The sequence below is a fragment of the Pedobacter sp. BAL39 genome, from assembly GCF_000170795.1.
Classification (GTDB): domain Bacteria; phylum Bacteroidota; class Bacteroidia; order Sphingobacteriales; family Sphingobacteriaceae; genus Pedobacter.
Window position 1 is genome coordinate 57,672 of the sequence record NZ_ABCM01000013.1, and the last position, 99,664, is coordinate 157,335.

Here is a 99,664-nt window from a genome sequence, read left to right on the forward strand (position 1 = left end):
GGAGTGCAGGTAGTCGCTGAAGCCAGCTTCCGGTTTATTCTCCTTCAGATACTCCCTGGCGAGAAGTCCGATCATTTCCGGTGTACTCTGATTGCGGTACATGCTTTCCAACAGCACTTCTTTCATTTGTTCATGACGCCCGAACTTATCCAGCAACAGCGCATACACACTATTCACAGCTGCATAATTGAAATCAAGGTATTTTTCAGCGCGAACAGTATATTTAAATGCTTCCTCATCTTTAAACAGCTGATCCAGTAGCTGGATATGGGTCACCAAAACCTCATGGTAAAAACTATAATTAAACTTAGCCGCCCATTGCTCCGCAGAAATATCCGCATATTCCAGAGGTCGGTTGACACCAAACTCCTCCAGTCGTTTTACGATCTGACTGGCGTGTGGATACAATTCCGCAGGTTTCACCTGCTTACTTTCGAAGGGACGCTGAACGAATTTCTGGTACAATGGAACCAGCTCATCATAAGACCGTGTATTGATGTAATTGCGGATTGCAGCAGCATCATTTTTTTTGTGATATCCCATAGGAAAGTTGGGCGGTTGCTGGGCATAACCCGAAAACACAAAAAAACCCAGCGACAGGAAAGCAATGCAAACACTAAGTATTTTCATTTGAATGCGATTAACCGAAGGATAAATTTACCAATCGCAAATGCATTTTGCTAGTTAAATAATGTTAAACTAACCTTTGTGCGACCATCAGCTCATACGATCACTTTACTGGCATCACCATTCTTATACTGCAACTTGCTAAGAAACAATTCAGCCATGATCTCCGACCTATTGATGGCCTCGACACTCTTCTCCCCCTCAAAGTTGGCCTCTATCGTTTCCCTGAACAGGAATAACCAACGCTCGAAATGCCCTTTCTCAATCTTCAAAGGTGCATGTCTGGCAAAGGGATTGCCTTTAAATCCCGCAACTCCAAATAGCACAGCATTCCAGAAAGCATACATCTTCTCCAGGTGAGGCAACCAATCGCTAATCACGGCGCCGAATACCGGGGCGAGAAGATCATCCTGCTGGATCTTTCCGTAGAAATCGTTTACGAAAAATTTAATGTCCGCAACATTAACAATGTCATGCTTCGTTTTCATGTAACTTGTGTTCTGGGCAATGAATTTATATTTCCCAGGAAAAGGTTATTATCATTGAACTGATCATTCCTGATTAGGTCACAAAGTTAGCAGCCTTAAGGTATTTTCAGTCAAACAATAAAATCAGATCCCGCTTTTCTATGTGTGTTTTGGAAAGATCATCCTAAATACACCAAGTTTGTTATCGATTTCGAAATCAATAGAAATGCAATTATCTTTTTCACTGCCACGCGAGCCCCTTCGGCCTCCATGTCTGAAAAGCAACGTCCCGGTAGCACTATATGGATGATAGCTAAAATCAAGGATCTCCAGGTCTGATGCCGCGGTGACACCTTGCTTCTGATATGGGCGCAGCATATTTTGCAGAAGTTTTACATGCTGCTTATTCTGAAGCACAAAATCCAGAAAGTCCACAAACAGCCTGTCATCAGACAAATTTTTTGTCTGCTCCGGAACACGAATTTTTAACTCTGAATTGTTCATAATGTAATGATCTCCTATCCTTATCGCCTATCCTCATCCATCAATGATGGTATATTAAAACCGATTCAAATCCCAATTGGTTTTAGATTTCCCAAAAATCCGGCAAAATCAACATTCCTGGTGTCTGAACATAGCTCATGAGCCTCGTTTACACTGTTTATGTTAAGATGAGAAAAGTGAAACAAAGACAAAACCTGAATGTTTAAAAGACATCTGAAAGCTACTGCTCCACCTCTATATCATACATGGCCTAAAAATAAACACACCTACATCAAATGGCAAAGAAACAAACACCACCAAAAGAAGGCACGGAAGCTGTCATCGACAAAAAACTAACACCGCAGCCTGAGAACATCAAAACCGAAAAACTGGAGCCCCACACAGCTACGGCAACTGGTGCTCCAATGACCACCAATCATGGAGTAAAAATTAATGACGACCAGAACTCGCTGAAAGCGGGCGAACGGGGCGCAACGCTGCTGGAAGACTTCATTCTGCGCGAAAAGATTACTCATTTCGACCATGAGCGTATTCCTGAGCGTATTGTTCATGCTAGAGGATCCGGCGCGCACGGTATTTTCAAATTATATGAATCCCAATCGGCATTCACTAAAGCTGCATTCCTGAACGATACCACAGTAGAAACACCGGTATTTGTCCGGTTTTCTACTGTAGCTGGCTCAAGAGGATCTACAGACCTTGCAAGGGATGTAAGAGGTTTTGCGGTAAAATTTTATACGGAAGAAGGTAATTTTGACCTTGTCGGCAACAATATGCCTGTATTTTTTATCCAGGATGCCATCAAGTTCCCCGACCTGATCCACGCGGTAAAGCCTGAACCGGACAATGAGATCCCGCAGGCAGCATCTGCTCATGATACCTTCTGGGACTTCATTTCCCTCATGCCGGAATCAGCACATATGATCATGTGGGCAATGAGCGACCGTGCCCTGCCGAGAAGCTACCGGATGATGGAAGGCTTCGGTGTGCATACATTCCGCCTGATCAATGAGACGAATGAATCTTTTTTTGTCAAATTTCACTGGAAGCCCTTACTCGGTGTACATTCCGTGGCATGGGATGAGGCACAGAATATCTCCGGTAAAGATCCGGATTTTCACCGCCGTGATTTATGGGATGCCATTGAAGCCGGAGCATTTCCGGAGTGGGAGCTGGGACTACAGATTATCCCCGAAGCCGATGAGTTTAAATTCGATTTCGACCTGCTGGATCCTACCAAACTCATTCCCGAGGAACTCGTTCCGGTGCAACGAATTGGGAAGATGACACTCAACCGTAACCCGGATAACTTCTTTGCAGAAACAGAACAGGTTGCTTTCCATGTTGGTCACATCGTGCCGGGGATAGACTTCAGCAATGATCCATTAATGCAGGGCCGTCTGTTCTCTTATACGGATACACAACTGATCAGACTCGGCGGGCCTAACTTTCACGAAATCCCCATCAACAGACCCATCATTCCTGTACATAACAACCAGAGGGACGGACATATGCGCCAGACCATCAACAGGGGGAAAACAAGCTATAGTCCCAATACCCTGGGCGATAACGATCCGGCGCAGGTGAAAGTTGCAGATGGTGGCTTCAGCTCCTATCAGGAGCGGATAGATGCTAAAAAGGTAAGGGCAAGGAGCAAAAGCTTCTTCGATCACTTTAGTCAAGCACGTCTGTTTCTCAATAGTCAGTCTGCCCCGGAAAAAAATCACCTCATTGATGCATTAACGTTCGAGCTGGGGAAGGTAAAGACCGTCGCCATCCGCGAACGGATGTTGGGTATACTGAGCCAGATTGAGGAGCAACTGGCGAAACAGGTAGCCTACGGACTGGGACTTTCTGTTCCGAAAAAACCGGAACAGCCAATGAATAAAAGCATCCCTGCGGATGGTGATCCTGCAGACTACCAACCGCTTATAGTGGAAAGCAAACTGAAAAAATCTGAGGCCCTGAGCATGGCCAATACGGTGAAGGATAGTATTAAAAGCAGAAAAATTGCTGTCCTGGCGGCTGATGGTGTCAATTCATCCTCAGTGACGCACCTGAAGTCTGCATTGGAAGGAGCTGGCGCCGTGGTGGAAATTATTGCACCGCGACTGGGTTTCATCAGCGGTACAGATGGTGACAAAATCAATGTTGACCAAAGTTTCCTTACGGCAGCATCGGTGCTGTTTGATGCAGTATATGTACCAGGAGGCACAGATAGTGTAGCGGCAGTCGCAGCAGAAGCCAATGCCATTCATTTCCTGAATGAAGCATTTAAACATTGTAAGGCCATTGCTGCGGATGAATCCGCATTGCCGGTTCTCAAGGTTACCTATTTTCATGATAAACTACCGAAAGATAAAAACGCCGCCGGTCAAACGAAGGACGGCATCATCGTAGGAACAGATCCCGCTAAATTGGGAAAAGAGTTCATTGAGGCCATAGCACAACACCGTTTTTGGGAACGGGAGCCGGCACGTTTGGTCCCGGCTTAATACCTGAAACAACAACAACAACAGCCCTATAAAAAAACGGTCTGCAGCAGTGCAGACCGTTTTTTTATAGGGCTCATTAAAAGATTTGCATGCTCCTTAACCGGCCTTCCGGCCTTCATGACTTTCCAGCAAGGCGATAGCAGTGGTATTTCCCTGCTGTGCAGCAAGATCAAAGACCGACAATCCCCGGACATCCAGTACTGAGACATCAGCCCCTGCTGCAAGCAGCTGCACGATCACATCATTTCTGCCAAACATCGCCGCGAACATCAGGGCTGTCCCTCCATTGCCATGCTGAGCGTCCAGATTGGCACCATGGTCAATCAACAACTGTACAATTTCAATATTGCCTTTAAAAGCCGCCCCCATAAGCGCCGTGTTTCCGCCCAAATCCGATGCATCAATCGCTGATCCATTTTCCAGTAGTAATTTCGCTGCTTCATATCGACCGTTATAACAGGCGATAATCAATGGTGTATATCCTTTTTCATCCTTACTATTGAGGTCAGCATGTTGAGCGATCAGCTCCTTCAACACCTCCACTTCGCCAAGGCGTGCCGCGTGGATGGTTACTTGTGATAAATCAGTCATAACCGCAGGATTATTTCTCTAAACGCTGATGATAAGTCTCTATTTCTTTCAGGGCCTCAAGAATCCCCGTTCTCTGTCTTTGCAGCAGCTCAATATGATCGGCATGGTCCGCATAGTCTTCCAGACAGGCATCAAACTTTTCTATCGCTGCCTTTTCACCGGTTTCGATTGCTCCAAGTACAGCCGCATATTCCTTACTGCTCAGCCCCTGCTTGATGTCAATCCAGGCGCGGTGCAGGGTCCCCAGAATTCCTCCTTCTTCGTTGTCTGAATGACCGCCATGAACCGCAATATGATCCTTCAATTCTGTTGCATAAGCAGCACGCTGGGCTGCATATTTCTCAAATATGGCCCTTAACTCGGTACTTTCAGTAGTCTGAGCAGCATATTCATACCCTTCTTTACCATCATTGACGATATTTACCAATCCCTGAAGATCGGAGATGATTTCCTGATTTGTTTCCATAATATTTGTTTGTTTATAGAACGCCTCAGCGAAAAAAAGGTTTGTGATTTCTAAAGATCAGTGGATAATGGCAGACTGACCATTCCCTGATAAGGAAGTGTAAAAGCAAAAGTAGAACCCACCCCTTCCTCACTTTCCACCCAGATCTTTCCATCGTGGTCATTGATGATTTTAGAAGCAATGTATAAACCCATTCCCAGTCCTGCGTGAGTGGTGGTCACCTCCTTATTGCGGTAAAACTTATTAAAAACAGAGGCCATATCTTCCTTTGACATCCCAATTCCCTGATCGGTAACCGCAATCCTGACTCTCTGATCCTCCAGAATCCGGCAATCGATAGAAATAGAGGTGTGTTCCGGAGAGTATTTAGCTGCATTGCCCAGTAAGTTCGAAAATACCTGTTCCATTCTCAGTTTGTCAATCCATACCTCCACATCGGTAGAAAGAGAAATCGAAATCTGGTGGTTGGGAATGATGTTTTTCATTACCGCTACCATCTCCGTGATGTAGTCATTTAATCTGGTGTTGTCCATCGCATAGACCAGATGACCATTTTCTATCTTGGAAACATCCAGCAGCTGTTGTACCAGCATAGTAAGTTTATTTATCTGGTAGTCGATTTTTTCAACATATCCTTTCAAGCGGTCACTACATTCATCTTTAGATGCTTTCACCATCTGAATGTAGGCTTTAATGACTGTAATCGGTGTCTTTAGCTCGTGGCTGGCCACCGCGATAAACTCATTTTTCTTTTCATCAATAAAACGGGACCTACGGATTTCTTCTTCCTGTTCCCCGGCAATTTTATTGAGATTTGAATTTCTCTTTTTCAGGGATTCATATGCATTGATAGGCGCATCGTTCATAAAAAAGAGCTGCAGTGCTGCAACCTTTGCTTTATCAACTCTCAATGACCGGGGAATGCCTATTTTCATTTCCACCTGATTGCTTTTCTCGCCTTTGATAATATTAAATTCAGGAACAAGCTTTTGTGCATAATAAAAGCCTTCATCATTGTTGGAAAGTTCAATATCCTTCTCATAGCTGATCAATGCCATCAGACTGTACCGTTGGTTCTGTTGCTGCAGGCCTACCTCCAGCACACCACTATCCGTATGTTCGATCACGGACCTCGCAATCTCAGAAACTGCAGTTGCAAAAGTCGTCTGTGTAGCGATGGTCAACCCTAATTGTTCAGCCAGGCGCATAGACCTTTTGTGAGCCAGGATTAAGTCCATTTCATTTTCCAGCGAGATGGAGATTACGTTTATCATACTATTTAATTTTGGCAATGATGATCGACATATCGTCCGTTTTTCGGGCCTGGTCCTTATAAATTGCAGCAGCAAGTATGGTTTGGTCATGCTTATGAATTCTGGGATATTTGTTAAGCTCCCATCTGGTCTTGATGCCATCAGAAGAAAGAATAACCCTATTGTATTCTGTACCGGCATATTGCTGATCGTTCATGCTTCCAGGTATGTTGTGGCCCACAATGCCATTATAAGACATGTGATTTTTTAGTACCACCGGCCCCATGATCCTCGCGGCAATGTTTCCAATTCCGGCAGAGGTCCAGATCTTTGTGCGGTAGTCGAAGCACGTAATATTGATGACTGCACCTCTGGTTTTCTTTATTGCCGGATGAATATACCTCATTGTTTCTACGGGACTGTAATCACGGCAAGAACGAAAGGCGGCGGCGGCCTCATTTACGGCATGATTGGCTTCAGGACCGTGGCCAAGGCCATCCGCAAGCATCATCTTCAGGTATTTATCAGTTTGTATACATAAAAAGCCATCACCGCTGGTTTTCTCTCCCGGTTTTGCCACAACCAACGGATGCACCTCTACGATCTTTTTCTCATTTCCTTTTGCCTTATGATAAATTCTACTCAATACAATTGTTCCCCATTCTGGCTGCGAATACAGGTCGAAGGTATCAGATAACCGCTGAATGCTGCCCAGACCATGGCCTAGCGTGTTCGTTGTAGAAACACCGTCGAGCAGCATTTTTTCCGGATTTAGCATGCCAGGCCCATGATCTATACTGATCACCTCGATATAGGGATTCCCATTGTTTTCTATCAACCCCATCAGGATCTCACCACCATCGCCATACTTAAAAAGATTCGAGGTCATCTCGGCGATAACCAGATCCAGTGCGTTGAGCTTGTCAATACCCATTCCTGCATCCTCCGCTCTGCGATGGATCTCTTTTTTTAACAAAGAGAAATAACTGCGGTCGCTGGCCGCAAAGCTGATATGTGTCGCATCAACCATTTGCCCACTTTATAATAGTCACCACTGTGCCCTCTCCAACCTTACTTTTAATATTAAATTCGTTTACGAGCCTCTTCGTACCTGGCAATCCAAGTCCGAGGCTCTTGCCAGTAGAATAGCCATCTTTCATCGCCAGATCAATGTCGGCAATACCAGGGCCCTGATCAGTAAAGGTCAGCCTGATGCCATTGTCACGGCCACGGCTTACCACCTCAATCAGGCAGTTCCCCCCATCTGCGTAACGCAACATATTCCTGACCAGTTCACTTGCTGCCGTAATCAGACGCGTTTGATTCACGAGGCCCATTTTAATCTTCACCGCCATTTCCTTCACGCGGTTTCTGAAAAGAATAACGTCCTGCTCTCTGACAATCTTTACGGGATCCTTACTCAGAGACAGAATCATCTTCGTCCAGGTCTTCCTCCACGACTTCATCGATCATGGATTTGAGTAAGTTCATCCCTTTCTCTACATCCAGTGCCGTATGCACCCCTTTTAAAGGCAATCCAAGTTCAATGAGTGTAATGGCTACCGCAGGCTGCATACCCACGACCACCGTCTCTGCATCAAGTATTTTTGACATACTGGCGATGTTGCCGATAATGCGCCCCATGAAAGAATCTACAATAGATACCGCAGAAATGTCTATAAGGACACCCTTGGCATTGGTTTTATTCACCATCTGAACCAAATCAGCTTCCAATGTCAGCGCCAATCGGTCGTAAAGGTCTACCTGGATGGTTACCAATAAGAAGGAACCCATCCTAAGAATAGGAATTCTATCCATAATATGAGCTTATTTTTGTACGGAATTTATTTTTCTTACTTCGAGTCTCATCGTTTTAAATGCATAAGCCAATGCACTTGCCAGGGAAGCCTTAGTGATGATATTAGACAAATCAATCCCCAGGTGTACTACAGTTTGCGCAATCTCAGGTCTGATTCCACTGATGATACACTCAGCGCCCATCAGACGCGTTGCACTTACCGTCTTGATCAGGTGCTGTGCCACAAGTGAGTCTACCGCCGGTACACCAGAAATGTCCAGAATGGCAATGCTCGAACCCGTATCAACAATTTCCTGAAGCAGGTTTTCCATCACCACCTGTGTACGTGCGCTGTCGAGCGTTCCAATAATCGGCAGTGCAAGGATGCCATCCCATACACGGATAACAGGGGTTGAGATTTCAGTAATCTCATCCGTCTGTCTGAGAATCACTTCCTCTCTCCCTTTAATGAAGGTTTCAAAAGTAATGACACTCAGGTTATCCATGAGCCTGGTGATCTTCATTGACTCCTCAAAAAGAAGCTTAGAATCCTCGCCAATCTCTTCCTGAAGGACATTCAACAATGCCTCCTTAAGTGTAAACACGAAATTACCAGTTTCACGCGGACTGAAGCCCTGACGCGCCCGGGTAATCGAGATACCACTCAGAATTTCAATCACAGAATTCCATTCTTCAGACATCAGGTCACTAAATGATTCACCCGATAAATTGCTGACTAACGCGTCGATCAGTTCTTCAGACTGATACCTCAACTCCTCATTAGAGATCAAGTCCTCGCGCAAGCCTTCGTCGGACAGTTGATTGTTCATCCATTTTTCAAGGATGTTTTTCTTTTTGTTCTGTAGCAATTTATATGAATTAAGTGACATGGTGAATTGATATGCTAAATTTCTATCCTGTATGAATTTTACAATTAGTGTTTTCCTGCGAAAGATAGATAATGTTTTCATTATTTACAATGTTCATTAAAATCATAAAACAAATCAACAAAATAACTGTTCAACATAACCTGTTCAAGGCCAGTTTTCCACCCTCACTCTCGCCCGTTAGCATTTTCATAATGATATTTGCATAGCTCTCATACAGACCACCCATTCTCAAAATTTGTTCATAGAAAACACATTAATCGCTGGACTTTCCACGTTAACAAACACTCAAAAAAGTGTACTCAAAATGATTGAATCCTGATTAAAATCTATGGATTCCTGAACGCGCCAGTAACCAAAAATTCTTCGGTTTACAATTGTCAAACTATTTAAAATAAATCATAAACAATTACAATACCCAGCGGTTGTAGGTTACACAGCGCATCAGACGCTAAAAACTTGAATTACAAACACCTATTAAAAACAACAACTATGGCAACTACAAAAACTGCTGCAGCAAAAGCGCCTGCAACAAAAAAAGCAACCAGCACAAAAAAGACAGAAAGCAAAACCGGCAAAATGGAAAATTCAGAGTTTCATGAATTTTTCGTTGATGAACTGAAAGACATCTACTGGGCAGAAAAACATCTGGTCAAAGCACTGCCTAAAATGCAAAAAGCGGCGACAAGCCCTGAACTTGCAGAGGCTTTTGAAAAACACACGGAAGAAACAAATACCCACATTGCTACATTGGAGCAGGTCTTCACACTTCTGGACGAAAAGGCACAGGCCAAGAAATGTGATGCAATGGAAGGTCTGCTGAAAGAGGCAGACAGCATCATTGAGGATACGGAAGCCGGCACACTGATTCGCGATGCCGGACTGATCCTGGCAGCACAGAAAGTAGAACACTATGAGATTGCCACTTACGGCACACTGGTAGTATTCGCTAAAAACATGGGCCATACCGATGTTGCAGAACTCCTGCAGTTTACCCTCGACAATGAGAAAGCAACCGATGTGGCGCTGACCGGGGTGGCGGAAAGCTTTGTCAATGAACAAGCCGCTGCAGAATAATAATGATCAAAATACTGCGGTATCCGTAAGTCTTATGTATTGGCTTAGGGATACCGCTTTTTTAATTTCCCCTGTAAAACAGAGAAACGACAAAAAATAACTGAAAAGCTTGGAAATAAATAGCAAATTGAGTTATGGCAGTACTAGAATTAAAAGTTCCTGACGATCAGCAGCGGCAACTCATGGCGCAACCCTTCCTTTTAAACAGGTTTCTGGATGCGCTGCTGAACCATCAGGAAGAGGGGACATCCGAGCCTAATGTGCGGAAGCTCGCCCGGATGTTAATTCAATATCATTATGCAGAGGGCATCTCTCCGGAGATTTCTGAAATTGAAGTGACGGACTGCAAATTCGATACCGACACCAACCGGGGGGAGTTTGTCGTAGTTTACCTCGTCAATTCATACTTCAGCTGCTCGGCAGATGAAAAACAACATTTTTCCAACCACAGGATTAATTTTGAAATCAATGCTGATTATTCCACCGTTCAAATGATCTTTACAGAGGTACCTACCAGAGATACGTTCGAAGAGTTCTAAAGATCAAATAAAGAGTTCTGAAGATCAAATAATAGCAATGCACCAAATGGTTTCAATAGCTGCTGGTGATCAATAGCAGATATACACTAAATTGACCGATGTAAATGTTTTGCTAAAAAGGGAGCAGTCAGGCTTTCTTTAGCTTTCAGCAACATTTCAGGAGTACCTGCGGCGACAATCTTTCCTCCATTCATCCCAGCTAAAGGGCCAACATCGATGATCCAGTCGCTCTGCGCAAGCACTTCCATGTCATGCTCCACCACCACCACTGTATTTCCTGCTTCAACCAGGCCCTCCAGCTGTACCATCAACTTTTCTACATCAGAAGGATGTAGCCCTGTTGTCGGCTCGTCGAGGATATACAGGGTATTCCCATGCTGCGTGCGCTGCAGCTCCGTTGCAAGTTTTATTCGCTGTGCTTCCCCACCGGAGAGCTCTGTTGCAGACTGCCCAAGGCGTAGGTATCCTAATCCTACCTGCCTGATCACATTTAATGCATGATGAATCTGAGCGGCCTCTGCAAAAAACTCCCATGCTTCATCCACAGTCATGGCCAGGACTTCCGCAATATTTTTTCCCTGATAGCGTACTTCCAATGTCTGTGGATTGTACCGGGATCCCTGACAGCTGGGGCAGGGTGCGTATACGCTGGGTAGGAACAACAATTCTACCATGACAAATCCTTCGCCCTCGCAATTAGCGCAACGGCCTTTAACCACGTTGAAGGAAAACCTCCCTGCATCATACTTTCGCGATCTTGCCAATGGACTTTGCGCGAAAAGCTTGCGGACATGATCAAACAGCCCGGTATACGTAGCCAGGTTCGAACGCGGCGTACGACCGATAGGCTTCTGATCTACCACCACCAGCCTTTTGATAAGCTCCATGCCAGTGACAATATGCCCTCCCGATGTAACCACAACCTCCTGTTCCAGTAAATCTTCTTCTGCCTCAGCACCTTTATCCAGCGATAAACCCAGCTGGGCAGCAACCAATTCTACCAATACCTGACTCACGAGACTGCTTTTTCCTGATCCGGAAATCCCCGAAACGCTGGTAAATACACCAATCGGAAAGGAGACCTCAAGGTTCTGCAGATTATTTCGGCTTACACCTGTAAGTTTCAGCCAGCCTTTAGGAATGCGCGGTGTACTGTAAATCCCGGGACGGTCATCATAAATATATTGTCGGGTTAAAGATTGCGCTACCTGACGCAGCCCCTCAGGCGGACCGCTATATAGGATATTACCCCCAGCTTCTCCTGCCGCTGGTCCAACGTCAACAATCCAATCGGCTTTCCTGATGACATCTACCTCATGTTCCACCACAAACAGAGAGTTTCCGGAAGCCTTCAACCGGCCGAGAGCCCTTAGTAAAGCCTCTGTATCCGCAGGATGTAATCCTGCAGAGGGTTCATCCAATACATACACCACGCCGAACAGATTGGACCTGACCTGCGTGGCCAGTCGCAGACGCTGAAGTTCGCCAGGCGACAAAGTAGGGGTAGTTCTTTCCAGCGTCAGGTACCCTAAACCAAGGTCCAGCATCACCTGCAACCTCGCGAGCAGATCCTCCGCAATACGTTGCGTGACCATAATTTTTTCCGGATGCTCTTCCCCTTTTTTGCTTGCGACACCTGAATAAGGCGCAAAAACACTTTCCAGCTCCGCGAGGGACAGCCTGCTCATCTCTGCAATATCAAGTCCGGCAAATTTCACCGCCAGCGATTTTTGCTGGAGCCTCTTCCCCCGACACAGCGGGCAGTCACTGCTCAGCATGTATTGCGCAACCCGCTTTTTCATGAGCGCGCTCTGGGTATTCGCAAAGGTGTGCATGACATGCCTCCTGACACCAGAGAATGTGCCCATATAATCCGGCTGTTGTTTCCTGGCAATTGCCTGTTGTGTTTCCCTGAGGTTCAAGCCCGGATAAACGGGAAGCACAGGCTGCTCATCGGTAAATAGAATCCACTCACGCGTTTCCTTGGGCAGGTCGCGCCAGGGGATGTCTACGTCATACCCCATACTGGTCAGGATGTCACGTTGATTTTGTCCTCCCCATGCGGAAGGCCATGCGGCAATGGCGCGTTCCCGGATGGTCAGCGAATCTTCGGGAACCATCGACGCCTCCGTGACCTCATATACACGGCCAAGTCCGTGACATTCCGGGCAGGCTCCCTCAGGTGTATTTGCAGAGAATCCTTCAGCGTAAATGATCTGCTGTCCTTCAGGGTAATCGCCGGCACGGGAATATAACATGCGCAACAGATTGGCCAGCGTCGTGACACTACCCACGGATGAGCGTGTACTTACCGCACCACGCTGCTGCTGTAAGGCAACTGCTGGTGGAAGACCTTCAATTTCATCCACTTCGGGAATGGCCATCTGATTGAACAGTCGACGTGCATAAGGCGACACCGACTCCAGGTAACGACGCTGCGCTTCAGCATAAAGTGTCCCAAAAGCAAGCGATGATTTCCCGGAACCCGAAACGCCTGTAAACACTACCAACGCATCTCTGGGGATTTCCAGATCCACCTCCTTGAGGTTATGCGTCCGTGCTCCTCTTACCTTAACAAAACCATTAAACTCCTGCTTTCTTTTACCACTCATGCTTTTATATCGTAATTCTTCCGCCCGTCACCGGCAATGTGGCCCCGGAAATATAACTCGCCTCATCGGATGCCAAAAATACATAAGCAACGGCAACTTCTATAGGCTGTCCCGGTCTTCCCATTGGGGTGTCTTTACCAAAGTTCTCAGGCTCAGGCATCGTAGAAGGTATCAGTGGTGTCCAGATCGGTCCGGGTGCAACAGCATTTACCCGGATGCCCTTGCCTGCTTCGAGTAAAATCTGACTTAGATTGGCGGTAAAATTCTGTATTGCTCCTTTTGTAGCTGCATAGGGCAGCAGCAGCGGTGTTGGCGAATATGCATTCACAGAAGTGGTGTTGATGATGCTGCTTCCAGGCTTCAGATGGGGCTCAGCGGCTTTCGACAAGTAAAACATGGGGTGTATGTTGGTATCAAAGCTGCGCAACCACTCTTCGGTAGGGATCTCACTAATCTCCCTCCTTGCCATCTGGTAAGCTGCATTGTTCACAAGAATGTCAATACCTCCAAGCTCGGAAACGGCTTTAGCAATAATTTCCTTGCAATGTACTTCCTCACGGATGTCCCCTTTAACGAGCACAGCCTTCCTACCCGATTGCCGGACGTACCTTGCAGTTTCCTCCGCATCATGATCCTCAATGTCTGCTAAATAAGAAATCAAGACGTCTGCCCCTTCCCGGGCAAAGGCGATGGCTACGGCCCTTCCGATTCCCGAATCACCACCAGTGATCACTGCTTTTTTCCCTTCCAGCTTTCCTGATCCTTTATAAGATGTTTCACCGTGGTCGGCGATAGGTTTCATCTGCCCCTCAGTGCCAGGCACTTCCTGATCCTGCTTGGGAAACGGAGGAACGGGATATTTTGTGTGGGGATTGTTGTTTTGATCTTTCATATTCCTTTGTTTAATTTAAGATAGATATAAATTAAACAATGCGAATCTGAGAGAGTTTTTACAAATTCCTGGTATATGTGTTATCCGGCTATTGCAGGTTTTTTATCCAACGACCTTTCCGGGTTCCAGCCCTTCGCCTACATTTCCGGTAATTTTCAACAGGGCATGTTCCGGAGAAACAATAGATCCAAGGCCTTTAGCTGTGCATACCATGCCGTTGGAAAAATAAATGAGGTATTGCTGCCCTGGATTAACCGCATGTGCTTTTGCAAGGATATACCCTTCAGGATTGATCACCATTCCCTCAAAAGCTTCAGCATTGCTCTTCTGGGCGCGGGTATCGCAGGCAACGATCTTCACAGAAGATTTAACGGATTTATGAAGTGCCGCCTGGACATCGGATACCAGCTGCTCGGTACTGATCTGCTTACATTGAGAGAAACCATTCAGGTAAAAGCTCATGCAGAGCAGCAATGCAAAGGTCATTTTCATAAAATGCTATTCTTTAGGTGTTTATTTGTTGATTCGTTTAGGTACTTCCAATGGAAGTCGCGCTAAAGCTAATATTTTTTTGCGAAACATATTGCAAACACCCTGAATTCCATGTTGATTTTTACAGTGGTACTCAAAAGCACGCTAAATACCCGGCAAGGATTAGTCTTCTTGTCCGAAGATAGCCTTCAGCACAGTGGATGATGCCGCTTCGCTAAAGTCAATCCCCGAGTAATCAGGATTGTAGCCTCCAATATAGGGTACCGCCATGATGTAGATGCGCGGGTTGGAGATCCCTTTCTTACTAACGAGCTGAAATTGGTCATTGATGGCTATGCCGGGAACCCTCAAAAGGTAATCTCCATCTTTAGCCCGCTCCACCGTAGAGTTTCCTTGCTCCAGGAGCGCCTTTGCGACTTCGGCATCGCGGAAAGACAAGGTAGCAGGGCTAACCGTTCCGTCCTGAAGCAGGCCCTGAAAAGGAAAATCTTCATAAGCGAGGTGCGGCTGCCCGACACAATCGACAAAAGTTTGGTAATAGTTGCTGACCTTCTCCCCCGCTTCATCCTGATACCGATAGGTGGCCCCTCCTTTGCTTTCAGGAATCACTTCACTGTCTTCACCAACATCGTTAAGTATCAGTATGCCTGCGTCATAAAGCGCCATCAGATCGCGACAAGAGCTCTGCGGAACAAACGCAATGACAATAGAGATCAATGGCATCAACACCTTTTGTAAGCGCAACATATCTTCTGCCGAGAAATACTTCGCCGGATAGTTCATGGCAAAACTCAACACCGCCAGCATCTCCTTCCAATAGATGGAATCTTTAGCTGCGATCGATCGTTCTGCCTCCTGATATTCCAGCTTCAATAAGGTGAACGCATCCACACGCTCCCTGCTGTTCATCATTGCCTGTACAAAAGCCTCCAGGTCCATATCCTTGATCAGCTGGAAAAACCCGGGATCTTTATCCACAAACATCTTCTTGAAGTTTTTTTCAAAGATGTAATCAAGTGAGATAAAACCTCCGTTTTCCTCCCTGTGCTGATTTAATTCCTCCTTCGTCAGCAGGCCCTCCTTTCCAAGATGGGAATCTTCCAGGTGAAACCTCACTGCAGGCAGCATTCCATTACGGGAATGCATTACGATACGAAATGCCTGACTTTGACCTGCGGCCTTAAAATGCATCCTGCCATCCTGATCTTCCTCAAAGGTTCCATTGTTGCGCGCCAAGGTCCTGATGGCGTCAATTGCTGTCAGCGAAGATCCCTTAATGGCCACCGCATGGTTGAATACCTTCGCCAGCTTCTGGGGAGGATAGGGCGAATCAAAATATGCCGGAATTTTTCCCTCATTCTTCTTTGGCCAGTTGTGCCCCGTGCAGATCACTACCTGATCAAAGCTGCTCAGCCTGCTATGATCGGTCTCCACATTTACCGTTTGGCTTTCTGTGTCATCAAAAACATCAGTAACGTGAGTTTTTAAATGAACATGGGTTGCAATACCCTCCTCGGCCGCACGCTGTTGAAGCAGGTCAAACTGCGCTGCCAGATAGGCCCCGAAAAAAAGCCGTGGCAACACCTTATATTCATTAAAATTGTCATCATTGATGTTGAATTTCGTCAGTATATCTTTCGGAGCGGTCTTTACCCAGTCGGCAATGTCATTAAAAATGACAGGAATCTCATTGTCTGACACATTGGTGATGTGTTCTTCATTGGCCCCCTCGGTGCTGTACGGCATCCCCGCGCCAAGATATCCTTTACGTTCATAGATATGGATCTCGACATCACGCCGTCCGGACTCGACAAGCCTCTTGTACATAAATAACCCACCCGGACCACCACCGAGAATTGCAATGCGTTTTGATGTACGTTCTTTCATATTGGAAAGAGAAAATAAGATGTTCAAACTGAATAATGAATTGGTGAAAAGCTCCATAAAACGCAGATCACAGATCATATAATCATTAAATCACCAAATTGTTTTGAAAATGATAGCAGACATTCACCCGGCAGTTCAAACAATATGCAGGAGTTAAAAGTTACTTCAATATTCAATTTTTTAAGTTATGATGAACGAAACAACGGACAGTCATGGTCCGCTCAAACTTTACCAGGTTTTACTGGGGTCAAAAGCACCGCAAAGAAATGTCGAACAGCATGATTATTTTTTTGGCATTGCCAACTCCCTGAAAGCACTTATCCCCCAAATGCAGGCCTTCTGGCCCGAAGCCGGAAACAGCCTCCATGTTGATGGCTGGAGAGAGATCAACAATGTAGATGGTCATCGGGTCAGCGTCGTCCTTAAGGCAGATCATCCGGAAGTAACCACATCAGGAAAACTATTTTTCATCAACCTTGGCGGGTATCAGACTGGAAAACTGGAGGAACAGCACTATACCATATTGGCTGTAAAGGAAGATCGTGCCCAGGCGGTTCAGGATGCTAAGAAAACGGTGTTCTTCAAATCCAATTCTATCAAAGGGGCAAATTCGCACATCGACGAAAAGTACGGTATAGATGTTGACGATATCTACCGCATTGAAGACATCCTGAGCAGCGAGCTGAAAGAGAAATATCATATCGTCATTACTCCGGAAGAAAGCCTGCCGGAAGACGGAATCCAGTTGGGATATTTTAAGCTTGATAAGATTAAAGACTAATTTTTATCGCTCCGTTCGAAAGTTCCTGTATTGAAAAAAATATAATTACTTTTCAGACTCAAATCTTTGCTGAAGGGCAAATATTTGCAGGTCTTCAAAGCAAATTATTTTTTTTCTGCGCCTTGAACCATCTCTATCCGCATAGCGTCTTTTAAGTTGACGGGGTCCAGCCGACCCTCTTTCATTTTTAACACGCGTTTACTGTAGGTTAGGCCAGGCCTAGGGCAGGTTATAGGCAGCGCTAGAATGGACCCACGCTTCAGCCGCAATACATCCACAGTACAAGTACATAAAACGCGTAGAAACGTGGACTCAACGTGGATGTGTTGTGCATGTATTGTACTCCTGATACGGCCCTGGTATAGCCCTGACACCTACTTGGTCTATACGTGAATAAGCATGCCCGGCTGATGTCCGCATATCATGCGGCGTAGGACAAAAAAAGAGGTTGGTCATTTCGCAATGACTCAACCTCTCGATTTTTTTAACTGCTTTTAAGCGTTTAACTAGCTTACTGCTTTTGTGGCATCACGCAAGGCTTTGATGGCATCATGAGCACTACGGATCTCATCTGCCTGTCTGTTGATGGTAGCCAACGCCTCACCTGTAAGTTCTCCTTTTTCTAATGCCAGCTTGTAGGCTGCCTTAATGGCATCCTCACCACGCTCTGCTTCATTAAGAATGCTCAGGCGATCACTACCACCAAAAAGTGACTTCACATCAATCCAGGCGCGGTGTAAAGTACCGGCAACACTGTTGCCAGTTTCTACATCTTCACCATAACCCGCAACAAGTGCAGTCAGCTCCTGACTAAACTTACGGCTTTGGGTAGCATATTCCTGAAATACTGCTTTTAGGTCGATGTTTTCATCATTAATATCGGCAAGTGCTTTCTCAAACCCTGCAACGCGGTCGTTGTTGATCTCTGTCAAATCATTTAACACAGATGCTGCTTTTTCAATTGTACTCATAGTAGTAGATGTTTTAGGTAAGTACAACAACCTTTGTCTAATAGGGTTTTAAAAAAGTTAAACGTTAACACGGACGTAGTTGATGCCTGATCACCTACTGCTTTAGAAAAAACATTGCTTCATCAGCATAAAACCAATCCTTCAAAACGGTGTTAGCAAACCTTGAACAACGGAATGTATGCATGTAAATTCTGAAACATCATGAGTATAAGTGGAGAAAATCATATCGATCGTTTTTATACAGGAACCAGCGGGCTATTGTTACCGGTTCCCAATAAGGAGTTTTATCCGGAGGAATTCAAAGACAAAAGCCGGCTCCACTACTACGGATCGTTATTCAATAGCATTGAGGTCAACAGCTCTTTCTACAAAATGCCAATGGCTTCTACGGTCGTAAAATGGGCAGCGGATGTCCCGGAATCTTTCAGGTTTACGTTTAAGCTGTTCCGCGACGTCAGTCATGCCAAGGGCCTGAGCTTTGATCCCGCACTCGTTGCTGAATACATGCAACGGATCGACGGGGCCGGGGCAAACAGCGGAGCGCTGCTGATACAATTTCCAGGTAGCATTACAGCCATATATATACGGGAGCTGGAACATTTACTGATCACTGCCGGGGAATCAAACGAGCAGAAACAATGGCACATTGCAGTAGAGTTCCGCCACAACAGCTGGTATACGGAGCATACGCAGGAACTGCTTCAGAAATATGGTGCAGGAATGGTCGTTCACGACAAGCTAGCCAAGGGAGGACCTGACCTGGACCATGAAGCAGATTTTGTTTATCTCCGTTTTCACGGGCCAGGAGGAGACTACAGGGGGAGTTACACAAATGACTTTCTCTATGAATACTCTACCTATATCACAGAATGGCTACAGGATCAAAAAACGGTATACTGTTACTTCAATAACACCATGGGGAATGCAATTAGCAACCTTAATACCCTCAGGGAGGCTGTGTCAAACAATATTTGAAAACCATTCCGTGAAAAGGGGGTTGTATTTAACAAGATCAAATGATGATGGAACACAAAAAAATAACATTCAAAGGAATCTGGGAAGTACTGAAAAATGCCTTTACGGGATTTTCAGATCATAAGGTAACCAAACTCAGCGGATCGCTTGCTTACTATACCGTATTCTCCATGGCACCGTTACTGGTAGTGATCATTTCCTTATGCGGAATCTTCCTGGGTCAGGAAGCAGCACAAGGACAGATCTACAGTCAGCTTTCCGGTTTTCTTGGTCCGGACACAGCGGCACAGCTTCAGGAGATCATAAAAAAGGCCTCTCTAGGGGACAAGAGTACGGTTGCTTTTGTGATCGGCGTGGTTACCCTTCTGGTCGGTTCAACAACGGTATTCGCCGACATACAGGATTCGATCAATACCATCTGGGGGCTCAAGCCCAAACCTAAACGTGGCTGGCTTAAACTTCTCCAGAACAGGTTCCTTTCTTTTTCCGTCATCATCAGCCTTGGCTTTATCCTATTGGTCTCTCTGGGTATCACGGCTCTTTTGGATGGTTTCAGTGAAAGGCTTCAGGCGCGCTTCTCGGACATCTCTGTGATCTTTTTCTACATCCTGAATCAGGTCATCACGCTGGCTGTGATCTCGCTGATCTTCGGCGTAATCTTCAGGGTACTTCCTGATGCCATCATCAAATGGAAAGATGTAATATTGGGATCTATCGTTACGGCGGTATTATTTATGATCGGCAAATTTGGAATTTCCATTTACATCGGCCAAAGTGACGTGGGCAGCACTTACGGCGCTGCAGGCTCACTGGTGATTGTCTTATTGTGGACCTACTACTCCTCCATTATCCTCTACTTTGGAGCCGAATTCACCAAAGCTTATGCGATGGCCTACGGCTCAGAAATACACCCTTCACATTATGCGGTAACCACCAAGGAGATAGAGATCGAGACAGGAGGCAAATCTATACAAGAGAATCAAAGCTAAACTATATCGCTTAAGGAGCGCATCTGTGCGAACATTTTATACGTTATCTTTGTTGGTACGAATGTAATCCTTCATAGATGCAGTTGCAGAAATCAGTATCCCGGCGTGTAAAGAATTTTTGGCAACGTTACCAGGCTTTTGTATTGGGCCGTATGGAAAGCCGCCCTGAGGATCAGGGGAACAAGCTGGCAGACTGGCAGGATAAACTTTTTGCGAAGATTGTCCTCTATGCCTTACCGATCAGTATGGTGGCACTCATTCCTAGTGTGATCATGGAGTTTTTCATGTCACACCATAACTATGTGACCTTTGATTTATCAGCTATCATTGTTTTTACCATCATCATTCTCAACCCACGGGTCAGCCTCGTCCGACGCAGGATCGTCCTGGTGTCCGTAGTGATGTTTTTCGCCTCTATACAGATCCTGGTCCTGGGATATTATGTGATTGGTTGCATTTACCTGTTTGGGATCAGCATCTTTGTCTCTTTCCAGTTCCCGCCAAAATATGCCTACATGAGTGTTGCCCTGAACTTTATCATTGGGTTGCTGCCCGCGCATATGCTGTATACGGAAGCGCACTGGATTCCCCTCGTACAGGGCTTCACCTATGAAAGAATCATCATCTGTGCTTTTAACTTGCTTTTCCTGACCCTTGTTGTGGTGGTGATTATTCACCAGACCCTACTCAATTTTGAAAGAACGATGTTAAAAGAAACCATGTTTTACAAGGCACTGCAAAAAGAACTGGCCTCTGTTGACGAACTCAACGCCCGGTTAAAAGAGCAAAATGACAAGTTAAGGGAAATCGCTTTTATGCAATCGCACGTAATCAGGTCACCACTCACAAAAATCATCTCCCTATCGGATCTTATTGTCAGAGAATATGAAGACCTAAATGACCAGCCGCTGTTTGTTTACCTGGATCAGTCTGTGCAGGAACTCGACGATGTGGTCTGCCAGATCATCAAACACAGCGAAGAAGTGATGTCCGAAAATAAAACCCGCTGGCGCAACAAATAATCACAAACATTGATTCGTGATAAATTTCCATGTGCAGAAAGACTTATGAATACTATTCTTCTTCCAGCTGTTCAAAATAGTCGATCAGCTTCAACATGGAGTCGACCATTATCTCATAATTCTTTGCACCCAAAACCTTAATGTAATCCGTCTTGATTGTATCGGCGCCATCCTTAATTTTGCGGTAAAGATCCTTCCCGGGTTCAGTCAGGTGAATCATCAGCGACCTCGCATCCGACTCCCCTTTTTCCGAATAAACCAGTCCCAATGCTTCCAGCTCCTTTACATTTTTGCTGACTCCCTGCTTTGTCACTTTGATCTTATGGACCAGCTCATGGTTGGAAATACCCTGCTCACCTATCGCCATAAAATAGGGCATAAAAGTAATGCTAAAATCCTTCTGGGCAATTTGGGCCAGGTTTTTGGTGACATAACGATCCATTAAACGCTTCAGCAGATAGTTTATCCTGAACAGGACACGCTCGTTTCCCTCTTGATCTTCCATACCGTAAAATTACATTATTATAAATTCTATACCGAAAAAACTGATTGTCATTCCAAAGTATTTTTCAATGCAATGGTACAAAATTTAGTAAACTAAGTTTACTAGATTAGTCAACTTAGTTTACTTTTGTGCCCATCAAAATTCAACATGGAAACAAAAGAACCCACTCAGACCCCTGTAAAAAAAACGCTTAGAACAGCAATCATCGCTATCGTGGTGATTGTGATCGCTTATTTTGCATTCACTAAAATCAATCATGCATCGCACTATGAAAACACAGACAATGCCCAGATAGAGACCAATGCCGTGCCTGTCATCAGTCGCGTATCCGGTTATATCCAACAGTTTTCACTTACAGACTATCAGACTGTAAAAGCCGGCGACACCATTGTGTGGATTGACGACAGCGAGTACCTTCTGACGGTGCAACAGGCAGAGGCCGATCTGCTCGCTGCAAAAGCCGACCTCAAAAGTGCAGAATCACAGTTGCCTACGATCGGCTCAAATAAGGACGTTGCAGCAGCAGGGGTGAGCGTAGAAGAAATTGCAGCGCAGAAAGCGAAAAGAGATCTCCTGCGTGATGAGGCGCTGTATAAGGAAGGCTCCATTACCCTTCGTCAGTATGAAAATAGTCAGTCTGCTTACCAGACCTCAGTGAAGTTGCTGGCATCCAGCAAAACCAAAGTAAGCCAGGCAGGCACACAAACCGGCACCGCCAATGCTCAGATTGCCCGTGCGCAAGCCACCATCGCCGCACGTGAAACGGCATTGAAGCGTGCCCAGCTGGATTTGTCTTATACGAAGATGATCGCGCCCATCAATGGGAAAGTTGGCAAGACCAACCTTAAAAAGGGGCAACTGGTGCAGCAGGGGCAGCAGCTGTTCAGCCTGATCAGTAATGATCAATACTGGATCATTGCCAACTTCAAAGAAACGCAGATTGAGCATATGAAAGTCGGGCAGACGGTGCATATCGTTATTGACGGCTACCCTGACCAGGAAATCACGGGTAAAGTATCTGGCTTCAGTGATGCTACAGGCGCCAAGTTCTCGCTGCTTCCCCCGGACAATTCGACAGGAAACTTCGTTAAAGTTACCCAGAGGGTCCCGGTGATGATTTCCATTGACAGTGCAGAATCCCTGAAAGAAATCCTCAAAGCCGGATTGAGTGTCGAGGTGGATGTAAAAGTTAAGTAATCCCAACAAAGAACCTTAAGATGGCTGCAAAAGACAATAAATTCATCAAAATCATCATCGTCATAACGACCATTACCGCTGCGGTAATGGAGCTGATTGACACCTCCATTGTCAACGTCGCGCTGAACAACATTAGTGGAACGCTGGGTGCAACACTGGAAGATGCATCCTGGGTGGTGACGGCATACGCCATAGCCAACGTGATCATCATTCCGCTGACGGGTTTCCTGAGCAGGTATTTTGGAAGAAAAAACTACTACCTCTTTTCCATCATCGCCTTTACCATTGCCTCCTATATGTGTGGTGCTTCCTCATCGCTGTGGATGCTTGTATTCTGGCGCTTTATACAGGGCATCGGAGGCGGAGCACTGTTGTCAGTGTCTCAGGGTATTCTATTTGACCAGTTCAAACCACATGAGAAAGGCATTGCCGGTGGTATCTTCGGTATGGGCATCGTCATCGGCCCTACCATAGGCCCGGTGCTTGGAGGTTATATTGTAGATAACTACCACTGGGCACTGATCTTCGACATCAATATCCCCATTGGGATTGTCGCAGCCCTCCTCACCTGGAAGTTTATTGAACGTAAACCAAACGAGTACAATATCGATAAAAAGTCAATTTCTATTGACTACATCGGCATTCTGTCATTGACGATAGGCATTGGCGCCCTGCAGTATGTGCTGGAGAAAGGGCAATCAGAGGATTGGTTTCAGGACGAAGCCATCAGGTACCTGACCTTTGTTGCTGTTGCCGGCCTTGGGACTTTCATCTGGTGGGAGCTCCATACCGACAACCCTGCCATTAACCTTCGCGTATTGAAAAGCAGAAACCTGGTAGGTAGTAATGTGCTGACCTTCGTCTGCGGTTTCGGTCTGTTTGGCTCCGTATACCTCTTCCCTGTGATGGTACAAAGAGTACTGGGATACACACCTACAGAAGCGGGTATTTCTATGATTCCGGGCGCCCTTATTGCGATCTTCGCCATGCCTTTCATTGGTGCCGGACTGGGAAAAGGGATCAAACCCATTTATTTTGTCGTCACCGGGTTTGCCCTGTTTATCCTCCACGGATACACCTCTTCTCTCGCTGCACCCGGTGCCGGGAAATGGTGGTTTGCAGTTGCCCAGATGTGTCGCGGTCTGGGCACAGGCTGCCTTACCGTACCACTGCTCAGTCAGGCGGTAGTAGGACTAAAGGTACAGGATATGCCTTATGGCATTTCCCTGAACAACATGTTCAGACAGCTGGGCGGTGCGTTCGGCATTGCCATCATGAATACCTACGCCACCAATAGGTTTGCTACCCATCGCTCAGACCTGGTATCGAACCTTCAGGGCAATAACCCCTTGCTGACAGAACGCCTGAATGGCATCTCCCATGGTTTGGTTGCACAAGGGCTTAACCCCCACAATGCAAAACAAGCCGCTTTAGGGATCCTCGATCACAGCCTATCAAACCAGGCGCAGATGCAGGCCTACCTCGATGGCTTCCTGCTCATTGCAATCTTCTTTGTCTGCACCATCCCATTCATGCTGCTTTTGAAGAGTGAGGATACGGATGCGGAGACAAGAGCAAAAGTGGCTGCGGCCGCACATTAACACATTAAACACCAAGACAATGAAACGTTTATTCAGCATATTTTTATTTATCACCTGCAGCACTGCTGCCTTCGCACAGGAACAACCCGGAAGCCTGAAGATGCTCATCAACCAATCCTTTACCTGGTTTCCGGCATTTAAAGAACTCGGACAGGCTGTCGATGTTGAACAGCAACGCATCGAACTGGCAAAGTCCAACGGCCTGCCATCGGTACAGGCCACAGGTTCGTATAACTACCTTCATCCCGTATCTGAAATTACCATCCCCGCAGGCGATCAGCCCCTCCAGTTTCAGATCATGCCCAACAACAATTACAAAGCCATGCTGAATGCCAGTTATACCCTCTGGGACTTTGGTGTCGTAAAAGCCAATGTGGAGCGTGCGAAAGCCGGACTGCAGTACGCGAAAGACAATGTGGAATACAATCAGAACCAGATGGCCTTCCAGGTGGCCAACATTTATTATCAGATGACCTACCTCAAAGCAGCCATCAGCATCCAGGACAGTGTGCTTCAGTTTCTGCGTAGCAACAAGAAGGATACGGAGATCAAATACAAAAATGGTGATGCCCTGAAATACGATGTACTTTCCATCCAATCCTCTATCGATCAGGAAAACAACCGCAAGATTGACCTTCAGAAGAGCCTGGATAAGCAGTATGCATTGATGGAATACACTACAGGCGCCAGGATCAGTGACAGCCCTGTCGATTTTAATCTTCCCGTGGATGGAATAACAGGAAATCAGGATGAAGCAATGGAAAATGCCCAACGCAGCAACCCAGAGTTCCTGCTATTGAACGATAGGATCGCACAGGCTGAAGCCGAACTTGCGGTCAGCAAAACCGGGGGTAAGCCCTCGCTTACCGTTGGTGCGGGAACAGGATATGCAACGGGTTACACTCCGGAGATTGACAAGTTCAGATATAACTATACCGCCGGTGTAACACTCAACATCCCCATTTATCAGGGTGGCAGAGCCCGGAAGCAGGTCAGCCTCGCCAAAAGCCAGTCGGCGCAAACAAAATACGCACAGGAAACGCTGAACAACACCTTCCGTAAAAACATTGCGCAGGCGCTGATCGACATCAACAGCAACAAATCCAGTCTTGTAAATGCACAGGCACAGATCAATGAAGCAAAGGAAGCCCAGAAGTTTGCTCAAAGCAGGTTCAGAAACGGTACTGGTACCAACCTGGAGCTGGTCAATGCAAGCACGAATGTTCAGCGCGCTGAACTGACCAAATTGCAATACAAATATCAGCTTTGCGTGGCGCAGATCGAAATTGCCCGCTTAACAGGATTGAAATATTGGTAACCTTCATCTTCCTATAAAAACATGTAAACACAAAGCGGCTGCATCATTTTTTAAATGACGCAGCCGCTTATCCCAACGCTCCTATATCCCTATTTTGCCAATCCGGCTATTGCTACTCCAGTTGAAGGCACTAATTTCGTATCGGCACACACAAAATCTCCGAATTTAATGTTGCTCATGTTGCTGGCCAAAAGTGTATGTTCCTTAGCAGAACCATTCATTTTTAAGGTCGCATTGTCATTAATCACGGTATATAAACTACCGATTACTGCATTCACTTTTACCTTCGCACTCTGGCTTAGGAACAGCTGAAGATATTTTACATCGAAGTTGTTGCTCATCACCACTACGGCACTACCCGCAGCTTCAATCCTTTGAAGGTCCTTCACCGCAACGTTGATCGTCACTTGTCCACTTTCCATAGAGTTGATGTACAGCGTCTGTCCTTTGAACTGAACCGAAGTTTTCTCTGCATTGAAACCTTCTCCTACGGTGACCCCTTCATTTTCACTTTGTGTCAGTACGATTTTCACATTTCCCGCAACCCAGATTTTGTTAAAGCCTTTTTCTGATGGCAGCGCTTTTGTTGTTGTTGCTGATGGAACATTTACCGATGCCAAGGCAGTCGTGCCTGTAGATGTCAATGTTACTGCTGCGAATAATATGGCGAATGTTGTTTTTGTAAGAGTTTTCATGATTTTATTTTTTTAAGGTTTTTCTTCTTGTTTTGTAATTAAGACGACCTTAAAAGGAAAACGTTTCAGCGGTTTTCGCTGCATTATACCAGCGACAGTACGTGCTCGACCAACGCCCGTAATTATTCGACCAACGGATAACATTATTTGTATTTTTATGTTATTTAATAGCTAACAAGATTGTCTTTTATATGATTTCAATGTCCAGATCCTTTACTACGCTCCTACTTGCATTCCTGATCACCACATTCCATCCGCAGTTCAGCTCAGCTCAGGATAGTCTTAAAAACACAGCAGACTCCTCGAAGTCCATCCCCGACACCCTGCTGTTTAAAATTCAGAAAGCACAGGCAGCGATCACGGAGATCAACTCGGCCAACAAAAAAGGATATGACATCGAAGCACGGCAACAGCGTCTGGGAGACATCCGACGCAACATCAGTCCCCTGCAGAAAGACTTCAAGGCCGCAGGCAATAAAATAGAGACCAAAAGCCTGATGAGCTACAACCTGATCCTCAAAGATGCACAAGCCAGGCTGGCAGACCTCACTACCCAACTCATGAAAGACAACAATGAGCTGCAGCGCATGTCGCAGCAGGTGGTCGACCTAAGCTCGGATTCCCTGCTGACCATATCAGCAAAGGACGATCTGGAAAAGAAGCTTTACCAGAATCAGCTGCTCGATATTAAACAGCGGTTGCAGGATGCAGGCAAGCTTACAGGCAGCAACCTCAGCCAGGTAAGCCAAATGCTTGCCGATGTCTCTGCACTGAGTATTGTGGCCAACGACCTGAAAGATAAAACCGCCGAACAGCTACAGCAATCCGGAGAACTCGCCCTCGGCAAAGAGGAATCATACCTCTGGAATGCCCCGCTGACCGGCTCAACGGATGAAAGCCTGGGCTACCTCGTTAAGTCTTCCTACCAGGGCCAGCAGCAGATCTTAAAATATTTCATCAACTCCACCTGGGACAAGCGCATAATGGCCATCCTCATCGCCATCACTTTCTTTATATGGGTGCACACCAATTTCAACAACTCCCGGCGCCCTTCCGTTAAACAGAAAATAGGCGAACTTAAATTTGAATATTTAAAACCTTATCCGGTACTGGCCTCGCTCATCGTGCTGCTGAACATCACGCCTTTGTTTGAACCTGATGCACCTTCCCTCTATATTGAACTGATCCAGCTGCTGTTGCTGCTGGTCATGACCATACACCTGCGACGGACACTCCCTGGCCCTGAACTTCGTTACTGGCTGTTGCTCATTGGAGCCTACGCCCTGCTGATCCTGGGCAGCGCTGCAGTGAACGACTCCCTTTTGCCAAGGCTTCTGTTTATGGGGATCAACATCTTTTTTATCTATTTAGGCATCCTGATCTACAGAAAAGTCAAGGTCAGGCAGTTCTCCAAACGATATGTCAGAACGGTCATCATTATCCTGGTGCTGCTGAACGTCATTGCGATACTAATGAACCTGTTCGGGCGCGTCAGCCTTGCGAAGGTTTTCAGCGCCACAGGAGTCATCGGGCTTACACAGCTCATTGGACTGGCGGTATTTGTGCAGGTCATGCTCGACGCACTGGAATTGCAGATTAAGCTGAGTTCCTGCAACAATGGAATCTTTTCCCGCGTCAGTCACAATAAAACGAGGCTAAAGTCCCAGAAGGCACTCTCCATCCTTTCTGTCATCTTATGGGTAATGGTATTTCTCATCAACCTTAACCTCACAGGTGGCCTCTCCGGATTATTGGAACAAATCCTGTCGAAGCAACGCTCCTTTGGCAGCATCCACTTTACCATGGGAAACATCCTGTTTTTTGTTGCCATTGTATATATATCCAATAAACTCCAGAAACATGTGCCCCTGCTGTTTGGCGAAGAAAGCATCACTTTTAACGAGGGAAACACACCTAAAAATTCCAAGGTAGCACTGATCCGGCTGATCATCATCATCATTGGCGTGCTGTTAGCAGTTACGGCATCTGGTTTACCGATGGACAAACTGACGGTCATACTGGGTGCCCTGGGTGTAGGGATCGGGCTTGGCATGCAGAACATTGTCAACAACTTTGTTTCGGGGATCATCCTGATCTTTGAGAAGCCCTTCCGGATCGGCGACTATGTTGAGCTGGCAGATAAGAAAGGAAAGGTTCAGGACATCGGCATACGCTCCAGCAAACTCCTGACGCCCCAGGGCTCTGAGGTCATCATCCCAAATGGAGATCTTTTGTCCGGCAGACTTGTCAACTGGACGCTGAGCAACGATTTCGTAAAGACGGAACTGACATTTAAACTCAGTGCAGAAGCAGACATCGAGCTGATCTATAAGACCATCAATGAAGAGGTACAGGCCACGGGGAACACCATGAAAAACCTGCCTCCGGAAATACTCATCAACAGCATCGCGGCAGACAACATAGAGTTTAAAGTGCTGGTATGGGTGACCAACATTTATGTGGAGGCGGGATTCAAAAGTGACCTGTTAAAAAGACTGCTGCTCCGGTTCAGGGAGCAGCAGATTAAAATCATTTAACAGACTACGCAAGCTATTGGACCTTCACACTCAGCCCCCTGATGGTCTGCCAGCCAGCTTTGTCAGTTACCCGGATCATAAAATGGTAATCTCCTGGATCGGCATCTGCAGGGATGGTAATCGTCGCACTGCTTTGATACGTCTTCTGGCCTGCCGGAATCGGGTAGCTCTGAATCAGCGTATAAGGTTTTACCGGTACCTTTACCGGATCCATGCCACAGTCATCCACTTCCGTACTATGGGTATGGTGGTCGAAATTATGGTGGATGTCGATGCTTACCGAGCCCAGCTCAGCATTGTCTGTAAACTGTGCACTAAAGACGAAAGGCTGGCCACGCTGGATGACACTGCATTGCTTCGGAAAAGCATCTGCAGCGGCGATATCGATCACAGGGTAAGTGGTATCGATCTCTTCAGTGTCGTCCTTTTTACAGGAATTGAAAAGACCAGCAGTTAACAACAGGAGCGCGACAGGTTTTAAATATTTGTAATTCATATCGTAATTTTTATTGGTAATCTATGGTAATGGGCATTGACTTGTAAACATTCATATTGTAGCTGGTATTTTTGTAGAGGATCACCCAGTTGTACTGACCTGAGCCCCATGCTTTCCCTGCGGTAATTGGATTGGCAACAGGGTCATTAGCGTCTTTCTCAGCACCTATAGCAATGGTCTCACCACCCAACACCCCATTTATCCGTCTTAAAGTGGTAATCTTTGAAGATGCAGCCAATCCCTGATGTTCCACTTTAGAGATCACGATGACTTTACTTAGATCCAGCTGGTCCACCGATTCAGGATGATAGTTTGCCGTTTTCTTAATCAGCACTGAGTACAGGATGCCGTCTCCGGCAATTTCGCTGATCTGAGCATGAGCGGTCAGCTCATCACCTTTTTTAAAAACCAGCTCCTGCTCCACCCAGGTATCCATATAATAAATCAGGTCGCCATTACGGGAAATCATGTCGCGACCGATCTTTGGATCGACGGGCATATTTGCCGGATCAGAAATCTGCAGCTCTTCTTTAATCTCCAATACGGACCCATTCTCATCAGTAACGATGAAATAAAAATCGTACTTCCCCTCTGGGGCGTCCGTTGGAATACTGAAATGTTTATGCACATTGGTGTTTTTAGCACCCACATATTCCTGCCAGTCCAGCTCCATCTTCCAGCTGTTGCTGTACGTTTCCCCGCTTTTTTGCAGCACCTTCAGCTGAACCGACCTAATCTTGTCGCCGGCCACGACATCTGCATTGAAATGAAAATCCCTGCCAATCAGGGCATGTTTATTATTGGCGGTACCGATCTCTATGTTTTCGGCGGTAGGCCTGAGTTGCTCCACCGCAGGATCGTCTTTTTTACAGGCTGTGAAAGCTGTGGCGATCAGGAGGAAGGCCAGCATGATTTTTGATGTTTTCATTTAATGATTATTGGTTTAATAATGGTTTATTTTCCCCTAACGTGGGATGTCTAATGTGGCAATGGGGATTCTTAATGTGATAACATACCGGCAAAGGGAACCTTCAGCGAGAGCACGATGTTCCTGCCTGCCTCGGGCAGCTCGATCAGCCTGTAAAAGCTGGTGTGGTTCAGGTATCGGGTGTCCAGCAGGTTTTGTACCTGCAGGCTGACTTGCACCGGTTGCCTCCATAGCTTTGTTTTAGTGCCCGCCTGCAAGTTGACCACCCGATATCCAGCAGTTTTCTTTTCGGGGGGCACAATGCGTTCCTGTCGTCCGGTAAGGCGGTAATCAACGGAAATATAACTTCCCTTATCCTGCATTGGCGACCAGCTGAGGTTGAACAACACCGATGCCGGCGGCGAAAAAGGCAGGGTATATCCCTTCTTATCACCAGACAGCTGGCGGGCATACAGGTATTCGCCCAGCACCTCGGCACTAAGACCGTGAAGAAACTCATACTGCAGCTGCAGCTCAGCGCCATAGCGCATCACCCTGCTCTGCTCATAGCGAAACACCTGGTTGCCTGCACCGTAATAATAGTCGTGATCGGCAGTGGGATTTAAGTAGATGTAATTCGGGAAGTAATTGTAAAAGGGACTCAGCTGTACTGACCAGCGCGGAGCCTTCCAGCCCAGGCTAAGGTCTGCCTGGTACGACTGCTCCGGGGACAATGCCGGGTTCCCCCTTTCGTAGCTGAAATAATGGTAGTTTACCCCATTTGCACCAAGCTCCTTAGCAATCGGCATACGGAAACTCTTCCCAACATTCGCTTTCATGAAAAAATGTTCTTCATTGTAATTCATACCTGCAGACCACACAAAGCTGTTGAATGTCCGGGTCAGGTTTTCTGCCCGTTTCAGGTATTCCGCATTTGTGCCAGTACTACCGTCCGACATGGACGGAAACCAGTCCGTATATTCAGACAACCGCAACCGGCCATAGTCATAACGAAGGGCCCCATGCAGTAGCAGCTTTTCATTAATTTTCAGCTTATCATAGACAAACATACCTCCCGTAAACTGCTGGAATGAAGGCACGAGAAAGGTCCAGCCATTAATGGTATTGTCCTGAAATTCAGCGTTCAGCCCTGCGGTAATGGAATGTCTGCCCAGGCTGAAGTAGTCCTTCAGGTTTGCCGAATAAACATGTTTATCAAACTCCCGCTCCAGGTCGGCAGGGATTTCCATATCTGCGGGATAAACCGGCGGCATATAACCATGGTTCACATACTGACTGAACTCCTGCCGGAAATTGCGTTGAAAGCCCAGATCGCCTTCCAGGCGATGTGCAGAAAGCTGCCACGCGGTGCGGTTGATGACTTTAAAATGGTTAACTTTCTGACTGGGCATCAGGATGTCCCTGCTGGAAGCATCATGCAGGTCGGTATCTACCCTTCGGGGCTCCAGCCCGTGTGCATTTGCAAAGAAGCCACTGTTGCTGAAGGTATTGCTGAAATAAAAAACAGAACGGAAGCGTTCTCCGATGAAACCGGTATTCAGATGGATATTGGTTTCTCTTCCTGCAGTATTCCGCAGCTGCCTTTCGTGCAGACGCACCGCATAGTCATAAACAAAAATCGTATCTGCAGGCACGCGGTAATCGCCATAGTTCTGGTACGTCAGCCTGGAATCCATAAACCAGTGGTCTGTTCTTCCATACAGGTTAAGCGAGGTGCCATACAGTTGGTTGTTACTTTTGCCAATAAGGTCTGCCGAGCCGCCGAAAGTATGTGCTGCAGGCACTGCTGCAGGTTTGACATCTATTGCTCCTGCAATGGCATCAGAACCGTAAACAAATGATGCCGCACCTTTGATCAGCTCCACCTCATTCGCCGCAAACTGGTCCAGCTCCAGGCCATGATCGGCACCCCACTGCTGCCCCTCATGTTTTACGCCCTTATCCACCACTACCACGCGATTGAAACCCAAACCACGGATCAACGGCTTGGACTGCCCCGAGCCTATGCCAATAGTCTTAATTCCCGGAAGCCGTTCCAGGCTTTTCATCAGGCTCCCCCCAAGATGTCGCTGCAGGTAGTCGCTGTTTACGACCTCCACATTCAGTGCATCTTCCCGCTGCCGGATTTGCTGACGGTTATCCATGATGGTAACTTCCTTGAGTTCATGTGCATCCTTACCAGGTTCCAAAACATCCTGCATCGTCACCTGTATCACCCTACTCATTTGCAGGTCGATGTCCTTTTTCTCCATACGGTAACCATGCAACTGTGCAAGCAGCGTGTACTTCCCCCTGGATGGCAATGTGAAATGGAAAGCGCCTTCAGCATCGGTATAAGTAACCTTGGGAACATCCGAGTGTCCACCGTCCAAAGTAAGCTTAGCGCCTCTGAGCAATTTTTTGTCAAAACTAAATACCCTTCCGGACAAGTGAAGCTCCTGCGCAGACAACTGTATACCACATAACAGGATAAAAAATAGAATATAAGATCTCTTCATAGAAACAACAGCTCATGGCAAATGAGCAAACGATTCATCATCCGCTGCAATGCAGCAGGACTGACGTTAAATAATGGAAATAAAAAAGGAAAATGTCTATCAGATGAATAAAGGAGGCCCTTTATTAATCAAAGTCTGAAATACTGGAGGCAGTTGCCGTGCAGAACGAGCTGCTTTGAAGGGTATAGCACTCAACACAGGCCTGATCACCACCTGGGGATAACTTAATACCGCATATTCATCCTGATGATGCACCAGGTAGGCGCAAAACAGACAGCTGTCCTGTAGCCCAATTGAATCCTGACCTTTGACAACAACACTTTGCGGGTCCTGTTCATGATCATGGAATGCGGTAAGCAGCGTCAGCGAACAAAATAGCAGCAACAGCAAGCAGGAACTTACCTGCCTGAAATTGATAACCGCTTGTTTTGCATCACTCCTCACAATTGCAACAAAGCTACATTTAATTATTAAACAAATGAAACTTTGTTGCAATATAAAACTATAGTATTCTTTTCCTATCAGCCGTTTGCCTGCGCTGGCACGTCGCCGTGCCAATTACTTTGGTACAGCGTTTGTAATTCGAAGAAATTGAAAAACATTGATCAGAATAACAGAAAATCATCTACCTATGAAAAATATTACCTTGAATGATCAGATCTGCGGCCATATGGATTGTCTGGAAAGCTTTGCCCTCCGGTTTACCCGCAATGTCGAAGATGCGAACGACCTTGTGCAGGACACCATCATTAAAGCTATCCGTTATCATGAACTATATAAGCCGGGAACTAACCTTAAAGGATGGTTGTATACGATCATGCGTAATACTTTCATCAATGACTACCGTCGTGGTACAAAGAAAAATGCACTGATAGATACCTCTGAAGATCTCTCCTCTTACCAGCTGCACAACAGTGCGGAAAGAAATCAGGGCGAGAATAAGTTCGTGATGGAAGACATCAACAACGCGATGGAGCAGCTGCCCTCAGACTACGCTGTGCCATTCCTGAGGTATTTTGAAGGGTATAAATACCACGAAATTGCTGAAGAATTACAGATCCCAATCGGAACCGTAAAAACAAGGATTTTTATGGCCAGACAGTCGTTAAAAAGTCAGTTGAAAATGTACAGCGACCAGTTTGGCAAACGCCAGCAATCCGCATAAAAACAGAAAGAGCGACGGGCATCCACCTGTCGCTCAAACTAACCTAAAGTTTATTATTAACTATCTTGCCAACCCGGCTACTTTCAGCGTTTGTGCAGGTACTGATTTTGTGTGAGCACATACAAAGTCTCCGAATTTAATGTTGTTCATGTTGCTCGCCATTAATGTATGTTCCTCGGCAGAACCATTCATTTTCAGGGACGCATTGTCACTGATCACCGTATATAAACTACCTACTACTGCGTTTAATTTTACCTTCGCACTTTGGCTCAGGAATAACTGCAGGTATTTCACATCAAAATTGTTGCTCATCACTACCACAGCACTACCTGCAGCTTCAATTCTTTGAAGATCTCTTACATTTACATTGATCGTTACCTGCCCACTTGCCATGGAGTTGATGTACAAAGTCTGTCCTTTATACTGAACTGATGTTTTATCTGCATTGAAATCATCTCCTACACTTACACCTTCATTTTCACCTTGTGTCAATACAATTTTCACATTTCCCGCTACCCAGATCTTGTTGAAGCCTTTCTCTGATGGCAGCACCTTTGTGGTTTTTACAGGGGGAACAGTTACTGTTGCTGAGGCAGCCATACTTGTTGAAGTCAATGTTACTGCTGCGAATAATATGGCGAATGTTGTTTTTGTAAGAGTTTTCATGATTTTATTTTTTTAAGGTTTTTCTTCTTGTTTTGTAATTAAGACGACCTTAAACAGAAAACGTTTCAGCGGTTTTCACCGCTTTATACCATCAACAGCATGCACTCGACCAACAGCCGAAATTATTCGACCAACGCCCGCTGGTATTTTTACCAATGCCCCACAATGTGATTACTTCCGCATCCCGGAGCTGATCAATCCGCCTGCGGCGATTCCCACCAAATCTTCTGCAGCACCTACGTATACGTCCTTCACACCGGGCAGTCCATTGATATACTGGCGTAAATAGAAGGCACCAAAGGTTCCCGCCACCGCCGATGCCGCCCCCACAAGTAACCCGAGCCCTGTATGCTGTCGTTTTGCTTTTGCCAATACGAACCCGGCGAACGCACCTGAAGCAATGCGGAAAAGCACCTGTGGCATCCCCGTCCGGTTTGGCGCCAGCGGATTTTTGTCACCCACGATTTCAAAAGCTGCAAATAACTTTGTGATGACAGCTGCCTTTTCCGACTGTAACAGGTTTAATCTGGAATCGCCAAGTGCAGCACTGGGATGCTGATGAAAATGCTGACTGAGCAACGCCGGAGCGAATGAGGTCCTGATTCCTGCCAGAATCCCCAGCCCAATGATCTGATTGATGTGTCTTGTAACCATGATGGTATAACAACCTCAGATTACAGTAGTTTGAAGAACGGCCTGATTATGTCTTCAGCATCTCCAGAATACCTTCATTTTCAATAATCAGCATCCCCTGCCGGTCTGTGGTAATCCCTTCCTGCAACTGATAGGTGTACCTTGGCACATGGCCATCCATAACTGTCGGCAGGTAGCTGAACCCGACATTCCTGCAGCGCTCCTGTAAGGCTGTACCCACCTCAATAATATGCGTGGAAATGATAAAAAAGCAGTTGCGGTATTTGGAGAAGGCCTCTGTTACAGCCAGGGTAGCATCATAAGCGTCCTTCACGTTGGTCCCTTTAAAGAGCTCGTCAAACAATACCACCAGATGCTGACCTGTACCAACAGATTCGGCAGCATTTTTTACGCGAAGGACTTCCGCATAAAAATGGCTGTACCCCAAGTTCAGGTCGTCAGGAACGTTAATGGAAGAATACAGGCCGTCACATACCGAAAATTCCATTTGCCTGGCCGCTACGGGAAAGCCCATGTGCGACAGGTAAACGGCTATTCCAAAGGACTTCATAAAGGTAGACTTCCCAGCCATGTTTGCGCCGGTCAGGAAAATCATATTCTGCTCCCGGCCCAACGACAGCGGATTTGCTACGCCTTTCATTAATCCCGGGTGCCACAGTCCGGCGCTACGCATACAGTTTGCCTCCTTTGGCAACGCCAGCGCATAACTAAAACCACGTTCCCTAGCCACCAGGCTCACCCCGATGTAAACATCCAGCAGGCAGATGCCGTTCAGCAGGGCCCCCATCTGGAGCTGCAAAGTGTGTTTCAGTAAATGATCATACCAAGCAATTTTCATCAGCGGAAGCGGAAATACTTCGCTCAGCAAGTCCCTTATCCCCTGCTCGTCCAGGATCGCACTTATTTGTTTACGGGATTGTTCAAAAGGACTTCCTGCATCTCGCCCCATCTCCAGCATCAAGCGCTGAAGTTGCCGCAAGACTTCAACAGTAGCATTCAGCCCGGCAAGCAGCTGACCAAACTGTTCATCATGCAGGAACACGGCAAGAGCCTTTTTATGGAGTAGTCCTGTTGTGGCCAGCAGGAAATTAGCGGAGGTGCCCGTGTTGAGATAGGTTTCCGCCTTTTGAAAAGTCAGTCCATCTACCGGAAATTTCAGCTGTTTATTCTGAAAGTAGCGGAACATGTTGCTGCGCGTATTGATGGCCTCCACATCCACCATGGGATGTTGAAACATCTCCTGCAACTTGCGCTCGCCACCGGTAGTATGCAGCTTATTGAATAGGCTAAAAATAGAATCCGGGCGGTATTTACCCAATAGATTCAGGTCGTCCAAGGTTTGTTTATCTGCGATAAAGCTCATATTTCTTTTAATTAATCGGCTTTTTATGGATCCGCTCAAGACCCTTTCTCAGGATCTCCAGGATGCCTTCATTGTTAATGATGATCATGCCATGGCGGTCGGCCGTCAGTCCTTCCTCCAGTGTATAGGTATACACCGGTTTGTTTCCATTCATTTTGGTGGGCAAAAAAACGAACTGGATATGGTCATTGCGTTCTTTCAGAACCTCACCCGCCTCAATGATGTGCGTGGAAATGACAAACATGCTCCCTGGTTTATGTGCAAAAGCTTCCGTAAAAGCAACAGTGGCCTCACAGGCGTCTTTCACATTTGTACCTCGGAACAACTCATCAAAAAGGACAAAGAGCTGCTTCCCGGACTGCAGCTCCGCAGCAATTTTCTTAGCGCGTAAAACTTCAGCATAAAAATGACTGGCCCCCATCCCCAGGTCATCGGGCAGGTTGATGGTGGTGTATATGCCATCCAGGACAGAGAACTCCATTTCAGCAGCGGCCACAGGGAAACCCGCATGTGCCAGAAAAAGTGCGATGCTGAGCGACTTCATAAAAGTCGACTTTCCCGCCATATTAGCGCCGGTCAGAAATATGACATTGCTGCGCTCATCTATGCTGATGTTGTTGGCCACAGCATTTTTTACCTGAGGATGGTATACCCCTTTCAGCCGCAGCAGGTGCCGGTCTCTAGGTAATGCTTTGGGGAAGATGAAACCGCGCTCCATCGCCACACGCGCTACCGACTGATAGACATCGAGCTGATAAACATACGTCAGCAGCCGTTTTACCTCATCCCGGTAACGGAACCGCAGCAATGCATCATACTCCGCAAATACCGCAGCTGAAAGACGTCCTTTTCTGGGCCTGCTGAACAGCACGGAGAAAGCATTCGAATGAAGCTGTGCCCGGATCGCCTGGTAGTCGACGAAATAGCAGTGCCCTGCTTCGAGCTGCAAAGCGCCAATAAAATCACGCAGACCTTGCAACAGATCAGTTAAGGCAGTGATGCCATTGTGGATAGTAGTCGTCTCTGCATCCGTTGCCACCAGATTACTCAGTCTTTGGGTTACCGAATGGTCCTGCGCGGACAACTTTGTGCGCTCGTCAGTATTGCTCAGGTAAAGTTCCGCAGCATCAAACCAGGCGGTGGCGAAAGGAAATTGCCAGTTCATTGCGGCAAAATATTGAATGATGCCGCTGCGCTTATTCACCGCATCGGCATCAGACAAGGGATATTGGAACATCGCCTCCAGCAGCGCTGCCCCACCACGGGTATTCGTCCTGTTGAAAATCTGGTACACGGAATCGCTTCCGTGTTTACCAAATATATTCAGGTCATCCAGTGTTTGTTTATCTGTTGTAAATAACATCTGTTTATTTTCTTTTACGTCTGATGAGCAGTACAGACCCGCCGGCCAGCAGCAAAGCTGGCAACACCCATATGAAGGCAATCTTACAGGCATTTACTCCTGCCGAGGTGATCTTCATGCGCTTGTCTTTAGCTTCCGGCCGGGAGGTATCAATCGGAAACTCTCCATAGTTCAGCCAGCTATACAGTGCGGTGTTGAAGATGAAGTTGGCTGTTTTCACGTTGTACCTGCCCAGCTCACTGTTACTCATAAAATCGGCGTCACCGCTTACAATGATCCGTTGTTCTTTACCGTTGATCTTCCTGCTCAGTGCCAGCACTGTAGGAAACGACCGCCGTATATCTCCATTGGCAGTACTGAAAACCACTGCCGCGGAATCAGCAACGAATTTTCCCTTTTTAAGCCAGCTCAGCCCACTGCTGGTCATCAGCAAAGGGTGATAGTTGAATCCTGACTGCTCATGATAGGCGAGGGCAACTGCTCCGGGTGTCGAAACAACTGTACTATCCTGAAAACTTTCGGTCAGCATCTTCGTAAATGTAGACGCAAAAGGCGTAACATTATTCAGTACCAGGTCTGGGGACAAATCTTTACTCGGCTGCACCAGCGTGCCCTCCAGCATTTCCACGCCCAGCTCCTGCAGGACGGGGGCAAGCACATCTCTTTTTTCCGGCTCGCCGGCAACCAGCAGGTTGCCACCCTTTGCGACATAAGCTTTAACCTTTGCCAACGTTGCAGGGCTCATGGCCGACTTAGGATCTGCAATGACCAGGATGGAAATGTTCTCAGGAACGTCGCTGCTTTCCAGTGAGAGGGTGTCCACATCAAAACCCTGATTCACCAGGGCATACCTGAAGGTCTTCAGTGTCGTTAAAGTCTGGTATTCCCGATCTCCCTTTTTGACAATGTCCCGCTCCAGATTTCCGGTAAGAAAAGCGACCTTCGGCAGCTTCGCCGACATCAGGCGCTTGAAAGCAGCGGAGACCTCCGTTTCACTCGGAAACATCTGCTGATCATCATACACCCTGAGGAAGGTGCTTTTATCTTTATACTTCAGCTGCATCACAAAGCGGTTCAGCTCGGGCTTCAGGTCAATCAGCTTATGGATCTCTTCGGGTGTTTTGAACATCGACAGGTCGAGCCTGAAGTTCTTGGCACTCAGGTCTGCAATCTGTTTCAGGTTCTTGCCCTCATACTGTTTATAAAAGTAATTGTGGTCATCAGGGATGCTGTCGTAGTAGTTGACATACTCAAATTTAATGTCCGGCTTGAAGCGCAGGTAAGGCTCCCATACCGACAGATACCTGTTGCGGGCTTCTGGAAGACCCGCATATACATATTGTCCCAACAAGTTATTGTACACTGTGATCTCCAGCTCCTCCTTGCCCAGTTGTTTGATGATCTTCTGTGCATTTGGCGTAAGGGTATTGCTTTGATTGGTCGTAGTATCCCAGTAACCAATCAGTCCGGGTCTGGAACTGGCGTAACCAATTGCCAGCGCCGAGACGATGATGAAGGCATACTTACCAGCTTTAACGACAAATGGTTTGGATTCACGCCCGGCTTTCATCTTAAAGATGGTCAGGCCCAGGAAGATGTAGACGATAATCAGGAAATAGATGACATCCTTGGTCATGATCATCCCGTTCAGCATATGCCCGGTTCTTCCGGAGAGCGACAGGAAATAGGTCAGGTCGCGTACAAAATCATATTGCTGCCAAAGGGTCCCGATATAACTCAGGATACCGATCATCACGAATGTGCTCACCGCGGCCACGACCTGGTAAGTGGTCAGGCTGGACATAAACAACCCAATTGCCGAATAGGCACACAACAAAAGGAAGAAACCCAGAGCACCCGACATCAGGATTCCTGTATCTACTTCTTTGATGTGAAATAAACCGGCAAAGAGAAAGATGCCAACAATGGCGACCAGCACGAGGCTGTAGACCAGCATGGCCAGGTACTTACCAAAGACGATCTCCTGCACTTTCACCGGTGAGGAGTATAAAAGCTTGATGGTACCGCCATTAATTTCGCGGCTGATCAGCCCCATCGTTAGCAATGGGATATACAGGTAAAGGTTCTGCATCACACTGCTAAACAAGCCTCCCTGTCCGGTAAAGATCCTGTTGGTCAGTTGAGTCATATATTCCAGGCCCCTGCCGCCCATCTCCTGACTACGCACATTGCTGTCGACCATACCCATATAAGTCATGGCACATTGTACGAGGAACACGATCATAAGGAACCAGGCAATCGGGGAATAGAACAGGTTCCGTAACTCTGTTCTTGCTATTTTAAATATAATATTCATGATTAAGGCTAAACGTTTGAAGGGGTAGACAACTGTTTAAATATTTCATCCAGGGAGCTCTTATCGAGGTTGATCTCCCTGAGCTTCCAGCCATGCTGCACGCTGGCAGCGATGACGGTTTCTGCAATCTGCTCGTCACCATTGAAGTAAAGCCTCACCTGACGCTCTGTGAGGAAGTCGACCTTAGTGATGCCATCTATCGCGAGGAAGGCTGCCGCCGCCGGTGGATTTTCCATGCGCATCAGCACGCTATGTGGTTCCACATAATTGTTAAAGGCATCCATGGTGTCGGCAAAGACAATGCGCCCGCCTTCAATCATCGTGATGTCCTTGCACAGCAGCTGCACCTCTGTCAGGATGTGCGAGGAGAAAATCACCAGGCGATCTGTCGCAATTTCCTTGATGAGTGCACGGACTTCGATGATCTGGTTTGGGTCCAGCCCGTTTGTAGGCTCATCGAGCACGACCACAGCCGGGTGATGGATGATGGCTTGTGCAATGCCCACGCGCTGGCGGTACCCACCGGAAAGGTTGCCAATCAGCCTGCTGCTGAAATGGGTAATGCCACAGCGCTCTTTAGCTTCAGCCACGGCAGCCTTGATTTCTCTCTTAGGGATAAATCGCAGTTCCGCACAATAAGTCAGGTATTCATCCACCGTAAGGTCAAGGTATAGCGGTGCATTCTGGGGCAGGAAGCCGATCTGTTTCTTCGCGAGCTCCGGCTGCTCCCTTACATCAATGCCATTAATGTATACCTTGCCCTCGGTCTGGTTCAATACCCCGCAGAGGATGTTCATCGTGGTTGATTTGCCGGCGCCATTGGAGCCCAGCAGTCCTACAATGCCACTTTTATTGATCTCCATGTTGATGTCGCGGATGGCCCATGAGCTGCTGTACTTATGCGACAGGTGCTCGATTTTTATGATGCTCTTTTCCAATTCTGAATAGTTTATGATGTTTGATTGATATAGTTGAACCGAAGCTTATTTTTTGATCAGCGCTTTTGCTGCATCTATGGTGAACTTACCGTCTACCAGCAGTTGGATCACCTCATCGTTTAGGTTGCTGGGATGTGTCTGCCAGACGAGCTTGTTGTTCTGGATGATGAAGGTCTGCGGGATGCCAGTCACCCCTGCCGCTTTTACCCACTTCTTATCGAAGTCGCTGCCCTCAGGGCCGCTGTAGGCAATGGTGTAACTTAAACCATCTCCCATCTCCTTGACGAAGGCATCGACTTTGGACCTATCGCTCTCCATCACATCCTGACCAATAAAAACCACGTTTTTATCTTTGAACCTGAGGTGCATGGCATTCAGGTGCGGCATTGCAGCGATGCAGGGTTTACACCAGGTGGCCCAAAGCTCCACGATGTAGATTTTATCTTTCTCAAAAGCTTTTACAGGTGTCCCTTTTATCCATTCTACATTTGGATATTCGGGGATGATGTCGTCACCGATATCCGGGAAATCGGCAAACTGCTGGGCGCTTAAACTTGTGGACATTGCCAGTAACAGCAATGCCATCAGGGGCATACATAGTCTTTTCATATGATTGTTATTTAACTGCTTTTTCAAGTTCCAAACCAAGCTCCGCATCCGTTAATGCCAGGCGTCGCATGAGAATTTTCCCGTCGGGGCCAATGAGAAAGCCTTGTGGAACAGCACCCAGGCTTAGGCCATAAGCTTTTGCGGTCTTGCTGATCGCCTCTTTGTTGCCTATGCCTCCAACGTCGGTGGTATGTACCCAGTTGTAGGTGGTGGCCTTCATGGCTTCGCGCCACCTGCTGTCTTCATCATAACTGACTCCCAGTATCACGAAGTTTTTATCTTTAAAGCGTTTGCTTACTTTTCTCATGTTGACGGCGAAAGAATCAAAGCCGAACACGTTGCTGATCCAGAACAGCAACATCACATTTTTACCCTTTAGCGAGGACAGCGTAACGGGGTTCCCCAGGCTATCCTTTACCGTAAAATCCGGGGCTACGTTACCGATAGCCAGCTTTTTGGAAAGCTGGATCCGCTCGGCGAAGAGTTTCCCCTGCTCCGTATTGCGGACAGCTGCAGAGTAGCGGTTGAAGCCTTTGATGCCCTCATCTTCGATGAAACCTCTTTGTGTCTTGATCCAAAGCAGAAAAGCAGCATAACTGTCGGGGCTGGCGGCAATCCAGGCGCTGTCGATCTTCTCCTGCTGCGCCAGGATCGGGGCAATCTGCTTCTGCAAAGCCTCAGCAGCTTCCATGTTACGTTCCATGCGCATCTTTGCCTGCTGTTCCGCCAATGGCCGATACTGGTCGTTCAGTGTTTTCAGCAATGCTACACGATGTAGGTAATCGGCCTGTCCCTTACCTCCCGTGACTGCCGCATTGCCGATGCTGTCGGCACTCACAATTTTTATGGTGCCACCCTCGACAAAGAAACCTTTGTAATCGCTCACCCTTCCCATTTTGGGCCCGCCCTTATTATCCGAAAACTGAAGGCTGGCAAAATAGGGGTCACCTACTTCTCCCTGCAGACTGAAAGCGCCATTGCGCACGATGGCAGAGTCCCTGACATAGGTATTCGGGTGGCTATTGTATTGAAGGATTACCTTTCCCTGGATGTCTTTGGCAAGCTGTCCGTTAATGGTAAATTTGTGCTGTGAAAAGGCCGGGGCGGACAAGGCGGTGGCCATGCCTACGCATAGGCTGCACTTAAATAATGTCTTTAAAATCATTCGTTTACTGTTTTTTGTATGGTTGGTTTTGAAACCCGGAGCGCAGCATGCTGCCTGGCTCCGGGAGGTGCAATGGTTAAATGTTTCACCTTACCGCAGGCGTTCGCGGTAGGAGATGCTCGCGATTTTTCCAAACCCGGTCCAGCGGTCTGCGAGCACCAGATCTGCATTGACCGTCGGCACGGCATAACGCTCCAGCACACCACTGGTGGCGGGTGCTGCCGGGCTGTAGCTTCCTACGTTAAGCAGCTTGGCCCAGCCGCCATAGGTCGCATTGGAGGCCCTGTTGAAGAAGCTGGGGAAAGCCAGGTACGTAATCTCTGAATCGCCCTTGTCCAGCATCAGCTTGCTGGTACGCAGGGAAAGGTCATATTCATAAAGTTTACCGCCAACGCTATAAAACAGGTAACCCAGATCAGGGCTCACAGCATAGTGACTGGCCAACGCAATGTCGGTCCCCGTCATCTCCTGATAATACGATGAGGCCCCGCCAACGGCAAACCGCAGCATATAGATCTTTGAGGTTTGCGGATTTTTGAGTACCGCATAGGCATTACCCGAGTAGTTCCGCTCCATATACAGCAGATCGTTTCCCGACGGATAGTTCAGGCCATCGGGCACGTCAGACACCGTGACATTTGTGATTGCTGAGGTGCTCACAAACTTTCTCTTGCTCTTGTTATACATGACAAAAGCATTTCCATCCGTGGCTACGTAAGGTGCTACAGGGAAGGGCGTCTGTCCCGAAGAATACGTATTTACCGGAACATAGGGCCATGCCGAAGAGGACAGGAAGGCGCGCACATAGATATTGTCGTTGGCCATCAGGAACAGGTTGGTAAAGATAAACTGCGTGGCGCCGTTCATCGCATTGGCTTTAAATCCGGCAGGCACATTTCCCAGCATCTCATAACGGATGTCATAAGTGGGCAGATAATCGAAGGTCTCGGAATGGATGCGGCTGGTGCCGGTTTCTGTCATCAGGTAGATGCGGTAGGTATCGGCTGTACCCCCACCAGAGAAGGCGGTTTCCGCGCAATATACCTGGTAAGGTTTCCCCTGTTCCGGCAGTCGCGAGCCCATCTTCGCCAGCACATCCGTAAACTGGCTGAACTTCTGGGTGGCCCTGCTGTAGGAAAGCATGTCGAGGCGGCTTTTTCCAGCCACCTCATTCAGTACCAGGAAACCTTCATATACCTCCGTAGTGACGGTCAGCGTAGTTTTGCTGTGGACCTCAACACCCGTGTTCAGGTCTTTCACACGATACTGGAGGCTATAGTTACCTGGCGCGATGCCAATTTTAATGCGCAGTGTTTTTGAGCTGGACAATACAGAATCCGGTGTCTGGTCATTGTTCCGGTCCAGTGCCCATTGGTAGCTGTAGGAATTGCCACCTGCTTCCTTTATGCTCTCCGCCAATGAGGGTGCCACAATCAGGCTGTCCCCGAAGTAAGCAGTATATCCGGAAGTGGTATCAAAGTTTTCAATAGTTACTTTATTAATCTCACGATAGTCATAATTCCCGAGGTCCTTCGAGCAGGAAAGGGAAAAAGATGCTGCCAGAGCAACCATGATGTATTTTTTAATCGTTCTCATCGATTGTATATTTTAAGATTTACATTAAACCATGAGCTAGCGGTAGGCCGCCCCCATCATCATTGTTGTAGTGCCGTCAGCCTCATATACTGTATTGCCGGCCAGCACCTGGTCCTGCAGGTAACGGCTCATGAAAGCGGCGTAATAGCTGGCAAGGGCATTCCGCTGTTTGATGTCTGTAATTGTATTGGCGACCGACCAGAAATCAAGCGGCATTCCGGCGATCTGATTCAGCAGCGAGACTTTCTTCTCCGAGAAAGTACCGAAGTAAACGTTGCCCCATGATGGTCCGGGAGCAAGAATATCGGAGACCGTCACCTGAAAGGAAAGCAGCTTGATGGTATCTGCACTGGAAGCACCCCTGTCGAGGTACCTTACCTTCAGCTCAGTAGCAAAATCCTTGTTGGCATTCAGGTGAAAAATCGCTTTCACGCCCTTTGTCTTCAGGTCCGGTGCCCGCTTCAGCTTCAGGAAAATGGTATCCAGCACACGTCCTCCATGAAAGATAAAGGTCTGGGGAAGCTCAAAATGCTGTGCGGTGGCGGTCGACAAGGGGTCGACGCTTAAGCTGAACTCCCGGTCGGCTGCGGCCGGTACGCCAGTTACGGCCACTGGAATGGGAAGGATGATACTGGTTACCTCAGGTGCCTGATAGGCGAAGGTGAGGTCTGCCGTATCCGCAGGGAAGCCCAGCTCCTGTTGCTCAGGATTCACATCTCGGAAGTAGTTGAAGTAAATATTATCGGCCGTATTATAAGTAGTCAGTGTCGATTTTTTACACGATGACATCGCCGTCATCAGCAGAAAAGACAAGGCTATCATTTGTTTTAATGTTTTCATCATCTTCATAATTTAAATGATCAACGTGGAGTAGTTTCTGAAAGCGGCAATGGCACAATGTAGGATGGTGATACGGTTGAATAAACATCCATTCCACTCGGTACACTACCTTCCCGCTTACGTTTATAATAGAAGAACAACTGTCCTTCGCCCCAGAATTCCTTCTGGTATTCTTTCCTGAGCTCTGCAGCAAGATCAGCTGTTGGTTGCAGATCTGCCAGTCCGCGGTTGTGGCGTACCTGGTTCAGGTAACCGATGCCCGTCTGCGGGTTGGCAGCTGTCTCTGCGAGGATGTAATACATCTCCGATTTGCGCAACATGGGCTGAAGGAAACGCCAGGTCTTGGTTTTATCTGCCGGATCGGCGAACTTGAAAAATGTAGGATAATTCTGGATGGTCGTCAACCACGTGGTCGTATACCGATAGTCGTTTTCATTACCTTCAAAGATATCGCTCAATCTGTCCGGATCCGGTCGCAGGATGACAAGTTCAGTGACATCCGGACTGAATGAGGCGGTATAATTGGTATACATCTGTGGATTATAGACCGCAAAAAGCACTTCCGGAGAAAAGATTCTATCGGGGTTTGCATTCGACACGATGTCACTGTAAGGCATCCATGGAAACCAGCGTTCCCCTGCATCCAACACCGCTTTGGCGGCGGCATTCGCCTCCTGGCTCCGTCCTGCCCAGAGGTAAACCCTGGCCGTCAGCGCTTTAACCGCATAAAAGTTCAGGCGTTGGTTGCGATATCCGCCATAGAAATTCGCGTTGTTCTGCAGCCCTGCCTGGGTGATGGGATCATTCGCCAACAAAGCGGCGGCGGCATTCAGGTCGGCAATTACTTTTTCCAGCACCTGGCTGCTGTTGAGCACCGGCTGCGAGGTGCCATCTGCCAGGGTATAGTAAGGAATTGCAGGCGTCTGCGCCCCCTCAGTGTGTGCAGGGCCGAACAAACGGAGCAGGTCAAAATGCAGCAGTGCACGGATCGCCAGTGCCTCCCCTTTAAGTATATTGCCATTGGCTGCTGTCAGCACCCTGCCATTGATGGCACCGTCTATCCTGGACAGAAATAAGTTGGCGGATAGGATTGTGGTGTATGCTTTCTTCCAGAGGTTATCCATTTCTGTCTGTACACTCCCTTGCTGGTACTGGTATTGCTGCAGGTAAGAGAAGCTGAGCGATCCTGAAAAGGGCGTCATATAACGCTGCCCCAGGACTTCAATGTTGGTATTGCTCAGGGCTGATCCATATAGGCTATTGTCTGCCAGGTCAATATACAAACCGTTTAATGCCTGCTGCACTGCAGATTCATTTTTGAATACCTGGTCTTCTGTATAGGCGCCTTCCGGCTGTACGTCCAGATATTTTGTACATCCTGTCATCAGCAGCAATGTGGAAAGCAATGCGATGAAATGAGTTTTTATAGTCATCTTAACTGAATTTTAGGTTAAAAAGTAGCATTGACACTAAATGAAGCCGTGCGGGCATATGGATAAGAGATGCCCCGTTCCGTTTGTATTTTCTCCAGACGGAAGATGTCATTTGCATAAAAGCTGATGCCCAGCGACTGCACCTTTAGTTTTCTGACCCATCCTGCGAAGGATCGCCAGCCGATGTTGAAGGACTCACCTATAAAATGGGTATCTTCTTCTACAAAACGCGATGACATCGGGCTTCCGGCATACTCACCGATGCCAATAAACTGGGTTACATCACCCGGTTTCTGCCACCGGTTATACAGCGCCCGTTTGTCCAGGTTATAAATCTGTGTGCCTCCGTCTATGTTTTCGACTTTGTTAAAAAGTGCACTGTTGAATACACTGCCTTTGACGCGGTAGCGTAACATCGCCGAAAAGGTAAAGTCCTTATAGCTGAGGGAAGTATTGATGACCCCCTCCATTTTCGGGCGGAGGTTACCTACCCTGACAATGTCATTAGGATCGTAGGTAAAAGTCAGCGAGCCATCTTTTTTCTGAAAGATTTCTCTTCCTGTTGCGGGGTCTACACCTCTCGAGACCACCGCCCAGATGTCGTCAGGGCTATAGCCATCATAAAAACGGCTCAGTCCACGACTCTGACGTTGTTCTTCATTCAAGGTCGCCAGCGTGTTGCCCAAGCCTCCGTATTCACTGGTGTAATTGCTACCGGTGATGCCCAGGCTCCATATGATGCGTTTTTCCACATTGTAGACCGGTGAAACTTTCAGGTTTAACAACCAGCCTTTGGTGGTCAGGTGTCCTACGTTTAACACGTAGTTTGAATTTACACCCGCGGAAGAAGGCAGTGTGCCGGCAGCAGCAACTGAAAGCGGGTCCGTGTTTTTATGGTAATATTCCACATAACCACTGATGCGGTTGTTGGCAAAGGCAAAGTCGAGCCCATAGCTATCCTGCAGGGTCTTCTGCCAGTCGAGCGAAGGATTACCAAGACTTGCCATAGAAAGGCCTTGTCCGAAGTTATTGTTGTTTCCCGCCTGAAACTGATAGGTAGATACCGAGCTAAACTGACCGAGGTTTTCATTTCCGGTATACCCTATATCGCCGCGGATTTTCAACAGGTTGATCCATCTGACATTTCTAAGAAATTTCTCCCGATGGATGTTCCAGCCAAGCCCCCCGGAAACAAAGGGTTTAAACAAATGGTCAGAGCCGAAAACACTGGCCCCATCCAGGCGATACACCACATCCAATAGAAACCGTTGGTCAAAGCCGTAGTTGGCACTGGCCAGGAAACCGACACTTCGCGCTTCCGTGACCGCGGACGCAGGGACGCTAAAAGGCACATAGCCATAAGCAAAAGCAGGGTTCCCATTTGTACCGTAGGGAAATCCTGTTGCAGAGAACCCGGTCATATCGGCCGCAGTACGTTGCACATCCCCCCTGACGTTGGCATTGAGCTGATGTTTACCGATCACCTTCGCATAAGTCAGCATGAGGTTGGCACTGTAGGCGGAGTTGTCCGTCTTGCCGCTGGTGTAAAGGCCTTTCTGATGCAATTCCACATTGTCAAACTGTGAATTGTCCGGCGGCACAAATAATGTCGTAACATTGTTTCCCTTGGACAGCTGAAGCCCACCTTGCAAGCGAAAGCTGTCGGAGATGGTCAGGATGGCCTGTGTATTGTTAAAAAATGAAAAGATCTTATTCTGGTTGATGCTCTCCAGAGTCGCATTGTATAGTGGGTTGATGGCCGTCATGTCGTACACCGGATCCAGATATTTGGGGATGGTCCCATCTTCGAGTTCTTTCCTGAAAAAGGGATTTGCGCGGGCGAAGTTCTCAAAAGAGCCGTAGGGAGATTCCGTCGCCTTGCTGCCGGATACAGAAAGCATGTTGTTGACATTGATGCGCCCCTTCCGGTAGGAAAGGTTCATGTTACCGCCAAAAGTCTCTCTTCCCGATCCCTTCATTGCTCCACCCTGATTGCCGTAAGAAGCACCCGCATTGAACATAAAATCGCTATTACCACCTCCCAGCTGAAGCGAGTGTCTATTGGTGATGCCAATCCGTACCGGTTCATTGAGCCAGTAGGTGTCTACTCCCCGCTGCACTTCAGCAAGCCTGCTGTTATATTTCTCTTCGCCGATCCATGGAAACTGAACGCCTCTATAGATTCCTCCCGAAAGCCGTTCATATTCCAGCTTTTCAGCAGCATTCATCAGGTTGTAACTGCTCAGATCCGGGAGGTCCATCGAGAAGTCACCTGTATAGCTGATCTGCAACTGTCCGGGTACCGGGCGTTTGGTTTCAACTACAATGACCCCATTGGAAGCTTTCGCCCCGTATAGTGCTGTTGAGGCCGCATCTTTCAGGATGGTCACTGAGGCCACCCTGTTCATATCAAGGTCGTAGATCTGCTGAAGTGTACTCTCAAACCCATCCAGGATAAATAGCGGCTGGTTGGGGTCGGCATTGAACTGGTTGTTCAGGTCGGAAGTACTGATGCTCGTCCTGCCGCGCACCTCAAACTTAGGCATTGTGTTCGGGTTAGACCCCTGCAGGTTATTCTCCACTTTGATGAAGGAAGGGTCCAGGCTCTTCAGGCTTTCCAGCAGGTTTTTGTTGCCCACAGCCTTCAGCTCCAGCCCTGTGAAAGTGCTTGCTGAGCCCGTGAAGCTGTCCTTTTTGCGGACGATACCCGTACCGGTAATGACCACATCATCAATAGTGTTCGTCGCCAGGGACAAATTGAGTTCCAGAAACCTGAGGCCTCTGTTCACCTTGATCTCCATAGGCTCGTATCCGATATAGGTGATCAGCAGCGTCGAGTTTTCCTCCAGTCCGGAAATTAAAAACTCCCCTCTTTGGCCGGTTACAAACCTTCTCCGGGATCCTTTTATCGTAATAGTGGCTCCCGGAAGCACGTTGCCATCCGCACCACGGACTACACCGCCGATATTGATGAGGTCGGGAAAGTCCATTCCAATCCAGGCGAGGATGGAAGTAGGTTTCTCCTTGATGACTACTGTATTTTTATTGATGGTATACTCCAGGGGCTGGCCTTGGAGCACCTGATCCAGCGCATCCAGAAAGGAGACTCCTGATAATCTGACGGTTACAGGTTTAGCGGCTTTCAAAACACCATCAGTATAAATGAAATCATAACCACTCTGGTTGCTGATCTCATTCAGAATTTTATTTAAAGGGCTGTTTTTTCCAGTCAGGCTAATTTTTTGTGCGTAGGTTGACGCACTCACCTGTATAAATGTTGCGAATAGGATTACGGTAGTTAGTCGCACAATAAGCAATAGTTTATGAATACACCCGCTGGGTATACCCGGTTTGTTGGTATAAATTTTATACATTTGTTTGGTTTGGTTGAGCAGCATGTCGATGTTTCGAAGCGGTGACAGCTGCCAGTTAACAGTTGATAAATTTATTTATTGATACAGTCAAACCCATACCAGGTCCCGGTGGTTCATCGTGGCCTGGTTGTTTGTTTTCATAAGTAGCTATTTCGTCACCACGATCCTCCTTCCTTCGACTTTAAATTTTACTTTTCCGGTGAGTTCAAGGGACTTCAGAACTTCGGATACATGCTCCGACCGGGACATAGACCCGATAAACTTGTCGTCGGGCAGCGCCCCCTCAAAGACCACTTCTACATCATACCACCTGGACACCATGCGCATGATGTATTGGATGTTGTCGTTCTCAAACATGAACTTGTTGTTTTTCCAGGCTACAGCAAGCCTTACATTGAAGTCCTGAACCCTGATGCTACCGCCGGTCAAAACAGCCTGTTGACCCGGTGTGAGCAATGCTTCCCGCCCCTTGCTGACCACCTTTACAGATCCTTCCAGCAAGGTGGTCTTGAGCTGAGGCTCGTCATGGTAACTATTGACATTAAAATGTGTGCCCAGCACTTCAATTTCCTGATTCCCTGCAGATACAATAAAAGGATGCCGGCGGTCTTTCGCTACCTCAAAGTAACCTTCGCCGGTGAGTTCCACGCGACGTTTTTTTGCGGACGAGAAATTGGTAGGGTATTTCAGTGACGAGGCAGCGTTGAGCCATACTCTGGAGTTATCGGGCAGGACCACCATATACTGACCACCTCTCGGGGTCTCGATGGTATTGAAGCCATTATGTCCGGCAGATTTCGTGGCAGCGGCCTGGTAAACGATCTGTCCGTCTTCAGTTTTGGTGATGCGGATGCCGGACTGCTGCGCCAGCTCCCCTTTGGCGGCATCCGTTAAAGAAATGCGACGCCCATCGGTTAAGGTTAGGATGGCCTTATTACCTCCCGGTGCGACATCATTGGCAAAGGTTACTGATGAAGTACCGCTATCAACACCTTTAAAAAGATAAAGGGCAAGAATGATCAGGGCAATTGCAGCAGCAATTCCCGCCGAAAGCTTCGGCCATAACCGGATGTTTCTTTTCCTAAGCGGCTGTGGCTGCTCCAGGATGTATCCCAATATGGCGGCAGCATCTTCATCGTTAGCCCTGTGACTCAACAAATCATCACGATTCCATATCTGATCGGCGAGTGCCTGGATGCCCTCGTCGTTATTGGGGTCTGACAAAGCTGCATCCCATTGCTGTGCTTCTGCTTCCGTCAGCATGTTGGTCTGAAATTGTTTAAATAAGTAGTTTAAGGTGTCCTTATCCATAGTATCCGGTATAAAATCAGTGTAGACATCACACTAGATCATCATCCCTATATTGGTATGTCGGACAGCCAGAGGTTTCGGGGTAGCCGGAAATTAAAAAAAATTAAATGAGCTTAAAAATCACTACCAGCGCCACAATATCGCTGTGTTCGCTGATGTAGCTACGCAACGACCTCATTGCTACTTTCAGATGGGTCTTTACCGTCCCGCTGGAAATGTTGAGTTGTGCTGCCGCCTCCTCATACTTCAGTCCTTGCTGCTGACACAACCGGTACACCAGCTGTTGCTGCTTCGGAAGCTGGCGAATGCCATCCTCCAGGATCCGGCGCCCTTCATTCAGCAGAATACCTTCTTCGGTTTCATTGTGCGTCTCCTGCCAGGAGCCGGCAAGGATCTTCTCTGCCTTTCTGTGCGTATCTCTGTTCCTGAGGATGTCTATGGCCCTCCGCTGCGCAAAGGTTTTCAGATAACCATGAAGGTTATAAATGCTGTTGAGCTTATCTCCCTGCTGCCAGATGTGCAGCATACTTTCCTGAACAACATCCAGCGCCAGCTCATCAGAGTTCAGCAAATGCCTGGCAAAACCATAAATCTCGGGATAATGATGGTTATAGATCTCAGTAAATGCATGTTGATCCCCTAAGGCCGTTTTTTTCAGCAAAAGTTTTTCATCAATAAGGGGTTTCAGGGCCATGCTCATCTATTCTCCTCGTAAATTTATACAAATCAGCATCATTTCTATCATGTTTGGCAAATCCTTGAAAAAAAAGCAGGAAAAGAGCAGCTATAACGCACGGTTTTTCAGGTGGTCTGCAATTTCATATTCCTTTTTTTCTGCTGCCCGAATTTGTCCGGCATGCGCAAGAGCACCACCAGTGACACCATAGGGATGAGGAAATTTTCTTGTCATTATGATAAAAAGATGTGTACCTTATGAGCTTAAAGAACCACCAACAGCTTAATGATCTGATCATTACAGAAACACAAAACTACTTACACACAAATGAAATTAAAATTTACGTTTTTAGGCATCGCCCTTATTGCATTAATGGGCTTTATCAACCTTAGGGAGCAGCCACGGTTGCTCATCTTCACCAAAACCTCGGGCTTTCATCATTCGTCCATTCCCGCAGGTGTTGCCGCCATCATCAAACTGGGAAAAGAAAACAACTTCCTGGTGGATACCACTTCAGATGCATCAAAAATTACAGAATCCAACCTCAAACAATATTCGGCCCTGGTCTTTCTTAATACTACAGGAGATCTGCTGAATCATTATCAGGAAGCAGATCTGGAACGGTACATGCAGGCAGGAGGTAATTTTGTCGGCGTTCATGCCGCAGCAGATGCAGAGTATGATTGGTTATGGTACGGACGTCTGGTAGGTGCTTATTTTGAGAGTCACCCGGATCAGCAGCAGGCAAAACTGCAGCTCAAAGACAAAAACCATCCTGCGACAACATTTCTGCCGGATACCTGGACCAGAAAAGACGAATGGTATAACTACAAACTCATCAGTCCTGACCTGCACATCCTCATCAACCTGGATGAGAACAGTTACAAAGGTGGAACAAATGGCAGTAACCATCCCATTTCATGGTACCATCAATTTGAAAACGGCCGTTCCTTCTATACCGGACTGGGGCACACGGACGAATCTTACAAAGAACCAGAATTCATCAAACACCTGTTGGGTGGGATCACCTATGCAATTGGCGACAATAAACCTTTGGATTATTCCAAAGCCACTACCGTGCGTGTGCCTGATGAAAACCGCTTCATCAAAAAGGTGCTGATCCAGGGCACACTGATGGAACCTACAGAAATGTCTGTACTTCCAAACAGGGACATCCTCGTTGCGCAACGCCGCGGTGAGATCCTCCTGTACAAGGACAGCACAAAAATGATGAAACCGGCAGGCAAGCTCAATGTATACTGGAAAACAAACGTTGAAGGCGTCAATGCGGAAGAAGGCCTCCTGGGCATTCAGGCTGATCCTGATTTTGCGAAGAACCGCTATATTTATGCTTACTACAGTCCTGCTGACACATCAGTAAATCGATTATCCAGGTTTACGATGACCGGCGACCAGATCGACCTGAAATCAGAAAAGATCGTCCTTCAGTTTTATTCACAGCGTCAGATCTGCTGCCATACGGGTGGTTCCATCGCCTTTGGCCCTGATCATATGCTCTACCTTTCCACCGGCGACAACTCTACTCCTTTTGATGAAGGTAAGGGGCAGAAATACGACACCCACTCCTTCGCTCCACTGGATGACCGCCCGGAGTTTCTCAACCACGACGCACGCAGGTCTGCCGGCAATACCAATGACCTTCGTGGAAAGATCCTCCGTATAAAAATGGAAGCAGATGGCAGTTACACCATTCCCGAAGGGAACCTTTTTAAACCGGGTACAGAAAAAACCAGGCCCGAAATTTACGTGATGGGAAACAGAAACCCATACCGCATTTCGGTAGACAAGAAGAACAGCTACCTTTACTGGGGAGAGGTTGGACCAGACGCCAACAATGACAGTCTTGCCACCCGGGGGCCACGCGGTTACGATGAGTTCAACCAGGCAAAGACTGCTGGCTTTTATGGCTGGCCTTTGTTCATCGGTCCCAATATCCCTTACCATGCTTATGATTATGCCACAGGCATTTCCGGACCTGCTTTTGACCCGCTGAAGCCTGTCAATAATTCCAAGAACAACACCGGACTGGTGGAGCTGCCACCGGCACAACCGGCAATGATTTATTATCCTTATGCAGAGTCTAAAGAATTTCCGCAGGTCGGTGCAGGTGGGCGTACAGCAATGGCCGGCCCAGTCTACCACAAAGACCTTTACCCTGCAGCCACGCGCCTGCCGGATTATTACGACCAGAAAGTATTCTTTTACGAATGGGTAAGGGGCTGGATCAAGGTGCTGACTTTAAACCCTGACGGGTCCCTTCAGAAAATGGAACCCTTCATGGATGGCACCAAGTTCAATGCTCCTATTGACATGGAAATGGGCCCTGATGGAAGAATTTACATATTGGAATATGGTTCGGGATGGTTTAGCCAGAATCCGGATGCAGGGCTGGCGCGTCTCGACTACAATACCGGCAACCGTGCTCCGCAAATCAAAAACATCATTGCCAATAAAACTTTGGGTAGCCTGCCGCTTACCGTCACCTTTAACGTGTCGGCAACAGATCCTGAAAAAGACAAGTTGACCTATCTCTGGAACCTGGGCAATGGCATCAAAAAAACTACCACCCTTCCAAAACTAGTGTATACCTACACCAAAAAGGGTAGTTATAAGGTGAGCGTCCAGGTTCGTGACGACAAGGCTGCAGCGACAACCAGCAAGACGGTAGTCATATTAGCGGGCCAGGATTCTCCGGAAACAAAAGCGAAGATGGCCGCACAACTGGCCAACAATGCCGGAAAAGCACTGATGTTGTCCATGGACTGTAAGGTATGCCATAAGATCAATGAGAAATCAGTAGGCCCCTCGTTCACTGCCATTGCGAAGAAATATCCAAAGAATGCGGCAACGACAGCTCAGCTGAATAAAAAGATCATTAGCGGAGGTCATGGTGCCTGGGGTGATGTGGACATGCCTGCACATCCGACCATCAAAGCTGCGGAATTGAAACAGATCGTCAACTGGATTTATTCTTTAAAATAATCAAAACACCTCATTTCAGGGAATTACATCCGGTTCAGCATCATTCCGGATGTAATTCCTTTTTCATTTTCCCTTAAATTTCCACCAGAAGGTTCATCAGATTGCCATATCACTTATTTCTATAAACCATCTGACTTATGGTTTGTTATCTGCATAAATCAACTATGACGCCCATTGGGCAAGGAACCAACATGGAAAATAACCTGAATAGATTTATCACCGCACAGGAAAAGGATTTCCTGATCGCGCTCACTGAAATTGAATATGGCAAGAAACAAAGTCACTGGATGTGGTACATCTTCCCACAGATCCAGGGATTGGGCAGTACAGAAACTTCAAAACACTACGCCATAGCCAACCTTGAGGAAGCCAGGCAATACCTGAAGCATGATCTTCTCGGTCCAAGGCTGATCCAGATCAGCAAGGCATTGCTGAAACTGGAGGAATCTGATGCTACGAAAATCCTCGGCAGCCCTGATGACCTTAAACTGAAATCATCGATGACACTCTTTGCAGCAGTAGAGAATGCAGACCCTGTATTTGAAGCGGTACTGAAGAAGTTCTTTAATGGTGAAAAGGATTCTAAAACACTCGGATTACTTCAATCTTAAGGATCTGCACCAGCAAAAAACCGAATTGTTCTGATAAAACACTTTATTATGCAACTACATTGCATTTAAAGTGTTTTATCATTTATATTTGCCTGTACAGATCAATTGTAGTTGAGAGATGACAGATCATGCAGGAACAAATTCAGGAAGAATAAAAAACGTAACCATCCTTACCGGTTTTCTGGGCGCAGGTAAAACTACGGTTCTGAATGCCATTATTCAATCGGAAAAACATATCCGTTATGCTGTTATAGAAAATGAGATCGGGCTGGAGAGCATCGATGCACAACTGGTGGTATCTTCAAAAGCTGAGCTGATTGAACTGAACGATGGGTGTTTGTGCTGTTCGCTAAACGGCGAGCTCATTGAAGCATTGAATACTTTCATCACAACAAAAACAGACTGGGATGAACTCATCATCGAGGCAACCGGAATTGCCGATCCCGCAAACATTGCCTTTCCCTTTTTAACAGAACCAAGTATACAAAACTTTTTTAACCTAAGCCGTGTGATCTGTGTGATAGATGCGGAGCTCATTGAAGAACAACTGAAGGAAACTACGGAGGCCATTGCCCAGATCAGTTTTGCAGACCTCCTGCTCATCAACAAAACAGAGCTCATCACCCCAGGTTATCTCCATATCCTGAAGGGCATACTTTCCTCAATCAATCCCCTGGCTGTCATCATGACGACACAGAAAGACCACATAGATGTGAAAAGCCTTTGTTCCGCTGAGCGGACAGTCGACTTCCAGAGGGAAAATCACAAAGAAACGAAAGGCATCCTGAATCTCAGCCCAGGCACGACACTTCCAAATGCAACCAACCGTTTTGCCCCCCTAAGCATTGGACAATCACATAAACAACACCAGCATAGTGACATTGAGACCATCACCCTGCGATTTGACCGGCCCATGCAACTTCAGGAGCTGGAGCACCGCATGCGGGTTTTTCTCTTTCTTCAATCTGCAGGTGTCTACCGGATCAAGGCCATCATCCATGCCGCCGGATATCCCCAGCGCATCATTATGCAGTCTGTCGGCTCAAGATTATCTGTCAGCGAAGGTGCAGCATGGGCAACTGGCGAGGTCAGGGAAAGTAAAGTGGTCATCATCGGCAAACAATTGCAGATCAAGGGATTTGACAAGATCTTCGGCAGTTGTTTGGCCAAAAATACCCCTTAGCCAATTGAAGATCAAAAACACAACCATTATATTATTATTAATTTTACACATGATCAACTAAATCATTATTCAATGAGAAAATTATTACTTGGCATTTTATTCTCCTGCTCTGCAATTGCGGGGACAGCACAGGAAAATCCGCTATGGATGCGTTATCCAGCCATATCTCCTGACGGAAAGAACATTGCATTCGGTTATAAAGGAGACATTTACCTGGTCAGCGCTGCTGGCGGACAGGCAACACCATTGACCATCAATGAGGCGCAGGACATGATGCCGGTATGGAGCCCTGATGGAAAAACCCTCGCTTTCGCAAGCAACAGGTACGGCAACTTTGATGTGTTCAGCATTCCTGTTGCTGGTGGCAACCCCGTGCGACTGACCTTCAACAGCGCTAACGATTACCCTTATGACTTCAGCCCCGATGGCAAAGAGGTCATCTTCGGCAGCGCCAGAAACTCTACCGCTCAAAATGTACGTTTTGCCAGCCCACGCGTTTTCCAGAACCTCTACAGCGTAAAGCTAAACGGCAGCAGACCTCATCTGATCAGCGCTGCGGGCATGGAGAAAGCAAAATTCAACCAGGACGGCAGCCAGATTGTATTTGAAGACCGTAAAGGATTCGAAGATGCCTGGCGTAAACACCATACCTCTTCTGTGACCCGTGACATTTGGATCATGGATGTTAAAAAAAATACTTATCGCAAGCTCACTAGTTTTGAAGGTGAAGACCGCGAACCTCTTTACAGTTCAGATCAGCAGTCCATCTATTACCTGAGCGAAAAAGCAGGCAACCAGAATCTGTTTAAAATGGCTGCCGATGGATCAGGAACAGCGCTGCAGCTCAGTACCTTCAAGGATAATCCGGTCAGGCACCTCAGCCGTGCCAACGACAATACCTTATGTTTTAGCCAAAATGGGGAGATTTATACCTTCATGGAAAACGGCACCCCAACGAAACTTAAGGTCAGCATTCTCAATGACGGAAGGGACAACATCGTTAAAACAGAACCTGTCAATGGCAACGTGACGGAATTTGTCCTGAGCCCTAACGGAAAAGAAATTGCCTTTGTAAACAGGGGCGAAATCTTTGTCACCGGCGTTGAAAGTGGTCAGACCAAACAAATCACACGCACAGCAGCACAGGAACGGTCCGTACAGTGGTCGCCGGACAGTAAGTCCCTGATCTATGCCACAGAACGCAACAACAGTTGGGATATTTACCGCAGCACCATCCAGCAGAAAGATGAACCGTACTTCTTCGCAGCGACAGTCATCAACACAGAGCCGGTCATCCAGACTGCGGCGGAAGAATTTCAACCGCTTTATTCTCCGGACGGGAAGGAAATCGCCTATGTGGAAAACAGAAACATCCTGAAGGTCTACAACATCAAGTCTAAGCAAACCAGAACCCTTTTACCTGAAGGACATAATCATTCCTACAGCGATGGCGACTGGAGTTTCGCCTGGAGCCCGGACAGCAAGTGGCTGGTAACCGACGACCAGAACGGACACATGTTTAACAGTCATGCAGCATTGATCAAAGCGGACGGATCAGGAAAAATCACTTACCCTGTAAACAGCGGCTTTGGCGAATCAGGGAATAAATGGGCCTTGAACGGCAAAATGATGACCTGGCTGAGCAGTAAAAACGGACGTAAATCGTTGGCCATTTCGGGTAGTGCGGAGGTGGATGTTTTCGGCGTATTCTTCGATCAGGAAGCGTACGACAGGGCCAATATGAGCAAGGACGACTTTGCCCTGCTGAAAGAACGTGAAGAACAGGAACGTCTTACCGACAAAGAAAAAGCAACACCTAAAAAGGGAAAGGTTAAACAGGATACTACAAAAACTCCGTTTACACCCGACTTTGAGAACCTGGAAAACCGGAAGGTAAAACTTACCATCAACAGCAGCTCCATCAGCGACTATGTCCTGAATAATGATGCCAGTAAATTATTCTACCTGGCCTCTTTTGAGAATGGTTACGACCTGTGGGTGACGGATACACGTACACATGAGACAAAAATACTGGCCAAGATGGGTGGCAGCCCCAGTGGCATTGAAATGAGCAAAGACGGCAAAAGCCTGTTTGTCAGCAACCGAGGCAGGATCGTGAAGGTGGAAGCAGAAAGTGGTAAAGTCACTCCGGTTTCTATAAACGGTGACATCACCATTGATGCTGCAGCAGAAAGGGCTTATATCTTTGAACATGCCTGGAGACAGGTGAAACACAAGTTTTACGACCCGAAAATGGAAGGTGTCGACTGGCCTTTGTACAAAGAGGTATACGCGAAGTTCCTTCCTCACATCAACAACAATTTCGACTTCCAGGAACTCCTGAGTGAGATGCTGGGTGAGCTCAATGCTTCCCATACCGGCGGCAGGTTCAGTCCGAATATCCCTAATGCAGACAATACAGCAGCGCTGGGTCTTCTTTACGACGAAACCATCCGCACTGACGGACTGAAGATCAGTGAGGTCATTGCAGGAGGCCCCTTAAATGTTAAAACCAGCAAAGTGAAAGCGGGAGACATCCTGGAGAAGATCGACAATGATGTCTTAACAGCAGATGCTGACTGGGCGAAATTCCTGAACAACAAAACCGACAGAAACGTCCTCCTCAGCTTCTACAGCCCCACAACAAAAACCCGCTGGACAGAGCGCATCAAACCCATCAGCATCGGTCAGGAAAGCGGACTGATGTACAAAAGATGGGTTGCTAAAATGGATCAGATGGTTTCCCGTTTAAGCGATGGAAAAGTAGGATATGTCCATGTGCAGGGGATGAATGACGACAGCTTCAGAGAAGTATACGATGTGGTAATGGGTAAAAATGCCGACAAAAAAGCACTGATCGTAGATACACGTTTCAACGGCGGCGGATGGTTACATGACGACCTGAACACCTTCCTCAGCGGACGCAAATATCTTGAATTCGCACCTCAGGGAAACAGACTGGCAGATGCAGAGCCTTCCAACAGGTGGCAGAAACCAAGCTGTGTGGTGATGAACGAAAGTAACTACAGCGATGCTTTTATCTTCCCGTACATTTATAAACAGAATGGCATCGGCAAACTGATCGGAATGCCTGTCGCAGGAACCGGAACGGCAGTATGGTGGGAAAGGCAAATTGATCCTACCTTGGTCTTTGGCATCCCTATGGTGGCGACCATCGGTAAAGAAAACAGACCTACAGAAAACCTGCAGGTAGAACCAGACCTGAAGGTTCAGGTTCCTTACGAAGCTTACCTCAGCGGAACTGACAGTCAGATTGAAACTGCTGTAAAGGAAATGCTGAAGGAAATCAAATAAACTTTGCTTAAGCCTCCGACCTAAGTATTTTTTTAAGCGCCTTCCTGAATTAGTTCAGGAAGGCGTTTTTGCATGTTAAAAATTATATTTTCCCTTTTTACGAGGCTTTTTTATCACAAGCAATTCATGTAGAAACACGAAGAAGTCTTTCATCAATAGAGCAGAAGAGATTATCAGGAAAGAGAGGAAAGCCAATATATATTGAAATACAAGCACTTATGCCATTTATTAACACTACCTTGATGAAAACCCAAAATCATGAGCAGAGACAAGAAAAAAGAGGCAGGAGCGGCCACCAAGAAAGCGCCCTCGGATTATCAGTCCGGAAAGGGTAAGTCTGCAAAGGTAGAGGTTGAAATGTTCGCTAAAAAGCCAGGCAAAAATGGCAAGTAAAGAAATCGCAAAACAGGCCAAAGACTTTTTATATGAGCTGAATACGGCAAGGCATGAATATAGTTTCTCCAGTGGAGATCAATGGACACTTAGCCAGTCTACTGCAAAGGAAAAAACGGCTCTTGAAGCAGCTTTCTATCCCGTATTTTTCACCACATCCAACCCCGCTGAACTTGCTGACCTTACGCAGTTGATCCAGGAAAAAACAGGCAGTGTGTCAGCAACTGAGCAATCAACTGAAAACTCAAAGGACCGGATTTATCTTGTGGCGCATTGCGAAACAAAATTAAAATAACTGTTTTTATCAGATAGTGGAACAGCATGATTCTGCTGTTCCATTTTCCCAACATCCAGCATCCTTTCCAGGTTATCAACCCTTATTTGGCAATCATCCTGATCATATACAGGTGCAGTTCCTGCTCCTCCTCATCGTTGAATACAAAAAAGCCAATATGCCTGCCCTTCCCATATTCACCAGGCAGTTTATAATACGAAAGCTCTGTAGCATAGTTAGTGCCTTCATTGAGCATAATATTCATTAACCTGCCAGGTAGTTTAAACCTCAGCTTTTCTCCATAAAAATCCAGGAGGTAATACATTTTACCGGTCCAGAAGTAACAATTTGAACCACCATTAGGTCCTCCGAAACCCCGGAAGGGATTGAGGCAGCCCAGATGCATCATCCCCCGCTGAAATAGACTGATCGACAGCTCTTCACTGTCGAACCAGGGATGAGAAAACGGAGTTTCATTTTCCAGCAGCACATTATGCGGAATGGAATCCGACTGACGATTGGCGATCTTCGAAGCAATGAACTGACCGCTTTGATCAAAAGTAAATTGCCGGATGGTATTCTCCTGCTGCACCTGGATGTTAAAGTTGGAGGAAAGCGTATCCAGGTAAACATAACCCATATAACTTTCGTATACCAGTGTATCGTAAAATCCACTATCAATCCTGTCGCTGTAAGCAGTCTGATCCAGCAACTTTCCATTAACTTTTATTTCTTCAATAACCGTATTCCGGTAAGTGGTTTTATCATCCAGGCTTTGATAACGCACGCTGTAGACCATCGCAACCAGATGGTTCATCAGATACAGAAGGACAGGAATGGTCAGAATAGACAGAAAGATTTTCTTACGCTTTGTCATGAGCTTTAACAATTCAGGTTACTGAATGTAAACATAATATGAAGGACTGATAAAAATGTAACCGTTTAGCCTGCGCTGACAGATAATGAGTATCCGAAGCACCATATCAAGGATTCGACAAGTCATTTACACATCAGAAACAATAGCTGATCTCAGAAATTCATTTATAAGCTCAGCCTAATTCTAACCTCAATAATGCAAAAGAACTGACCTTAAATCACCCTCCATTTTTGAGATTAGCTTATTTTTTTACCTTAAAATGGAAAGCAGTCGCAAAGTAAAAATTCTTACTTCATATTCTGCAGAAACAGGTTCAGATCATCCTCTTTTCCCAATCCCAGCTTTTGTTTAATCCGATACCGACTCATGCGTACACTTTTAGGTTCAATCCCTAAGCGTATAGATACTTCCTTATTCGATAATCCCATCAGCATATAAGAACAATATTTCAAATCCAATCGCGTGAGGCTTTGATTGGCACGCTGCTGCAGACCTTCAAAAAAGGCGGGATTGGTTTCAAAAAAATCTAACTTCTGAGTTTCAAAATCCTTGTCCATTTTCTTTTGCTGGCTCAGTATCCGTTTGATTTGCTCATCGAAAGAAAGGTGACTTTCCATATCAACCTTTCCGGAGAGCAGCTCCAGCATCTCGTTTTTCTCTTCGATCTGTAAGGTACCTGCCAACAATTCTTTTTGTAAACGTTCCTGGCGTTCTTTCAGTAAAATCTGCTCTGTTTTTAGCCGTACAGCTTCGGCTTCTTTCAGCTGAGCCCTTAATTCTGCAGCAGTCTTTTCCTTATCGATTAATTCCTGATTTCTAATTGACGCCTTTAATTTAAAATTGTAAGAACGAAGCAGAAAAAGCAGGGAAGCCATCCCCATGATGCCGAGAATAACATACCAGGTATTGCGTTTTTTAGCGAAGCTAGCCTCCTGCTGCAAGCTGGCGATCTGCTGTTCATTTTTTGCTGATTGATACTGTGCCTCTACCCTTGTGATGCTGTTGATCTTCTCTTCATTAAATGCTTTTTTGTAATGGTCAAAATATTGCTTCAGGTAATTCAGTGCCAGCTGAGCATCCCCTTTTTTTTCGGCGATATTAGCCAGGCCCTGAAAGATCCTTGCCTTCGTCATCGGCATGCTGACTACACCGGAAGCTGTTTTATTCAGGCCATTTAGCAGGATCTGTTCCGCCTCATCATAATGCCCGTCGCGGACGGAATATTCGCTGCGTAGTCCATAACAGTTTAATAATACTTCCTGTAAGTTGGTTTTAGTTGCAATTTCCGTAGCCAGGTCCAGGTATTTTTCCGCACTGTCCCGATAAATGGCCGGAAAATACTGAAAGTATGCATTAGAAGTATTCAGGGCGATGGCAGCAGTATTGCTTCTCAAAACCAAACGTCCTTCCTGATTCTTCGAAAGCGACAATGATCTCTTATAGATCAATAAAGCTGAATCCAGCAGGCTGCGTTGAGTTGGGGCCAGTTTATAGCGGTCAAAATAGGTCTGCCCGATGGTGAAATAAGCATTGTTCAGCTGATCCACCTGTTGACTTTCAATGGCTGCCCGAAAACATAAATCAGCATATTTTTTTTGTTTTGAAGGATGATTCCCATAGCTGTATATACTGGCTAAATAATGATAGGCAGTGCTCTCATAGTCGGCGGCATTTTGCCCTTTAAAAAACTCAAGTGATTTCAATAGTTTCACTGCCGACTGGTCATTCTGATCATTGACCAGATCCAGCCAGCCACTTCTAAACCAGACAAAACCTAATGTTACGCGGTCCTTTGTTTTTCCAGCATAGTACATCGCACTGTCCCGGCTCGCATAGGCACTCCGGAGGTCTTTCTTCCATACATATAAATGAATCAGGGTCGCAAAGGCCATGGCTTTACCGCGTCCGTCCTTCAAACTTTTACCAATTTGAAGCGCCTGGTTTGCCTGTTTGAAGGAAAGTGGCAGATGCTGTTCAAAATTCGCCTTCGCCAGTTTACATAAGATGTTAGCCTGCTCCTCCTTAGGAATGTCTTTTTGTGCCAGCAAGTTATTCAGCGAATCGAGATAGATGTTTTGAGCTGCTGCGTTGATATGGAAAACAAAGAAAAAGGATACGGCCAGCAATAATGACTTCAATGGTAGATGCATAACTCAAAAATAGAAAAAAGAATTCTTTCCTAAAAAAGCAAGAACAGAACAAAACACTGTAATAAAGCACCTTAACTACTTTCTGTAGACGCTTTGTAGACAGCTGTTTTTAGGACGGTAGTCCGTGTGTAGACCCCGTTTTCTTGGCTAATGATACAAAGCATGGTAATTTTGTATCATTCTATTACTAAAACTATAAACCATGAAAAACAAGACAATGGCGATTGTAGCCTACATCACCCTCATTGGATGGGTCATCTCTTATTTGGAATTTAAAAAATCAACGACAAAAAGCAGCCTGGTCAACTATCACCTGGGGCAGTCGCTGGGGATTATCATTACTTCATTTGTGCTGAGCATAGTGAGCAGCATCATATTAGCAATTGTCCCTGCTCTGGGATTCATCTTTTATATCATTATGCTGATCCCGTTCATATTGTTACTGTTGGGGATTATTGCCGCGAACAACGAGGTCGAGAAACCAGTTCCAGTTATCGGAAAGATATTTGAAGGCAAATTTAATTTTATGTCCGAACAACAACAGGAAAAGATCTAGAAGATCTGATCATACCGTTGTCCAAGCCCCGTTTGCCTGCATTGATTACGATTCCCCTATGTTGCAGTAATAGCCCCTTTTTTGCGCCTCAGAATCGAAAATTGCAGACAACGGGGCTATTTCCATCCCCCGTCCAGCTGCTCCGGCAGTTGTTTTTTTATTTCCATAGTACTGAAAGCATCAGCCCAAAACGTAACTACAGCATTCATCAGTTGGTCCTGCACCGAAAAGAAGATACCGGTTGGAAGAAGCGCAGGCGTTTGTTAATATCTTATTAATATGCAAGCCCTATTTTTGCTTCACATAGAAATAGGGAATCAATGGAAATTGCAAACGGACATGAATTGGTAACCAGAATCCGGAATACGGATTATGGGGCCTTTGAAGAATTGCATGACCAGTTTTACGATCCGCTGTTTCGCCTGGCCTTAAAAAAGACGGGCGATGAAGATGAGGCATTTGATCTTGTTCAGGATTTATTTGTAGAACTCTGGGAGAAACGGGAAACCCTGCACATCACGAATGCCCTGGATGCCTGGTTGCGCAACAGGTTATGGTTCAAATTGTCGGGATATTTCCGTACCAAAGGTTTTCGTGAAAAACACATACAGAAATTTGTTGAGTTCCTGGAGACAGACCAGCATACCATTGTCGATGAACTGGAGACACTGGAAATTAACCAGCAATATGAGGTTATGATGGACCTGATCAAACAAACCATTGAAGACATGCCGCCTGGTATGAAAACCGCATTTCTCCTCAGCAGAGAAGGCAATAATAGCGTTAAAGAAATTGCTACCCAGCTGGAACTATCGCCGAAGACCGTTAAAAATCAACTCAACCGTGCATTGAACCGGATACGGCATGCCATGTCAGATTCTTCCTTTACTTCCGCAGAGCTGCTGCTTTTATTATGGTTAATAAAATCTTAACACATCCTTAACTTTTTGCGTGTGGGCCATTTGGGTCATCTCTGCTTATTACTATTAGTATGGGGGAAAAACGCAATATCAAAACCCTCTTTGAACGGTATCGAAGAGGAACGGCCACAGCAGAAGAAAAGCACAACATTGCTGCGTGGCTGCAACAACTGGACGCACAAGATCAGTCTGTGACGGATGATCGTGTCCGTCAACAGGCCGTACGTTCCAAAGCCATACTACGCCAGCGCCTTACCGCCAGCCCACAGCCGGCCAAAGTCAGAAAACTAAAATACTGGATCCCCTGGGCTGCTGCTGCTTGTTTATGTATTGGCTTACTGACTACGCTCCTGCCCGACTACCTGGAAAGAAAGCAATCCTCCAGTCTTTTCGACACCGAATTGAGTGCCTCCATAATCCCCAGCCGTTCCTTTCTCTTACTTTCCAATGGCCGCAAGGTTTATCTCGACACCGCCAAAGAGGGCATCGTTGCGACAGACCGTGGCAACAGCATCCGCATACTGGGTAATGAAATCCGGTACGAAGGTAAGGCCGGCTTTTTAACCGGCATGCTTCACCCGGTACAACACACGTTGGTTACGGCTAAAGGACAGCAATACCATGTGGTACTGCCGGATAGCACGCGCATCTGGCTGAATGCTGGCAGCAGGCTGAGCTATCCCCTTGTTTTCTCAAAAAATACGCGTCTCACAGAAATGGCCGGTGAAGCCTATTTCGAAGTTAAAAGAGCAGAAAAATGGCCCTTCATTGTCAACATTGCAGACCGCGGGTTTGCGGTGAGGGTACTGGGTACCGCATTCAACGTCTCTGCTTATACGCAGGAAAAAGCCATTAAAACGACATTGGTTTCCGGGCGTGTGGAACTGGACATCAAGGGAAAAGCAAAGACGGTGGTTTTAAAACCTGCTCAGAAGGCGACTTATGATGCGCAGGATAAAATACTACAGGTTGCCACAGTAAATACAAATCTGGAGACAGACTGGATCAGCAACAGGCTGGTATTCCGGGAAACGCCAATGGCGGAGGCACTCAAGCGACTGGAATATTTTTACAACATCAAGTTCGATGTAAGAAGCAAACACATTTACAAGTATACACTTACTGGAACATTCGATGGCAAATCGCTGACAAGGGTTCTGGATTACATGCGGCTCTCTTCAGAAATCCAGTATACCATCACTCATGAGCAGGAGGGCAGTCACAAAACAACCATTGTTTCCATTAAATAAGCTTAACAAAAAACCGGATAAACATTTAAACCAGCATTCTATATGACAAAATAAAAAACCAACGCAGACAAACAAAAACACGGAAATATGTTGAAGCCATATTCCCGTGCAAAAAACTAACGATCAGTTAATTCTTATTTAAAATTTAATGTATTACAAAAGTATAAAAAAAATACCTCAGGAAAAAGGGACTTGGGGACAAGGACCTTTTTGCCTCAATGTAACCAGCTTACTACGTAAAATGAAACTCATACTTGCCTTCTGGCTGCTATCTATCAATGTAGCCTTCTCCTCAGTTTCCTATGGACAAAACATCAGGTTATCTCTGGATTTCAAAAATAAAAAGACCGCAGAAATTCTGCACGAAATTGAAAGACAGTCGGAATACCACTTTTTCTACAATGCAAAACTCGTGGATGTTGATCGCACTGTGACTATAAAAGCGGTGAAAAAGCCAGTCCTCGCCATTCTCGACGAGTTGTTTGCCAATTCGGATGCCACCTATAAGGTGATTGAAAAGGACATCATCCTGACACCGAAGAAAGGTAAAACACGCAGCAGCGACAATGCTGAGCAGCAGCAAAGGACAATTTCCGGAGAAGTCAGAGATCAGATCACGGGCCAGACCATTCCGGGCGTGGGGATCATGGTAAAAGGTACCACTAGCCGGACAGTAAGTAACGAAGACGGAAAGTATACCATTGCTGTTCCTTCCGGAGGCGAAACACTGGTATTCACTTACATTGGTTATACTACACAAGAGGAATTTATCGGTGACCGCAAGGTGATCAACCTGACGATCAAATCAGAAGTACTCGATATGAACGAGGTTGTGGTTATTGGCTACGGTACCGTGAAACGTGCCAATCTGGGTGGTGCGGTGGCTACTATTGATGCCAAAACCTTCGAATCGCGTCCGGTTCGTAATGCTGCGATCGCCTTACAAGGTGCCGCACCAGGACTTACCATCACACGCAATGGTGGTGCTCCGGGGAGCAGCCCTACGATTCGCGTGCGCGACATCTCCTCTATCAATGGCGGATCGCCACTGGTATTAATTGATGGTGCCGAAGGGGACATGAACCTCATCAACCCTGCCGATATCGAAAGTATTTCCGTACTTAAAGATGGTACCGCAGCAATTTACGGTGCCCGTGCCGCAGAAGGTGTCATCCTCATCACCACAAAAAACGGACGCCGGAACCAGGACCTTAAAATCTCTTTAGATGCCTTTTATGCGATCAAAACACCGGCCTTATTAAAGAAACCGGCAAGTTTGTATGAACATGCTTCCATGGCACTGGAAATCACCGATGGATCATTCCCCTATGAATATACACAGGAAGAGTTACAATTGATCCTCGACGGCAGCAACACTGTGATTCCCGCATCCAAATGGGGACGCTGGTCGGGATATCCAAAGTTCTATAAAGACCAGAACTGGAATGATATGGTGATTGGTAACGGCAGTCTTCAGAACTACAACCTGGGTTTGTCTGGCGGCGGCGAAAAATACTCCTACCTCATCTCGCTGGGTGCACCAAGCGAACAGGGATTACCTAAATTCGGGATAGATAATGATAAAAGGTATTATGTAAGGGCAAAAACCAATATCGAGCTCAGAAAAAACCTGATCTATGACCTGAACTTGTCTTACGAAGCCAGCAACAGAAGGTATGCTTCAGTATTGGAACACGGACAAAGTGTATGGGACCTCATTTATAAAACACGCAGCTGGGCACCAATGCACAACCCGGCAGGCAACTTTTATACTTTTGAAGGTTTTGATAACCCTGCACAGGTGCTCGAAGCCGGTGGCGACTCGCAGCTGATCAAAGGTAACTTCACCATCAACAATCAGCTTTCCTGGAAGATCAACAAGGACTTCAACCTGACTGGACGTGCGGTAATACGTAAAAACGATGGCGACAACTACATTGTACAAAAGATGATCTACAACTATAACTGGGACAATGTGAATCACCGTACAGCCAGGAAGCCAAACAGTGCCGAACGCAGTTACACCAAAAATCTGTATAAAAATTTCACCGCCTACGCCGACTACAAGAAAACACTCGGAAAACATGACATTGCCATTATGGCCGGTGCAGCGAACGAATCGTCAGATTACGACCGTTTCTGGGCAAAACGCATCAATTTCGATCAGCAGGAATCTATGCCGCTAAAACTGGGCAGTCCTCAGAATCAGGATGCCTCGGGTGAGGGAAATGCATGGACCATCAACTCTTTCTTTTCCAGGATCAACTATGCTTTTGCCAACAAATACCTGATTGAAGGTACCTTACGTGCCGATGGAAGCTCCCGTTTTGCACCCAGCGAACGTTGGGGATATTTTCCTGGCGCAAATGCCACCTGGCGTGTAGGTGAAGAATCTTTCATCAAAAAAATGAATGTTTTTGATGACCTGAAGTTCAGGGCATCTTATGGAGAAATGGGTAACCAGTCTGGTATCGGCCCATATGATTACATTGAGCTGATCACCATTGGCAGCACCTATTATCCTTTTGGCAACGGCGAACGCGGTCAGCTGGCCACGCAATCCAACCTCGTATCAAAAGCACGTACCTGGGAAACCATCATCTCCAAAAACATAGGTGCAGATTTCAGTTTATTCAACAACAGGTTATTCGGATCATTTGATTACTTCTGGAAAACCAACAAAAACATGCTGATCCCTGTTTCTTACCCTTCCATGCTTGGCATCGCGGCGCCATCGACCAATAGCGGGCGACTTGAAATTAAAGGCTGGGAGCTGGCATTGGGTTGGAGAAGCCAGGTGGGTGAGTTCAAATACTCTGTTCGTGCCAACATCAGCGATGCCAAAAATAAGGTAGCCAGCCGTGTGGGCAACAACCTGATCACGCTGGGCCGCAATGCAACACCACTTGGTTATTCCACCAACTCTTACTTCGGTTATGAGTTCGATGGCATCATCCAGACGCAGCAGGAACTCGCTGATTACCGTGCCCGTTTCCCTAACGAAGGAATCATCCAGTCGGAAGTGAAAATTGGCGACGCCAAATATAAAGACCTTGACGGCGATGGCCGCTTGTCCGTACTTGGTAATGGTACTGCCGGAGCAGGAGACGCCAGGTACCTGGGCGATGCCAATCCAAGATATAACTTCGGACTGAACCTGGGTGCAGAATACAAAGGCTTTGACTTCAGTGCCTTCATTCAGGGTGTCGGTCAGCGTACCATGTTCCTGGAAGGCGATGCCAGCATGCCATTTGCACAAGCCTGGTTCCAGTCCGCCTCCTACTGGTACGGAAAAACATGGACACCGGAGCGCACTGACGCCAAATATCCGGCGATCACCATGACCGGTAAGCGTTCCTACAACTACTATGTCTCCAGCAACACAAAACACAATGTGGCTTATGTAAGGATGAAAAACCTGCAGGTAGGCTACACAGTGCCACAGAAAATGACGCAGAAGCTGAAAATTGATAAGATCAGGGTTTACTTCAGCGGAGAGGATCTCTTTGAAATCCACAATGCGCCCGGAGGCTGGGATCCTGAGGAGAATGGCAGCTTTGTCACTTATCCCTTTACCCGTCATTATTCATTCGGTGCCAGCATCGTTTTCTAATTTATCCATACTACAACAACAAAGTCATGAAGAAATATATTACAACACTTTTAAAAACCACACTGCTGATGCTGGTGATATCGGGTTGTCAGAAGATTGATTTATCCCCTAAGGATGAGTTGGACGACAGCCAGTTCTGGAAAACCCAGAGCGATTACAAGAAAGCCGCAAACCAGCTTTACACCACCATACCGACATTGGGTGTACAGGAGGTGGACAGCGACATTTCCTACGAACTGAACCCCAACAATGTGGGTAACGGAACATGGAGTGCACCAAACACCGACGGTGCCTGGAGCGACCGCTTTACCGATCTGCGCAACGCCAATAAAATCATTGAGAAGAGCGAAACCTATAGCGGAAACATCGCGGAGATTGAAACTTACGTAGCCGAGGCCCGCTTCTTCAGGGCTTACAATCACTGGAGACTGATGGAACGTTTCAACAGCGTGCCTATTCTTACCAAAGTGTTGAATACAGAATCGCCGGAATTGTATGGAAAAAGAGAACCTCAGGCAGCCGTAGAAGATTTCATTCTTGCCGAGCTTGAGACTGCCGCAGCGAAGCTGCCGAAGCAAAGTACGATCGTGGCGGCTGACCTGGGCAGGGTAACACAGGGTGCTGCACTAGCACTGAAAGCACGTGTAGCCTTGTTCGCTGCCACATGGGCAAAATATCATGGACACCGTTCAGATGTTGCTCAGTTACTTAACCAGGCCATTGATGCTGCAGAACGCGTCAGGACCAGCCAGGAATATGCCTTATTTGAAGCTGCGGGAGAAGAAAGTTACCGTAAGCTGTTTATTGACAATGGCGATGATTCAAAAGAGTCCATTTTTGCAAACCGCTATCAGCTGGACATCAGGACACACCCGACCGGTACATCAGTATATTGGGGATGGCGCGGTTCGCCAACCCGAAAACTGGCTGACATGTACCTGTCGAAAACTACAGGTCTGCCCATTACCGCAGCGAACTCAGGATTCAAAGGATATCAAAAGATTAATGATGAATTTGAGAACCGTGATCCGCGTATGAGACAAACCATCCTGATCCCCGGAACCAGCTTCCTGAGCCCTGAAGGTTCTTTTACCGCCGTAGCAGATTTTTCTGTACGCCCGGAGACGCGCACGGGTTATAAAATGTGGAAATTCATGGGTGAGATCAAAGCCCTTTCCACTCAGTCAACCTTTGATGTCCATCTGATCCGTTATGCAGAAGTATTGCTCATCCTTGCTGAAGCGACTTACGAAAGAGACGGTGCGATCAGCGACGATATCCTGAACAAAACCATCAACGTCATCCGCTCGCGTAAAGGTGTGGAGATGCCGCCGCTGACCAACGCTTTTGTGCAGGCCAATGGCTTAAACATGCTGACAGAAATCCGCCGTGAACGTACCATAGAACTCGCCTTTGAAGGATTCAGGCGTACAGATTTACGTCGCTGGAAAACTGCTGAGCTGGAGATGGCCCAGGCATTGAGGGGCATCAAGTATAAAGGCACAGAATATGAAACATTAAAAGTGCTGAACAATGGCAACCCGGGCCTGGTAGACGCCGAAGGTTTCCTGATTGTGGAGCCTGCAAGCAGCCGCTTTTTCACCGTCCCGAAACATTACTACTTCCCTGTACCATTGGATGAGCTTTTCCTCAATCCAAACCTGGGACCTAACAACCCGGGCTGGTAACAAATTTGTTTTCAAACGCTTCCTCCGTTAGCTGCCGGAATTTCCGGCAGCTTTACTGAAGCAATTGGCTGATTTTTAAGATCAATTGATTATTATTGATCATCAGCAGGGCTTATTGTTTAATTAATTTATCAAACGTGAAATATACTTCCGGGACATCCAACAACTTACTCAAACTGTTACTTATAGGACTGACATTTTTTGGTTCTCTGGGATTGAAGACTGCAAATGGCCAGCAGTTCTCTGCGGCGAATTCAGTAAAAACATTAAACGGCAACCGCTTCGTGACGTTGTGCATCATGATTCGCACCACGCCCTGGGAGGTGTCTCGCGATGTCAAGCTGCATCCCCGCGATGAAGGCAGCTGGCACACCCTGGAAGGTGTACGCGCTTTGCGCGAAGCTTTCGCCAAATACAACCCTGAAGGACGACTTACCTGGGGCTTCACCCTCAATGCCCTGGAGGACAAAAGAGACAACTATCAGCAGATCCGTGAATACATCGTTTCCTGCCAGAAAAAATATGGGGATGAAGTTTCCTATTTTCCGGGTTACTTTCCGGCAATGTACCTGCCCCGGGCTCGTGTAAACAGGGAGATGTCTGAAGCCATTCAGCTCATCTCGAAGATGGTAGGCAATGGCTATCGTCCACAATCGGTCATCGGCGGGTTTCTCTCAGCCGACAACCTCAGGTACCTTTCCGAGAAGGAAAACATCCATGTGGCACATGCCACCATCTGGAGCCAGCACAATATAGACGGCGGTGGTGCTGATGGTTCTCCTTCCTATCCCTTCTATCCATCTACAGAACATTTTTGTAAACCTGCACAGGGAAAGTCGGACTTTATCGACTGCGTGAACCTGGATGGCTGGACCATGGATTTCATCTGTGCACGCCGCAGTGGAGCTATGGGACATGGTATTGAAGGCTATAACAGTCGCCGTGGCGTAGGCCCCATTGAAACCTATACCGGCTGGGGGATAGACTTGGGACAACGCGAGGTCATGCACACCCAGGCTATACACTTCGATAAAGGTTTTGAGCTGAATGGTTTTGGCTGGGTGACCAACATCTGGGAGGCTCAGATGGTCCATGAGTTTGGCCAGGAGTTTATGTGTAAAGCGATGGAAACCTGGGTAAAGGAAACCAAAGAACGCTGGCCTGACACAAAGTTTGTCTCCTTTGGAGAGTTTGGAATGTTATGGCGGGCGGCACATCCCGACAACGACTGGAACTATAAGTTCGTGGAGCGCGGGTCTGGCCTTGGCGACTCATACAATAATCTTGAGATCAAATGGTTCACCAACAAGAGTTTCCGTATGGCCCTCTTGCGCGACTGGCATAAGAAATCCGCTCCCGCTTATGTGATCGATTTCACCAGATATGACCTCAAAGCCAGAGAACCTGAAGATCCAAGTCCAAAGAAACCATCCAAAGACTGGAGCCTCATTAACGTCATGAACCAAAAAGGACTGAGGCCGCAGGACGAACCTAAGTTATTAACGGAGCTTGCTGCAGAACATCAGGAGCTCATCAAAAAATATTATCCCGAACTTTTTTAATGCGATCAGAGCATCATTATGAAAACAAAACACATTCTCCTTTTTTTTGCCACCATACTGATCAATGTATCGTCAGGCTTTTTGCCGGCGGTGAAGGCACAGTCGGCCACCGGTGTACCATCAGCAACAGGCTTTGTATATATTGACAAAAACGGCAACGGCAAAAAGGACAAAAACGAAACCGGAGTGGCTAATGTTGCAGTGAGCAACGGCACGGCGGTCGTAAAGACGGACAAAAAGGGCCGGTATGAGCTGCCTGTAGGTAATGACAACATCATTTTCGTCATCAAACCTTCCGGTTTTGGTGTACCCGTAAATGAATCAATGCTTCCCCAGTATTATTATATCCACAAACCTAATGGGTCACCTGCATCGATGAAATATCCGGGTGTAGCCCCCACAGGCCCTCTTCCCAAAGAAATCAATTTCCCACTGATCCCTCAAAAGGAAAGCACGAAATTCAGGGCATTGGTATTTGGTGATCCACAGGTATACTCACAGCAAGACCTTGACTGGTTTAAAAAAGGGATCCTGGAAGAAGTGAAAGGAATAAAAGGTGTCACATTCGGGCTCAGCCTGGGCGACCTGGTAGGCGACAACCTCCATCTTTTCAACGATTATAAAAAGGAAATGGCTACCCTCGGAATCCCATGGTATAACATGGTGGGAAACCACGACCTGAACTTCGATACCGGAGTAGACTCCCTATCTGATGAAAGCTATGAAGCTCAGTTTGGCCCTGCCAATTATTCTTTTGAGTACGGCAATACGCATTTCCTGATATTAGATGACATCCTTGCACCTGACCCCAGAAAAAACAGCGGCTATTGGGGAGGCCTGCGTCCTGACCAGCTGGAGTTTGCCAAAAACGACCTCGCCAACACAGACACCTCAAAATTGGTGGTCATCGCCTTCCATATCCCAATGAAAGACTATGGCAACCGCGCTTTCCGTGCAGCAGACCGTGTGGAACTTTTCAAACACCTTAAAAACCATCGCCACGTCGTGATGTTCAGTGGCCATACCCACCTGCAACAGCAACTCTTTTATACCAAAGAAGAAGGCTGGCTCCATGAAGGCAGTTTACATGAATACAATGCAGGCACCACCTCCGGCGACTGGTATTCAGGTGAACTCGATAAAAACAATGTGCCCTATGCCACCATGCGCGACGGCACTGAAAAAGGGTATGCCTTCCTCAACCTGGATGGAAACACCTATACCATAGACTATAAGGTTGCCGGTAAGGACCCGGGCTACCAGATGAACATCTTCGCACCAAAAGTAATCGGACACAGAAAAGACACACATGTAGACTTCTATGCCAACTTCTTTATGGGACATGAAAAGAATAAAGTGGAATTCCGTATCGGGAATGGCGACTGGAAGAAAATGAAATGGGAGGACCGCATTGATCCTGCTTACTACGAGCGGTTTGAACGCTGGGACCTGACAGATACATTGATGGCAGGCAGGAGACCTTCCGACGCTGAAGAGTCATCACACCTCTGGAAAGGATCGATCAGTACGGAGCTCCCTGTAGGAAAACATACGCTACAGGTCCGGGCAACAGATCTCTTCGGAAGTGTATTTGAAAGCAGTTTTTCTTTTGAAGTTAAGGAGCCAAAACCACTCCCTAAAGTAAAATAAATTTTGATAAATGGCAGTATTCGAAGTAGAGGCCCGGTTCAGTGGAAATACTGCCATTTATCATTCAATATATCTGGAATAAAGAATCTTCAGGTTTGTTGCTGTAAATGAGTCGCATTAATTATATTTCTGATATCTGCATCATCGGCAATTCAACAAATAAGGTTGTTCCCTTTCCAGGCTCACTCTCCGCCCAAATCTTCCCATGATGACGTCCGATGATCTCCGCACTCAGGTAAAGACCAATGCCGAAGCCTGAGATGTGCTGCGTCTGGTTGTTTTCTATTCGATAATACCGATCAAACAACTTACTGATGTCGGCTTCCTTGATTCCAATGCCCTGGTCGGTGACACTCACCCTGGCATAACCATCGGTGCAGGAGCAGGCGATGGAAATGACCCTACTGTTGGCACCATATTTTATGGCGTTACTAAGCAAGTTGGTAAGCACGGTACCGATTTTATTGCGGTCGGCATTTATGATGAGTTCTACGCAGTCCACCTGGAAGTCGTATCCTGATGCTGCCAGTCCCGCATCGGCAATCATTTCCCGGATCAGCTCATCTAGCCTGAAGTCCGTTAAGTGCAAATGAATTTTCCCGGATTCGAGTTGGGAGACATTCAGGAAACCATTGATCAGACTGCTCATTTTAATCAGCTGCCTGTTGGTCTTCTCATAGATGGAGAAGTTCAGGCTATCCTGATTTTTCTGTGCGTTGCGTAATCCAAGCTGGGTAAATCCCACGAGGGAGGTCAGCGGTGTTTTCAGCTCATGGCTCACCATGCCAATGAAATCATTCTTTCTGATTTCATCTTCCTTACTTTCGGTAATGTCCAGAATGGTGCCTATGACGGTAGAAGGTTCGCCGGATTCATCAAGCTCTACCATGCCTGTGGTATTGATCCACTTCCTGCCGCCGCCAGTCAGCGGCTGGATCTGGTAATCTTCACTGAACCGCCCTTTAGTGCTGACAGCGTTCTCTATGGCTTTTCCCAGTCGGTCCACATGTTCAGGAACCACCAGTTCTTTCAGTATCTCCGAGTATACCAGCTGTTCCCGCTCGGGAATACCATGAATGTGCCGACTGGTTTCTGAAATCTGCAGCAGGCCTGTTTTCAAATCCGTTTGCCAGGTTCCCATGTTGGAAGCCTCCATTGCAAGCTGCAAAGTATTGTTAATCTTTTCCAGGCTGGTGCGTGCATTTACCTGCTCCGTAACATCTGCAGCTACGGCAATCAAGCCACTCACCTGACCTTCCAGTTCGCGAAGCGCTTCGACCGTAAGATTAATAAAGCCCGTTTCCCTTTTTCCAAAGCGGTTTAACATCAGTGGTACCTCATCGGAAATGAAAGGCTCGCCCGTTTCGTACACCCTGGCCATCATATTTCTATACTCGGGTGATGCCAACTCAGGGATCGCCTCAAATAACGGCTTGCCAAAGGTCTCTTCCTCCGTACGCCCCCAATAATCGAGCATGCGCGAATTTGCGAGCTCAATCACATGCCTTGGGCCCCGGTAGATGACCATGGCCACTGGTGCCTGCTTCAGTAAATTCCGTAGCTGCTGTTCAGCATAACCTCTTGACTTACTGATATGAATCTGGGCACGCACTTTCGTAAGCAGCTCTGCCGCAGAGAAAGGTTTTACAAGGTAATCGTCGGCCCCCATCTCCAGTCCGTCGATACGGGCCTCCTCACCTGCTCTGGCTGATAAGAAGATGACTGGCAGACGTAATGTATTTTCGTTGCTTCGAATCCGCTCCAGCATTGCCTTACCATCCATTACAGGCATCATAACGTCGCTTAGTACCAAATCGGGCATCTGAGCACCTATCTTCAGGAGGGCATCCTGCCCATTCAGGGCAGTATCTATTGTAAAATAAGGATTCAGCAGACGTACCAGATAATCCCGCATGTCATGATTGTCATCCACAATCAGGATGCGCGTTGCCTTATCGGCGCTATGGTCCTGATGACCACTAATGTCACCTGTCGTCTTGTTTACCGATCCGGTAGGACCTGAGGAATCTTCCTGGAGGAGGCTGTATGCCTCACGTATGAATGCACCTTTAATGGCTTCAGTATCTATATCCTTTTTATCCTCAATCACCTGCTGGACAGGCAGATGCTCCTTACCTACGGGAATGCAGACCGTAAAGGTGCTACCTGTCCCTTCAATACTCTCCACGGTGATGGTGCCCGCGTGGAGATGCACCAGTTCATGGACGAGGGAAAGGCCGATTCCCGTGCCTTCATGTGTTCTTCCTGCCGTATTCTCAATCCTGTGGAACCGCTCAAACATATGCGGCAACTCCTTTTGTGGAATACCAACGCCCGTATCTTTCACCTTTAGCACGGCCATGTTTTCCTGCTCCTCCAGTGTGACGGAAATGCTCCCCTGAAGGGTATATTTGAAAGCATTGGATAACAAGTTCAATACAATCTTTTCCCACATTTGCCGATCCGCATAATAGCTTGCCGACAGTGGACTGCAATGAACATTTAATTCCATGCCTGCTTTTTCAATGATCGAGCGGAAGCTGCTGGCAAGGTCGATGGTCATCTCCTGAAGATCCAGCCGTTGATAAACCGCCTGTACCCTGCCGGCTTCAACCCTGCTATAATCCAAAAGGTTGTTAACCAGCTTCAATAGCCGCAAGGCATTGCGGTGTGTAGCTTCCACCTGAACCCTGGTGTGTCCGTCCAGGCCATGCTGTTGCAGCAGCTCCTCCAGGGGTCCCAGCATTAGGGTGAGTGGTGTCCGGAACTCATGACTGACATTGCTGAAGAACAGTGTTTTTGAACGGTCAATCGCCGCCAGCGCCTCCGCACGTTTTTGCTCCTGTTCATAAGCATAGACGTTGGAAATTGCTGTATTGTAAGTAGCCGTAAGCTGGTCGTAAAAATTACGATACTCCTCGTCCAGCGCTCGCCTGGCACTGACACCTGCAACAATAAAGCCATATACTTCGGTTTGGCCGCTCAGTCGTAGGGGAAGCATCATGGCGGTATGTGGCGGCTCCTCATAGGGACCAGCCTCAATAGTCCTAAAACCGTCGCTTGTCATCGAGAATTCCAGCACGTCTTTATGATCCATCGCCTGCTGAAATGGCCATGGGCGATCAATCAGGTAGTTGGCGCCTGCTACAGTGACCAGCCTAACCGGAACTTCTGCATCGACATCACGCTCCGATGTACCATCCACTTCATAAAAAAGCATGAAGGGGACATCGAGTTGATAGGCGTCGTATTGTGCGAGTGTCATTTCGCCGATCTCCTGTACGCTTTTCGCTTTCCCTATGGCGGCCCCCAGATCGCGAAGTACCTGTGTACGCCTGGCACTCAGCATCTTCTCGGTAGTTTCCGTAATGGGATGAAAGATACCCCCAACACCTCCGGACTCATCCCTGATTGGGGCAAAGGAAAAAGTCATAAATGCCTCTTCCAGGTAACCATAGCGGTCAAGGAACATCCGTTGGTCTTTGATATAGGTACCTTCACCCTGTTCTCCACGTGTAAATTTATCGCCCACCACAGGTAAGGCTGTCTCCCAGCAAATGCGGAAATTCTGACCCATAGATTCCGGATGTTTAGCTCCGCATATCGGCCGGTAGCTGTCGTTATAAATCTGGATTTTTTCAGGCCCCCAGGCAATAAGGATGGGAAAAGTTGAAGAAAGGCAAAGGCTGACTGAAGTACGCAGACTCTGTGGCCATGTTGAGATCGGTCCGAGCGCCGTTTTTGACCAGTCCATGGTACGTATCAATTGACCCATTTCTCCCCCTCCCAATAAAAACTGCTCTGAGCTTTCCTCCACTAATGCTGGTGTTGACATAAATTGATGATTATAGGGATAAAGATAATTATTTGCCCCTAATTTCATTTCAATAAACGCACAGTGCGTGAGATTCTATGTCCCGCTGTCTTCAGCTTCAGTTCAAGCCACTTTTCTCATACCATAGGCTACTGACACCAGTAGTAACAGGCAGGCAATAAATCCTAATGCGACATTTAGCGAGAACTGGTAGGCAATGAGTCCTAATAGCGCAGGTCCTGCCAGCTGTCCGGCATAACCGATGGTGCTGATCACTGGTATGGCAATCGTAGCGGGGACTTCCTTCAAACGGCCGCCCTCACTGAAAAACACAGGAACAATATTGGCTGCGCCGATGCCCAGCAGTATAAATCCCGCAAGGGAGGTAGCAAGCCATGGGGTAAATATGGCAAGGGACAGTCCGCAGGCAGCAATGAATGCACCACCAACAACAACGGTTTTTCCATCCAGTCGGGCAACAATTTTATCGCCAAGCAAACGCATCACGGCCATTGCGACCGAGAATGCGGCATAACCCAGACCGGCAAACTCTTCACTTAGCCCTTTGTTGTCACGCAGGAATATCGCACTCCAGTCGAGCATTGCCCCTTCTGATAGGAAAACACAAAAACACATGAATCCCAAAAAGATCACACTACCCTTTAACCAGGAGACCCTTGTTCCTGCCGGCTGATCGGCAGTAGTACTAAATTTTTTGATGATGGCCTGCTCTGTAGCATTGCTGAATAAAAACCGCGAGTTCCAGAGGACGATGACCATGAGCAAGACAGCGATACATACCGCAGCGGTCACCGGATCCAAACCGGCTTTCATGAGGAAGCCCAGGCCCAGCGCACCGAATAACCCACCCACACTAAACAGGCCGTGCAAGGAAGACATGATGGGCCGGGCGAGTTCATTCTGTACCTGTACGCCGTGTGCATTCATCGCTACATCCACTGTACCAATGGATGCCCCAAAAATCAGTAGTGCCAATCCCATCCAAATGGGGCTGCTGATGAGTAGCAGCAGCGGAAGGACAAGTGCCACCATAAGTGCCGAATATTTAATAACCACCCTCGAGCCGAAACGGTGGGCAAGCATTCCTGTAAGCGGCATCGCCGCAATTGCACCCGCTCCAAGTAGCAACAACAAAAAACCAAGGTCAGCATTGTTTAACCCAAGGCGGTCTTTTGCGTAAGGTACCATAGGTGCCCAGCTGGAGATCCCCAGTCCGCAGACCAGGAAAATGGCCTGGGTCGCCCGTTTTGCTTGAAGTGCTGTTGTTGACATTTCGCAGAATTAAATGAATAAATTGCAATATTATGCAAAATTCTGCAACAATCACCAGTTAATAGCTTAATTTATGGAAAAGTTAAGGTTAACATTCAGGACAAGTCGTCTGATTTGGGGCTATCGTGAAAGACTTCACCATTGTTCTTAACAAGCCACTTTGTGATGGGGTTAAAATGGTAGCCTCCTTTACTTTCCCTTGCCGCAGCCAGTGTCTCGTAATCTGGCTGTACATATCCCGTTTCATCGACGGCACGGCTCATGATCCTGGTTTCTTCGCCCTTCCAGTTCCACAAATAGCGGAATACCGTATGCGCTTTATCCAATACCGGCCCCTGTAATTCTGCAGCCGTCCATGATTGTCCCCCATCGACACTGACTTCCACCCGCTCAATCTTTCCCCGACCACTCCATGCCAGCCCACGGATCTCTATCCATCCCTTTTGTACTTTCACCGGATACGTCGGAAAGGTAATGATCGAACGGGCATCCATCACAAAACTGAACTGCCTGATCTTACCGTCTTTTACTTTCTCCGTATATTTTGAAGTCTCCTCACGTGTCATGAACGGCGCATCAGATAACTTAATCCGGCGCAACCATTTCACACTGGTATTCCCTTCCCAGCCCGGCAGCAGTAGTCTCGCTGGATACCCCTGCTCGGGTCGCAGGGCCTCACCATTTTGTGCATAGACAATCATCGCATCTTCCCAGCCCTTGCTGACCGGAATGCTCCTGGTCATGACGGCAGCATCACCTCCCTCTGCCAGAAACCAGGTGGCTGCCGGTTGAACCCCCACCTCCTTAAAGATGGTAGATAACAATACGCCGGTCCATTCACTCTGACTCGTCAGGCCGCAGATTTCCTGGGGTGTCATTTCTGCCTTTCCGCTCCTGTAGTTTCCGGAACATTCGATGAAACAGGTACGGGTAACCGATGGAAATTTTTTCAGATCTGCCAGGCTAAATACCAATGGCCGGTCTACCATGCCATGGATCAACAATTCATATTTGTCTGGATCGATCACAGGGATTCCTCCATGGTGCCTCTCAAAATGTAAACCTGAGGGCGTGATGGATCCATAAAGGTTCTGCAGGGGCGTCCGGGAAGAAGTCAGGGAAGTTAGCCGTTCCGGTTTCTCAAAAAGAGAGGTTGTCCCATAGCCGCTTGGACCAGCACCGATGACCTTCGTCGGGTCGACGGCAGCAAGGTCTGTCGCAGGAGTCATTACCTCCGGAGCAGCTGATGGCACTACGGGCGCCACCTTTCCCACAGACTGCCGCACCAGCATTACCGTTGCTGCTGTTACCGCCCCACTTAGCCATAGCCTTCTGCTGATTCTGGGGCTTTCGGGCTGCTTAACCGGCTCTGGCTTAGCAGGTAGCGCATCTGGCATCGTTTCTTTGTCTTCCATGTCTGGCTAATTTTCTTCCATATTATTTAAGATGTTGACGATTTGTTTAGGATATCACGGGCTAGCGGATGTCGCTTCCTCCTTCACGATCATCGACCACATAGTTTTTCTTTGCTGGCATCACTATTTTTGGCAGGCTGTGCTCATTGATGACTGTATTGGCCGGAATCACCTTATTGGCGTATAGCAAGTAGGCGGTCAGGTGATACACCTCCTGATCCGATAATGAGCCCGGTGCATTATAAGGCATTGCCCTGCGGATATAATCAAAGATCGTGGTTGCGTAAGGCCAATAAGTGCCGATGGTTTTGGTTTTTTTAGCTGGCTGGTTGACAAACAACGCGTCGCCAGGAAGCTTATAATCTACCTTTTCACCATTACCATGGCAAGAAACGCACTTTTCCGTATAAATGATCAGTCCCTGCCTGATGTCTCCGGTTCCTGCAGGAAGCCCCCTCCCATCGGGCATCACATCTATATCAAGCGCTTTGATCCGATCTGCTCCGGCCACTTTACCAAAGCCAAACTTGTCTGGTGTCTCCTCCTGTGGGTCACGTAAAAAGGCATATAATGCTATTGCTATCGCAGCCCCGAGGGCTGCGATAGCAATAAGATAACCTTTGAAAACAGAAGACTTGTCCATTTAGTATCCTTCATTTTGAACTAAGGCGCGGTCAATCAGTAGCTGCGACACAGGGATAGGCATTACCAGCTTATCCACATCCGTAAAGTTAAGCACCGTTGTTGCCCTGCCTGTACGCACCAGGTCAAACCATCGGTGGGCTTCAAAAGCAAATTCTATGCGGCGTTCATTCTCTATAGCCAGCAACAGCTCTTCGCGGGTGACGGCCGTGGTCACAGTCAACCCTGCACGATCGCGAACCGCATTCAGGTCATCTGCAGCACCCGCGGCACCCAGCTCCGCACGAGCCTCTGCCCGTATCAGGTAAAGTTCCGCAATCCGCAATACATACGTTGGATCCGTTGCCGGACTCCGGTAGTAAAGGTTTCCATACCAACGGTTCTGGTTGTCGAGTGCCACCAGCACATTTCTGTTGCCACCAATCAGGGGATCGTTCACTAAGGCCACAAATGCAGTTGACGGCGCCCACTGACGGGTTCCCCCGTTTTGCTGGGGCTGCCATTGCCCACGGTGCTCATTGAGCTCATTGTTACTGTAGAAAAACTCGAATACAGATTCATTGGTACCACGTTTATCCGAAGGCTGGAAAAAGGCACTATACGGCTTCAGGAGCTGATAGGTAGCATTATCGCTGATGACTTTTGTTGCATATTCTTCAGCTTCGCCCAGTTTTTCTGGTAGAGGTAGAATCTTGCCTTTAATGCCCATACCGTTTTACGGGTCGCGCGGTAGCGATCAGTGGTCTGTGGCAGCAGTGGCTCCGCAGCATCGAGGTCGGCAAGGACCTGCGCATAAGTTTCCGCCTGGGTACTTTTTGGGATGCCCCTGTTGTCGTTGGGCGATGTTGTAGGCTGCGTAATGATGGGCACGCCACCCCAGGTACGGGCGAGGTCAAAGTAATTCAGTGCCCGGATGAAGTAGGCTTCTCCAAGATACTGGTCACGGAGTGTTGTCGTGAGCAACGGATCGGTCACGGATGGCACTTTACTTAGCACCTGGTTTGCGCGGCTGATGCTCAGGTAAATTCCACGCCATACACTTTCGATGGTAGCATTTTCTGCACTAACCTTGTGGTTAATGAACTCCTGGACTTGCGATTGTGAGCCTGTCCACTGAACGTTGTCGCCGGACAGATAGGCAATGGACTGGAAGCTAACGCTATAATAACTGCGGGCGGCATTGTAAACGCCCCTGACTGCAGTTTCCGCGGAGGCCTTATCGGTGATCGTGGCCTCATCGGAGATAGAAGACCGGGGCTCTACCTCTAAAAACTTCTTGCAGGAGCTTGCCGTTAATAGGAAAAGGAATGGAAGAATATATTTTACTTTCATGATGTTCATTTATAAGGTTAAATTGATACCTACCTGTATGGATCTGGGCTGCGGAGGAGTCCCAAGGTCTATTCCTTGCCCGTTCTGGTCGCTGGAAACACTGGATTCCGGATCAGCCCCCGTATAGTTGGTCACGGTGAAGAGGTTGCTGCCCATCACGAAAAACCGTAATCCATCGATCTTCACCTTCTGCAGGACGTATTTTGGCAGGCTATAGCCCAGTGTCAACGCTTTCAGGCGCAGGAAAGAACCATCTTCCAGCCAACGGCTACCGCCGTCCTTATAATTGTTGTTATTGATCCCATCCGGTCTTGGCGTGTTGGTCACTTGTCCAACAGATGTCCACCTGTCTACATTGCTGGCAAAGATTACCCTGGCAGCGTCCCTTGCACCACCACCTTCACCGAAGAAGCGGTTATGGTTGTAGATTTTGTTACCGTAGGAAAAGGAGAAGAATACACTTGCGTCGAAACCTTTATAAGTAAAGTTATTGGTCAGTCCTCCGAAATACTTAGGCCAGATGTTTCCGTAGATCTGGCGATCGGCTGCAGTAATCTGGTTATCGCCGTTGACATCCTCATAAACGGAATTTCCAGTCTCAGGATCAACGTACAACTCTTTGTATAACCAGAAAGAATACAGAGGCGACCCTTCTTGTAATAAGATCAGGTCACGGCTTCCGTATTTTAAGGGAGTGGCCAGTTTCTCTATTTTGTTCACATTACGGGCAACATTGAGACTCGTTGTCCAGCTGAAATCTGTCGTTTTCAGGTTTGTGCTGCTGATATTGAGCTCAAAACCCTTATTACTGATCTCAGCAGCGTTGCTGATGTAAGTACCGAAGCCCGTAGTTGCCGGTAGGGAAAGGCTTAGCAATCCATTATCCGTATATTTTTTGTAGTAATTAAATTCAAGAGCAAGCCTGTCGTTAAAGAGCGAGAGGTCGGTACCGATGTTGAACTGTTTGGTGCGCTCCCATTGAAGATCAGGGTTGGCCAGCTGCTGTGGCGCAATCCCAGGATTGTCCTGGTAAGAGCTACCACCGCTCCATAAACCCAGTGTGGCGAAATCACCGATACCATTCTGGTTACCAGTAATCCCATAACTCGCACGGATCTTGAAGTCGCTGATAAATGCTACATCTTTCAGGAAGTCCTCTTTTTTAAGTCGCCATGCCGCACCTGCCGAAGGAAAATAACCCCATCGGTTATTGTCTCCAAACCTGGAGGAACCATCGGCACGAATAATGAAATCAAGGATATATTTACCTTCATAGTTGTAATCTGCTTTGGAGAAAAACGAGGCCAGCGTATTTTTAGACCATCCCTGGCTGCTGGTGGTGGTGGATGCAGAAGAAATCTGCTTGAATGAATTGTTGGCAAAACCCCTCCCTGTCCCGCCGGTAAAGGTAGACACATCACTCTGCAAGGTATTTCCAACCAGCACACCGATGCCATGTTTACCTAGGGTCTTGCGATAGGTTAAAGTCTGTTCATTGATGAGGGAGGTCGATTGGCTGATGGTGGATGTCGCCAATCCATTCGGACTTCCGGAAATCAGAAAGGTATTCCAGTATTCCGACTCATCATAATTGTTATAATCTGCACCCACACTGGAGCGGAAACTCAGGTTTGGCGAGAACTTGATTTCGGCATATAAATTACCTATGTAACGAAGACTGGTAGAGTGCACATCATAATACTTCAGCAGCAGGTCGACGTTATCGAATCCTGCCCGCCCTACGGGAACCCCCTGCTCATTAACCGGCGACAGGTAGGTCGGTGTATGTAAGGCCGCCTGGAGCAATCCTCCCGCAGGTCCATCGCCAGCCCTCGCCTGATTACGGAAAGCCCTGCCAAAGGTGTTGCTCACACCAATCTGCACCTGGTCATTGATTTTCTGGTCCAGGTTGACCTTGAAACTTGCCCTGTTAAAGGTGATGGGTTTAAGAATGGACTCCTGTTTATTGTAACCACCGGCGATGTAGTACTTCGTGCCCGCACTGCCTCCTGTTAAAGAAAGGTCATAATTCTGGAGACCTGCAGTTTGAAAGACCTGATCCAGGCGGTCGTAGGTTTGCTGTTCTTCGGGCAGACCTCTCCCTCCTTCCGATACCGGTCGGAAAGGCCTGGTGGCAAAAGGATTTCCAGTATTTACCCAGTTTTCATTCACGAGCGTAGCATGTTCGGGCCCTGTAGCAAGATCCCATAGTTTTGCTGCTTTTGCCCATCCGACTGAGCTATTTAAGGCGATCCTCGGCTTCTGATTAAACTTTCCCCTTTTGGTAGTGATCAGGATGACACCATTGGCACCTCGGGAGCCATAGAGTGCCGTGGCGTCGGCATCTTTCAGCACTTCAACAGACTCAATGTCAGCCGGATTGATGTCGGCAATAGGCGAAGTCGCCTTACCGCCTGTGCTGAGCGTCTGCAGACTACTGCTGTTAATGAACACGCCATCCAGAACATACAATGGTCCATTCTCAGCATTGATGGAAGTAGCTCCACGGACGCGGATGTTGATGGCTTCACCCGGCACACCGGTATTTGAAGAGATTTGTACGCCGGCAACCTTTCCCTGCAGCTGTGCATCGAAACTTCCTACAGGGATGTCCTTGGTAGCAGCCCCGTCGACTTTTGTAATCGAGCCAATGTTGTTTTTGCGCTGCTGGGTAACATAACCCACCACCACCACATCGTTGAGCTCATTCTGCAGCTCTTTAAGTTCCACATCAATATACCCGCCATTGGCAATGACCTCTCTTGTCCCATAACCGACGAAACTAACAATCAATGTGTAAGGAAATTTCTGTCCGGTAACGAAGCTGAACTTACCGTCTGAGTCGGCAGAAACCTCGTGGGTGGTACCCTTGATGTGCACCCTTGCTCCCGGCAATGGTGTTCTGGTTCTGGCGTCCATGATCCTGCCGCTTAAGGTGGAGTTGATGAGCGGCTTAGTTTGCGCCTGTCCCTTTCCGGGGACAAGCAATGCCAATAAAGGGATAAAAAAAAGGTATAATAAGAACAAAACACGTCCCTTCGGAGTCAGTTTTGTTATTCTGAAACTTTGCATACTTTTACAAGATGGTATAATTTATAAATGGAAGCAGGACTCAGGTCGAATTGAAAACCTGCTTCATTGATTTAACCTGGGGGAATCATTTGTATTCCCCTTTTTTTAAAACAGTCAGGCGCTGTTCGTGAGTAGTTTTTTCTTGTCGTTACCTCCTTTGATCCTAAAGATCTCCCTGATCTTATCAATTTATATTTTACGGCTGATGATCCCCCTGTTTCACCAGCTGCTTTGTATCCGGTTTTACTATAGCACCGGATGATTGCCAAACAATAGAAAGGCAATGATGAGCGTGACAAAAACGTTGAATAGCTGCGCGATTAAAAAGGCGTACAGCGGTTTTTTATTTTCATTTTTAAATAAGTCTTTAAAATTTGTCTCCAGACCAATGCTGGTGAAAGCCAGTGTAAACCAGGCATTCTGCAGATTCTTCAGGCTGTCTTTTACTGGTGTAATCAGTTCCGGCGACAGGAAGAAGGAAAACAGCACCGAAGCCCCGATAAAGGCCAGTACAAATTTTGGAAAACGATCCCAGATTACTTTTAAAGTTGGTTTCTCCGTTTCCGCTGCCCCCTTGGCCGTTTTGTTGTATGACCAGTAAATGCTGATCGCAAATGCAGCCAGTCCCAATAGTACATTTTGCGAGAATTTAACAATGGTACTGATCTTTAGGGCTTCTTCTCCCACCAGGGTCCCCGAGGCAACCACGGCTCCCGTGGTATCAATACTTCCACCCAGCCATGCGCCCGTTACCTGCTGTGGGAAATTGAAATAATCAGCAATATAAGGCATAATGATCATCATCGGGATGGCGGTAATCAGCACCATGGAAATGACATAAGATAATTTTTTCGCGTCCCCCTTGATGGCACCAGAAGTGGCTATCGCGGCAGACACCCCGCAGATGGACACCGCACTGGAGATCATCATGGTCAGCTCATCATCTACCTTGAGCCTCCGGCATAGCCAGAAAGCAAAGTACCAGACCGAGAGCACCACAACCAGTGCCTGGATGAGCCCCAGGGAGCCCGCCTTTAGGATATCTGAAAAGATCACTGTGGTACCCAAAATGACAAGTCCTATTTTCACAAAAAGCTCTGTAGATAAGGTTTCCCGAAACCATTGCGGCAGTTTAAACAGGTTGCCAATAAGGAGTCCGATGACGAGACTAAAGATGACGGCTTCCAGGTTGATGGATTTGATGAAGGTATTGCCGGCAATGATCAGGGCGAGGATCGTCAGCAGGTAGACTGCCGGAAAACCCAGGACAAAATAATGGACAGGTTTGCCGGTGATGACCGCCCCCAAGGCACCGAGCACCAATACAAAGACAAACTGAATCAGCAGCGTCACTAAATTTGCGGCATTAAAGACGTTGCTGAACAGCTCTGCAGTTGTATTCCATTTGTAAACAGGCACAGGAACGACATATAAAAATAAGGAAAAAAGGATGACCAGGGAACCGAGGATGACAACGGTCCAGTCTTCATGTAAAGTAAATCGGGTAGTTTTAGTGGTCATTATTAGATTATTTATTTTTAGCTCAAAAAATGCTGGTAACTGAAATTAGGTATTTTCATTTAATATTTCCCAGCGCTCAGTGTACTTGGTTTCAGCGCATATACCCTTGGAATACGGCGCAAAACCAGGCTTACCGAGTCTTTATCTTCATTGACACCGCTTAATAAAACCTCATTCCCATCGGTCGTGTGGTAATGCAGTGTCATGCGGTTTCTTTTCACTTCCCGTTCACGCTCAGCGGTGATGCCGGTAAGCCTTCTGCCGGTAAGCCCTGCTTTTTCTACCTGTGCATATTCCTGCGCATCGGTTAGGAAATTCTGCTGTCGACCCGTTTTGCGTTTCTTACCGGGTTCGGAGCGGCCCAGGTTTTTATCCTGAAGGAATAAGATTTTATGGAGGGTGTCGGCTTCATAATAAAACACCCTTCTTCCTCCGGCCACCCCCGCCAGCTCAAAGGTCCTGTTGATGTCGCGCATCGGCGATCCTCCCCCATTGGAGAGATCCAGCAAAACAGCTTTATTTTGGGTGTAGGTCATGGTAGTCCAGTTCTCAAAGCTGACTTCATTCCAGCGCAGGGAATCCTTTGGGCTATAGGGGATCTCCTGATTGTTGATTTTAAAACTGCTCACCTGGTAATATCCACGTAATTCAGGAATGCCTTTAGCCGCAGGCTGTTTATAAGGATCGTAGATAAAGTTGTTGAGTTGAATATAGAAAAACACAAATAAAAAGAGGAAGATTACCCCCACCTTCAACACAACCCTGGTGGTTTTCAACCATTGCTGCTGAAACCGGATATTGAAATCGACAGGTACGGTATAACGTTCCTGAATAAATAAGCGGTAGATTTTAGGAATGTCTTTTGCCAGCAAAAAAGCCGCAAAAAGCACAAAATAGCTGCTGTATACATGAACACCGCCATCGTAAGCAAAGTTCACATAGACGATATCACCAAGGGCGCCGAAAAGAATAATGGCCCCCAGGGCGGTAGTTTTTCTGAAGAACAGCAACACACCAGCCGTCAATTCTACAATACCGGCAAACACCTGGTACCAGGGAACGATGCTGATGGACAACCAATATATCTTCTGGGCGGTAAGGTCACCGAAGTTGGTATTCAGGATTCCGGTAGAAGGGTAAGGCATCTGTACCGGCAGCACTTTCGTAAAGGCAAAACCGATGATCCCTATGGCGGCGCGGTAACGCACAATGACGGTCAGCCAATAATACAACACATTATATTCCTTTCTTTTTTTGTCCAGCAGGCTCCAGATGGTCCCTCCTGCGATTGCCACCAGCAATAGGATGAGCCAGTCGGCATAACCATAATAACCAGCTCCACGTGTCAGGGAAGGTTGAAAACGGGCGATGTCATAAAGATCTCTGTAATGCAGACTTGTCCAGTCAAAATGAAAAACCTGGGTATACCACGCCGGGCTTTCCGGGATGGACATCAGGATGAAAAAAATGAACGCAATCCTGAAAGCCACGCGCTGATAGGGCTTCCAGACTTTTGGCGGCTGCGTGCCTGTAGCAGGGCGCTCTGGCGTGCTAGCGGCATTTGTCGCGCTATAATAATCCTGTTGATTAGGGGCAGCAACATCCTGCGCCGTAGAAGGTATGGTGGTAACTGACATAAGCTTTATAATTTTAAACCGCTCCTACGACCTTTTTCTGATGCTTTGAGCAGGTATTTCTTGTTACTTTTTTCCAATATTGCGACAATATTTTTACCGTTGAGGAAACCCTTCAGGGTGATGGTAGCGTCTGGATGTTGTATGTAGCTAAGCTGAGCCGGCGGTTGCGGTGTACTCAATTTTTCCTGCAGCGGATCCTGAAGATGGAGCACCTGCTGAACGGTATCTGCACGATAGCTGTAATACTTTCTCCCCCTGGTACCGGTGTACTCAAAAGCACTACGATCTCCAGCCAAAGGAACATTTTCCACCGAGTCGTTCAAAACCTGGTATTTCCCATTTATTTTAATGCTGAAGGAAGCCCATTTCTCAAAGACGACGTTCTGCCAGCGCAGGGAGTCTGCAGAATTATAGGGAAGCACCTGACCATTGATGGAGAAGCTGGTCACGTCGTAGAGACCATTAAATCCTTTTATTGCCGGCACATGGTCAAAATGATATCCACCCTTGGCCGCATTGCGTTTGGCGCTGAACCCATAGATGACCACAAAAACCAGGACAATCAAAGATTTAAGTCCGGCCTGCACCAGTTGCTGCCCTTTCGTCCATTTAATTCCTGACCATGCCGGAGCGGTAGGCTTGTTAAGTACAATCAGGCTGATGATCCGTTGTAGATCGTAAGCCACAAGGAAGAGGGCCAGGGTAACCAGAAAGAAGCTGTAAACGACTTCCCCACCTTCATAAGCTAGGTTAGACATGAAAACATTGCCTGTAAAAAAGATAATGATCGTTGCACCGATGACTGATGTCTTCCTGAACAGCAATAACAAGCCGGCGATCAGTTCCACCGCGCCGAGAAAAGACTGGTAACCCGGGACAATACCAAGGCTAAGTGAAAACAGCTTCCAGGCGGTAAAGTCGCCATACGGGGTATTCAGACTGCTGAGGGATGGCTGAGGAGATTGTATTGCGAATAACTTGAGGAATCCGTAAGCGATGACGGCAATGGCTAGTCTGTAGCGTACCAATACCCTGAGCCAACTGTACAATGCCTGGTAGTTCTTACGCTTCCGGTCGCTAAGCGACCATATGGTGCCAGCTAAAATGGCAATTGCCAGGATAATGGCCCAGTCGGAAAACGTTGCCAGGCCCCAGTCGTGCTCCTGATAACTGCTGCCAAACTGTGGCGTGTACCGGGCAACATGGAACAGCTCTTTAAAACTCAGGTCCAGCCAGCTGATGCTGAAAAGATGGCGGTAATATTTCCAGTCGAGCGGAACTACCTGCAGCGCAAAATAGATGAAGGCGATCCTGAACAGGATCTTTTCATACCTGTTCCAGACCTGATGATCTGGATTAACGGAATACTTAAACATGTATTTAAAGGTTTGTTGTGGTGAAAAATATAATTTCTAAGCCTGTTTTCAGACGGACCGAAAGGTCATAACAATCCCCTGCTGATGATTTTCAGCTTTAAAATCCTCCCGGCAAAAGTCAGGATGTTATAAATTTATTCGGAATCAAGAAAAGATCAGCAACAACAACAATGGCGAAGTAAAGGTGATTTCATAGCCTGTATTTTTAAATCTTCTAAGTTTTTGGTGGTTCTACATTTCAAATATAGGACAAAATATTACAGCACACAATTAATACTACCAATTTAATAGACTTTATTTAAAAAACCCCATTATTTGCAGTGAGAACAGGTTATGATCAAGGACTTTATTCTGGAGGGGGGAGGTGTTAAAGTCGACCCGGTCCATATTGATCGGGCCGACTTGTTTTTTTAGAAATTGGTGTTGACAATCAGCTGGCTTCTGCTGGCATTGATGAAGTCCAATGGAAGGATCCCATACTTTCCACTGGTATTGTTTGTGAAAAAGGTGGTGATCTTAGGATTGATGGAATTTGAAACCGTATTGATGTTTGGAATCCCAAAAATTCCGGCTTTATAGCCACTTCCAAAATTAAGGTATAACCTGTTTGAGCTGTCGCTATTGGAGGCATTCAACTGTGTTTCCACATTGGCCCATTTGGTATTGACATCATTTACATTGTAGAAATCCTGTACTTTGAGGTTTGCCGCAGGGTTATTGATTTCAAAAGTGGTATTGTCGGCCCAGTTTGTGGCATCTATGCCCTTAACGCTCCCCGCTCCAAATCTTCTCAATAACTTAATTTTACCGCGCACATCGCCCAGGTTAGGGATGCCATTGCCAAGATCCCATTTGGAGCTGTTCTGCGCAACATAGCTGTCGAAGGTCTGCTCAAAGGTCCTGGTATTATTAGAGGGCGTATGTTCCTCTTTGACACTCATGATGATGGTCTCTGTAGGATTGCTGTTCAGGAAACCAATACAGGCATTTAGGACGTCATTGAAGTTGAGGTTCTGATAAATCGCACCATGGTGGATCGCAAAGGCATTGTCGATGTGCCTGCAGCGGATGTCAAGAAACCTGACACCGGCAGTAAGCTGATCTGCAATGCTGAGGTCCTGGCATTTGGCGGTGCCTGAGATTGGCTCTGTCCTGGCGCCTGAATCATGTGTTCCTGGGATGGACAACCTGGCGATGTTGGTGGTGTTCGGGATGGCGCCCATCCAGTTACTCAGGGAGTAGCTAGGTGGCAACACCCCATTCAGTGCCATTTTGGATTGTGGCTTCAGATGAAGAACGTCGTCCTGACTTTGTTGTTTTTTGCAGGATGTGAAGGCCAATGCCATCCCCATTAGTAAGGGGAGTGTTAATTTTGATGTGAGCATACTAATTTGTTTAAAATTTACATTTAGTGGTTTTATATCCTACAAGATAACTAACTTTCGGAAACTAAATGTTAATTTTTGATAAACATTTAAGTATAGAGGAATTTGATTTTTAGAAAAATATCAACATAAATTGATAAGTTTAGCGAGTGTTTCCTGTAGGCGAAAAGATTGCATTTTGTACGCTTTTTATCTGCTCACAAGGATATATATTAAGAATTGAACCAAATATGAAACTCCGTATCCTCCTGACATCAGTTATGATCGTGTTGTTATCCATGCGCAGCAACGCTCAATACGCTAACAAAAATTCATTCCAGGCCATCAGCAAATCGCATGATGTACAGGTTGGCGAATGGGGGCCTTATTCCAAACAGTATGCAGGGATTTCACACATTCCAGACATGCCCTCAGGTATGCGGTTTGATTTCTCGGTGATGCCCGGATATTACCGCAATAAGGTGATGATCCCTAACGTATTGTTTGAGTCCGGCTATTTTCCATGGGATGCAAATCCGGAGAAGGGGCAGTACAGCTATCGGTATGAACTGGAATGGAAAGACCAGGTATACGTTGATGTCAGTTATCGGGTGATCAATAAAAGTGTCATCGCCGCTATCAAATGTGTCAATAAAACAGATCTGCCCCAAAACCTGGTACTCAATCTGATGAGCTGGATGACATATCCTGAGGTCTGGCCGCAGCAGAAACTGGTAAAACCTGAAGGAAGTACCTGGATCAATGCTGTTGACTATACTTCTCTCAGGTTTGCAGTGGCCAATCCTAAAGATAACCTGGTGACTGATGGATTGATGAAAGGAGAGCGGCGCAGTGCGGACTACCTCGATGGCTCAGCGCTTTCGCAAGGTTTTGGAAAAACGGACGGCGACGAGGTGACATACACCCTTCCCGCAACGATGACAACAGGATATCTGAAGATCGTATATCGTGCAGCAGAAAACACAAAGGTCAGATTCCGGTTATCGGGCGCTGCAACCGGGGAGATCGTGTTACCGGGAAATGGTAAACTCAACAGCGTGCAAGTACCCTTTGATTTAAAACGCACCAGAACCCTCCATCTGCGTTCTATGGGTACTGATGCCATTGAACTGAATGGACTGTTGCTCACAAAGACAGCAGATGAAAAACTGATACTTTCAGACAACGACAAGCGGGCACAGCCCGAGGTCAGGGCAGATGTCACAAAACGACGGGTTTTACTTCATTACCGTGATGCACCGGGATACTATGGATTGACATGGGATGACGCGCTGTTTAAGCTGCGTGAGATCAGAAACGACGAGCTAGATGTTTACTTCAGAAAAATGGTACACAATCACGTGGACAGCATCCTTACCGGGAATGGAAAAGGGCATTTCGAAAATGTATTTATCCGGCCTCTGCAACTGGAGGCCCGATCGGAGAAAACACTTTACTGCATGCTCAGCCATGCCGGGGATGCCGGGCAGGTCGTCGCAACATTGGACCAGTTTGAAAAGATGAAAAAGAATGTCATGGATTCGACTCCTTCGGCAACGGTGTTACCTGCCGGTGCAGCATACCTCTTCAGTCAACAGCGCATAAAGGCGGCTTTACTTCATAATATAGTTTACCCTATATATACGCAAAGGAACTACATCCGGCATTTTACACCCGGAAAATGGTGGAACAGCCTATATACCTGGGATTCCGGCTTTATTGCATTAGGGCTAAATGAGGTAGATGTCAACAGGGCTATTGAATGTCTCAATGCATATACTACCGAGCCGGGCAGCCAGTCGGCTTTCATCCACCATGGCTCACCGGTGCCAGTGCAAGCTTACGCCTTCCTTGACCTCTGGAATAAAACCCATTCCAGGGTAATGCTCGATTATTTTTATCCGAGGCTGAAGCAATATTACGAATTCCTATCGGGCAAACTGGGCAGCTCCTCCACAAGAACGATGCAGTCGGGCCTGCTGAAAACCTGGGACTACTTTTACAATTCCGGGGGCTGGGATGATTATCCCGCGCAGGTCGGCGTACATCAGCAAGAACTGGAAGCAACGGTCAGCCCTGTCATCACTACCGCACAGTGCATACGTTTCGCCAAGATCCTGCGGATGGTTGCTGAAAATACCGGACATCAGAAAGATATAGCTGGTTTTGACAAGGACATAAAGATTTTCACAGATGCGCTTCAGCAGCACTCCTGGAATGAAAAAAGCGGTTACTTCAGTTATGTAAAACATGACGATAAAGGTATGCCCTCCGGCCCTTTCAATTATAGGGATGGCAGCGATTACAACATGGGCCTGGATGGTGCCTATCCGCTCCTATCGGGCATTTGCACACCGGAGCAGGAAGCTTTGCTGCTCGATAAGATATTTTCGACGGAGCACATGTGGACGCCAAGCGGCATAGGTGTAGTAGATCAATCCGCTCCCTATTACCAAAACGACGGATACTGGAACGGCTCTGTATGGATGCCCCACCAATGGATGATGTGGAAAACCATGCTGGACTTAGGAAAGATTGACTTGGCAATGAAGATTGCGCAAAAGGGATTATCAGTATTTGAAAAGGAAACGAGCAGCTCTTATTATACTTTTGAGCATTTCTTATCAGGATCTGGCCGTGGAGCAGGATGGCATCAGTTCTCGGGCCTCTCCACACCTGTACTGGGCTGGTTCAACGCCTGCTACAAGCCGGGAACAGTAACCACAGGTTTTGAAATCTGGCAGAAGGAAAGTCATTTCAATGCAGATCAATCCGGTTATGAAGCACAACTGAGCTTCGACAATGCCACGCTCCCACACCCAAGGAGCATGATGGTATGCCTGCAGCCGGGTCATCGGTATGAAGCATTTTTTGAAGGAAAAAAGGCTGTCCTTCAACAACCCCATCCAGGTCTGTTATGCATTACCCTGCCCCCAACCAACCGGCGGGGCAAATTGGTAATCAGATCCGGCGATTAACAGGCGGCGGAAAACAGGTTATGATTTATCTATCGGTTTATTATTGCTGGCCAATACCAGATCCGGTTCTTTGGAAATCACCTTTATTTTAGGCCGTGCTGAAGATGAAGGTTTAGCAGTAGCTGTACCAGCAGGCGAATCAGTTTTACCCTTCTTCTTCTTGAACTTACGACCATACCAAATCAGAAAACCGGTAATCGGCAGACTCGCACCGATCAACGAAGCAAGAAATGCCAGTACTTTACCCGGAAAACCAAGGATACTTCCCACATGGATATCATAATTCATCTTACGCAACTTCTGCCCGAATGACGCTTTATCATAAGCCACTGCATAAGGATCTTTACCAGTAAGCTCCTTTAGTGTATGCTGATCAAAAGTATAACTCTGATTGTCGTAGAACTGCCCGGCAGTAGGATATACATAAAAAGTGATGGACTCTTTTACGTTTTTGACATCTGGAAAACCGTAATAGAAGCCAGTGGACTTTGGATGCCTGGCTACAACTTTTGCCCATGCTGCATCCATTGCTGCAACAGGTTTGTAAAACTTACCCGCCTGCAGGGAGTCTGATTCCATCCTTCTGAATTCTGGCAGCTTATCACCAGTTGTTACCCAATATAAGCCGTCGCTGTACCACTTAATTCCGTAGACCATTCCAGTCAATGCGATCGCCGCCAGGAAAAGCATGGCGTAAAAGCCGAGAACATTATGCAGGTCGAGGTTGACACGTTTGAAGGATGCCCCCCATTTAATCTTAAAACTCTTATCGCGGGTAGATTTGTTCCATTTTTTTGGATACCACCAGATCAGGCCGGTAATCAACAGCACCACAAATACGAGCGTACCATAATTGACAATTGGTCTTCCTATACCATAGGGTAACCAAAGGAAACGGTGTCCATTTAGGATAAAACGGAAGAAATCAGTCTCACCAGGTTTATGTACATCTTTGCTGATAACAGCTCCGGTATATGGATTGATTTTTAGCACCACACCCCCGCCTCTTCTGCCACCACCACCGCGGCGTCCTTCTTTCTGCACCTTATCCCTTAGGTTGAGTGTAACCACTTCACCCAAGCGGTAATTTGCATATGCAGGAACTTTATCCGGATAGAGCTTAACAGCAACTTCTGTTAGCTGTGAAGGCGTAAGCACGGGTTTGTCTTGCCATTCTACTTTACTTTCAGGTTGCAGCAGACCCGTAATTTCTTCATTAAACACCCATATACATCCTGTGATGCATACGATCAGCACAATGACCCCGCTAATCAGGCCCAACCATAAGTGGAGCCAGTTATTGATCCTTTTAAATGTTGAATCTTTCTGCTTTTTCTTTGGCAAAACCTGTTTAGTCGTGGTCATTGTTATAATTGTTAATTTTTATTATTTAGGAATTGATATGCGCTGCGATGCTTAGTTCAGGTGTTGAATAGCTGTGATCAGACCGCCTTCAACTTTCAATCCTTGTTTAGCAGTTGCCGTGGCAGCATCAATTTTGTAAACCCAGGTGGTAGAGTTTTTCAGGTTCACACCGATGTAGCCTGTTTTTCCATCTTTAGGTGAATAGTTATTAACTGTGATACTGGCAATATCTGAGGGATTTGGAAATCCGGTTACCGGAGTCACTGTTTTCGCAACAACATCAACAATAGCCAAACGGAATCCATCAACATAAGCTCCTTTAGTGGCTTTAGGCTCCACATTTGCAATGAACTTATTATTACCGATGTATAACCAGTTGGTAATCACATTTCCATTGGAGGCGGTTTCAAAGTCCATATAATAACTTTGGTCAAACTCACTGGTTCCTGCTTTGATTCTGGTAATGGCAGACGGTTTTGTAGAGGTAAGTTTTGAATCGGTAGTCACCGCGGTTTCGGTATTGTCGTCTGTAGCCACAGAAGAAGAAAAAGCATATACATCTCCATTATCTACAATCCCCAGACCATCTGTGAAATACCTTCCGATAAAGCTTGTTCTGGTATCTTTGATGGTTTTTTCATATTGCATAGAAGGATAAGAATATACCGCAATCCATGCTTCATCCGGGTGTTTAGTCCAGAAGTTTCTTCCGGTAATACCAAAGAAAGGCGCATACACTTTATTGCCTACCTGTTTAATCCAGCTAAAATGAGCGATCTCACCGTTGTTTGCAGGTTGAAGAGCATCAATTGTGCCTCTGGCAGTTTCAGTATTAGTGTTGGAATTCACAATGTACCATTCATGCAACGTGTTTGCTCCGGCAGCAGCCATACTTCTGGATACCTTCACCATCAATACATCATCATTAACAGGAGCAAAAGCCTGAACTGTAGATGCAACAAAATCATTTAGCTTACGCAGTTTACCGTCGTTTACATCATACACAGTCACTGCACCAGGACTTCCCTGTCCGTAAAGGAAGCTAAAGAACTTGTTGCCAAGGGTCAGGTAATAACGGTAGGTACCATCCTGTTCAACACCGTTACCGATAATAGACACCTTTCCTTCTTCGAGATTGGAGGCAGTAACTAAATAGTCGGCTACGTTTGTAATTGCTGTTGGCGTAACTGCAAGAACATAGTTCCCTGGATTTTCAGGTACTGCTTCTCTATCCTCCTTTTTATCGCAAGAACTTAGAACTCCTGCAAATGCCAGAGCAAGAAGCGTTTTGGTAATCTTTGTTTTCATATTATTTCTCTTAAATTATTATAAATTATTGTGACTGTTTAAAAAAGTACCGGAGGTTCAGATAGAACGCACGACCGGGTTTTTGCAGGCTATAGTTGTCGAATACGGCCTTATCAAAAATGTTTCTGGCTTCGAAAGAGACGTTATAACGACCATTGTTCATACTGTATACAAAGTTTAAGTCGTGAGAAAGCTGTGTAGGGACAACATACTTCGTTTCCGCGGTAGCAGAACCCAAGCTCGGCCAGCGCAGCCAGAAAGAATTAACGAACAGCATGTTATAGCCAACCGTAAGATTATTCCCCTTTTTGCCTACGTTGCTGAATGATGCTGATACATCTGCGTTACCAAAAAAGTAGGGGATATTAGGCATCCTATCCAGGTAAACATCACTTTCAGCGTCGTAAAACATACCCGGTTGCCCAGGTATGGGGTCATGCTTCTGCAGATTTTTCAGCATCTGATAGGTCACCGTTGCACCCGCACTCAGCCAGTTTTTATAGGAATATCTGATTTCACCATCAACACCAGTAGTACGGACGCCCTCGCGATTGTCTGCTGTGATGAGATATTGATTTGCAGAGGTCCCACCAACAAGTCTGGTGTAGATAAAGTCTGCAGAATATCTGTAAATGGCATTAGCAGTTATGGAAAAGCGGTTAATATCATTGAGTTTAAACCCATAAACGACGCCCAGATTGACATTATCACTATTTTCCGCTTTCAGCGAAGAATTTCCAACCTGATTTTCCAAGTCGCCATAAACCTCATTGGCCTCCGGCACGCGGTTGGTCATCTCATAGGAAGTCCGGAGTTGCAAATCAGGAATGATGTAATAAGACAGTGCCATACCATAACCGAGCTTTTCTGTAGTTTTACCTACACTATTGCTCATTGTGATGTATTTCCCAAATGCATTTAAGCTAAATTGA

77 protein-coding genes (1 of these 77 running past the window's edge) are annotated in these 99,664 nt (G+C 46.9%); 26 read left to right on the forward strand and 51 right to left on the reverse strand.

Features of this window, described 5'->3' with window-relative positions; genetic code table 11:
• From PBAL39_RS16460 to PBAL39_RS16470, 3 genes are all read right to left on the reverse strand, one after another.
• Positions 1-630, reverse strand: partial view of a hypothetical protein gene (locus PBAL39_RS16460; protein WP_008243519.1) — the 5' portion only. It extends 24 nt beyond the left edge of the window; only the first 630 of its 654 coding nucleotides appear in the window; its start codon is at positions 628-630; its stop codon lies off the left edge, out of view.
• A gap of 92 nt (positions 631-722) precedes the next feature.
• Positions 723-1,115 carry a group III truncated hemoglobin gene (locus PBAL39_RS16465; protein ID WP_008243520.1) on the reverse strand — a complete coding sequence of 131 codons (393 nt, stop codon included), beginning with the start codon at positions 1,113-1,115 and terminating at the stop codon, positions 723-725.
• Between the two features lie 138 nt (positions 1,116-1,253).
• On the reverse strand, positions 1,254-1,598 hold the full coding sequence (locus PBAL39_RS16470) for a hypothetical protein (RefSeq protein WP_008243521.1): 345 nt from the start codon (positions 1,596-1,598) through the stop codon (positions 1,254-1,256).
• A 275-nt stretch (positions 1,599-1,873) separates the two neighbouring features.
• Between PBAL39_RS16470 and PBAL39_RS16475 the strand changes: the two genes are divergently transcribed.
• Positions 1,874-4,093: a catalase gene (locus PBAL39_RS16475; protein WP_008243522.1), complete on the forward strand. Its 2,220-nt coding sequence runs from the start codon at positions 1,874-1,876 to the stop codon at positions 4,091-4,093.
• Positions 4,094-4,189: 96 nt separating this feature from the next.
• Here PBAL39_RS16475 and PBAL39_RS16480 read toward each other — a convergent pair whose 3' ends face one another.
• From PBAL39_RS16480 to PBAL39_RS16510, 7 genes are read right to left on the reverse strand one after another with little or no spacing between them, the layout of a single operon-like run.
• A complete protein-coding gene (locus tag PBAL39_RS16480) occupies positions 4,190-4,684 on the reverse strand; it encodes an ankyrin repeat domain-containing protein (RefSeq protein ID WP_008243523.1) in 495 nt (164 codons plus the stop codon).
• A 10-nt stretch (positions 4,685-4,694) separates the two neighbouring features.
• Positions 4,695-5,150, reverse strand: a complete 456-nt coding sequence (locus tag PBAL39_RS16485) for a PA2169 family four-helix-bundle protein (RefSeq protein WP_008243524.1) — start codon at positions 5,148-5,150, stop codon at positions 4,695-4,697.
• A gap of 50 nt (positions 5,151-5,200) precedes the next feature.
• Positions 5,201-6,424, reverse strand: coding sequence for a sensor histidine kinase (locus PBAL39_RS16490; protein ID WP_008243526.1), 1,224 nt, complete (start codon positions 6,422-6,424; stop codon positions 5,201-5,203).
• Between the two features lies 1 nt (position 6,425).
• Entirely contained in the window at positions 6,426-7,433 is a 1,008-nt protein-coding gene (locus tag PBAL39_RS16495; RefSeq protein WP_008243528.1) for a serine/threonine protein kinase, read from the reverse strand.
• Positions 7,426-7,869 carry an anti-sigma regulatory factor gene (locus PBAL39_RS16500; protein WP_232282973.1) on the reverse strand — a complete coding sequence of 148 codons (444 nt, stop codon included), beginning with the start codon at positions 7,867-7,869 and terminating at the stop codon, positions 7,426-7,428. The genes PBAL39_RS16495 and PBAL39_RS16500 overlap by 8 nt, the downstream gene beginning before the upstream one ends.
• Positions 7,820-8,221: an STAS domain-containing protein gene (locus tag PBAL39_RS16505; RefSeq protein WP_039866866.1), complete on the reverse strand. Its 402-nt coding sequence runs from the start codon at positions 8,219-8,221 to the stop codon at positions 7,820-7,822. Before PBAL39_RS16505 ends, PBAL39_RS16500 begins: the two co-directional genes overlap by 50 nt.
• 9 nt (positions 8,222-8,230) lie before the next feature.
• Positions 8,231-9,091, reverse strand: coding sequence for an STAS domain-containing protein (locus PBAL39_RS16510; protein WP_039866903.1), 861 nt, complete (start codon positions 9,089-9,091; stop codon positions 8,231-8,233).
• Between the two features lie 489 nt (positions 9,092-9,580).
• Between PBAL39_RS16510 and PBAL39_RS16515 the strand changes: the two genes are divergently transcribed.
• Both PBAL39_RS16515 and PBAL39_RS16520 read left to right on the forward strand, forming a co-directional pair.
• The gene (locus tag PBAL39_RS16515; protein WP_008243544.1) at positions 9,581-10,165 is read left to right on the forward strand and encodes a ferritin-like domain-containing protein; all 585 of its coding nucleotides are present in this window, start codon (positions 9,581-9,583) and stop codon (positions 10,163-10,165) included.
• Positions 10,166-10,299: 134 nt separating this feature from the next.
• The gene (locus PBAL39_RS16520; RefSeq protein ID WP_008243548.1) at positions 10,300-10,704 is read left to right on the forward strand and encodes a hypothetical protein; all 405 of its coding nucleotides are present in this window, start codon (positions 10,300-10,302) and stop codon (positions 10,702-10,704) included.
• A gap of 86 nt (positions 10,705-10,790) precedes the next feature.
• Here the strand turns inward: PBAL39_RS16520 and uvrA are convergent, their stop codons facing one another.
• The 4 genes from uvrA to PBAL39_RS16540 all read right to left on the reverse strand — a co-directional run bounded on the left by uvrA (position 10,791) and on the right by PBAL39_RS16540 (position 16,587).
• Complete coding sequence (uvrA, locus tag PBAL39_RS16525; RefSeq protein WP_008243550.1) at positions 10,791-13,316, reverse strand: excinuclease ABC subunit UvrA; 2,526 nt, start codon at positions 13,314-13,316, stop codon at positions 10,791-10,793.
• A gap of 4 nt (positions 13,317-13,320) precedes the next feature.
• Positions 13,321-14,208, reverse strand: a complete 888-nt coding sequence (locus tag PBAL39_RS16530; RefSeq protein ID WP_008243552.1) for an SDR family oxidoreductase — start codon at positions 14,206-14,208, stop codon at positions 13,321-13,323.
• Between the two features lie 102 nt (positions 14,209-14,310).
• Positions 14,311-14,700 (reverse strand): hypothetical protein, encoded by a 390-nt coding sequence (locus tag PBAL39_RS16535; RefSeq protein ID WP_008243554.1) that lies wholly within the window; start codon positions 14,698-14,700, stop codon positions 14,311-14,313.
• Between the two features lie 162 nt (positions 14,701-14,862).
• Positions 14,863-16,587, reverse strand: a complete 1,725-nt coding sequence (locus PBAL39_RS16540) for an FAD/NAD(P)-binding protein (protein ID WP_039866905.1) — start codon at positions 16,585-16,587, stop codon at positions 14,863-14,865.
• A gap of 187 nt (positions 16,588-16,774) precedes the next feature.
• Here PBAL39_RS16540 and PBAL39_RS16545 point away from each other — a divergent pair, with 187 nt between their 5' ends.
• Positions 16,775-17,368: a DUF1543 domain-containing protein gene (locus PBAL39_RS16545; protein WP_008243556.1), complete on the forward strand. Its 594-nt coding sequence runs from the start codon at positions 16,775-16,777 to the stop codon at positions 17,366-17,368.
• A 506-nt stretch (positions 17,369-17,874) separates the two neighbouring features.
• Here PBAL39_RS16545 and PBAL39_RS16550 read toward each other — a convergent pair.
• Positions 17,875-18,339, reverse strand: coding sequence for a PA2169 family four-helix-bundle protein (locus tag PBAL39_RS16550; RefSeq protein WP_008243558.1), 465 nt, complete (start codon positions 18,337-18,339; stop codon positions 17,875-17,877).
• A gap of 201 nt (positions 18,340-18,540) precedes the next feature.
• On the opposite strand from PBAL39_RS16550, the gene PBAL39_RS16555 reads away from it, so the two are divergent.
• From PBAL39_RS16555 to PBAL39_RS16565, 3 genes are all read left to right on the forward strand, one after another.
• Complete coding sequence (locus tag PBAL39_RS16555; protein ID WP_008243567.1) at positions 18,541-19,314, forward strand: DUF72 domain-containing protein; 774 nt, start codon at positions 18,541-18,543, stop codon at positions 19,312-19,314.
• 41 nt (positions 19,315-19,355) lie between these two features.
• The gene (locus PBAL39_RS16560) at positions 19,356-20,303 is read left to right on the forward strand and encodes a YihY/virulence factor BrkB family protein (RefSeq protein WP_008243569.1); all 948 of its coding nucleotides are present in this window, start codon (positions 19,356-19,358) and stop codon (positions 20,301-20,303) included.
• A gap of 77 nt (positions 20,304-20,380) precedes the next feature.
• Positions 20,381-21,325 (forward strand): hypothetical protein, encoded by a 945-nt coding sequence (locus PBAL39_RS16565; protein ID WP_008243571.1) that lies wholly within the window; start codon positions 20,381-20,383, stop codon positions 21,323-21,325.
• A gap of 52 nt (positions 21,326-21,377) precedes the next feature.
• On the opposite strand, the gene PBAL39_RS24765 is transcribed toward PBAL39_RS16565, so the two are convergent.
• Complete coding sequence (locus tag PBAL39_RS24765; RefSeq protein WP_008243572.1) at positions 21,378-21,830, reverse strand: MarR family winged helix-turn-helix transcriptional regulator; 453 nt, start codon at positions 21,828-21,830, stop codon at positions 21,378-21,380.
• 147 nt (positions 21,831-21,977) lie between these two features.
• Between PBAL39_RS24765 and PBAL39_RS16575 the strand changes: the two genes are divergently transcribed.
• From PBAL39_RS16575 to PBAL39_RS16585, 3 genes are read left to right on the forward strand one after another with little or no spacing between them, the layout of a single operon-like run.
• Positions 21,978-23,027, forward strand: a complete 1,050-nt coding sequence (locus PBAL39_RS16575) for an HlyD family secretion protein (protein WP_008243575.1) — start codon at positions 21,978-21,980, stop codon at positions 23,025-23,027.
• Between the two features lie 20 nt (positions 23,028-23,047).
• Positions 23,048-24,628 (forward strand): DHA2 family efflux MFS transporter permease subunit, encoded by a 1,581-nt coding sequence (locus tag PBAL39_RS16580; protein ID WP_008243577.1) that lies wholly within the window; start codon positions 23,048-23,050, stop codon positions 24,626-24,628.
• A gap of 19 nt (positions 24,629-24,647) precedes the next feature.
• The gene (locus tag PBAL39_RS16585; protein ID WP_008243579.1) at positions 24,648-25,946 is read left to right on the forward strand and encodes a TolC family protein; all 1,299 of its coding nucleotides are present in this window, start codon (positions 24,648-24,650) and stop codon (positions 25,944-25,946) included.
• 89 nt (positions 25,947-26,035) lie between these two features.
• On the opposite strand, the gene PBAL39_RS16590 is transcribed toward PBAL39_RS16585, so the two are convergent.
• The gene (locus tag PBAL39_RS16590; RefSeq protein WP_008243581.1) at positions 26,036-26,641 is read right to left on the reverse strand and encodes a GIN domain-containing protein; all 606 of its coding nucleotides are present in this window, start codon (positions 26,639-26,641) and stop codon (positions 26,036-26,038) included.
• A gap of 200 nt (positions 26,642-26,841) precedes the next feature.
• On the opposite strand from PBAL39_RS16590, the gene PBAL39_RS16595 reads away from it, so the two are divergent.
• A complete protein-coding gene (locus PBAL39_RS16595) occupies positions 26,842-29,178 on the forward strand; it encodes a mechanosensitive ion channel domain-containing protein (RefSeq protein ID WP_008243583.1) in 2,337 nt (778 codons plus the stop codon).
• A gap of 13 nt (positions 29,179-29,191) precedes the next feature.
• Here the strand turns inward: PBAL39_RS16595 and PBAL39_RS16600 are convergent, their stop codons facing one another.
• The 3 genes from PBAL39_RS16600 to PBAL39_RS16610 all read right to left on the reverse strand — a co-directional run bounded on the left by PBAL39_RS16600 (position 29,192) and on the right by PBAL39_RS16610 (position 33,100).
• Positions 29,192-29,674: a DUF4625 domain-containing protein gene (locus PBAL39_RS16600; protein ID WP_008243584.1), complete on the reverse strand. Its 483-nt coding sequence runs from the start codon at positions 29,672-29,674 to the stop codon at positions 29,192-29,194.
• Between the two features lie 10 nt (positions 29,675-29,684).
• Entirely contained in the window at positions 29,685-30,602 is a 918-nt protein-coding gene (locus tag PBAL39_RS16605; protein WP_008243587.1) for a DUF4625 domain-containing protein, read from the reverse strand.
• A gap of 71 nt (positions 30,603-30,673) precedes the next feature.
• Positions 30,674-33,100, reverse strand: a complete 2,427-nt coding sequence (locus tag PBAL39_RS16610) for a TonB-dependent receptor (RefSeq protein ID WP_008243589.1) — start codon at positions 33,098-33,100, stop codon at positions 30,674-30,676.
• A gap of 631 nt (positions 33,101-33,731) precedes the next feature.
• Here PBAL39_RS16610 and PBAL39_RS16620 point away from each other — a divergent pair.
• A complete protein-coding gene (locus PBAL39_RS16620) occupies positions 33,732-34,265 on the forward strand; it encodes a sigma-70 family RNA polymerase sigma factor (protein WP_008243593.1) in 534 nt (177 codons plus the stop codon).
• A gap of 60 nt (positions 34,266-34,325) precedes the next feature.
• On the opposite strand, the gene PBAL39_RS16625 is transcribed toward PBAL39_RS16620, so the two are convergent.
• The 15 genes from PBAL39_RS16625 to PBAL39_RS25845 all read right to left on the reverse strand — a co-directional run bounded on the left by PBAL39_RS16625 (position 34,326) and on the right by PBAL39_RS25845 (position 52,804).
• Positions 34,326-34,931: a GIN domain-containing protein gene (locus PBAL39_RS16625; RefSeq protein ID WP_039866871.1), complete on the reverse strand. Its 606-nt coding sequence runs from the start codon at positions 34,929-34,931 to the stop codon at positions 34,326-34,328.
• 171 nt (positions 34,932-35,102) lie between these two features.
• Positions 35,103-35,585 (reverse strand): DUF4126 family protein, encoded by a 483-nt coding sequence (locus PBAL39_RS16630; protein WP_008243596.1) that lies wholly within the window; start codon positions 35,583-35,585, stop codon positions 35,103-35,105.
• A 46-nt stretch (positions 35,586-35,631) separates the two neighbouring features.
• Positions 35,632-36,948: a DNA mismatch repair protein gene (locus PBAL39_RS16635; protein ID WP_008243599.1), complete on the reverse strand. Its 1,317-nt coding sequence runs from the start codon at positions 36,946-36,948 to the stop codon at positions 35,632-35,634.
• 7 nt (positions 36,949-36,955) lie between these two features.
• Positions 36,956-38,311, reverse strand: a complete 1,356-nt coding sequence (locus PBAL39_RS16640) for a DNA mismatch repair protein (RefSeq protein ID WP_008243601.1) — start codon at positions 38,309-38,311, stop codon at positions 36,956-36,958.
• 4 nt (positions 38,312-38,315) lie between these two features.
• Positions 38,316-40,628 (reverse strand): DUF4350 domain-containing protein, encoded by a 2,313-nt coding sequence (locus tag PBAL39_RS16645; RefSeq protein ID WP_008243602.1) that lies wholly within the window; start codon positions 40,626-40,628, stop codon positions 38,316-38,318.
• Between the two features lie 8 nt (positions 40,629-40,636).
• On the reverse strand, positions 40,637-41,566 hold the full coding sequence (locus PBAL39_RS16650; protein ID WP_008243605.1) for an ABC transporter ATP-binding protein: 930 nt from the start codon (positions 41,564-41,566) through the stop codon (positions 40,637-40,639).
• 45 nt (positions 41,567-41,611) lie between these two features.
• A complete protein-coding gene (locus PBAL39_RS16655; protein WP_157274063.1) occupies positions 41,612-42,175 on the reverse strand; it encodes a TlpA disulfide reductase family protein in 564 nt (187 codons plus the stop codon).
• A 7-nt stretch (positions 42,176-42,182) separates the two neighbouring features.
• A complete protein-coding gene (locus PBAL39_RS16660) occupies positions 42,183-43,340 on the reverse strand; it encodes a redoxin domain-containing protein (protein WP_083801768.1) in 1,158 nt (385 codons plus the stop codon).
• Positions 43,341-43,430: 90 nt separating this feature from the next.
• Positions 43,431-44,936: a PKD-like family lipoprotein gene (locus PBAL39_RS16665; RefSeq protein WP_008243612.1), complete on the reverse strand. Its 1,506-nt coding sequence runs from the start codon at positions 44,934-44,936 to the stop codon at positions 43,431-43,433.
• Positions 44,937-44,972: 36 nt separating this feature from the next.
• Entirely contained in the window at positions 44,973-45,779 is an 807-nt protein-coding gene (locus PBAL39_RS16670) for a DUF4843 domain-containing protein (RefSeq protein ID WP_157274064.1), read from the reverse strand.
• A gap of 17 nt (positions 45,780-45,796) precedes the next feature.
• Positions 45,797-47,209 carry a RagB/SusD family nutrient uptake outer membrane protein gene (locus PBAL39_RS16675; RefSeq protein WP_008243616.1) on the reverse strand — a complete coding sequence of 471 codons (1,413 nt, stop codon included), beginning with the start codon at positions 47,207-47,209 and terminating at the stop codon, positions 45,797-45,799.
• Between the two features lie 17 nt (positions 47,210-47,226).
• Positions 47,227-50,583 (reverse strand): SusC/RagA family TonB-linked outer membrane protein, encoded by a 3,357-nt coding sequence (locus PBAL39_RS16680; RefSeq protein ID WP_198139840.1) that lies wholly within the window; start codon positions 50,581-50,583, stop codon positions 47,227-47,229.
• A 147-nt stretch (positions 50,584-50,730) separates the two neighbouring features.
• A complete protein-coding gene (locus PBAL39_RS16685) occupies positions 50,731-51,894 on the reverse strand; it encodes a FecR family protein (RefSeq protein ID WP_008243620.1) in 1,164 nt (387 codons plus the stop codon).
• 103 nt (positions 51,895-51,997) lie between these two features.
• On the reverse strand, positions 51,998-52,594 hold the full coding sequence (locus PBAL39_RS16690; RefSeq protein WP_008243621.1) for an RNA polymerase sigma factor: 597 nt from the start codon (positions 52,592-52,594) through the stop codon (positions 51,998-52,000).
• An 84-nt stretch (positions 52,595-52,678) separates the two neighbouring features.
• The gene (locus tag PBAL39_RS25845) at positions 52,679-52,804 is read right to left on the reverse strand and encodes a hypothetical protein (protein ID WP_008243623.1); all 126 of its coding nucleotides are present in this window, start codon (positions 52,802-52,804) and stop codon (positions 52,679-52,681) included.
• A gap of 93 nt (positions 52,805-52,897) precedes the next feature.
• On the opposite strand from PBAL39_RS25845, the gene PBAL39_RS16695 reads away from it, so the two are divergent.
• The 6 genes from PBAL39_RS16695 to PBAL39_RS16715 all read left to right on the forward strand — a co-directional run bounded on the left by PBAL39_RS16695 (position 52,898) and on the right by PBAL39_RS16715 (position 61,370).
• The gene (locus PBAL39_RS16695) at positions 52,898-55,573 is read left to right on the forward strand and encodes a ThuA domain-containing protein (protein WP_008243625.1); all 2,676 of its coding nucleotides are present in this window, start codon (positions 52,898-52,900) and stop codon (positions 55,571-55,573) included.
• Positions 55,574-55,737: 164 nt separating this feature from the next.
• Positions 55,738-56,184 carry a DUF1810 domain-containing protein gene (locus PBAL39_RS16700; RefSeq protein ID WP_008243627.1) on the forward strand — a complete coding sequence of 149 codons (447 nt, stop codon included), beginning with the start codon at positions 55,738-55,740 and terminating at the stop codon, positions 56,182-56,184.
• A 118-nt stretch (positions 56,185-56,302) separates the two neighbouring features.
• A complete protein-coding gene (locus tag PBAL39_RS16705; RefSeq protein ID WP_008243629.1) occupies positions 56,303-57,367 on the forward strand; it encodes a GTP-binding protein in 1,065 nt (354 codons plus the stop codon).
• Between the two features lie 72 nt (positions 57,368-57,439).
• A complete protein-coding gene (locus PBAL39_RS16710) occupies positions 57,440-60,682 on the forward strand; it encodes a S41 family peptidase (protein ID WP_008243630.1) in 3,243 nt (1,080 codons plus the stop codon).
• A gap of 258 nt (positions 60,683-60,940) precedes the next feature.
• Positions 60,941-61,075, forward strand: a complete 135-nt coding sequence (locus PBAL39_RS25850; RefSeq protein ID WP_008243632.1) for a hypothetical protein — start codon at positions 60,941-60,943, stop codon at positions 61,073-61,075.
• On the forward strand, positions 61,065-61,370 hold the full coding sequence (locus tag PBAL39_RS16715) for a hypothetical protein (RefSeq protein ID WP_008243633.1): 306 nt from the start codon (positions 61,065-61,067) through the stop codon (positions 61,368-61,370). The genes PBAL39_RS25850 and PBAL39_RS16715 overlap by 11 nt, the downstream gene beginning before the upstream one ends.
• An 82-nt stretch (positions 61,371-61,452) precedes the next feature.
• On the opposite strand, the gene PBAL39_RS16720 is transcribed toward PBAL39_RS16715, so the two are convergent.
• Complete coding sequence (locus PBAL39_RS16720) at positions 61,453-62,226, reverse strand: hypothetical protein (RefSeq protein ID WP_008243635.1); 774 nt, start codon at positions 62,224-62,226, stop codon at positions 61,453-61,455.
• A gap of 287 nt (positions 62,227-62,513) precedes the next feature.
• Positions 62,514-64,376, reverse strand: coding sequence for a LuxR C-terminal-related transcriptional regulator (locus tag PBAL39_RS16725; protein WP_039866878.1), 1,863 nt, complete (start codon positions 64,374-64,376; stop codon positions 62,514-62,516).
• 202 nt (positions 64,377-64,578) lie between these two features.
• On the opposite strand from PBAL39_RS16725, the gene PBAL39_RS16730 reads away from it, so the two are divergent.
• From PBAL39_RS16730 to PBAL39_RS16760, 7 genes are all read left to right on the forward strand, one after another.
• Positions 64,579-64,932 carry a hypothetical protein gene (locus PBAL39_RS16730; protein WP_008243638.1) on the forward strand — a complete coding sequence of 118 codons (354 nt, stop codon included), beginning with the start codon at positions 64,579-64,581 and terminating at the stop codon, positions 64,930-64,932.
• A gap of 320 nt (positions 64,933-65,252) precedes the next feature.
• Positions 65,253-65,864, forward strand: coding sequence for an RNA polymerase sigma factor (locus PBAL39_RS16735; protein ID WP_008243642.1), 612 nt, complete (start codon positions 65,253-65,255; stop codon positions 65,862-65,864).
• A 59-nt stretch (positions 65,865-65,923) separates the two neighbouring features.
• Entirely contained in the window at positions 65,924-67,102 is a 1,179-nt protein-coding gene (locus tag PBAL39_RS24770) for a FecR family protein (protein WP_008243643.1), read from the forward strand.
• A 241-nt stretch (positions 67,103-67,343) separates the two neighbouring features.
• Positions 67,344-70,715, forward strand: a complete 3,372-nt coding sequence (locus PBAL39_RS16745; protein ID WP_198139841.1) for a TonB-dependent receptor — start codon at positions 67,344-67,346, stop codon at positions 70,713-70,715.
• A 26-nt stretch (positions 70,716-70,741) separates the two neighbouring features.
• Positions 70,742-72,403 carry a RagB/SusD family nutrient uptake outer membrane protein gene (locus PBAL39_RS16750; RefSeq protein WP_008243646.1) on the forward strand — a complete coding sequence of 554 codons (1,662 nt, stop codon included), beginning with the start codon at positions 70,742-70,744 and terminating at the stop codon, positions 72,401-72,403.
• Between the two features lie 137 nt (positions 72,404-72,540).
• Positions 72,541-73,965 (forward strand): DUF3863 domain-containing protein, encoded by a 1,425-nt coding sequence (locus tag PBAL39_RS16755; RefSeq protein WP_157274065.1) that lies wholly within the window; start codon positions 72,541-72,543, stop codon positions 73,963-73,965.
• Between the two features lie 18 nt (positions 73,966-73,983).
• Positions 73,984-75,615, forward strand: coding sequence for a calcineurin-like phosphoesterase family protein (locus tag PBAL39_RS16760; RefSeq protein ID WP_008243650.1), 1,632 nt, complete (start codon positions 73,984-73,986; stop codon positions 75,613-75,615).
• A 121-nt stretch (positions 75,616-75,736) separates the two neighbouring features.
• On the opposite strand, the gene PBAL39_RS24775 is transcribed toward PBAL39_RS16760, so the two are convergent.
• The 11 genes from PBAL39_RS24775 to PBAL39_RS16810 form a co-directional block, all read right to left on the reverse strand.
• Complete coding sequence (locus tag PBAL39_RS24775; protein WP_157274066.1) at positions 75,737-79,450, reverse strand: ATP-binding protein; 3,714 nt, start codon at positions 79,448-79,450, stop codon at positions 75,737-75,739.
• A gap of 102 nt (positions 79,451-79,552) precedes the next feature.
• A complete protein-coding gene (locus tag PBAL39_RS16770) occupies positions 79,553-80,722 on the reverse strand; it encodes an MFS transporter (protein ID WP_008243654.1) in 1,170 nt (389 codons plus the stop codon).
• 95 nt (positions 80,723-80,817) lie between these two features.
• Positions 80,818-82,137, reverse strand: a complete 1,320-nt coding sequence (soxC, locus tag PBAL39_RS16775; protein WP_008243656.1) for a sulfite dehydrogenase — start codon at positions 82,135-82,137, stop codon at positions 80,818-80,820.
• A gap of 61 nt (positions 82,138-82,198) precedes the next feature.
• Positions 82,199-82,780 (reverse strand): c-type cytochrome, encoded by a 582-nt coding sequence (locus PBAL39_RS16780; RefSeq protein ID WP_008243657.1) that lies wholly within the window; start codon positions 82,778-82,780, stop codon positions 82,199-82,201.
• Positions 82,781-83,488, reverse strand: coding sequence for a RagB/SusD family nutrient uptake outer membrane protein (locus tag PBAL39_RS25715; protein ID WP_008243658.1), 708 nt, complete (start codon positions 83,486-83,488; stop codon positions 82,781-82,783).
• Entirely contained in the window at positions 83,386-84,111 is a 726-nt protein-coding gene (locus PBAL39_RS25720; RefSeq protein ID WP_232282974.1) for a RagB/SusD family nutrient uptake outer membrane protein, read from the reverse strand. The genes PBAL39_RS25715 and PBAL39_RS25720 overlap by 103 nt, the downstream gene beginning before the upstream one ends.
• A 9-nt stretch (positions 84,112-84,120) precedes the next feature.
• Positions 84,121-87,183, reverse strand: coding sequence for a TonB-dependent receptor (locus tag PBAL39_RS16790; protein WP_008243660.1), 3,063 nt, complete (start codon positions 87,181-87,183; stop codon positions 84,121-84,123).
• A gap of 246 nt (positions 87,184-87,429) precedes the next feature.
• Complete coding sequence (locus PBAL39_RS16795; RefSeq protein WP_008243661.1) at positions 87,430-88,704, reverse strand: YeiH family protein; 1,275 nt, start codon at positions 88,702-88,704, stop codon at positions 87,430-87,432.
• Positions 88,705-88,763: 59 nt separating this feature from the next.
• Positions 88,764-90,341: a hypothetical protein gene (locus tag PBAL39_RS16800; protein WP_008243662.1), complete on the reverse strand. Its 1,578-nt coding sequence runs from the start codon at positions 90,339-90,341 to the stop codon at positions 88,764-88,766.
• Between the two features lie 5 nt (positions 90,342-90,346).
• On the reverse strand, positions 90,347-91,717 hold the full coding sequence (locus PBAL39_RS16805; RefSeq protein ID WP_008243663.1) for a DoxX family protein: 1,371 nt from the start codon (positions 91,715-91,717) through the stop codon (positions 90,347-90,349).
• Between the two features lie 410 nt (positions 91,718-92,127).
• Positions 92,128-93,102, reverse strand: a complete 975-nt coding sequence (locus tag PBAL39_RS16810) for a phosphatidylinositol-specific phospholipase C (RefSeq protein WP_039866881.1) — start codon at positions 93,100-93,102, stop codon at positions 92,128-92,130.
• A gap of 230 nt (positions 93,103-93,332) precedes the next feature.
• Between PBAL39_RS16810 and PBAL39_RS16815 the strand changes: the two genes are divergently transcribed.
• Positions 93,333-96,059 carry a trehalase family glycosidase gene (locus PBAL39_RS16815; protein WP_008243666.1) on the forward strand — a complete coding sequence of 909 codons (2,727 nt, stop codon included), beginning with the start codon at positions 93,333-93,335 and terminating at the stop codon, positions 96,057-96,059.
• Positions 96,060-96,077: 18 nt separating this feature from the next.
• Here PBAL39_RS16815 and PBAL39_RS16820 read toward each other — a convergent pair whose 3' ends face one another.
• From PBAL39_RS16820 to PBAL39_RS16830, 3 genes are all read right to left on the reverse strand, one after another.
• Positions 96,078-97,424 carry a PepSY domain-containing protein gene (locus PBAL39_RS16820; protein WP_008243667.1) on the reverse strand — a complete coding sequence of 449 codons (1,347 nt, stop codon included), beginning with the start codon at positions 97,422-97,424 and terminating at the stop codon, positions 96,078-96,080.
• A gap of 51 nt (positions 97,425-97,475) precedes the next feature.
• The gene (locus PBAL39_RS16825; RefSeq protein ID WP_008243668.1) at positions 97,476-98,732 is read right to left on the reverse strand and encodes a DUF4374 domain-containing protein; all 1,257 of its coding nucleotides are present in this window, start codon (positions 98,730-98,732) and stop codon (positions 97,476-97,478) included.
• Between the two features lie 25 nt (positions 98,733-98,757).
• Positions 98,758-99,664 (reverse strand): TonB-dependent receptor domain-containing protein (locus PBAL39_RS16830; protein WP_008243669.1); only part of this gene is annotated, 907 nt, incomplete at its 5' end.

Bases quoted from the DNA above. Each gene is read 5' to 3' on its own strand.
- PBAL39_RS16465 (WP_008243520.1), bottom strand. From the start codon at position 1,115: ATGAAAACGAAGCATGACATTGTTAATGTTGCGGACATTAAATTTTTC.
- PBAL39_RS16470 (WP_008243521.1), bottom strand. From the start codon at position 1,598: ATGAACAATTCAGAGTTAAAAATTCGTGTTCCGGAGCAGACAAAAAAT.
- PBAL39_RS16475 (WP_008243522.1), top strand. From the start codon at position 1,874: ATGGCAAAGAAACAAACACCACCAAAAGAAGGCACGGAAGCTGTCATC.
- PBAL39_RS16480 (WP_008243523.1), bottom strand. From the start codon at position 4,684: ATGACTGATTTATCACAAGTAACCATCCACGCGGCACGCCTTGGCGAA.
- PBAL39_RS16485 (WP_008243524.1), bottom strand. From the start codon at position 5,150: ATGGAAACAAATCAGGAAATCATCTCCGATCTTCAGGGATTGGTAAAT.
- PBAL39_RS16490 (WP_008243526.1), bottom strand. From the start codon at position 6,424: ATGATAAACGTAATCTCCATCTCGCTGGAAAATGAAATGGACTTAATC.
- PBAL39_RS16495 (WP_008243528.1), bottom strand. From the start codon at position 7,433: ATGGTTGATGCGACACATATCAGCTTTGCGGCCAGCGACCGCAGTTAT.
- PBAL39_RS16500 (WP_232282973.1), bottom strand. From the start codon at position 7,869: ATGAAGTCGTGGAGGAAGACCTGGACGAAGATGATTCTGTCTCTGAGT.
- PBAL39_RS16505 (WP_039866866.1), bottom strand. From the start codon at position 8,221: ATGGATAGAATTCCTATTCTTAGGATGGGTTCCTTCTTATTGGTAACC.
- PBAL39_RS16510 (WP_039866903.1), bottom strand. From the start codon at position 9,091: ATGTCACTTAATTCATATAAATTGCTACAGAACAAAAAGAAAAACATC.
- PBAL39_RS16515 (WP_008243544.1), top strand. From the start codon at position 9,581: ATGGCAACTACAAAAACTGCTGCAGCAAAAGCGCCTGCAACAAAAAAA.
- PBAL39_RS16520 (WP_008243548.1), top strand. From the start codon at position 10,300: ATGGCAGTACTAGAATTAAAAGTTCCTGACGATCAGCAGCGGCAACTC.
- uvrA (WP_008243550.1), bottom strand. From the start codon at position 13,316: ATGAGTGGTAAAAGAAAGCAGGAGTTTAATGGTTTTGTTAAGGTAAGA.
- PBAL39_RS16530 (WP_008243552.1), bottom strand. From the start codon at position 14,208: ATGAAAGATCAAAACAACAATCCCCACACAAAATATCCCGTTCCTCCG.
- PBAL39_RS16535 (WP_008243554.1), bottom strand. From the start codon at position 14,700: ATGAAAATGACCTTTGCATTGCTGCTCTGCATGAGCTTTTACCTGAAT.
- PBAL39_RS16540 (WP_039866905.1), bottom strand. From the start codon at position 16,587: ATGAAAGAACGTACATCAAAACGCATTGCAATTCTCGGTGGTGGTCCG.
- PBAL39_RS16545 (WP_008243556.1), top strand. From the start codon at position 16,775: ATGATGAACGAAACAACGGACAGTCATGGTCCGCTCAAACTTTACCAG.
- PBAL39_RS16550 (WP_008243558.1), bottom strand. From the start codon at position 18,339: ATGAGTACAATTGAAAAAGCAGCATCTGTGTTAAATGATTTGACAGAG.
- PBAL39_RS16555 (WP_008243567.1), top strand. From the start codon at position 18,541: ATGAGTATAAGTGGAGAAAATCATATCGATCGTTTTTATACAGGAACC.
- PBAL39_RS16560 (WP_008243569.1), top strand. From the start codon at position 19,356: ATGATGATGGAACACAAAAAAATAACATTCAAAGGAATCTGGGAAGTA.
- PBAL39_RS16565 (WP_008243571.1), top strand. From the start codon at position 20,381: ATGCAGTTGCAGAAATCAGTATCCCGGCGTGTAAAGAATTTTTGGCAA.
- PBAL39_RS24765 (WP_008243572.1), bottom strand. From the start codon at position 21,830: ATGGAAGATCAAGAGGGAAACGAGCGTGTCCTGTTCAGGATAAACTAT.
- PBAL39_RS16575 (WP_008243575.1), top strand. From the start codon at position 21,978: ATGGAAACAAAAGAACCCACTCAGACCCCTGTAAAAAAAACGCTTAGA.
- PBAL39_RS16580 (WP_008243577.1), top strand. From the start codon at position 23,048: ATGGCTGCAAAAGACAATAAATTCATCAAAATCATCATCGTCATAACG.
- PBAL39_RS16585 (WP_008243579.1), top strand. From the start codon at position 24,648: ATGAAACGTTTATTCAGCATATTTTTATTTATCACCTGCAGCACTGCT.
- PBAL39_RS16590 (WP_008243581.1), bottom strand. From the start codon at position 26,641: ATGAAAACTCTTACAAAAACAACATTCGCCATATTATTCGCAGCAGTA.
- PBAL39_RS16595 (WP_008243583.1), top strand. From the start codon at position 26,842: ATGTCCAGATCCTTTACTACGCTCCTACTTGCATTCCTGATCACCACA.
- PBAL39_RS16600 (WP_008243584.1), bottom strand. From the start codon at position 29,674: ATGAATTACAAATATTTAAAACCTGTCGCGCTCCTGTTGTTAACTGCT.
- PBAL39_RS16605 (WP_008243587.1), bottom strand. From the start codon at position 30,602: ATGAAAACATCAAAAATCATGCTGGCCTTCCTCCTGATCGCCACAGCT.
- PBAL39_RS16610 (WP_008243589.1), bottom strand. From the start codon at position 33,100: ATGAAGAGATCTTATATTCTATTTTTTATCCTGTTATGTGGTATACAG.
- PBAL39_RS16620 (WP_008243593.1), top strand. From the start codon at position 33,732: ATGAAAAATATTACCTTGAATGATCAGATCTGCGGCCATATGGATTGT.
- PBAL39_RS16625 (WP_039866871.1), bottom strand. From the start codon at position 34,931: ATGAAAACTCTTACAAAAACAACATTCGCCATATTATTCGCAGCAGTA.
- PBAL39_RS16630 (WP_008243596.1), bottom strand. From the start codon at position 35,585: ATGGTTACAAGACACATCAATCAGATCATTGGGCTGGGGATTCTGGCA.
- PBAL39_RS16635 (WP_008243599.1), bottom strand. From the start codon at position 36,948: ATGAGCTTTATCGCAGATAAACAAACCTTGGACGACCTGAATCTATTG.
- PBAL39_RS16640 (WP_008243601.1), bottom strand. From the start codon at position 38,311: ATGTTATTTACAACAGATAAACAAACACTGGATGACCTGAATATATTT.
- PBAL39_RS16645 (WP_008243602.1), bottom strand. From the start codon at position 40,628: ATGAATATTATATTTAAAATAGCAAGAACAGAGTTACGGAACCTGTTC.
- PBAL39_RS16655 (WP_157274063.1), bottom strand. From the start codon at position 42,175: ATGAAAAGACTATGTATGCCCCTGATGGCATTGCTGTTACTGGCAATG.
- PBAL39_RS16660 (WP_083801768.1), bottom strand. From the start codon at position 43,340: ATGATTTTAAAGACATTATTTAAGTGCAGCCTATGCGTAGGCATGGCC.
- PBAL39_RS16665 (WP_008243612.1), bottom strand. From the start codon at position 44,936: ATGAGAACGATTAAAAAATACATCATGGTTGCTCTGGCAGCATCTTTT.
- PBAL39_RS16670 (WP_157274064.1), bottom strand. From the start codon at position 45,779: ATGATGAAAACATTAAAACAAATGATAGCCTTGTCTTTTCTGCTGATG.
- PBAL39_RS16675 (WP_008243616.1), bottom strand. From the start codon at position 47,209: ATGACTATAAAAACTCATTTCATCGCATTGCTTTCCACATTGCTGCTG.
- PBAL39_RS16680 (WP_198139840.1), bottom strand. From the start codon at position 50,583: ATGTATAAAATTTATACCAACAAACCGGGTATACCCAGCGGGTGTATT.
- PBAL39_RS16685 (WP_008243620.1), bottom strand. From the start codon at position 51,894: ATGGATAAGGACACCTTAAACTACTTATTTAAACAATTTCAGACCAAC.
- PBAL39_RS16690 (WP_008243621.1), bottom strand. From the start codon at position 52,594: ATGAGCATGGCCCTGAAACCCCTTATTGATGAAAAACTTTTGCTGAAA.
- PBAL39_RS25845 (WP_008243623.1), bottom strand. From the start codon at position 52,804: ATGACAAGAAAATTTCCTCATCCCTATGGTGTCACTGGTGGTGCTCTT.
- PBAL39_RS16695 (WP_008243625.1), top strand. From the start codon at position 52,898: ATGAAATTAAAATTTACGTTTTTAGGCATCGCCCTTATTGCATTAATG.
- PBAL39_RS16700 (WP_008243627.1), top strand. From the start codon at position 55,738: ATGACGCCCATTGGGCAAGGAACCAACATGGAAAATAACCTGAATAGA.
- PBAL39_RS16705 (WP_008243629.1), top strand. From the start codon at position 56,303: ATGACAGATCATGCAGGAACAAATTCAGGAAGAATAAAAAACGTAACC.
- PBAL39_RS16710 (WP_008243630.1), top strand. From the start codon at position 57,440: ATGAGAAAATTATTACTTGGCATTTTATTCTCCTGCTCTGCAATTGCG.
- PBAL39_RS25850 (WP_008243632.1), top strand. From the start codon at position 60,941: ATGAGCAGAGACAAGAAAAAAGAGGCAGGAGCGGCCACCAAGAAAGCG.
- PBAL39_RS16715 (WP_008243633.1), top strand. From the start codon at position 61,065: ATGGCAAGTAAAGAAATCGCAAAACAGGCCAAAGACTTTTTATATGAG.
- PBAL39_RS16720 (WP_008243635.1), bottom strand. From the start codon at position 62,226: ATGACAAAGCGTAAGAAAATCTTTCTGTCTATTCTGACCATTCCTGTC.
- PBAL39_RS16725 (WP_039866878.1), bottom strand. From the start codon at position 64,376: ATGCATCTACCATTGAAGTCATTATTGCTGGCCGTATCCTTTTTCTTT.
- PBAL39_RS16730 (WP_008243638.1), top strand. From the start codon at position 64,579: ATGAAAAACAAGACAATGGCGATTGTAGCCTACATCACCCTCATTGGA.
- PBAL39_RS16735 (WP_008243642.1), top strand. From the start codon at position 65,253: ATGGAAATTGCAAACGGACATGAATTGGTAACCAGAATCCGGAATACG.
- PBAL39_RS24770 (WP_008243643.1), top strand. From the start codon at position 65,924: ATGGGGGAAAAACGCAATATCAAAACCCTCTTTGAACGGTATCGAAGA.
- PBAL39_RS16745 (WP_198139841.1), top strand. From the start codon at position 67,344: ATGAAACTCATACTTGCCTTCTGGCTGCTATCTATCAATGTAGCCTTC.
- PBAL39_RS16750 (WP_008243646.1), top strand. From the start codon at position 70,742: ATGAAGAAATATATTACAACACTTTTAAAAACCACACTGCTGATGCTG.
- PBAL39_RS16760 (WP_008243650.1), top strand. From the start codon at position 73,984: ATGAAAACAAAACACATTCTCCTTTTTTTTGCCACCATACTGATCAAT.
- PBAL39_RS24775 (WP_157274066.1), bottom strand. From the start codon at position 79,450: ATGTCAACACCAGCATTAGTGGAGGAAAGCTCAGAGCAGTTTTTATTG.
- PBAL39_RS16770 (WP_008243654.1), bottom strand. From the start codon at position 80,722: ATGTCAACAACAGCACTTCAAGCAAAACGGGCGACCCAGGCCATTTTC.
- soxC (WP_008243656.1), bottom strand. From the start codon at position 82,137: ATGGAAGACAAAGAAACGATGCCAGATGCGCTACCTGCTAAGCCAGAG.
- PBAL39_RS16780 (WP_008243657.1), bottom strand. From the start codon at position 82,780: ATGGACAAGTCTTCTGTTTTCAAAGGTTATCTTATTGCTATCGCAGCC.
- PBAL39_RS25715 (WP_008243658.1), bottom strand. From the start codon at position 83,488: ATGGGCATTAAAGGCAAGATTCTACCTCTACCAGAAAAACTGGGCGAA.
- PBAL39_RS25720 (WP_232282974.1), bottom strand. From the start codon at position 84,111: ATGAAAGTAAAATATATTCTTCCATTCCTTTTCCTATTAACGGCAAGC.
- PBAL39_RS16790 (WP_008243660.1), bottom strand. From the start codon at position 87,183: ATGCAAAGTTTCAGAATAACAAAACTGACTCCGAAGGGACGTGTTTTG.
- PBAL39_RS16795 (WP_008243661.1), bottom strand. From the start codon at position 88,704: ATGACCACTAAAACTACCCGATTTACTTTACATGAAGACTGGACCGTT.
- PBAL39_RS16800 (WP_008243662.1), bottom strand. From the start codon at position 90,341: ATGTCAGTTACCACCATACCTTCTACGGCGCAGGATGTTGCTGCCCCT.
- PBAL39_RS16805 (WP_008243663.1), bottom strand. From the start codon at position 91,717: ATGTTTAAGTATTCCGTTAATCCAGATCATCAGGTCTGGAACAGGTAT.
- PBAL39_RS16810 (WP_039866881.1), bottom strand. From the start codon at position 93,102: ATGCTCACATCAAAATTAACACTCCCCTTACTAATGGGGATGGCATTG.
- PBAL39_RS16815 (WP_008243666.1), top strand. From the start codon at position 93,333: ATGAAACTCCGTATCCTCCTGACATCAGTTATGATCGTGTTGTTATCC.
- PBAL39_RS16820 (WP_008243667.1), bottom strand. From the start codon at position 97,424: ATGACCACGACTAAACAGGTTTTGCCAAAGAAAAAGCAGAAAGATTCA.
- PBAL39_RS16825 (WP_008243668.1), bottom strand. From the start codon at position 98,732: ATGAAAACAAAGATTACCAAAACGCTTCTTGCTCTGGCATTTGCAGGA.